This is a genomic window from Streptomyces sp. NPDC008001, from assembly GCF_042958085.1.
Classification (GTDB): domain Bacteria; phylum Actinomycetota; class Actinomycetes; order Streptomycetales; family Streptomycetaceae; genus Streptomyces.
In genome coordinates this window covers 341691-453208 of the sequence record NZ_JBIBIZ010000003.1, presented here as the reverse complement: position 1 = coordinate 453208, position 111518 = coordinate 341691, and the positions used below count along the sequence as shown (strand labels likewise).

At 73.1% G+C, this 111518-nt stretch carries 103 protein-coding genes and 1 pseudogene (2 of these 104 cut by a window edge); 60 read left to right on the top strand and 44 right to left on the bottom strand.

Features of this window, described 5'->3' with window-relative positions:
• The 6 genes from ACFZCD_RS10410 to ACFZCD_RS10385 all read right to left on the bottom strand — a co-directional run.
• Positions 1-1500 carry the beginning of a hypothetical protein gene (locus tag ACFZCD_RS10410; RefSeq protein WP_391829393.1) on the bottom strand. It extends 2805 nt beyond the left edge of the window, so the window shows 1500 of its 4305 coding nt (coding positions 1-1500); its start codon is at positions 1498-1500; the stop codon falls past the left edge of the window.
• Positions 1501-1503: 3 nt separating this feature from the next.
• The gene (locus ACFZCD_RS10405; RefSeq protein WP_391829392.1) at positions 1504-5232 is read right to left on the bottom strand and encodes a hypothetical protein; all 3729 of its coding nucleotides are present in this window, start codon (positions 5230-5232) and stop codon (positions 1504-1506) included.
• Between the two features lie 224 nt (positions 5233-5456).
• On the bottom strand, positions 5457-6014 hold the full coding sequence (locus ACFZCD_RS10400; RefSeq protein ID WP_391829391.1) for a DUF4232 domain-containing protein: 558 nt from the start codon (positions 6012-6014) through the stop codon (positions 5457-5459).
• A gap of 169 nt (positions 6015-6183) precedes the next feature.
• Positions 6184-6921: a transglycosylase SLT domain-containing protein gene (locus ACFZCD_RS10395; RefSeq protein ID WP_391829390.1), complete on the bottom strand. Its 738-nt coding sequence runs from the start codon at positions 6919-6921 to the stop codon at positions 6184-6186.
• A gap of 307 nt (positions 6922-7228) precedes the next feature.
• Positions 7229-8278 (bottom strand): ABC transporter permease, encoded by a 1050-nt coding sequence (locus ACFZCD_RS10390; protein WP_391829624.1) that lies wholly within the window; start codon positions 8276-8278, stop codon positions 7229-7231.
• A gap of 62 nt (positions 8279-8340) precedes the next feature.
• A complete protein-coding gene (locus ACFZCD_RS10385; protein WP_391829389.1) occupies positions 8341-8820 on the bottom strand; it encodes a MarR family winged helix-turn-helix transcriptional regulator in 480 nt (159 codons plus the stop codon).
• A 129-nt stretch (positions 8821-8949) separates the two neighbouring features.
• Between ACFZCD_RS10385 and ACFZCD_RS10380 the strand changes: the two genes are divergently transcribed.
• Entirely contained in the window at positions 8950-9360 is a 411-nt protein-coding gene (locus tag ACFZCD_RS10380; protein ID WP_391829388.1) for an organic hydroperoxide resistance protein, read from the top strand.
• Positions 9361-9483: 123 nt separating this feature from the next.
• Positions 9484-10326 (top strand): serine/threonine protein kinase, encoded by an 843-nt coding sequence (locus tag ACFZCD_RS10375; protein ID WP_391829387.1) that lies wholly within the window; start codon positions 9484-9486, stop codon positions 10324-10326.
• Here ACFZCD_RS10375 and ACFZCD_RS10370 read toward each other — a convergent pair.
• Positions 10321-11934 carry a dienelactone hydrolase family protein gene (locus ACFZCD_RS10370; protein WP_391829386.1) on the bottom strand — a complete coding sequence of 538 codons (1614 nt, stop codon included), beginning with the start codon at positions 11932-11934 and terminating at the stop codon, positions 10321-10323. The genes ACFZCD_RS10375 and ACFZCD_RS10370 overlap by 6 nt on opposite strands.
• Before the next feature lie 112 nt (positions 11935-12046).
• On the opposite strand from ACFZCD_RS10370, the gene ACFZCD_RS10365 reads away from it, so the two are divergent.
• Positions 12047-12970 carry a MerR family transcriptional regulator gene (locus tag ACFZCD_RS10365; protein ID WP_391829385.1) on the top strand — a complete coding sequence of 308 codons (924 nt, stop codon included), beginning with the start codon at positions 12047-12049 and terminating at the stop codon, positions 12968-12970.
• Between the two features lie 212 nt (positions 12971-13182).
• Complete coding sequence (locus ACFZCD_RS10360; RefSeq protein WP_391829384.1) at positions 13183-13422, top strand: hypothetical protein; 240 nt, start codon at positions 13183-13185, stop codon at positions 13420-13422.
• A 100-nt stretch (positions 13423-13522) separates the two neighbouring features.
• Here ACFZCD_RS10360 and ACFZCD_RS10355 read toward each other — a convergent pair whose 3' ends face one another.
• Complete coding sequence (locus ACFZCD_RS10355) at positions 13523-14077, bottom strand: NAD(P)H-dependent oxidoreductase (RefSeq protein ID WP_391829383.1); 555 nt, start codon at positions 14075-14077, stop codon at positions 13523-13525.
• Positions 14078-14206: 129 nt separating this feature from the next.
• Between ACFZCD_RS10355 and ACFZCD_RS10350 the strand changes: the two genes are divergently transcribed.
• Positions 14207-14884 carry a TetR/AcrR family transcriptional regulator gene (locus tag ACFZCD_RS10350; RefSeq protein WP_391829382.1) on the top strand — a complete coding sequence of 226 codons (678 nt, stop codon included), beginning with the start codon at positions 14207-14209 and terminating at the stop codon, positions 14882-14884.
• A gap of 24 nt (positions 14885-14908) precedes the next feature.
• Here ACFZCD_RS10350 and ACFZCD_RS10345 read toward each other — a convergent pair whose 3' ends face one another.
• Positions 14909-15988 carry a questin oxidase family protein gene (locus ACFZCD_RS10345; RefSeq protein ID WP_391829381.1) on the bottom strand — a complete coding sequence of 360 codons (1080 nt, stop codon included), beginning with the start codon at positions 15986-15988 and terminating at the stop codon, positions 14909-14911.
• Positions 15989-16131: 143 nt separating this feature from the next.
• Between ACFZCD_RS10345 and ACFZCD_RS10340 the strand changes: the two genes are divergently transcribed.
• The gene (locus tag ACFZCD_RS10340; protein ID WP_391829380.1) at positions 16132-17139 is read left to right on the top strand and encodes a DNA-binding protein; all 1008 of its coding nucleotides are present in this window, start codon (positions 16132-16134) and stop codon (positions 17137-17139) included.
• On the opposite strand, the gene ACFZCD_RS10335 is transcribed toward ACFZCD_RS10340, so the two are convergent.
• On the bottom strand, positions 17073-17309 hold the full coding sequence (locus ACFZCD_RS10335) for a hypothetical protein (protein WP_391829379.1): 237 nt from the start codon (positions 17307-17309) through the stop codon (positions 17073-17075). The two genes, ACFZCD_RS10340 and ACFZCD_RS10335, sit on opposite strands and share 67 nt — an antisense overlap.
• 185 nt (positions 17310-17494) lie before the next feature.
• Between ACFZCD_RS10335 and ACFZCD_RS10330 the strand changes: the two genes are divergently transcribed.
• Positions 17495-17917 carry an Hsp20/alpha crystallin family protein gene (locus ACFZCD_RS10330; protein WP_391829623.1) on the top strand — a complete coding sequence of 141 codons (423 nt, stop codon included), beginning with the start codon at positions 17495-17497 and terminating at the stop codon, positions 17915-17917.
• Between the two features lie 51 nt (positions 17918-17968).
• Here the strand turns inward: ACFZCD_RS10330 and ACFZCD_RS10325 are convergent, their stop codons facing one another.
• Both ACFZCD_RS10325 and ACFZCD_RS10320 read right to left on the bottom strand, forming a co-directional pair.
• A complete protein-coding gene (locus ACFZCD_RS10325) occupies positions 17969-18241 on the bottom strand; it encodes an SCO5918 family protein (RefSeq protein WP_391829378.1) in 273 nt (90 codons plus the stop codon).
• 198 nt (positions 18242-18439) lie between these two features.
• Entirely contained in the window at positions 18440-18643 is a 204-nt protein-coding gene (locus ACFZCD_RS10320) for a cold-shock protein (RefSeq protein ID WP_010986199.1), read from the bottom strand.
• A 413-nt stretch (positions 18644-19056) separates the two neighbouring features.
• Between ACFZCD_RS10320 and ACFZCD_RS10315 the strand changes: the two genes are divergently transcribed.
• The 7 genes from ACFZCD_RS10315 to ACFZCD_RS10285 all read left to right on the top strand — a co-directional run bounded on the left by ACFZCD_RS10315 (position 19057) and on the right by ACFZCD_RS10285 (position 26405).
• Complete coding sequence (locus tag ACFZCD_RS10315; protein ID WP_391829377.1) at positions 19057-19275, top strand: hypothetical protein; 219 nt, start codon at positions 19057-19059, stop codon at positions 19273-19275.
• A 216-nt stretch (positions 19276-19491) separates the two neighbouring features.
• Positions 19492-21045 carry a hypothetical protein gene (locus tag ACFZCD_RS10310; RefSeq protein ID WP_391829376.1) on the top strand — a complete coding sequence of 518 codons (1554 nt, stop codon included), beginning with the start codon at positions 19492-19494 and terminating at the stop codon, positions 21043-21045.
• Positions 21036-22484 (top strand): condensation domain-containing protein, encoded by a 1449-nt coding sequence (locus ACFZCD_RS10305; RefSeq protein ID WP_391829375.1) that lies wholly within the window; start codon positions 21036-21038, stop codon positions 22482-22484. The genes ACFZCD_RS10310 and ACFZCD_RS10305 overlap by 10 nt, the downstream gene beginning before the upstream one ends.
• Complete coding sequence (locus ACFZCD_RS10300; protein WP_391829374.1) at positions 22475-23929, top strand: hypothetical protein; 1455 nt, start codon at positions 22475-22477, stop codon at positions 23927-23929. The genes ACFZCD_RS10305 and ACFZCD_RS10300 overlap by 10 nt, the downstream gene beginning before the upstream one ends.
• Positions 23913-24377, top strand: coding sequence for a hypothetical protein (locus ACFZCD_RS10295; protein ID WP_391829373.1), 465 nt, complete (start codon positions 23913-23915; stop codon positions 24375-24377). Before ACFZCD_RS10300 ends, ACFZCD_RS10295 begins: the two co-directional genes overlap by 17 nt.
• A gap of 105 nt (positions 24378-24482) precedes the next feature.
• Complete coding sequence (locus ACFZCD_RS10290) at positions 24483-24815, top strand: hypothetical protein (protein WP_391829372.1); 333 nt, start codon at positions 24483-24485, stop codon at positions 24813-24815.
• 153 nt (positions 24816-24968) lie between these two features.
• Complete coding sequence (locus tag ACFZCD_RS10285; RefSeq protein WP_391829371.1) at positions 24969-26405, top strand: Gfo/Idh/MocA family protein; 1437 nt, start codon at positions 24969-24971, stop codon at positions 26403-26405.
• 72 nt (positions 26406-26477) lie between these two features.
• On the opposite strand, the gene ACFZCD_RS10280 is transcribed toward ACFZCD_RS10285, so the two are convergent.
• Positions 26478-27965, bottom strand: a complete 1488-nt coding sequence (locus tag ACFZCD_RS10280) for an amino acid permease (protein ID WP_391829370.1) — start codon at positions 27963-27965, stop codon at positions 26478-26480.
• A gap of 802 nt (positions 27966-28767) precedes the next feature.
• On the opposite strand from ACFZCD_RS10280, the gene ACFZCD_RS10275 reads away from it, so the two are divergent.
• The 3 genes from ACFZCD_RS10275 (at position 28768) to ACFZCD_RS10265 (ending at position 31341) form a co-directional block, all read left to right on the top strand.
• Positions 28768-29016 (top strand): dsRBD fold-containing protein, encoded by a 249-nt coding sequence (locus ACFZCD_RS10275; RefSeq protein WP_391829369.1) that lies wholly within the window; start codon positions 28768-28770, stop codon positions 29014-29016.
• A 412-nt stretch (positions 29017-29428) separates the two neighbouring features.
• Entirely contained in the window at positions 29429-30298 is an 870-nt protein-coding gene (locus ACFZCD_RS10270; protein WP_391829368.1) for an oxaloacetate decarboxylase, read from the top strand.
• Positions 30299-30573: 275 nt separating this feature from the next.
• Positions 30574-31341 (top strand): AAA family ATPase, encoded by a 768-nt coding sequence (locus ACFZCD_RS10265; protein ID WP_391829367.1) that lies wholly within the window; start codon positions 30574-30576, stop codon positions 31339-31341.
• An 18-nt stretch (positions 31342-31359) separates the two neighbouring features.
• On the opposite strand, the gene ACFZCD_RS10260 is transcribed toward ACFZCD_RS10265, so the two are convergent.
• Positions 31360-32490, bottom strand: coding sequence for a hypothetical protein (locus ACFZCD_RS10260; RefSeq protein WP_391829366.1), 1131 nt, complete (start codon positions 32488-32490; stop codon positions 31360-31362).
• Between the two features lie 199 nt (positions 32491-32689).
• Between ACFZCD_RS10260 and ACFZCD_RS10255 the strand changes: the two genes are divergently transcribed.
• The gene (locus tag ACFZCD_RS10255) at positions 32690-33223 is read left to right on the top strand and encodes a DM13 domain-containing protein (protein ID WP_391829365.1); all 534 of its coding nucleotides are present in this window, start codon (positions 32690-32692) and stop codon (positions 33221-33223) included.
• Positions 33224-33250: 27 nt separating this feature from the next.
• On the opposite strand, the gene ACFZCD_RS10250 is transcribed toward ACFZCD_RS10255, so the two are convergent.
• Positions 33251-33796, bottom strand: coding sequence for a hypothetical protein (locus ACFZCD_RS10250; protein ID WP_391829364.1), 546 nt, complete (start codon positions 33794-33796; stop codon positions 33251-33253).
• 121 nt (positions 33797-33917) lie between these two features.
• A complete protein-coding gene (locus ACFZCD_RS10245; protein WP_391829363.1) occupies positions 33918-35060 on the bottom strand; it encodes a glutamate--cysteine ligase in 1143 nt (380 codons plus the stop codon).
• A 374-nt stretch (positions 35061-35434) separates the two neighbouring features.
• Between ACFZCD_RS10245 and ACFZCD_RS10240 the strand changes: the two genes are divergently transcribed.
• Complete coding sequence (locus ACFZCD_RS10240) at positions 35435-35875, top strand: SRPBCC family protein (RefSeq protein WP_391829362.1); 441 nt, start codon at positions 35435-35437, stop codon at positions 35873-35875.
• Positions 35876-35943: 68 nt separating this feature from the next.
• Here the strand turns inward: ACFZCD_RS10240 and ACFZCD_RS10235 are convergent, their stop codons facing one another.
• Together ACFZCD_RS10235 and ACFZCD_RS10230 are read right to left on the bottom strand one after the other, a co-directional pair.
• Positions 35944-36861, bottom strand: a complete 918-nt coding sequence (locus tag ACFZCD_RS10235; RefSeq protein WP_391829361.1) for an alpha/beta hydrolase — start codon at positions 36859-36861, stop codon at positions 35944-35946.
• Positions 36862-36980: 119 nt separating this feature from the next.
• The gene (locus ACFZCD_RS10230; protein ID WP_391829360.1) at positions 36981-38738 is read right to left on the bottom strand and encodes an acetyl/propionyl/methylcrotonyl-CoA carboxylase subunit alpha; all 1758 of its coding nucleotides are present in this window, start codon (positions 38736-38738) and stop codon (positions 36981-36983) included.
• Between the two features lie 382 nt (positions 38739-39120).
• Between ACFZCD_RS10230 and ACFZCD_RS10225 the strand changes: the two genes are divergently transcribed.
• The gene (locus tag ACFZCD_RS10225; RefSeq protein ID WP_391829359.1) at positions 39121-39807 is read left to right on the top strand and encodes a ScbR family autoregulator-binding transcription factor; all 687 of its coding nucleotides are present in this window, start codon (positions 39121-39123) and stop codon (positions 39805-39807) included.
• A gap of 322 nt (positions 39808-40129) precedes the next feature.
• On the opposite strand, the gene ACFZCD_RS10220 is transcribed toward ACFZCD_RS10225, so the two are convergent.
• Positions 40130-40813, bottom strand: a complete 684-nt coding sequence (locus ACFZCD_RS10220) for a ScbR family autoregulator-binding transcription factor (RefSeq protein ID WP_391829358.1) — start codon at positions 40811-40813, stop codon at positions 40130-40132.
• Between the two features lie 212 nt (positions 40814-41025).
• Between ACFZCD_RS10220 and ACFZCD_RS10215 the strand changes: the two genes are divergently transcribed.
• On the top strand, positions 41026-42228 hold the full coding sequence (locus ACFZCD_RS10215; RefSeq protein ID WP_391829357.1) for a ScbA/BarX family gamma-butyrolactone biosynthesis protein: 1203 nt from the start codon (positions 41026-41028) through the stop codon (positions 42226-42228).
• Between the two features lie 119 nt (positions 42229-42347).
• Here ACFZCD_RS10215 and ACFZCD_RS10210 read toward each other — a convergent pair whose 3' ends face one another.
• Positions 42348-43121, bottom strand: a complete 774-nt coding sequence (locus ACFZCD_RS10210; RefSeq protein WP_391829356.1) for an SDR family NAD(P)-dependent oxidoreductase — start codon at positions 43119-43121, stop codon at positions 42348-42350.
• A gap of 67 nt (positions 43122-43188) precedes the next feature.
• On the opposite strand from ACFZCD_RS10210, the gene ACFZCD_RS10205 reads away from it, so the two are divergent.
• From ACFZCD_RS10205 to ACFZCD_RS10185, 5 genes are all read left to right on the top strand, one after another.
• Positions 43189-44454: an aromatic acid exporter family protein gene (locus ACFZCD_RS10205; protein WP_391829355.1), complete on the top strand. Its 1266-nt coding sequence runs from the start codon at positions 43189-43191 to the stop codon at positions 44452-44454.
• A gap of 336 nt (positions 44455-44790) precedes the next feature.
• The gene (locus ACFZCD_RS10200; protein ID WP_391829354.1) at positions 44791-45270 is read left to right on the top strand and encodes a toxin; all 480 of its coding nucleotides are present in this window, start codon (positions 44791-44793) and stop codon (positions 45268-45270) included.
• Positions 45255-46406, top strand: coding sequence for an MAB_1171c family putative transporter (locus ACFZCD_RS10195; RefSeq protein ID WP_391829353.1), 1152 nt, complete (start codon positions 45255-45257; stop codon positions 46404-46406). Before ACFZCD_RS10200 ends, ACFZCD_RS10195 begins: the two co-directional genes overlap by 16 nt.
• 62 nt (positions 46407-46468) lie before the next feature.
• Positions 46469-46798 carry an MTH1187 family thiamine-binding protein gene (locus tag ACFZCD_RS10190; protein WP_391829622.1) on the top strand — a complete coding sequence of 110 codons (330 nt, stop codon included), beginning with the start codon at positions 46469-46471 and terminating at the stop codon, positions 46796-46798.
• A 77-nt stretch (positions 46799-46875) separates the two neighbouring features.
• On the top strand, positions 46876-47319 hold the full coding sequence (locus ACFZCD_RS10185; RefSeq protein WP_391829352.1) for a CBS domain-containing protein: 444 nt from the start codon (positions 46876-46878) through the stop codon (positions 47317-47319).
• A 28-nt stretch (positions 47320-47347) separates the two neighbouring features.
• Here the strand turns inward: ACFZCD_RS10185 and ACFZCD_RS10180 are convergent, their stop codons facing one another.
• Genes ACFZCD_RS10180 through ACFZCD_RS10165 form a run of 4 tightly spaced genes read right to left on the bottom strand, consistent with a single transcriptional unit; the run spans position 47348 to position 51979 of the window.
• Positions 47348-48607: a condensation domain-containing protein gene (locus ACFZCD_RS10180; RefSeq protein ID WP_391829351.1), complete on the bottom strand. Its 1260-nt coding sequence runs from the start codon at positions 48605-48607 to the stop codon at positions 47348-47350.
• Positions 48604-49542: an NAD-dependent epimerase/dehydratase family protein gene (locus ACFZCD_RS10175; protein ID WP_391829350.1), complete on the bottom strand. Its 939-nt coding sequence runs from the start codon at positions 49540-49542 to the stop codon at positions 48604-48606. Before ACFZCD_RS10175 ends, ACFZCD_RS10180 begins: the two co-directional genes overlap by 4 nt.
• Positions 49539-50711, bottom strand: a complete 1173-nt coding sequence (locus tag ACFZCD_RS10170) for a GNAT family N-acetyltransferase (RefSeq protein ID WP_391829349.1) — start codon at positions 50709-50711, stop codon at positions 49539-49541. The genes ACFZCD_RS10175 and ACFZCD_RS10170 overlap by 4 nt, the downstream gene beginning before the upstream one ends.
• Positions 50708-51979, bottom strand: a complete 1272-nt coding sequence (locus tag ACFZCD_RS10165) for an aminotransferase class I/II-fold pyridoxal phosphate-dependent enzyme (protein WP_391829348.1) — start codon at positions 51977-51979, stop codon at positions 50708-50710. Before ACFZCD_RS10165 ends, ACFZCD_RS10170 begins: the two co-directional genes overlap by 4 nt.
• 402 nt (positions 51980-52381) lie before the next feature.
• Here ACFZCD_RS10165 and ACFZCD_RS10160 point away from each other — a divergent pair, with 402 nt between their 5' ends.
• The 5 genes from ACFZCD_RS10160 to ACFZCD_RS10140 all read left to right on the top strand — a co-directional run bounded on the left by ACFZCD_RS10160 (position 52382) and on the right by ACFZCD_RS10140 (position 56123).
• Positions 52382-53044, top strand: a complete 663-nt coding sequence (locus tag ACFZCD_RS10160) for a hypothetical protein (protein ID WP_391829347.1) — start codon at positions 52382-52384, stop codon at positions 53042-53044.
• A 205-nt stretch (positions 53045-53249) separates the two neighbouring features.
• The gene (locus tag ACFZCD_RS10155) at positions 53250-54230 is read left to right on the top strand and encodes a carbohydrate-binding protein (protein WP_391829346.1); all 981 of its coding nucleotides are present in this window, start codon (positions 53250-53252) and stop codon (positions 54228-54230) included.
• Positions 54231-54408: 178 nt separating this feature from the next.
• Complete coding sequence (locus ACFZCD_RS10150; protein WP_391829345.1) at positions 54409-54672, top strand: hypothetical protein; 264 nt, start codon at positions 54409-54411, stop codon at positions 54670-54672.
• 118 nt (positions 54673-54790) lie between these two features.
• Positions 54791-55525 (top strand): Mut7-C RNAse domain-containing protein, encoded by a 735-nt coding sequence (locus ACFZCD_RS10145; RefSeq protein WP_391829344.1) that lies wholly within the window; start codon positions 54791-54793, stop codon positions 55523-55525.
• 121 nt (positions 55526-55646) lie between these two features.
• Complete coding sequence (locus ACFZCD_RS10140; protein ID WP_391829343.1) at positions 55647-56123, top strand: MscL family protein; 477 nt, start codon at positions 55647-55649, stop codon at positions 56121-56123.
• A gap of 7 nt (positions 56124-56130) precedes the next feature.
• On the opposite strand, the gene ACFZCD_RS10135 is transcribed toward ACFZCD_RS10140, so the two are convergent.
• The 3 genes from ACFZCD_RS10135 to ligD form a co-directional block, all read right to left on the bottom strand.
• The gene (locus ACFZCD_RS10135; protein WP_058043383.1) at positions 56131-56331 is read right to left on the bottom strand and encodes a hypothetical protein; all 201 of its coding nucleotides are present in this window, start codon (positions 56329-56331) and stop codon (positions 56131-56133) included.
• Positions 56332-56699: 368 nt separating this feature from the next.
• Positions 56700-57125: an SH3 domain-containing protein gene (locus ACFZCD_RS10130; RefSeq protein WP_391829342.1), complete on the bottom strand. Its 426-nt coding sequence runs from the start codon at positions 57123-57125 to the stop codon at positions 56700-56702.
• 82 nt (positions 57126-57207) lie between these two features.
• Positions 57208-58251 (bottom strand): non-homologous end-joining DNA ligase, encoded by a 1044-nt coding sequence (gene ligD / locus ACFZCD_RS10125; protein ID WP_391829341.1) that lies wholly within the window; start codon positions 58249-58251, stop codon positions 57208-57210.
• A 60-nt stretch (positions 58252-58311) separates the two neighbouring features.
• On the opposite strand from ligD, the gene ACFZCD_RS10120 reads away from it, so the two are divergent.
• Complete coding sequence (locus tag ACFZCD_RS10120; protein WP_391829340.1) at positions 58312-59373, top strand: ATP-dependent DNA ligase; 1062 nt, start codon at positions 58312-58314, stop codon at positions 59371-59373.
• A 30-nt stretch (positions 59374-59403) separates the two neighbouring features.
• Here ACFZCD_RS10120 and ACFZCD_RS10115 read toward each other — a convergent pair whose 3' ends face one another.
• Positions 59404-60369: a TIGR03557 family F420-dependent LLM class oxidoreductase gene (locus ACFZCD_RS10115; RefSeq protein ID WP_391829339.1), complete on the bottom strand. Its 966-nt coding sequence runs from the start codon at positions 60367-60369 to the stop codon at positions 59404-59406.
• Between the two features lie 289 nt (positions 60370-60658).
• Between ACFZCD_RS10115 and ACFZCD_RS10110 the strand changes: the two genes are divergently transcribed.
• On the top strand, positions 60659-61924 hold the full coding sequence (locus ACFZCD_RS10110) for a glycoside hydrolase family 6 protein (protein ID WP_391829338.1): 1266 nt from the start codon (positions 60659-60661) through the stop codon (positions 61922-61924).
• Positions 61921-62811: a sulfotransferase gene (locus tag ACFZCD_RS10105; protein WP_391829337.1), complete on the top strand. Its 891-nt coding sequence runs from the start codon at positions 61921-61923 to the stop codon at positions 62809-62811. The genes ACFZCD_RS10110 and ACFZCD_RS10105 overlap by 4 nt, the downstream gene beginning before the upstream one ends.
• 52 nt (positions 62812-62863) lie before the next feature.
• On the opposite strand, the gene ACFZCD_RS10100 is transcribed toward ACFZCD_RS10105, so the two are convergent.
• Positions 62864-63361, bottom strand: a complete 498-nt coding sequence (locus ACFZCD_RS10100; RefSeq protein ID WP_391829336.1) for a hypothetical protein — start codon at positions 63359-63361, stop codon at positions 62864-62866.
• Positions 63362-63620: 259 nt separating this feature from the next.
• On the opposite strand from ACFZCD_RS10100, the gene ACFZCD_RS10095 reads away from it, so the two are divergent.
• The gene (locus ACFZCD_RS10095) at positions 63621-63956 is read left to right on the top strand and encodes a glyoxalase superfamily protein (protein WP_391829335.1); all 336 of its coding nucleotides are present in this window, start codon (positions 63621-63623) and stop codon (positions 63954-63956) included.
• Positions 63957-64095: 139 nt separating this feature from the next.
• Entirely contained in the window at positions 64096-65658 is a 1563-nt protein-coding gene (locus tag ACFZCD_RS10090) for an AMP-binding protein (RefSeq protein WP_391829334.1), read from the top strand.
• A gap of 51 nt (positions 65659-65709) precedes the next feature.
• Here ACFZCD_RS10090 and ACFZCD_RS10085 read toward each other — a convergent pair whose 3' ends face one another.
• Complete coding sequence (locus ACFZCD_RS10085) at positions 65710-66531, bottom strand: hypothetical protein (protein ID WP_391829333.1); 822 nt, start codon at positions 66529-66531, stop codon at positions 65710-65712.
• 113 nt (positions 66532-66644) lie between these two features.
• Here ACFZCD_RS10085 and ACFZCD_RS10080 point away from each other — a divergent pair, with 113 nt between their 5' ends.
• The 4 genes from ACFZCD_RS10080 to ACFZCD_RS10065 all read left to right on the top strand — a co-directional run bounded on the left by ACFZCD_RS10080 (position 66645) and on the right by ACFZCD_RS10065 (position 71069).
• On the top strand, positions 66645-67814 hold the full coding sequence (locus tag ACFZCD_RS10080; protein WP_391829332.1) for a methyltransferase: 1170 nt from the start codon (positions 66645-66647) through the stop codon (positions 67812-67814).
• 210 nt (positions 67815-68024) lie between these two features.
• Positions 68025-69503: a hypothetical protein gene (locus ACFZCD_RS10075; protein ID WP_391829331.1), complete on the top strand. Its 1479-nt coding sequence runs from the start codon at positions 68025-68027 to the stop codon at positions 69501-69503.
• A 357-nt stretch (positions 69504-69860) separates the two neighbouring features.
• Positions 69861-70322, top strand: a complete 462-nt coding sequence (locus tag ACFZCD_RS10070; protein WP_391829330.1) for a hypothetical protein — start codon at positions 69861-69863, stop codon at positions 70320-70322.
• 123 nt (positions 70323-70445) lie between these two features.
• Positions 70446-71069, top strand: coding sequence for a TetR/AcrR family transcriptional regulator (locus ACFZCD_RS10065; protein ID WP_391829329.1), 624 nt, complete (start codon positions 70446-70448; stop codon positions 71067-71069).
• A gap of 24 nt (positions 71070-71093) precedes the next feature.
• Here ACFZCD_RS10065 and ACFZCD_RS10060 read toward each other — a convergent pair whose 3' ends face one another.
• Positions 71094-72314 (bottom strand): FAD-dependent oxidoreductase, encoded by a 1221-nt coding sequence (locus ACFZCD_RS10060; protein WP_391829328.1) that lies wholly within the window; start codon positions 72312-72314, stop codon positions 71094-71096.
• 118 nt (positions 72315-72432) lie between these two features.
• A complete protein-coding gene (locus tag ACFZCD_RS10055) occupies positions 72433-72711 on the bottom strand; it encodes a helix-turn-helix domain-containing protein (RefSeq protein ID WP_391829327.1) in 279 nt (92 codons plus the stop codon).
• Between the two features lie 71 nt (positions 72712-72782).
• Between ACFZCD_RS10055 and map the strand changes: the two genes are divergently transcribed.
• Positions 72783-73550, top strand: coding sequence for a type I methionyl aminopeptidase (gene map, locus ACFZCD_RS10050; protein WP_391829326.1), 768 nt, complete (start codon positions 72783-72785; stop codon positions 73548-73550).
• 39 nt (positions 73551-73589) lie between these two features.
• Here the strand turns inward: map and ACFZCD_RS10045 are convergent, their stop codons facing one another.
• Positions 73590-76112: a bifunctional lysylphosphatidylglycerol flippase/synthetase MprF gene (locus tag ACFZCD_RS10045; protein ID WP_391829325.1), complete on the bottom strand. Its 2523-nt coding sequence runs from the start codon at positions 76110-76112 to the stop codon at positions 73590-73592.
• A complete protein-coding gene (locus tag ACFZCD_RS10040) occupies positions 76109-77425 on the bottom strand; it encodes an alpha/beta hydrolase (RefSeq protein ID WP_391829324.1) in 1317 nt (438 codons plus the stop codon). Before ACFZCD_RS10040 ends, ACFZCD_RS10045 begins: the two co-directional genes overlap by 4 nt.
• Positions 77426-77642: 217 nt before the next feature.
• On the opposite strand from ACFZCD_RS10040, the gene ACFZCD_RS10035 reads away from it, so the two are divergent.
• The 12 genes from ACFZCD_RS10035 (at position 77643) to ACFZCD_RS09980 (ending at position 91553) form a co-directional block, all read left to right on the top strand.
• Complete coding sequence (locus ACFZCD_RS10035) at positions 77643-78608, top strand: 2OG-Fe(II) oxygenase (RefSeq protein WP_391829323.1); 966 nt, start codon at positions 77643-77645, stop codon at positions 78606-78608.
• 515 nt (positions 78609-79123) lie between these two features.
• Positions 79124-79291 carry a hypothetical protein gene (locus ACFZCD_RS10030; protein ID WP_391829322.1) on the top strand — a complete coding sequence of 56 codons (168 nt, stop codon included), beginning with the start codon at positions 79124-79126 and terminating at the stop codon, positions 79289-79291.
• Between the two features lie 132 nt (positions 79292-79423).
• Complete coding sequence (locus ACFZCD_RS10025) at positions 79424-80983, top strand: radical SAM protein (RefSeq protein WP_391829321.1); 1560 nt, start codon at positions 79424-79426, stop codon at positions 80981-80983.
• Positions 80984-80996: 13 nt separating this feature from the next.
• Positions 80997-82832 carry a carbamoyltransferase C-terminal domain-containing protein gene (locus ACFZCD_RS10020; RefSeq protein ID WP_391829320.1) on the top strand — a complete coding sequence of 612 codons (1836 nt, stop codon included), beginning with the start codon at positions 80997-80999 and terminating at the stop codon, positions 82830-82832.
• Between the two features lie 49 nt (positions 82833-82881).
• The gene (locus ACFZCD_RS10015) at positions 82882-83772 is read left to right on the top strand and encodes a phytanoyl-CoA dioxygenase family protein (protein WP_391829319.1); all 891 of its coding nucleotides are present in this window, start codon (positions 82882-82884) and stop codon (positions 83770-83772) included.
• Positions 83773-83824: 52 nt separating this feature from the next.
• Positions 83825-85138 (top strand): MFS transporter, encoded by a 1314-nt coding sequence (locus ACFZCD_RS10010; RefSeq protein ID WP_391829318.1) that lies wholly within the window; start codon positions 83825-83827, stop codon positions 85136-85138.
• Positions 85119-86048: an NAD(P)/FAD-dependent oxidoreductase gene (locus ACFZCD_RS10005; RefSeq protein ID WP_391829317.1), complete on the top strand. Its 930-nt coding sequence runs from the start codon at positions 85119-85121 to the stop codon at positions 86046-86048. The genes ACFZCD_RS10010 and ACFZCD_RS10005 overlap by 20 nt, the downstream gene beginning before the upstream one ends.
• Positions 86049-86093: 45 nt before the next feature.
• Complete coding sequence (locus ACFZCD_RS10000) at positions 86094-87014, top strand: SGNH/GDSL hydrolase family protein (RefSeq protein WP_391829316.1); 921 nt, start codon at positions 86094-86096, stop codon at positions 87012-87014.
• A gap of 137 nt (positions 87015-87151) precedes the next feature.
• Positions 87152-88984: a carbamoyltransferase gene (locus ACFZCD_RS09995; protein WP_391829315.1), complete on the top strand. Its 1833-nt coding sequence runs from the start codon at positions 87152-87154 to the stop codon at positions 88982-88984.
• Positions 88985-89009: 25 nt separating this feature from the next.
• Complete coding sequence (locus ACFZCD_RS09990; RefSeq protein WP_391829314.1) at positions 89010-89165, top strand: hypothetical protein; 156 nt, start codon at positions 89010-89012, stop codon at positions 89163-89165.
• 48 nt (positions 89166-89213) lie between these two features.
• Positions 89214-90314, top strand: coding sequence for a PP2C family protein-serine/threonine phosphatase (locus tag ACFZCD_RS09985; RefSeq protein ID WP_391829313.1), 1101 nt, complete (start codon positions 89214-89216; stop codon positions 90312-90314).
• 291 nt (positions 90315-90605) lie between these two features.
• A complete protein-coding gene (locus tag ACFZCD_RS09980) occupies positions 90606-91553 on the top strand; it encodes an MBL fold metallo-hydrolase (RefSeq protein WP_391829312.1) in 948 nt (315 codons plus the stop codon).
• 64 nt (positions 91554-91617) lie between these two features.
• Here the strand turns inward: ACFZCD_RS09980 and ACFZCD_RS09975 are convergent, their stop codons facing one another.
• The 5 genes from ACFZCD_RS09975 to ACFZCD_RS09955 form a co-directional block, all read right to left on the bottom strand.
• Positions 91618-92691 (bottom strand): hypothetical protein, encoded by a 1074-nt coding sequence (locus ACFZCD_RS09975; RefSeq protein ID WP_391829311.1) that lies wholly within the window; start codon positions 92689-92691, stop codon positions 91618-91620.
• 182 nt (positions 92692-92873) lie between these two features.
• Entirely contained in the window at positions 92874-94181 is a 1308-nt protein-coding gene (locus ACFZCD_RS09970) for a SufS family cysteine desulfurase (RefSeq protein WP_391829310.1), read from the bottom strand.
• Positions 94168-95550 carry a family 2B encapsulin nanocompartment shell protein gene (locus tag ACFZCD_RS09965; RefSeq protein WP_391829309.1) on the bottom strand — a complete coding sequence of 461 codons (1383 nt, stop codon included), beginning with the start codon at positions 95548-95550 and terminating at the stop codon, positions 94168-94170. The genes ACFZCD_RS09970 and ACFZCD_RS09965 overlap by 14 nt, the downstream gene beginning before the upstream one ends.
• Positions 95551-95773: 223 nt before the next feature.
• Positions 95774-96490: a DUF998 domain-containing protein gene (locus tag ACFZCD_RS09960; RefSeq protein ID WP_391829308.1), complete on the bottom strand. Its 717-nt coding sequence runs from the start codon at positions 96488-96490 to the stop codon at positions 95774-95776.
• Between the two features lie 45 nt (positions 96491-96535).
• Positions 96536-97696 carry a DUF6777 domain-containing protein gene (locus ACFZCD_RS09955; RefSeq protein WP_391829307.1) on the bottom strand — a complete coding sequence of 387 codons (1161 nt, stop codon included), beginning with the start codon at positions 97694-97696 and terminating at the stop codon, positions 96536-96538.
• Positions 97697-98011: 315 nt separating this feature from the next.
• On the opposite strand from ACFZCD_RS09955, the gene ACFZCD_RS09950 reads away from it, so the two are divergent.
• Positions 98012-99307: a streptophobe family protein gene (locus ACFZCD_RS09950; protein ID WP_391829306.1), complete on the top strand. Its 1296-nt coding sequence runs from the start codon at positions 98012-98014 to the stop codon at positions 99305-99307.
• Between the two features lie 42 nt (positions 99308-99349).
• Here ACFZCD_RS09950 and ACFZCD_RS09945 read toward each other — a convergent pair whose 3' ends face one another.
• From ACFZCD_RS09945 to ACFZCD_RS09935, 3 genes are read right to left on the bottom strand one after another with little or no spacing between them, the layout of a single operon-like run.
• Positions 99350-100309 (bottom strand): serine/threonine-protein kinase, encoded by a 960-nt coding sequence (locus tag ACFZCD_RS09945; RefSeq protein ID WP_391829305.1) that lies wholly within the window; start codon positions 100307-100309, stop codon positions 99350-99352.
• On the bottom strand, positions 100309-100929 hold the full coding sequence (locus ACFZCD_RS09940; RefSeq protein WP_391829304.1) for a hypothetical protein: 621 nt from the start codon (positions 100927-100929) through the stop codon (positions 100309-100311). Before ACFZCD_RS09940 ends, ACFZCD_RS09945 begins: the two co-directional genes overlap by 1 nt.
• 16 nt (positions 100930-100945) lie before the next feature.
• Positions 100946-103345: an FHA domain-containing protein gene (locus tag ACFZCD_RS09935; RefSeq protein ID WP_391829303.1), complete on the bottom strand. Its 2400-nt coding sequence runs from the start codon at positions 103343-103345 to the stop codon at positions 100946-100948.
• Positions 103346-103431: 86 nt separating this feature from the next.
• Between ACFZCD_RS09935 and ACFZCD_RS09930 the strand changes: the two genes are divergently transcribed.
• The 3 genes from ACFZCD_RS09930 (at position 103432) to ACFZCD_RS09920 (ending at position 107118) form a co-directional block, all read left to right on the top strand.
• Positions 103432-103857, top strand: coding sequence for a gamma-glutamylcyclotransferase family protein (locus ACFZCD_RS09930; protein WP_391829302.1), 426 nt, complete (start codon positions 103432-103434; stop codon positions 103855-103857).
• Positions 103858-104237: 380 nt separating this feature from the next.
• Complete coding sequence (locus ACFZCD_RS09925; RefSeq protein ID WP_391829621.1) at positions 104238-106022, top strand: M4 family metallopeptidase; 1785 nt, start codon at positions 104238-104240, stop codon at positions 106020-106022.
• A 175-nt stretch (positions 106023-106197) separates the two neighbouring features.
• On the top strand, positions 106198-107118 hold the full coding sequence (locus ACFZCD_RS09920; RefSeq protein ID WP_391829301.1) for an alpha/beta fold hydrolase: 921 nt from the start codon (positions 106198-106200) through the stop codon (positions 107116-107118).
• A gap of 26 nt (positions 107119-107144) precedes the next feature.
• Here the strand turns inward: ACFZCD_RS09920 and ACFZCD_RS09915 are convergent.
• Both ACFZCD_RS09915 and ACFZCD_RS09910 read right to left on the bottom strand, forming a co-directional pair.
• Positions 107145-107381, bottom strand: a pseudogene (locus tag ACFZCD_RS09915) (WhiB family transcriptional regulator); the annotation flags it as partial.
• Positions 107382-107544: 163 nt separating this feature from the next.
• Entirely contained in the window at positions 107545-108981 is a 1437-nt protein-coding gene (locus ACFZCD_RS09910; protein ID WP_391829620.1) for a M6 family metalloprotease domain-containing protein, read from the bottom strand.
• Positions 108982-109156: 175 nt separating this feature from the next.
• Between ACFZCD_RS09910 and ACFZCD_RS09905 the strand changes: the two genes are divergently transcribed.
• From ACFZCD_RS09905 to ACFZCD_RS09895, 3 genes are all read left to right on the top strand, one after another.
• The gene (locus ACFZCD_RS09905) at positions 109157-109861 is read left to right on the top strand and encodes a TetR/AcrR family transcriptional regulator (RefSeq protein ID WP_391829300.1); all 705 of its coding nucleotides are present in this window, start codon (positions 109157-109159) and stop codon (positions 109859-109861) included.
• A 134-nt stretch (positions 109862-109995) separates the two neighbouring features.
• Positions 109996-110670, top strand: coding sequence for a helix-turn-helix domain-containing protein (locus tag ACFZCD_RS09900; RefSeq protein WP_391829299.1), 675 nt, complete (start codon positions 109996-109998; stop codon positions 110668-110670).
• Positions 110671-110678: 8 nt separating this feature from the next.
• A protein-coding gene (locus ACFZCD_RS09895; RefSeq protein ID WP_391829298.1) for a cyclase family protein crosses the window boundary here: on the top strand, positions 110679-111518 show its 5' portion. 108 nt of this gene lie beyond the right edge of the window; the window shows 840 of its 948 coding nt (coding positions 1-840); the start codon lies at positions 110679-110681; the stop codon falls past the right edge of the window.

Genomic DNA, 111518 nt, shown 5'->3' with positions numbered 1-111518 from the left:
GGCATCGACGACGCCGACGTCGACGCGGTAGCCGCGCACGAGGTGGGCTGCGTCGAGGACCGCCGCCTCGACCGGGCGGCCGTCGGGGCCGACTCCGGCCGTGTGGCGGGCGTCGGCCTCCATCTGGTCGGCGAGCGAGGCGTCACGGCCCTCGTAGAGGACGGTGAGGCCGGCGCCGTGCAGGGCCGGCAGCGCGGTGGGCTCGCCGGACGTGGCGTGGCCCGGCTCGCCCGTGCCGGTCAGCACCTGGTCGACGATGCGGGAGAACTCCACGTACTTCATCGCGGCGCCGTCCACGTCGAGGTCGAGGGTGTGCACCTCGTCGGCGCCCAGCCGGAGCATCCGGTGGCCGTAAAGCCCGTCGTCGGCCGCGTACGCCTCGAAGCGCCGGCCTTCGGCGTACCGCAGCGCCGTCCAGGGGCGCAGGCCCGGGTCGGTGTTGAGCTGCCCCTGGGCGGCGGTGAAGGAGACCCGGGCCTGCCACTGGTCGGCCAGCCCGGGCGGGGGTGTGACCAGGAGGTCGAGGGCCAGGCCGAAGCGGCGCAGGAGTTCGGGGTAGTCGGCGAGGAGGGCGCAGGCCGCGTGGAAGTCGAGATCGGGCGGGGCGGGCGGTGGCGGAGGGGGCGGCTCGGCGGAGGTTTGCTCGTCCTGCCGGGCCGGTGGTACGGCGGGCCGTGCGGGGGTGGCGCGGTCGTAGAAGCGGTACATCTCGGCGAGGCCGAGCAGCGCGTGGTCGTTCTTGTAGTCCGGCCGGGTGCGGTCGATGTGGAGCGGCCTGTACGGGTTCGCGTCCGTTACGGCGTGCGGGCTCGCGTCCTGGCCCGCGTGCGGGTTCGTGTCCCGGGCGGCGTGCGGGCCGCCGTCGCCGGTGGTTCCGCCGCCCGGCGTCCCGTGGATCAGCCGGTCGAGCCGGGCGTAGCTGCCGGCCACGTCGCGCGAGAAGGCGCGGATGGTTCCGGTGAGGTTGGTGCCGAGGTCCTGCGTCCGGGGGTGGTCCCAGCTGCCCGGGGTCTCGGCGGCCGGTGCGGCCGAGGCCCCGGCGGCGCCGAGTTGCGGTTCGGAGCCGGTGCCCGGGAAGGCCCGGCGGTGGGCCGTGGCGGTCACCGCCGCTTCGTACAGCGCGCTGATCTGCTCGTGGACGGCCCTGCTGGGGAAGGAGCGCAGGGTGGGCGGCCCGGCGGGGGCGACGGCGAGGGCTCCGGCCGGCGGGCTCACCTTCGTCTCGGGGCCGAACAGCTGCGGCCACAGGGCGCTGTCGGCCGGCGGGAAGCGGCCGGTCTGCGGCTGCGTGGGCACGGTCACGGAGCCGCCGGGGCCCTTGAACTCCACTTGGAGGGCGGCCGCGTAGTCGCGCAGGGTCTTCGGCCAGTCCTTGAAGCCCGGGAAGGACTTGAGGGTGTCGCCTCCGGTCAGGCGCGGGCTGACCAGGACGGTCAGCCGGAGCTTCCCGTCGGCCGCCGGTCCGTCGGGCAGTACGGTCCACCGGATCGTCTCGGGCATGGCTCAGCTCACTTCCGCGAAGGCGGTGCAGTACTCGGCGACGGGGTCGCGCCGGACGCCGGTGACCGGGTCGGGGTAGGGCGCCATCATTTCGGCGAAGGTGACCGGCCGGCCGGCGCCGGCCTCCGGCCCCGTCGCCCCGTCCGCGGCGGCCGGGCCGCTCAGCGGGGTCAGGGAGTTTCCCGAGCCCACGAAGCGCTTCTCGCACTCGATCGTGACCGACTGCGACCAGAAGCCGATGTGGATGCTGACGGAGATGCGGGCCCGCCCGGAGACCGTGTTCGGCAGCTCGAAGGTGAGCTCGAGGCAGATTTCGATCGAGAGGGAGACGATGCCGAGGATGTCGACCTCGCCCCGGGCCCGGAAGTAGCCCGTCAGCCGGGACTCGCCCGAACCGGGCTCCAGGCGGTAGTAGATGCCCGCCATCACCGACAGGCTGCCGCTGGCCACCCCGAAGTTCATCGACAGGGCGGCGCCGAATTCCAGGGATCCTTCCAGTACGGCCACCCGCTGGGGCGTCAGCACGATGCCGAAGAAGCCTCCGCCGCCGAGGAGGGAGACGGTGAGCCGGAAGGGGGCCTGGCGGGTGCAGAAGAAGAAGCCGATCTCCACCGAGCGGCCGATGAAGGGCAGGTCGAGGTAGGCGCCCAGGCGCAGGTTCTCCAGGCTGAACACGCCGATGGCGAGGTTGGGCAGCGGCAGGGCGTAGCGGGCGGTGATGCCCGAGGGGGTGACCTCGATGCCCGGCGGGTCGCTGAAGCCGTCGACGGGGATGAGCCGGCGGAGGGTCTGGACGAAGGAGAGGGGCCCGGTGAAGTCGACGCTCCCGAGGACGACGTCGATGTCGGGTTTCCGGCCGGCGCGCATGCTGAAGCGGACGTGCCGGAAGGCCAGTTTCAGGACCTGGAACGGCGGGGGGATCAGCAGGAGGCTGAACTTCTCCAGGCTGCACGTGATGTCCGCGCCGGCGGTCAGGTCGGAGCGCAGCGATCCGCGCACGTCGACGACGATCGAGAAGCGGCCGTCGGGTTCCGGTACGAAGACGGGGTCGTCCGCCGGGAACTGCTGGATCCCCGGGTTCCACTCCAGCCGGGCGTTGACGGTCTCGGGGAGCCTGGCGCCCAGGGCCGCCCTCTCCACGGCGTCGCGGAGGGCGAGGGCCTGTCCGGCGGCGGTGGTCCAGGTCGCGACCTGCTGCCGGACGCGGATCAGCAGGGCCCGTACGCCGGGGTCGGCGTCGGCCGGCAGGGCGGCGAGGAGGTCGGTCAGGGCGGCGGCGAAGGCGTTGAAGGCGTTGTCGACGTCCTGCATCGAGGTGGTGGGGGGCGTGGTGCGTCCCGGGAGCCGCTGCTCGATGAAGTCGCCGACGGTCCTGACGAACGTCTCCGCGGTGTCGGTGACGCGGCGCGCGGCGGCCGGGTAGCGGTCGATCTCGTGGGTGATCAGCTCACGGACGCGCCGCAGGTCGGAGAGGAAGCCGGTGACCGCGGTGATGGTCTCGGTGAAGAAGTTCGGCACCTTCAGGGGCTTGTCCAGGCCGTCGACCAGCCTGATCACCTTCGCGAGCGGGATCAGGCCGAGCAGGTTGGGGCCGATCTGATCCAGGACGTCCAGCGGACGGAAGAACTTGTCCGGCTGGAAGGTGCCGTTCGCGATGAGCTCCAGCGGATCCGTGTGGAGGGCGTCCGCGACGCCGGAGACGGGTCCCGTCAGGCGCGACAGTCCCGCTACGGCGATGCTGGGTGCCGAGAGCCCGCCCGCACGGTCGCTCTGCCGCTGGAAGTCCATCGCGAGCGGATTGCCGGCGGGCGTGAGCAGGCTGAGGAAGACCTGGCCCTTGTTGGGCAGGCGGACGGGATCGGCGGCCTGCGCGAAGCCGGAGAGGGCGTAGCGCTTGGCGTAGGCCACGGGCACGGTGGTGTCCGCGCCTGTGAGTGCTTTGACCGCGGGCACGGTGGCGTAGGCCCACCGGAGCTGCGGGACGAACCGGGCGTTCTTCGACCGGGCCGGATCGGCCGGGCCGGGGTCGGCGAGGGCGGGCGGCGCCGCCATGCCCCACACCATCTGCGCCACGTCGAGGCTGGTGTCGCCGGGGCGTTCCGTGGGTGCGAGCGCCACGGTCTGCCCGAGCAGGTCGGCGCCGGTGAGGGTGGGGACCTCGACGGCCGCGGCAGCGGTGGCGGCCGTCGGCGGGCTGTGGTCCAGGTCGTTGTACTCGCCCACGGCGCGGGCGAGTTCGGTGCCGGACGCCTTGGCCTCGTCGAGGAATCGCAGCGGGGTGCGGAATTCGACGATCCGGCCGCTGTGGTCCACCGCGGTGACCTTGAACCGGAACGGGTCTTCGGACGGTGTCCTGGGGAAGAACTTCTGCCGCTCGCCGGGCAGCGGCGGGATGAGGTCCGGCGTCACCACCGTGTCGATGCGCACGCTCCGGAACGGGAACAGCACATTGGTCAGATCGCCGGCCGGATCGGCACTGGCCGGCAGCGGAATCGTGGGGTCGTACGTGCGCAGGGGCTCGCGGACCACGACGAATTCCCGCTGGATCAGATAGGCGGCGCGCGGGTCGGCGAATTTGCGCTCGGTGACGGTGACGAGGACCGCCTTGTGCCCGAACGGGCACAGGAATCCCTCCCGCATCACCCGGACGTAGTGGTCGCGCCCCATCGTCGTGCGGTTGCGCCATTCCGAGAGCGAAATGCCCACGGGGCGTTCGGGCCAGGTCCCGAGGCTGTCCAGCCAGCCGCCGACGGCCGAGAGCATCAGGACGGCCACGTCGACGGGCTTGGGGACGTAGGGCTGTCCGCCGGGCCTGATGAGGGCCGCGTTGGCGGTGAGGTCGACGATGTCTTGCCGGTCCTCCGGCAGGAGCGCCTGCCGGAAGGGCGGAGGTTCGGCGGGGCCGGGCCCCCGGCCGCCCTCCCTGTCCCACACGGCGCGCACCTTGGTGCCGTCCAGGCGCGTGTGCCACAGCTCGACGCGCTCGCCCGGGCCGGGCTCGGCGACCGCCCCGCGGTGGATCCAGCGGCCGTTCTGGGAGGGCGAGAGGTAGAGGCGGTAGGGCAGTTCGATGCCGGTGGCGGGGTGGTCGGGGTCGGCGAGGGGATCCTGGGGGCCTGCGACTGCTGCCGTGTCGGCGGGGGTGGGAGTGCCGGGTCCGGGCTCGGACGTCTCGATCACCGCCCCCGCCGCGGCAGCGGCTTCGAGGGTGGGCCGGAGTCCGTAGCGCGCGGCGAGTTCCGCGGTCGTGCGCAGCAGGCGTACGAGGGCCAAGGCCCTGGCCGTGGAGTCGTGACCGCCGGCGCCTTCGTCCTCGCCGTCACCGTCGCCGGTCGGAGCCCCGGCGGGCCTGACGGTCACGGCCAGGGGACGGCCGGTTTCGCGGGCCGCGTCGACGACGCGCAGCGGCAGCCGGCCCATGGCACCGAGCAGCCCGTCCTCGGTGTAGTCGACGGAGTCCTGCGGTCCGACTTCGAAGACCAGCACGCTCCGGCCGCTGATGCGGGAGTCGACCGGCAGATCCCGGGGTTCACCCGGCGCTTGATCGCTGAAAGCGTGCTCCACCACGTGCTGCGGGCCGAGCGTGACGACGAGCAGACCGTCCCGCTGCGGATCCGCGCGGACCAGCCGCCGCCTCCCCGCCGTCTCGTCGAGCCGCAACCCGGGAAAGCCGAAGGAAAGATCCATCAGATCGGCGCTGCGCAGAATGCGGATCGCTGCGGGTGTGCTCATCTCGCCCCCTGGTGCGGTACGCCGGGCGGGCGCTCGCGAAGGCGGGCGTTTGCGGCTCCCGGGGAGCCGCGGTTACCGAGCGGGTACCACCAGTCACCTACCCCGGACAGCGCATTGCGCATTACGCCGAACGGGTTCCCTTTCCAACCTTCGGCGTGGCCGGCGCGGCTGTGGTGACCGGTCCGGGGCACCAGGCCTACGGCTCGGGCGCGCGGCTCCGCAATTCAGGAGACGTCGATGCTGTGCGCGAAAGCGGTGACGGACAGGTCGCCGTTCGTGACCGTCTTGTCGAACGGGATGGTCAGGTGACCGCGGGAGGCCGGGGGCGTGACCTGCAGGTAGCCGGCCTGCACCATGCGCGGGGCATCGGCGTGGGCCCAGGCGAGGGCGGCCTCCGCCGAGCCGCCGGGCCGCAGCAGGAGCGTGCTCTTGCCGGGGTCGGGGATGAAGTACGTGCTTCCCCACTTGGTGTTCGTCGCAACGGCCTTGTGGTGGGCGTCCTCGAGTTGCAGGCCGGGGTAGCCGCGCAGGGCGCAGGTGCGGGCGGACGTGTTCGTCAGCACCAGCACGGTTCCCTCGTGGGACATGCCGACCTGGTGGCCGCCCTTGTCGTTCAGCGTGGCCCGCAGGCCGGAGACGTCGCAGGTCGGCGTGGACTCGGCGGCCGACTGAGCGGCGGGGGCGGCGCCCGCGGTGCCGAGGACGGCCGCGGTCGCCATTGCTATCGCCGCGGCCGTGGTGGCCGTTGTTGCTTTCGTCAGGGGCAGGGCGTTCTGTGACATCGTGTCCCTCCGCGTTCTTCTTGCGTCATCTGTCCATCGCATGCCACATCCGGGGCCGTCCATTCCTATCGGGCCCCGGTGACCCCTGTACATATGCGCGAGGGCGGTGGCGCCCCTTGATCAGGGGTGCCACCGCCCTCGCGGTGTTTGATCTACTGGCCGCTGTGGATCAGTACGCGGAGTTCACGTTGTCCATGGAGCCGTACTTGTCGGCCGCGTAGTTGCAGGCGGCGGTGATGTTGGCGACCGGGTCGTAGATGTCCCAGGAGGTGCCCTCGACGTGGTACGCCTTGAACGTCGGGTCGATCATCTGCAGCAGACCCTTCGACGGCACACCGTTGACGGCGTTGACGTCCCAGTCATTGATCGCACGCGGGTTACCGGTCGACTCACGCATCACATTGCGCTTGATGCCGTCGTAGGAGGCCGGGATGCCCTTGGCCCGCAGAATGTCCATCGCCTCGCTGATCCAGCCATCGACGTTGTTGCCGTAGGCCTTCTTCGCGGGGGCAGCCGGGGCAGCGGGAGCGGCCGGGGCGGCCTTCTTCGCCGGAGCAGCCTTCTTCGCCGGGGCGGCGGGCTTGGCCGCAAGGGCCTTGCGCTCGGTGGAACGGTTGGCGGCCTGCTTCTCGGCCCGCTCCTTGTCCGCCTTCGCCTTACCCGCATCCGCCTTCGCCGCAGCCACAGCAGCAGTGGTCTGCTGGTCCAGCGCGTCCTGCTGCGTCTCACCGAACGCCTCAGCACTCCACGCCACCGGCTTCACCGACGCCGAGGAGGCAGCATCGGCAGCGAAAGCATGCGGGGCAACGGCGACCGCGACGACGGCGGCACCGGTCACGGCAATGCCGGCCACGGAGAACTTGTGAATCTTGGGCAGACGGGTATAAGCGGAGACGGTGGAGCGCATATCTGAGCTGAACCTTCCAATCGCGGATGCCGCCTGGCCCTGAATCGGCGCAATAACGAAGCGCCGTTTCTCGGTCGACGGCGCCCAGCGACCCCGTAATTGTTAGCGGCGCCCAAAACCCCTGACAAGCACTGTGACCTACTACCCCCTTTCATCGACCCCCACGAACACCCCGAACGGACCCCCTATTTCGGGCAGCACACATCACTAAAGGAATTCGTAAGTGACCCAGGCCTCATGAGCCGCCTCACACGCTGCGGCCCATTCCGTCACCAGGTGCGGATGTCCGCTCACGCCGCGCGGACCCTTATGCGGGGTCGGCGGCGCCCGTGTCCCGTCCGCCGGGGTGGCGGTGGCGCCAGATCCAGAACACGGTGCACGAGACGGCGGCCCAGCCGGCGAGGACGACGAACGGGAAGGCGTGCTGGTGGCCCCGGAAGTACACGGCCGTGTGCTGGGCGTTCACCGAGGCTCCGGGCGGCAGCCAGCGGCCGATCTCGCCGAGAAGGGAGGGCAACAGGGGCCAGGACACGGCCCCGCCGGAGGAGGGATTGCCGAGCAGGACCATCAGCCCCCACGTGGGCAGCATCGCCCAGCGCCCGAACAAGGCGTGGAACATCGTGTAGACCATGCCCGAGGTGAACATCGTCAGCGCGAGGATCAGCCACGATTCCCCGAACGGCAGTCTGACGGCGCCCAGTCCCCAGTCCACGACGGCAGCGATGGTGAAGCCGCCCAGTACGGAATACCCGGCGGTGAAGGCGATGCGCTCGGCCGGATTGAGTGCGGAGGCGTGCACGCCCAGCTGAATGGCGCCGACGAATCCGATGATGATCGCGGCGAGGCTGACGTAGAAAAGCGCGAGACCGCGCGGGTCACCCTTTTGCAGGGGAATGACGTCCTTGACGGTCACGGGCACGCCGATGGCCTTGCCGACCTGGGGCGCGGTTTCGGTCAGCAGTTGTGCGACGGTCGCGCCGGAGGCTCCGGAGACGTCCAGCGCGGCGGAGTGGGGACGGTCCTGGAGGATGGCGTAGACCTGCTGGTCGTCGACGGCGTTCCGGGCGTCCCGGTAGGTGGCGAAGTGGCGCAGCCGGAGCTCGGCACCGAGCGCCTGTTCCATGCCCTGGACGAATTCGGCCCGCTTGATCTCGGGGGCGGGGACGCCGGTGACGGCGGTGGGAATGTTGTGCGGTGTCGGGTTGGCCATGGCGTAGGTGTACGAGCCGGCGAAGAGGCCGGCGGCCGCGGCCAGGATGAGCAGGAGCACGGTGGCCGGGAAGAACGGCGAGTGGCGGAATTCCTGCAGGCGGCTACGGGCCCGGGGTGCGTGGGCAGGTCCGCTCTCTTCACCCATGGGCTCACGCATACGGTCACGATAAGCGGATCATCCGGGCGTTCCGGGTATGGCGCGGCCGGTCACCGCTCCCCGGCCTGTGTCGCGTCGAGGTTCTCGGTGAGCCGCTCCAGGAGCCCGCGCAGGGTGAGGGCGTCGTCCAGGGACAGACCGGTCGCGGTGACGATCCGGCGGGGCACGGGCAGCGCGCGCCCGCGCAGCTCCGCACCGGCCTCCGTGAGGCGGACCACGACCGAGCGCTCGTCCTCCGTGCTGCGCTCGCGCACCACCAGGCCGGCCGCTTCGAGCCGCTTGAGCAGCGGGGAGAGCGTGCCGGAGTCGAGCCGGAGCCGTTCGCCGATGGCCTTGACGGGGAGCGGGCCGGGCTCCTCCCAGAGGACGAGCATGGCCAGGTACTGCGGGTACGTGAGGCCGAGGTCCTTGAGGGCGTCGCGGTAGACGCCGCCGAAGGCGCGGGCCGCGGCGTGCAGCGAGAAGCAGATCTGGTGGTCGAGGCGGAGGAGCTCCGCGTCGTCCGGGAGGGGGAAGGGCGGGGCGGTCATGGCTCCAGGGTATCCCGCACCACATTTAATTGTGCACAACTCAGTTGTGTGCGATGCTCTTGCCGTGCGGAACGTTACCTCCGTGCAAGAACGCGCACACGCGTGCAGGAACCAACCGAAGGAGCTCCCATGGACGCGCTCTACACCGCCGTCGCCACCGCCAACGGCCGCGAAGGCCGGGCCGTGAGCTCGGACGGCCGGCTCGACCTCGCGCTGGCCATGCCTCCCGCGCTCGGCGGCAGCGGCCAAGGGACGAACCCGGAGCAGCTCTTCGCCGCGGGCTACGCCGCCTGCTTCGCGAGCGCCCTCGGCCTGGTCGGCCGCGAGGCGAAGGTCGACACGAAGGACGTCTCCGTCACCGCCGAGGTGGCCATCGGCAAGGACGACACCGGCTTCGGCCTGTCCGTCGTCCTCCGCGTCGAGCTCCCCGACAGCCTCGCCGGCGAGACGGGCACCCGCCTCGTGGAGCAGGCCCACCAGGTCTGCCCGTACTCCAAGGCCACCCGCGGCAACATCCCCGTCGAGCTCGTCGTCGAATAAGCCGCATAACCCGCCAAGCCGATCGGCCGCCCGCCTCGGCCCCGATACGCCCCCACCGCCGGCGGAGGGGGCGTACCGCCGTGCTGCCCGCCGGCGCCGACGACGAAGTGGCACGATGCCGGCATGCCTCCCCACCCGTTACTGGACACGGCCGCGACCACAACCGCATCCGCATCCGCATCCGCATCCGTGGAGTCTCATCTCCGCCGCGTCGGCAGGATCTTCACCGCCTTCCGGGACCAGGACTCCGGATGCGTGTCCTACGGAGTCCGCCTTCCCGACGGGGAGCGCTGGTTCGTCAAGGAGGCGGTCACCGACGGCGCGCGGCGGTCCCTCGAGCGGGCCTGGGCCTTTCACCGGGCCGTGCGGCATCCGGCGATCGTCCCGCAGGTCCACCGCATCTCCGTACACGGCAGCCGGGCCGTGGTCATGCCGTGGCGCGAGGGGGAGGTTCTCTACCATTCCACCGCGCACGGGACCACGGACCGCACCGCCCCCGGCAGCCCCATGGCACGCTTCCGGGCGTTGCCCCTCCCCCTCGTCATGCGAGCCTTCGACCGGATCCTGGACGCGCACCTCGCGGTGGAGGACGCGGGCCACGTCGCCGTGGACTTCTACGACGGCTCGCTGCTCTACGACTTCGCCGCCGGCACCGTGCACCTGATCGACCTCGACGAGTACCGCCCGGGGCCGTTCGTCCTGGAGGAGGAGCGGCTGCCGGGTTCACGGCGGTTCATGGCGCCCGAGGAGTTCGTCCGCGGTGCCACCATCGACATCCGCACCACGGTCTTCACCCTGGGACGCGCCGCGCGGCTGCTCCTCGACGCCGGTGATGCCGAGCGCGCCTGGCGCGGCAGCCGGGCTCAGCTCGCGGTCGTGGAGCGGGCCACCCGGGAGGATCCCGGGGAGCGGTTCGGGTCGGTCAGGCGGTTCGCCGGGGCCTGGGCGGCCGCCCGGCGGTCATGACTCCCGCAGGGGCCCCAGGTGCTGTCCCAGGTGTCCCAGCACGGATCGCATCGCGCGTTCCACGGCCCGGCGGGTCTGTTCGGTGTGGTCGATCGTCTCGAAGCCGTGGTGGCCGTCCGGGACGTCGATCACCTCGACCGCGGCCTCGCAGTCCTCGGCGGCGGTGAGGAATTCCTCGATCGTCGCCGTGATCTCCGCGAAGTCCAGCCCCGCCCGGGTCAGCACGACCGGCAGACGCCCCGCCGTGCGCACCGCGGCCGCCGGCCGGAACCGGGAGCGGGTGAGCCCCCAGTTCGGCAGCGGTGCGAGGACGGGGTAGTTCGCCGCCACGCACCGCAGCCACGGCGGGGGCGCCGCGAGCCAGTCCGCCGACAGCAGCCCGCCGCCGGAGAAGAACCACAGCGCGACGCGGTCACCGTCGACGCGCGGATCGGCTCGTACCAGCCGGACCGCGTCCGCGAGGTCCTCCGCGGCGCGCTCGTAGTCGGCGAGGTCGTGCAGCCGGTGGTCGAGCACCGCGCCGACCGCTCCCAGGCTCGCCGCGTACCGACCGTAGCCCGCGTAGAACGGCCAGTCGCGCGGGGTGGGCCGCTGATCGGCGGGCACCGGGCCGCCGTGCACGAAGACGACGGCGGGGTGCGGGCCACCGGACGCGGGCAGGTGGAGGTCGACCCGGCCCACCCGCTCGCGGCGCTGCTCCGGCACGTCCAGGGCGAAGGGCCGCAGGAAGTCCGGCTGCTCGTCCGCCTGCGCGGACAGCCGGTGCCCTTCGTCCGCGGCGGCGCGGAGCAGCACCGCGGCCAGCTCTCCGGGGGCGGAGAGCATCGGCCAGTGCCCGGTGCCGAGTTCGAAGAAGCCGATCCGCGGGTGGACGAGTGCCGTGAGGCGCGGGTCGCCCATTCTCACGAGCGACTCGATCAGGGCGATGCTCGACCCGTTGGCGGTGCAGAGAACTCCGGTGGTCGGCAGGCCGGCGACCGCTTCCCCCGGCACCCGGAGCGGCTGCGTGAGCGTTCCCAGCGGCTGCGGCGCGGCGAGGCCGGTCAGCCGGTCCAGCGCGTCCGCGGGAATGCCGGTGACGCTGCCCCACCGCTGCCACTCGCCGGGCGCCGGCGGGGAGAGCTGCCCGCCGCCCCCGGCCTCCCCGGCCCGGCGCCGCAGCCCGTCGCGGACCACCTGATCCGGTATCAGCTCCAGGGCCGGGGCACCGTCCTGGGGCACACCCGTGTCCACGTAGACGATCCGGGCGACCCGTTCCGGGCGCCGCGCGGCGGCGCCGAGCACCGGGTGGACGCCGTAGCAGTGCCCGACCAGCACCACCTCCGGGGCGTCCATCTCGTCGATCAGCCGCACGAGTTCCCGGATGTGGGTCTCCAGAGTCGCCGGAGACTCCAGGGCCTCCGCAGCCTCCTGGCCCTTCTGGTCCCTCTGGTTCTCCTGGGCCTCTTGTCCCTCCCGGCCGGCGACCACCCCGTCGTGGCGCCGCTCCCCCATGCCCGCCAGCGTTACGGGACGGGCCTCCGCCCCCGATTCCCGCAGCCGGTCCGCGACCTCTTCCCAGATCCAGCCACCGGTGTGGGCTCCCGGCACCAGGACGAATGCCGTCATGGTCTCCTCCTCGTACGGCTCGGTCCGCGGGCCCGCCCCGAGGGGCCGTCCGCGCTCGCCGGTACGGTAAAAGTTCCAGCTGGGGGAGGTTCAAGCCGTGATACCTGACGGCATGTGGAGCATCGGGGAGCTCGCCGAACGCGCGGGCGTCACCGTCAAGACCGTCCGCTTCTACTCGGACCGCGGCCTGCTGCCCGAGGCGGGCCGCAGCGCCGGCGGCCACCGGCGGTACGGTCCCGAAGCGCTCGACCGCCTGCGGCTGATCCGCTCCCTGCGCACACTCGACCTGCCGGTCCCGGACGTGGGCCGCGTCCTCGAGCGGGAGGACGTCCTGGAGGACGTCATCGCGGGACAGCTCAGGGAGCTCGGCTCGCAGCTCGCCGCCCTGCGCTGGCGGGAGGCGGCCCTGCACCTGCTGCGGGACTGCTCCGCCGGGGAGCGCGCCGACCGGCTGCGGCTGGTCGGCGCCGTGTCCGCCCCGCCCGGTACGGACGCCCTGACCCGTTTCTGGCGGGGCTGGCTGCCCCCGCGGCTCCCGGCCCGGCTGGTCTCCTCGATCCTCGAACAGGCGGTTCCGCAGCCGCCCGCGGACCCGACTCCGGCGCAGGTCCTGGCCTTCGCCCGGCTGCACGCCTTCGTCTCCCGCCCCTGCCCCCCGACGCCGGGCGCCGACGGTCAGCCCGCAGCGCACAAGTCCGGCAGCGGCTACCGCCCGGCGATGCTGTACGAGGGCCTCGGCGAGGCGTACGCCCTGGCGTCGCCCGAGCTGCGCGCCCAGCGGCCGCCGCACGACGGCGAGGCGCTCGACTGCTTCGTCGCGGCCTACGCCCGCTCGTGCGGCGCGCGCGACACTCCCGCCTTCCGCCGCGCGCTCGGAGGCATGCTGGCCGCGGATCCCCGCATCGACCGCTATTGGCAGCTCACCGCCGAGCTGACCGGCCCGTCGCAGCCCACGCCCGGTGCCGCCCACGACTGGCTCTGCGCCGCTCTGGACGCCGGTACAGCCCGCTCCGAGGGTTCGGACCACCCGCTCTGAACGCACGGATCTCCCGCTCTGAGCGCTCGGATCGCCCGTTCCGCCGCGTGACCGCGCGGACGGACGCGGCCCTCGGGGTGAACCAGCCGAAAAGGAGCGTTTCCCTCGGCATCCCGGCTCGTTGAGCGGTGCACGTGCTCCTGCACGAAACCGGTGCGAACCGGATGTGAGAAACGAGAAGAACAAGAAGGCGGAGGGTAATTGTGGGTCGGATGAAACTCGTGCTGGCCGCGGCCGTCATGGTCGGCATTCTGGCCGCACCCGCTGCGGCCGCGCCGTCTGCTCCCGCGGCCCCGTCCGCTGCGTACGCGCCCGCGCCGTCCGACAAACCGCCCTTCCCCTATGCGGACTGCATCAAGGCCACGAAGAAGCGCGGGGAGAGCCAGCACTACGGCAAGTGGCACTGCGACCAGCTGGTCAAGAAGGGATGGGTCAGGCCCCCGAAGCGCTGAGCGCGCGACGGAGGCCTGAAGGAAGGAGCCCGGGGTCCCCGGGCTCCGGGTCCCGGAGCCGGTGTCCCGAAATCCCGGCCCGGTGTCCCGGAGTCCCCGGTCAGACAGCGGCCGGAGTCTCGGCCAGGCGCTGGATGACCTCGGTCAGGGCGGTGGTGACCTCGGCGTCCTCGACCGGGTGCGTGGTGGCGAAGCGCGTCATGGAGCCCGGAATGGAGAGCTTGACGTCCTCCAGGACCGCACCACCGGCGATGCCGGCGGCCTTGCGGGTCTCGTCCTGCGCCCACACGCCGCCGTACTGGCCGAACGCGGTGCCGACCACGGCGACCCGCTTGCCGACGATCGCACCGGAGCCGTACGGGCGCGACAGCCAGTCGATGGCGTTCTTCAGCACGGCCGGGATGGTGCCGTTGTACTCGGGCGTGAAGAGCAGGAGGGCGTCGGCGGCCGCCGCGGCCTCGCGCAGCTCGGTGGCGGCCGCCGGGACGGCCCCCTCCACGTCGATGTCCTCGTTGTAGAACGGCACGTCGGCGAGGCCCTCGAAGAGCTGGACCTCGGTGCCCTCGGGGGCGATCTTGACGGCGGCCTCGGCGAGCTGGCGGTTGTGGGACCCGGCACGGAGGCTGCCGACGAGCGCGAGGATGCGGACAGACATGGGGAACTCCAGAAGAAATGATCGAAGAGGTGATCGACAAGAGCAGAACCGGACCGAGGTCCTGTTTAAAGTTTTAGCACTTATCCGGACCGCGGTCCAGTTTTTTCTTCCACGCGCTACGCTGGCCCCATGACCGGCTCCACTCCGCCTCCCCGCACCCCGGACGAGACTCCGGGCGAGATCCCGGGTGAGACCCCGGACGACCGTCCCGGCCTCGCGCTCCTCCCGGTCGGCGGGCCCCCGCAGCTACGGGCCGACGCGGCGCGCAACCGCACCCGGCTGCTGGAGGCCGCTTCGCGGCTGCTGGCCGAGTGCGGAGCGGCGCACCTGACCATGGAAGCGGTCGCGACGGCCGCCGGAGTCGGCAAAGGCACCGTCTTCCGGCGCTTCGGCGACCGCACCGGCCTGCTGCTGGCGCTCCTGGACCACCGCGAGCAGCAGTTCCAGGCGGCCTTCATCTCGGGCCCGCCGCCCCTGGGGCCCGGCGCTCCGGCGGCGGAGCGCCTCCACGCCTTCGGGCCCGCCGTCATCCGCCACGAGCACGATCACCACGACCTGATCCTGGCCACCCGGACCGACCCGCTCCGCACCTACAGCGTCCCGGCCCGCCACCTGCGCCTCACCCACCTCGCCATGCTCCTGCGGGAGGCGCGCGTGGACGGCGACGCCGAGCTTCTCGCGCACACGCTGCTCGGCTTCCTCGACACCACCCTCGTCCACCACCTGACCGCCGAGCGCGGCATGCCGGTCGACCGTCTGGAGGCGGCCTGGCACGACCTCGTCACGCGGCTGGGTGCGGCAGCATGAGCGGCACCCGCGCGCCCTCGGGCGTCAGGAGAGCGGCTCGCTGAGTTCAATCGCCCGCAGGACGGCGGCGTGCGCCCGTGCGGCCGCGTGCGGTGCGGCCACGTGCGCCTGTTCGCCGGTGACGTCCATCGCGGTGTCGGCGAGCTTGATGACGTGTTCGTCGCCGTGCGCCACCGCCCGCTCGACGACATCCCCGGCGGTGACGGCGCCGGGAGACGCACAGGGGACGGCTTCCGCCGGGGCGTACATCGCCGTCACGGCGGCCGACGCCACCCATGCCGCGTGCAGACTCGGCACCCACAGGGCTTGCGGGAGGGCGGGCAGGGTGCGCAGTACGGCGCTGGGAGCCGTGGCCGCGTGGACCAGCATGGTCGCGTCGCCGTGGCCGTGGGTGGCGTAGCGGTGGGTCGCGGCAGCCACCAGTTCGGCGAGCCGCCGCCGGGCCGCGGCGGGGTCGGTGACGTCGCCGGCCCAGGCCGGCAGCCGGTCGACCAGGGCCAGCCGCGCCGGAAAGCCGCCCTCGCGGACCCTGATCGGCGGTACGGCCCGCAGGCTTCCGGCGGCGTCCGGCGCACCGGGGAGCCGGGTGAGGCCGGCGAGCGGGTGGTGGCGGGCGGCCCAGTAGCCCAGGCCGTGGGTGAGTTCGGTCAGCCGGGGCTCGCTCTCGCCGTCGCGCAGGAGGGCGCGTACGGCGTGGCCGACGCGGATCACGGGGTGGGTGGATCCTCCGTACATGCCGGGCAGCAGACGGGGCCACCACGTCGCGAGCAGGCCCCTCCAGCCGTGTTCGGGAAGTGCGCGGCCGAAGTAGGCGATCCAGTCGGCGACCCGGCGCGGGTCGCCCAGCGCGGTGGCCCAGTCGTCGTCGGTGACGGGCGCCACGGCGGCCGGGAACTCCTCCAGCCGCTCTTCGTAGAGGTCGAGCCAGTGGTGCACGGCGCCCGCGTGTCCGTGGGCGACGAGCGCCTCGGCCACCATGGGGGCGTGGTTGGTGAGCCGCCCGAGCCTCTCCGGGCCGGAGGCGTGCAGCCGCTGGAGGGCTTCGCCGAGCACGCCGCTCGTGTCCGCGATGTTCCTGGTCTCCCTGGTGTCCCCGGTATCCATGCGGAGCACGCTAAGCGGACCCGGCATGACACCGCATCGGTCCAGGGACCCGAGTCCCCCGGCGCCCGTCCTGGTCCCCCGGGCGCCGGCCCTGGTCCCTACGGCCGAGGCGGCCGGCCCGCCGCGCCCGCGAGACTCGGATCATGAACCCGACGCCCCCTTCGGCCGGCTCCCTAACCCGTACTGCTCAGTGCCTCGTCGCTGCGGACGCTACGAACGGTGCGACGGCCGCGCTGCCCCTCGTACGCGACGTCCTGCGGCGGCTGCCGGAGGTGTCCGCAGTGCCGGGGAGTCTGCAGGGGACGAACAGCGACCGGCTCGCCGCCCTCGCCGAGCTGTGCGAAGTGATCGGCTGGATCCTCTTCGACGCGGGGCACTACCGGGCGGCGCACCGGATGAACCTGCGCGCCCTGGGCCTGGCGGAGCTCGCCGGCGACCGGTGGACGGCACGGCTGACACTGCTGAATCACAGCATGCTGCTGGCTCACACAGGGCATCCGGTGGCCGCCCTGGAGGCCGCGGCCCGCACGGCCGGGCCGCGGAGGCTCCCGGCCCGGGTGAACAGCCTCGTCCTGGTCCGCGAGGCGCACGCGGTCGCCCTGCTCGGGGGCCGGCGGAAGGCCGTGGAGCTGATCTCCCGCGCGGAGAGCAGCTTCCTGGACGGGGTTTCCCGCCGCGACCCGCACTGGGCCTGGTGGTTCGACCGTACGGAGCTGACCGGGCACCGGGGGTGGGTGCTTGCCAGGCTCGGGCTGTGGGACCGGGCCGTCCCGCTCCTGCACCACGCCGCCACCGCGCCCGGCCCGTCCTACCGCCGCCTCTTCTCCGCCGAGCTCCTCGCGGCGCTGGCCGGGGCCCGCGCCTGGCGCGACGCGGAGCAGCTCATCGCGGACCTCGCGCCGTACGCCGCCCGCATCGGCTCCGTGCGGACGACCGGGACGCTCGCCCGCACGGCGCTCCGTCTGCGCGGGTGCGCAGCCGCGCCGGCGTCTCTGCGGGATGCGGCCGTCTTCCTGCTGGAGTCACTGCCCGCGCGCGAGCGCGTGGGGCCGCGTCCGGTACCGGGGGGCGCGGCTCCCGGCCGTCACACGCGGTCCACGATCCCCACCTTCCCCTCGGAGCGCGCGCAGTGGGCTCCGCAGAACCAGTGACCCTCGGCCTCGACGCCCTGGCCGATGATCGGGACCTTGCAGTGTTCGCAGATGGGGGCCATCCGGTGGATGGCGCAGGAGAACGAATCGAAGACGTGACGTGAACCGTCCTGGGTCTCCACGAAGAACGCCAGGTCGTAGTCATTGCCGCAAACCTCGCAACGTGCCATGCGCCGCATGCTCCGCGCGAAGGGAAGCGGGGGCACGGCCATGCCGGGCGGGTCGGCGGGGCTGCACCCGCCCGGCGGGCACCTCTGGCCAGACCTGAGCGCAGCCTTGTCAAGTTTAGTGCGCGGCGGTATATAGGAAAGGTGTCGTCATGCGCATCCTGCCTACGGGAGAGGAGTGACCGATGATGCTCATGCGAACCGACCCCTTCCGCGAGCTCGATCGCCTCACGCAGCAGGTGATGGGCACTGCCGCCAGGCCCGCGGCCATGCCCATGGACGCCTACCGGGACGGGGAGACCTTCGTGGTCGAGATGGACCTCCCGGGCGTGGACCCCGGATCGATCGACCTGGACGTCGAGCGGAACGTGCTCACCGTGCGGGCCGAGCGCAAGCCGAGCGCGGGCGAGGACACCGAGGTCCTGATCAGCGAGCGCCCGGTGGGGAACTTCAGCCGCCAGCTCTTCCTCGGGGAGACCCTGGACACGGAGCGCATCGACGCGGCCTACGAAGCGGGCGTCCTGCGGATGCGGATCCCGGTCGCCGAGGAGGCCAAGCCGCGCAAGATCACCATCTCCGGCGGCAGCACGCCCAAGCAGATCCGAGGCTGACGCTCTCCCGCGGGCCTGCGGCGGACGTGCGCCCGGGGCCCGCGGGCTCGGTCAGAGCGAGGTACCGAGGACCGGCGCGGCGGGGGCGGCCGGCGCGGCGTGGCAGGTGAAGCCCAGCCGGGTCAGCGCCCGGGTGACCTCGTCGGCGGTGAAGTCGCGCCGGTCCTGCCGGGTGATCACCTGGCCGACCTGCTTGACGGGGTAGGAACGGCGGCCGATGGCCACGCACACACCCGTGGCGGGCTCGGGCGTGATGCCGCTCATCATGTGCTCGACCTCGCTCTTGACGAGGTCGAAGGGGAAACGGGCGATAACGCAGCGCATAGTGCCTCGACGAGGTGGGAGGGAGACCCGGGGGCGGATGCCCGGCCGGCGCGTATCGAAGAAATTCCCCGGCGGCCGGTGAGCCGCCTCCGGACGGAACAGAAAACTGAACGGATCGACGCGGATCGGAAATGCAACGAGCCGGGGCCCGCACCAAGGTGCGGGCCCCGGCTGCGTCAGCACGTCGGACGACTGGCGTCAGGCGGGGACGATGTTCTCCGCCTGGGGGCCCTTCTGGCCCTGGGTGACGTCGAAGGTCACCTTCTGGCCCTCCTGGAGCTCACGGAAGCCCTGGGTGGCAATGTTCGAGTAGTGGGCGAAGACGTCGGCGCCGCCGCCGTCCTGCTCGATGAAGCCGAAGCCCTTTTCCGCGTTGAACCACTTCACGGTGCCAGTAGCCATGTCAAATCTCCTTCGGGGCAGTACCCGGGATCCGCACTGTGCGAGTCCCGCATCGCCGCGATGATTGCCCTGTCCGGAAATCGAAAAGCCGGAAATACAATAAAGTGCTGCCGCCGACTGGAGGCCGGCCGGAAAACACTTGCAAGTCTTTGGGAACCACAACTGCAACTGAAAAGACAGTAGCACGGAACCCTCCCCCGCGGGTGAGGAAAATTTTTCCGCCCCCCGGTCGGGTGAAAAATCATCTCCGCGCCGGGATTTTCCGCGCGCGCCCCTCGTGCCCGCACGGGCGCCCGCCCGGGGCATCAACACCCCTGTGCCCGTAATGCGTTTCATGTGTTTTCGAGGGGTTGATGTCCTATGCGTGTCGGTTGGTCCTCACCGTCGTTCTGCAAGACATGAAGAACCGCATCGTGACGCGTATCGCTGTGGGATCGGCCCTCCTGGTGTGCGGCGCCGTATCGGCGTCCGGCACCGCCCAGGCGGCCGGAGGCGGCGGGCTCAGCCCGCGACCGCTGATGAACCGGCTCGCCCACCTCACCGACGTCGAGAACAGTCCCGTGGGCGACACCGTCTCCTTCGTCAACGACAAGCTGCCCAGGGAGGCCTCCAGCCGCATCGCCCTCCGATGACCACCGTCGAGCCCGCGGCGCGGTGCCGGGACCCCCGGCACCGCGCCGTTCCCTCACCCTTCGAGGTCCGCTGAACGCACCTTGCAGCTGACGCTCGCGCACCAGTAACATCCGCTGCCCGTCCGGTAGTTGGTCGCAGCATCCTGGTCTCTTCCCGGCATGGTTCCGGGATCCGGGTACCGGCATGCCTTTCTCGACCGAGCGCAAGGCAGGCGTGTGGAATTCACCGATATGCGTGGCCTGGAGGTCCGTCCGGGCCTGCTCACCGTGTGGCGGCCGGTGCCCGGCGGACGCGCCGCCCCCCGCTGGCAGGCGGACGAGCGCCCCGCCTCCTACGCCCAGGAGGCCCATCTTGCCGGCCGGCTGGCGAACCCCCGGGCGGAGCCGGCGGCCGTGTCGCCGTCCTGGCTCGCCACCGTCTTCGACCTCCCCGGGCCGCTGGACGCCGCGGCACTGGAGACGGCCCTGCTGGCGTGGATCGACCGGCACGAATCGCTGCGCAGCCGCCTGGTGCCCACGGAGCCGGCGAAGGAGAGAGCAGCGGAACCGGCCCCGGGAACGGCGATACGTCGCGTGACGCTCGCGCCGGGCACCGTGGGCATGCGGCGCAGCGTGGCCGGGTCGTACCGCGACGGGGGCGAACTCGCCGCTCGCATCGAGGAGTTGTTCGATCGCGAGACGGGCCCCCTGGGCTGGCCGTCGTATCTCTTCGCCACCGTCGCGCACACCGGGGACGGGCCCGGCCCCGGCTCCGTGACGCTGTACGTGGGCCTGGACCACTCGAACGTGGACGGCTATTCGATCCTGCTCGCGGCCTACGAGATCCGCGAGCTGTACGGGGCGGCGGTGCGCGGGGGCCGGGCGCGGCTGGGCGAGGTGGGCAGCTATCTGGACTTCGCCGGGTGCGAGCGGGCGGGTGCCGCGCTCGTCGGCCGGGACCACGAAGCGGTGGTCCGGTGGCGGGAGTTCATAGCCGCGGGCGGCGGCCGGCTGCCCGCCTTTCCCTCCCCGGTCGGCCGGGAGGGCGGCGAAGGACCGGCCGGGTGCGGGGCTCAGCCCGGGGGGCTGGTGTGGCTGCTGAACGCGGCGCAGGCGCGCGCCTTCGAGAGGGCGTGCCGGAAGGGCGGGGGGAATCTGTTCGCCGGGGTGCTGGCCTGTCTGGCGAGGGAGGCGCACCGGGGTGCGGGGGCCGGGGAGGGCGTGCCCGCCGCCGGAGCGGCCGGCGGGGGAAGCGGTGGGGAGTTCCGGGCGCTGATGCCGGTCCATACGCGGACCCACGCGCGGTGGTCGCAGTCGGTGGGGTGGTTCGTGGGGCTGGCGCCGCTGCGGTTCGCGGTGCGGGCCGGGGGCTCGTTCGCGGAGGCGATGGCCGGGGCCGCGGCGGCGCTGGAAGGTGCGCGGCCGATGGCGGAGGTGCCTCTGGCGCGGGTGGCGGAGTTGCTGGGCGTGCCGCTGGAGCCGCGGTTCATGGTGTCGTACATGGATTTCCGGCGGGTGCCGGGGGCCCGTGAGTGGGGTGAGTGGAGGGCGGCCGCCCTGCGCAGCCGCCGCGTGCACGCGCACGAGGTCTATCTGTGGGTCAACCGCTCGTTCGAAGGGGTCTACTTGAGCTTCCGGTATCCGGACACGGTGCGCGGCAGGGCCGAGGTCCCGCGTTATGTCGAGAACGTCCGCCGGGCCGTGGCCCGCGTCGCCGCCGCAGGAGCCGGTGACCGGACGGCTGCGCGGCGCCCTGCTGCGGTGCGGGAGGTGGCAGCGGTATGCGGATGACGCCCATCGCGGACTACGTGCTCGCGCCCGGTGAGCTGGTGGAGTTCCGCATCCCCTCCCCCGTTCTGCGGAAGGCGGCCGCCGCGCCCGTGCACCCCGCGCCGCCGTCGCACCTGCAGGAGAATCACATCCGGCGGCTGCTCGCCAACCGGGCGGCGGACCGGCCGCACTCGGCCTGGATCGCCCTCGCCTTCGACCTGCCGGGACGGCTGGACGCGCAGGCGATGGCCGCGGCGCTGGCGGCGTGGGTGCGGCGCCATCCGACGCTGCTGACGTGGTTCGCCCCGGACGGGGACCGTCTGCGGCGGCACGCCGTGCCCGCGGAGGTGGTCGCGGTGGAGAGCGTGCCCTGCGGGACGTACGCGTCGGGGGAGGCTCTCCGGGACCGTATGCACGCGTCCTTCGACGCCGGTACGGATCCGCTGGAGTGGCCGCCGTTCGTGGCCGGGGCGGTGCTCCGGGGCGGTGACGCCGACGCGCCGGGGCGGAAGGGGCAGAAGGGGCAGGAGGGCGGGTCGTCGACCGTATGGCTGGCCGTCGACCACAGTCACAGCGACGGCTATTCGATGCTCATGGTCTTCGGCGAGCTGCGCGCCCTCTACGAGGCCGAGCTCACCGGGACGCCCGCCGATCTGCCGGAGGCCGGCAGTTACGTGGACTACTGCGCCCTGGAGCGTGAGCGCGCGGCCCTGATCGGCCCGGACGCGCCGGCCGTGCGGCGCTGGGTGGAGTTCTTCTCCGAGGGGCCGCCTCCCGCCTTCCCGCTGGACCTGGGCACCGAGCCGGGCGGGGCCCACCCGGGCGTCTCCCTGGAGATGGACGTGCTGGACGCGGCCGGCTCGGACGCCTTCGCCCGGGCCTGCAAGGCGCAGGGGGCCGGCTTCCTGGCCGGGGTGCTCGCCGCGCTCGCCGTCACCGGCCGCGACCTGGGCGGGCCGGACCACTACCGGGGGCTGACGGTCCTGCACACCCGTGACGAGCATCGCTGGCAGCGCACGCACGGCTGGTTCATCAATCTGGCTCCGGTCCGGTTCGCGGCCGCGGGCCGGTTCGCCGGTGTCGTCGCCGGCGCCCAGCAGGCGCTCCGGGAGGCGCGGGAGCCGGCGGGCGTCTCCCCGGTCCGCGTGATGGAGCTGGTGGCGGGGGTGGCCGGTGCCGTACAGGCCGATGCGACGGCCGTCCTGCCCATGGTGTCCTACGTGGACTGCCGGCACGCGCCGGGCGCCCGCGACTGGGCCGGCGCCCGGTGCACCGGCCTGGCCGGTCCGGGGCTCAGTCCGGACGTGCCGGTGTGGGTCAACCGGCTGTGGGACTGCACTTACCTCAAGTCCCGTTACCCGGACACGCCCGTCGCGCGGGAGAACGTGCCCCGGTTCATGGCGCATTTCGCCGAGGTGATGCGGACGGTCGCGCGGACGGGCGACTGGCCGTGCGGCTGACCACGATCGACGCGTACGAGCCGCGTCCCGGGCGGGTGGTGGAGTTCGTACCGGCCGGCGGGGCGCGGGCGGCCGCGGCCGCGGCGCCGCCCTCGCCCGTGCCGCCGTCCTTCAACCAGCGCTTTCACCTGGCGGGTTCGGTGGGCAACTGGCTCGGGTGCGCCTTCGACCTGCCCGCCGGCGGGCCGGTGGGCACCGGGCGGCTCCGCGAGGTGTTCGAAGGGTGGGTGCGGCGGCACGGGACGTTGCGCAGCGGGTTCCGGGCGGGCGGCGAGCGGTTCCTGGTGCCGGTGGAGGCGGTCGGACTGCGGGTGGTTGCGGCCGGGGACTTCACCGATGCCGGGGAGCTGCGGAGGTGGCTGGCGGGGCGGCTGGAGGCGGGGTGCGGGCGGTGGGGGTGGCCGTCGTACGTGCTGTGCGCCGTGCTGCGTGACGACGGCGCCACGGTCGTGTGCGGCTTCGACCACGCCCACGTGGACGCCTGCTCGCTGGCCGTCGTGGTGCACGAGCTGCGGGAGGGGTACGCGGGGCGGGCACTGCGGGGCGGCGGAGGCCCGGCGGGCGGCCCCGGCCCCAGGGTTACCGGCAGCTTCGTCGACTATTGCGCGCTGGAACAGGCGAATGCGGCGGCCGCCCCGCCACCGGACCGCAGCGATCCGCGGCTGCGGGGCTGGGCGTCGTTCTTCGCGGCCTGCGGCGGCACGACCCCGTCCTTTCCCCTGGAGCTCGGGGGTGCTGCGCCGCAGGGCACCGACGTGCGGCAGCTGCTCGACGCGGAGGGCGCCGCCCGCTGGGAGGAGCGCTGCCGGTCCGGCGGCGGCAGTGCCTTCTCCGGTCTGCTCACCGCCTTCGGGCTGGCCGCCCGGCGCTCGGGGGCGGGCGAGGTGCTGCGCATGTGCGTACCGCTGCACACACGCGACGAGGAGCGGTGGGAGCGGGCGGTCGGCTGGTTCACCACGGTGGCTCCCGTGACGGTCGGCGTCCGGGGCGTGCGGTCGGCGGCCGAAGGGGCAGGGAGGACGCGGGAGGACTTCCGCCGGGCCGTCCGGGTGGCGGCGCTGCCCGCCGCGCGGGCGCTGGAGGCCCTGAGCGCGTCCGGGGAGTTCCGGCGCACGAAGGACGACGTGTTCATGGTCTCGTACGTCGACTACCGGCGGCTCCCCGGGTCGGCCGCCCATGCGGCGTGCCGGGCGCACCACATCAGCGGGGTGACGGTGGCCGACGACGCCCAGTTCTGGCTGTCCCGCACGCACGAGGGGCTGTTCCTGCGCTCGCGCTGGCCTGGGACGGCGGCCGGTGGTGCGGTGGTGACGGGGTTCGCGGACGCGGTGGAGGCAGAAGTGGCGGCGGGTGCAGGGGCCCCGGCGGCCCCTGCGAAGGGGCCGCCGCCGGAGATCACCGGCGCGGACGTCCGCATACACTCGCCGGGTGATGTCCGAGGATGACGAGCGGCTGACCGGCCGGTGGTGCAGTGCCCCGTTCGACGTGGGCGCGATGGAGACCAGTGAGCTCGTGCTCCTGGCCGGCGGCCGGGGCTGGAGCCGTTTCGAAAGCATCAGCGGTGAGCTGAGCATCGGCCGGTTCACCTGGTGCTGCCCCTCTCCCGGCCGGCTGGAACTGCGGTACACGTGGCGCGTCGACGGTCAGTGGGCGTCCGACGGCGACGGATTCGGCGCCGTGGACCACAGCGGCCCGGACGACGAGGTGATCCGCACCGGATACCGCATCGGCCCGGAGCAGCCGCCGCTCTCGCAAACGCCGGTGACCACGCTGCAGCTCGGCACCGCGGTGGAGTTCGCCCACGCCTTCGCCCGCAGCAGCAGCACCACCGTGACCACGGCAGACGACCCTTCGTCGGCCGTGGTCCCGTACGCGCCGCCCGCCCGTTCCTGATCGCGCGTTCCTGGCCGCCCGTTCGCCGTCCGTCGTCCCGGTCCCTCCCCCGGGCGGCCGCGGCGGCCCTACGGTAGGTCGCCACCGCCGGACGAGGGGAACGCCGTGGACAAGGAAGAACGCGCCCGCATCGTCGCCAGGATCACGGAGGAGCGCGAGCGCCTGCGCCCGCTGCAGCCCGAGATGACCCGCACCGTCATCGGGCTGCTGCGCCGCACGGTCGCGGAGAAGGACCCGGGCGTCGTGCCGTGGGTGAACCTGGCGACCATCAAGGCCGTCGAGGCGGAGCACGGCCCGGACGGCGTCCTGGCGCTGGCGCTTTCGCTGGGAAACTGGGCCGCGGCCGTGGCCCAGGACTTCGCCCGCACGACCGGGCGCACGGCGGAGCAGCTGATGGACTTCTACGAGACCCAGTTCTTCGAGGACGACGCGTCGTAGGGGCCGGGGATCCGCCTCGTACGAACGGCGGAATCTCGCCGCGCGAGCCCTCTTGCGTTGCCCGTGTCACACCCGTCAGGGTCACTTACCGAAGTCATCGAGGTTCACGTACGCGCCGCAGCTCACATCAGCCCCTTGTGTCCAGGAGGACCGATGCACGAGTCAGCTCCGCAGAACCCCCGTCAGCCCGAGACGACGCCCGGGGCCTCCGGCCGCGGCCACGACCCCGGCGTCAGCCGCCGCTTCCTCCTGAAGTCCGCGGGGGCCGCGGGGGCGGGCGTGGGCGTGGGCCTGGGCGCGGGTCCGGCCCAGGCGGCCGGCTCCCCCGCCGCGGCGGCGCCGCGGCGCCGGGGCGCGACCATGATCGGGGTGCCGTTCGAGCGGCGCAGCACCGTACGGGTGGCGATCGTCGGGCTGGGCAACCGCGGCGGCTCGATGGTGGAGCTGTTCCTGGCGGTGCCCGGCGTACGGGTGGTGGCGCTGTGCGACAAAGTGCGGGCGAAGGCGGAGAAGGCCGCGGCCAAGGTGAGAGCGGCCGGTCAGCCGGCGCCCGCGCTCTACACCAAGGGCGAGGGCGATTACGAGCACCTGTGCGCCCGCGGTGACGTGGACTTCGTGTACGTCGCCACGCCCTGGGAGTGGCACTTCCCGATGGCCGAGGCGGCCCTGACCGCCGGCAAGCACGTGGGTGTGGAGTGTCCGGCCGCCATGGAGCTGGATCAGCTGTGGCGGCTGGTGGACCTGTCCGAGCGCACCCGGCGGCACTGCATGCAGCTGGAGAACTGCTGCTACGGCAAGAACGAGATGCGCGTGCTGCGGATGGCGCACGCGGGCGTCTTCGGCGAGCTGCTGCACGGGGCGGGGGCCTACCTCCACGACCTGCGGGAGCTGATGTTCTCGCCGACGTACTACGAGGGCCCGTGGCGGCGGCAGTGGCACACCCGGCTGCGGGGCGACATCTACCCCACGCACGGTTTCGCGCCGGTGGCGAACTACATGGACGTCAACCGCGGGGATCGCGCCGTGCGGATCTCGACGGTCGGCTCGCCGGCCGCCGGGCTGGCCGCCTACCGCGCGCAGCACATGCCGCCCGGGGACCCGAGCTGGAAGGAGACGTACGTCGGGAGCGACATGTCCGTCAGCCTCGTCCAGACGGCCAAGGGGCGGGTGATCCGGCTGGAGCACGGGGTGTCCAACCCGCATCCGTACAGCCGCGTGAACACGCTCGGCGGGACCAAGGGCGTGTTCGAGGACTACCCGCCGCGGATCTACCTGGAGCCGGACGCGTCCGGGGACGAGTGGGGCGACTTCGGGGCGTACGCGCAGTGGGACCACTGGCTGTGGAAGGAGCACGCTAACCCGCCCGGCGGGCACGGCGGCATGGACTACATCATGGTCTTCCGGCTCATGCAGTGCATGCAGCAGGGCCTGGTGCCCGACTTCGACGTCTACGACGCGGCCACGTGGAGCGCGCCCGTGCCGCTCAGCCACGCCTCCATCAGGGCCAAGGGGGCGCCGCAGGAGATCCCCGACTTCACGCGCGGGCAGTGGCGCGAGGGGCGGGCCGGAGTGGACTCGGCCAAGCCGTAGCGGCGGCGGGCATGCGCGGAGGCGCCCGCCCCGGTCTTCCGGGACGGGCGCCTCCGGCGCGTTTTCAGCGGGTCAGGACTGACCGGCCCCGGCGCGGGCGAGCTCGTTCTCGCGCTGGGCCTTGGCGACCCGGCCGCGGACGAGGTACCAGCCGCCGATCAGCATCGCTGCGATGATCGGCAGGCAGAGCACGGTGGTGCGGCTCGCACCCGGCTCGGACGCCATCAGACCCAGCACACCGGCGAGGAACACCAGGGTGACGATCTGGGTGTACGGGGCCCAGGGCAGCTTGTAGCCGGGGCGGGTGACCCGGCCGTCCTTGGAGCGGCGGTAGAACAGCAGGGAGCAGACCATGATCATGCCCCAGGTGCCGATGATGCCGATCGCGGCGAAGTTCAGCACGATCTCGAAGGCGTCCGCCGGGACCACGAAGTTCAGGCCGACACCCAGCACGCAGAAGAACGCGGTGAGCAGGATGCCGCCGTAGGGCACCTGGCCCTTGTTCATCAGGCCGGTGAACTTCGGCGCGGAGCCGGACATCGCCATCGAGCGGAGGATGCGGCCGGTGGAGTACAGGCCGGAGTTCAGGCTGGACAGCGCCGCGGTGAGGACGACGAGGTTCATCACGCCGGCCGCGTACGGCACGCCGATCTTCGACAGGACGGTGACGAACGGGCTCTCGCCGGCGTGGTAGGCGGCGTAGGGCAGGAGGAAGGTCAGGAGGATGACCGAGCCGACGTAGAAGAGGCCGACGCGCCACATGATCGAGTTGATCGCCTTCGGCATGATCTTCTCGGGGTTCTTCGTCTCGCCCGCGGCGACACCGCACAGCTCGACGGAGGCGTAGGCGAAGACGACGCCCTGGATGACCATCAGCATCGGCATGATGCCGGTCGGGAAGACACCGCCGTGGTCGAGGATGTTCGACAGGCCCGGGGTGGTGTCACCGACCTTGTGCTGGCTGGCCAGCAGGAAGATGCCGACGACCATGAAGATGGTGATCGCGGCGACCTTGACGATCGCGAACCAGAACTCCATCTCGCCGAAGTACTTCACCGAGATCAGGTTCACGGTGAGGACGACCGCGAGGGCGATCAGCGCGAGCACCCACTGCGGAATGCTGCTGAACATGTGCCAGTAATGGGTGTACGTGGCGACGGCCGTGATGTCGGCGATGCCGGTGGTGGCCCAGTTGAGGAAGTAGAGCCAGCCGGCGGTGTAGGCGCCCTTCTCGCCCATGAACTCACGGGCGTAGGAGACGAAGGCTCCGGAGGAGGGGCGGTAGAGCACGAGCTCGCCGAGCGCACGCACGACGAAGAAGGCGAAGATCCCGCAGACCGCGTAGGCGATGAAGAGGGAGGGGCCGGCGCTGGCGAGGCGGCCGCCGGCGCCGAGGAAGAGTCCGGTGCCGATCGCTCCGCCGATCGCGATCATGTTGACGTGGCGGGACTTGAGGTCCTTGCTGTACCCGGCGTCGCCGGCGTCCACGTGCGTCGAGGCCGTCGGCGCGGCCGTGGCGGCGGGCTGGGGATCGGCCGCAGTGAGGGTGCGGTCACTCATGTGGTTCTTCGCCTTCTCTGTAGGGGCAGGACCGGGCCGTGGTGCTCTGGGGGGTGGCTCGGTTACCCGGAGGGCCGGCTGGCGACGCCGGACTCCGAGGGGTGAAGCGGTGCCCGCCGGCCGTGGGCCGGAGGGGTCCGCCGGCCGGAAGCGGGCAGCCCCGGGTAAGGGGTCGCCTGCGGTCAGGCCGGTGGGAACGGGCACGAGGGTGCGTGGCCCGGGAGCGGCGGCGCTGTCGCTGCCGTCCTGGGCGCTGCGGGGTGGCGCGGGGAAGTCAGCCCTCTAAGGGCCGCTGCCGGCCGGGGGTCGCACGACGGGCCGGCCTGCCGTGGGGCGCGTGCGCCCGGTGGCACGGCATGGCGCCGGGGCGCTGCTGCGCCTCGGTGCTCGGCCGGCTGTCGGTGGACTCCATGCCGTGAATGGTGTGAGGCGCGTAAGGGCGCCGTCAAGACTTCACAGGGAATTGATATTTCCGCCGGTAAGTGTTCGGTCTGCGCTGGTCAGAGCGGGCGGGGCGGGTATTTCCCGGACATACAAAGGGATCCGCCCGGCAGGAAAGGCGCGCTCGTACATGACCGTTTTCGCACCTCACTCCTGTCCGTGTGATCAAGGCCACACGCTTATGATCTTGCATTGTTTGCCCCAGGCAACACGTGGCGAATGCATTCAGATGGCCGGGCAGCCGGACGGGTGGACCTGGGCCGTCCCGGGCGCGCGGGACGCGGGTGCCGGAGAGGGGCGACCTACAGTGGCCGCCTCGGAAAGCTGCAGCATGCTGCAACACGGCGGAGGTGTTTTGCCCATGCAGGTCGCCGGCTGGCACGTAGAAATCGAATTCGACGAGGACGAATCCCACACCCGGGCCGCCGCCCTCCTCCGGCTGCGCGACGGCACCGAGCTGCGCGCCCGGACCACCTCCACCCGGGACTCCCGCGACCCCAACGAACCGCGCATCGGCGAGGAGATCGCCGGTGCCCGCGCCCTGCGCGACCTCGCCGAGCAGCTCGAACTCAAGGGCCGGGCCGAGGCGAGGAAGCTCTCCCAGCCCTAGCGCCCGGCCCCGGAGCGGTGCGGTCGCGAGCCGCCGGATCCGGCCGATCCTCCGGCCTGCGCGAGCAAGCGGGCCCGCGCGCCCCGGAGATGGCGGCAGGCCCGCTCAACTGCGCGGGAAGCACGGACGGTTACGTGGCGCACGGTGCGGCAGAGGGGCGGGTGGTCGGCGTGAATGCATCGCCGACCACCCGCTTTTACCTTGCCTATATTGCTGCATGACTATCTCTTGACTAATCTCCCGAAGGCACCGGCCGGGACCGCACAGCAAAGGTCCCCGGGAGTGCGTCACGCGAAGGCGCACACCCGGGGACCCTCAGGCCGGTCAACGTCTCGTGCGGGCTGCGGGCTTCCGACAGCGACAGCAGCCGGCACGGTTCAGCCGACGCTCCAACCAGTCTTCGGAGGGTACCGTGAACCACCCCGCCCGGCTACGCGACGCCATCGCCGCCGACGGCACGACCCCGCTCATCGGCATCTTCGACATGTTCTCCGCCTCCGTCGCGGCCCAGCACTACGACGGCATGTTCGTCTCGGGGTTCGGCTTCGCCGCCTCCCACTACGGCCTTCCCGACATAGGTTTCATCGCCTGGCCCGACATCGTCGCCTTCGTGCAGCGGCTGCGCCTCGCCTTCCCCGCCCAGCACCTGCTCGTCGACATCGACGACGGTTACGTGGACCCCGAGACCGCCTGCCACGCCGTCCAGCAGCTGGAGGCCATCGGCGCCTCCGGGGTGATCCTGGAGGACCAGCAGCGCCCCCGCCGCTGCGGACACGTCGACGGCAAGCGGATCCTTCCCCTGCAGGAGTACCTGGACAAGCTGAACATGGTCCTCGACTCCCGCCACGACCTCGTCGTCGTCGCCCGCACCGACGCCACGGAGGAGGACGAGATCCTGCGGCGCGCCAAGGCCCTCGCCGCCACCGACGCGGACGTCCTCCTCGTCGACGGCGTCCGCAGCACCGACTGGATCCGCAAGGTCCGCGACGTCATCGGCGACAAGCCCCTCCTCTTCAACCAGATCGCCGGCGGCAAGTCGCCCCGGCTCTCGCTGCCGGAGCTGGCCGAGCTCGGCGTGGACGTGGCGATCTACAGCACTCCCTGCCTCTTCGCCGCCCAGTCGGCCATGGACCGGGCGCTGGCCGGGCTGAAGGCCCGGGACGGGCGGCTGCCCGAGCACACCCCCGACAGCATCGGCGTCGCCGAGTGCCTGTCGCTGCTGGAGAAGAACATCAGCCGCCACCACGGCCGGCCCCTGGCCGCCGCGGCCGACGCCCGCTGACCCCTCCTCTCCCCCGGCCCTCCGGGGCCTCCCGTGGCCGCGCCGTCTTCCCCTCCGGTGCGGCCACGGGCCCGCCCGCGCCCCCGCCCGGTGAACCCGGGATGGCATCCGGTGAACCGGCAGGGTGTGCGACGGCGTCTGAAGGACTGCCCCTGCCCCCGGCCGGGGCCGCAGGCCGCGGGCCGTCCGTACGTCCCGGCCGCGGCAACGGCCACCGGTGGCAGCGGGCGGAGACAGCAGGCGCAGGGCAGTCGAAGGGCAGGGGAAACCAGACCGTGAGCCGGACCGGCACCACAGGCAGCAGCACACCGGCGGACGCACCGGGCCGCATACCGGCGGATCCCGGGAACCCGGGGGCGCTGCAGGCGTCCGCGGGTTCCGTCCCGCCCGGCGTCCCTCCGGCGGCGGCCGCGGGCGTCCTGCGCCCCGGCGGGCTCGTCGACCTGCGGGCCGCCGGCGGCCGGGCCCCGGCGGTGCTGTCGTACCCGGCGGGATCGGTCGTCGTCGTGTCCGGGCTGCCCGGCAGCGGCAAGAGCACCCTCCTGCGCCGCTGGTCCGCGGCGGCCCCGGCCGTCGACCCGCGGGCCGCCCACGAGCGGTGGCAGGCCCGTATGCCGGACCGGCTGCCGTACGCGTTCTACCGGCCCTGCGCGCGGCTGGACCACTTCCTGCGGATCCGGGCGGCCGTCCGCAGCGGGGAACCCGTGCTCGTGCACGACTGCGGCAGCCGCGCGTGGATGCGGCGCTGGCTGGCCCGCGAAGCCGGCCGCCGGGGGCACGAACTGCACCTGATACTGCTGGACGTGGGAACGGCACAGGCGCTGGAAGGGCAGCGGGCGCGGGGCCGGTGGGTCGGCCGGCGCACCTTCACCCGCCACGAGCACGGACTCGGCCGGTTGCTCCGCCTGCTCGACGGTGCCGTGCGGCACGGCGACGGGACGGGGGCCGTCCCGCCGGAGGTCGCCGAGGCCGCCTCGCTGGTGCTGCTGGGCACCACCACCCGCGAAGAGGTGTCCGGGCTGGAGTTCCGGCCCGGCCCCTGACCCCGGCCGCCTGCCCGCTCAGTAGCGCAGGATTGCCGCGAGGCGCTGTTCGTCGGCCAGGGTGTCATCGGGGACGAACTCGACGTCCGCACCGCTGTCGAGGGCGCTCTCGACGATCTCGTCCACGGCGTCCTCGTGGAGGGAGGGATCCGCGCTGAGCGGCTCGGTCGGCGTCTCCACCAGCTGCGGATGGCCGCCGTTGCCGTCGGTGCGGACGGTCGCCTGGTAGTGGTCCTCGACGGCCAGGAGAGCCACCCGGCCCTGCCGCACCGTCTGCCAGACCTCGTCCAGGCCGGCGGTGTAGCGGCGCGCGCCGCGCGCGTCGCTCAGCCGCTGCAGCACCTCGCCCCGGCGCGCCTCGCGGCGCTCCTCGAAGGCCGGGCGGAGCACCTCCAGGAGTTCGTGGCCGCTCTTCGCGGTGCCGCCGCCGTTCTCGACCAGGGCGGTGACCGCGCCCTGGTCGGGCAGGGCCTCCTTGAAGTGCACGGCCAGCTCGCGCCGCCCCACCACGTACAGGGGCCGGGGGTGCTTGTCGAGCACGCCCGTGAGAGCGGCGGCGACGGACCGCAGGTACTGCCGTTCGCGTTCGACGAGGCCCTCCTCGCGGATGGGCTTGCCGAAGTTCTTGCCCGGCAGCGCGTCCACGTGGTCGGGCACGGCCGGGTGGACGGGGAAGCCGTCACCGGTGACCTCGGTGAGGGTCTCGCCGGCGCCGTCCCACAGCCGGCACTCGCCCTTGGTGACGGCCAGGGCCCAGTAGGGCTCCTCCATCCGGGCGGCGGCCACGAGATTGCGGGTGAGGAAGGTCTTCCCGATCACCACGCGCTGGGGCACGGTGCGCGGCAGGTACCACACGTGGTGCTCGCCGGGAGCCGCGAGGATCAGCAGCCCGTCGCTGGAATGCGTCAGATCCACTTCGCCGGCGGCCGCGTCCAGCTGCGCTTCGACGTCCGCCCGGGCGGCCCGGGAGACCCCCGCGTCCTCGGCGAGCCGGCGCTTCGCCTCCGCGACGGTGTTCCGCAGCCGGACGGGATCCTCGGGGCTGTAGGGGGAGCGCCGGGTCGTCGGCACGAGCAGCGAAACCGCCGGGTAGGAGCGCGGTCCGCGCAGATCGCGGAGGATCTCGTCGGTCAGGTCGCCGATGTCCATGTGTTCTCCTACCGCCTCGGCCTCCGGGACCCTTACAGGTCACCAGAAACCCCACGTCCCAGCCACCCCAGCGCCACCAGACGGGGGCACCGGGCCCTCGCCGGCGGGCGTAAGACTTTCGTCATCGGTTTTCCGGACCCGGACCCCGCCGGAATCCGTTGGAAGGAGTGGGAGAACACGCCGGCTTTCGGAGGCAGAGATGGGACGTGTACGACGGGTGCTGCGCAAGCCGGCCGTCATCGGGGTGCTGATCGTGGGAGCGCTCGCGCTGGCCGCGGGGCTGGTCTGGTTCCAGCCGTGGAAGCTGTGGGTGAACGAGACCGTACGGGAGTCCGTGCCGGCCGTCACCGGCAGCGCGCGGCCGGGCGGCACGGAAGGCGTGCGGACGCTGGCGACGGGCCGGCTGATCAGCCATGAGCACCACACGAGCGGGTCGGTGCGCGTCCTCCGGCTGCCCGACGGCAGCCGGACGCTGCGCCTGGAGAACCTCGACACCAGCAACGGCCCCGAGCTCAAGGTGCTGCTCAGTGACGCCCCGGTGAAGCCGGGGCAGGACGGGTGGCACGTCTTCGACGACGGTGCGCACCGCAGCCTGGGCTCCCTGAAGGGGAACAAGGGCGACCAGAACTACAGCGTGCCGGCGGACGTGGACCTGTCCCGCTACACCAGCGTCAGCATCTGGTGCGACCGTTTCGACGTCTCTTTCGGGGCGGCGGCGCTCAAGCCCGCCTGACGGCCGGCCCGTTCGGGCTCTTGCCCGTCAGGTGACGTCGATCGTGGCCGCGACGGGAGCGGTGCCGGACACCGCGCAGGTGACGGTCACGCCGAAGACGTGCACGGTGGCCTCGCCGGGGGTGAGGGTCGTGGTCCCGGCCGCGTCGAGGCGGACCGAGGCGGCGCCGCCGGTGAGCGTGACGGTGGAGCCGCTGGGTATCGCGGCGGTGCTGGTGAAGCCGGTGGCCGTCACGGAACCGGATGCCGCACCGCCGAGGTCGAGGGCCAGCTCGCCGGTGGCGGCACCGGCCGGTACGTCGACGGGGACGGTCATGGCGGTGGTGACCTCGACGGACAGGTCGGCGGTCGAGCCCTTCGGAGCGTTCGCGGGGGCGGTCACGGTGACGAGGAGGGACTGGACGCCGTCGGGGGCGCCGGGGCCGGTGCAGGTGTAGCCGACGGTGACGGCGTCGGCGGCAGCGGCGGGCGGCGCGGCGAGCACGGTGCCCGCCCCCGCCAGTAAGGCGGCCAGTGCCACGCCCGTGATCGTCCGTCTGCGGTGCGGCTTCGCCGGGGTGCGGGGGGTGCTCATCGCCGTGCTCCTTCCGTCCGGCGCCGCCGATGGGCGGCCGGACCGGGACGAGGGCCGAAAAGCTGTTGTGAACACGTCATCTCTCGCACAGGGGGGTGGAGAAGTCAACACACGCGCGGGCCTACGCCCCCTCGGCGGTCTCCGTGCTCTCCGCGGTCCCGGGGGGCTCCGCCGCCTCCGCGGATTCCATGCTCGCCAGCGCCGTCAGGGCGGCCAGACCGCCCGCGTCGAGGGCCCGGCGCTGGCGGTCGGCCGGGGCGCCGCGGCGGAGGAAGAGGTGCAGCAGGCGGTTGACCTCGCGGGTGTCCCCGGCCTCGTCCAGGGCCGGTGCGATGTGGGCGAGCAGGCCCTCGACCGCCTCGCCGGGGCCGCGCCGGCGGCCGTGGGCGTCGATGAGGCCGCGGTGCAGTCCGTAGCGGGCGGCGTGCCAGTTCGCGGCGTGCAGCATCTCCGGCGGGCACGGGGCGAGCGGCACGCCCTCCCGTTCCTCGCGCAGGGCGGTGGTGACCAGGGCCCGGACGATGCCCGCGAAGAGGACCGCGTCCTCGACGGTGAGCTGGACGTCCAGCGCCCGCACTTCGAGGGTGGGGTAGCGCTCGGAGACGCGCGCCTGCCAGTAGAGCTGGCCGGTGTCCATGATGGCGCCGGCCCCGAGCAGGGCGCCGACGCGCCGGTCGTAGTCCTCCGGACCGTCGAACAGGGGCGGGGGGCCGCTGACCGGCCAGCGGCCGAAGACCACCGTGCGCCAGCTCGCGAACCCGGTGTCCCTCCCCCGCCACAGCGGGGAGTTCGCCCCCATCGCCACCAGCACCGGGAGCCAGGGCCGCAGCCGGTTCAGGGCGCCGACGGCCGCGGCGCGGTCGGGGACGCCCACGTGCACGTGCATGCCGTTGACGAGCTGCTCGTCCACGAGCCGCGCCCCCTGGGCCCGGAGCGCGAGGTACCGCTCCTCGCCCGTGACGGGGACCGGCGCCCCGCCGGCCAGCGGCGCCGTACCGCAGGCCACGGGACGGCACCCCGCCTTGCGTGCGGCAGCGCTGACCGCGCGACGCAACCGCAGCAGGTGCCCGCCGACCTCCGCGAGGCCGGTGCAGACCGGGGTGGCGGCCTCCAGCTGGGCCTGCAGCAGTTCGGCCTTGATCTCCCGCGCCTCGGCCATCGCCTGCAGGCCCGACGCCGCCCGCACCTCTTCCGCCAGCGGCACCGGCAGCGCCGTGACGGGGTCCAGGAGCAGGTACTCCTCCTCCACCCCCAACGTGATCATGTGACCGTCCGCCTTCTCGTCCGCCGTTCCGCGCCGGGCAGGCACCCTTCGGTGTCCCGGGGGTCTCGGGGCCCCGGTGTCCCCCGGCGTTCCCGGCCGGCGTCCCCGGCGTCCCCGGCATCCCCGGAAAGTGCTGCCGGCTGCAGATGTGCCCGGTGGCCGCGGGCGGTAACGGCCCGCTGCTCCAGATGCACCCGGAACGCCCCCGCGGCGCCCGGGCAGGCCGCCGGGACCGTTCCGGCCAATACTGGGACTCGGGCGAGAGGTGATCGAGGCTTGACCGGGGGCTTGCGGGTACGGCGGGCCGGCCGTGCACGCACGGCCGGTTCCGGAGGAATCGTGGTACGGGAAGCAGTGCGAGAAGAGGGGCACCGATGCGGGAAATAGCCACCGCGGTGGACATCGCCGCCACGCCGGGCCACGTCTGGCGGATCCTGACGGACCTGGATCGCTACGGAGAGTGGAACCCCTTCATCCGCGAGGCGTCGGGAACGGTCTCGCCCGGCGAGCGGCTGCGGCTGAAGGTGCAGCCGGCCGGCCGCCGGCCCATGACGTTCCGCCCGCGGGTCAAGGCCGCCGTCCCCGGGGAGGAGCTGCGGTGGCTCGGCCGGTCCCTCGTGCCCGGCCTGTTCAGCGGTGAGCACCGCTTCGTCCTCACGGACCTGGACGGGGGCGGCACACGCGTCGTCCAGAGCGAGCGGTTCACCGGCGTCCTGGTGCCGTTCCTCCGCAGGGGCATCACCGCCACGATCGCGGAGTTCAAGGCACTGAATCAGGCGTTGAAGAAGCGCGCGGAAACGACCCGCAACACCTGAGCCCGTGGCGCCCCTCTCCGGTCCGGGGCCGCGGCCCTCCCGTCGCCGGACCGTGCCCGGCGGGAGCGTCAGGCCGCGCGGGCCGCCAGGCAGCCCTCGAAGAAGGCCAGCGCACGCAGGTGGTAGGAGCGCGCGGCCCAGCCGAGGCTGATGTTGTGCCCGGCGCCGGACTGGCGGTCGAAGACGACCTGCGGTGCGGCCGTGAAGGCCGTACGCATCGAGGCGATCGTCTCCTCGTCGTGGCGCCACCAGCCCTCGTGCTCCGCGAAGGTGAAGCGCACGGGCACGCGCACGCGGGCGGCGAGGGCGGGGAACGCGTCGCCCCAGCTCCGGACTTCGGCGACCTCGCGCACCGGCATCGGCGTCACCAGGGACTTGACCGCGAGGAAGGCGCCCGGCGGGTAGAGGTCGAGCCTGCCCCAGTGCAGGCGCCAGGTCCTGCGGCTGTGCAAGACCGTCATCTGCTCGATGCCGGGGACGTAGTGGTGGCCCGTCCCGGAGATGTCCGCTCCGAGGAAGGCCGCGCCGCGGTCGTCGGCCAGGGCGTGGAGGGCGAGCTTGCCGCCGTAGGAGTGCGCGAGCAGGAAGACCCCGGCGCCGGTGTCGTGGTGGCGTGCGTACCGGGCGAGGGCGGCGTGCAGGAGGCCGGACTGCTCGGCCAGGGTGGCCCCGGAGGGGAAACGGCCGGCGGACAGTCCGTAGCCCGGACGGTCGACGGCCACGACCGCGAAGCCGAGCCCCGCGGCCAGCGTGAGGAGGGACTGCCCGGGGTGGGTGCGGGCATCGAAGTAGCCGGCCCGCATCCCGCCGCCGTGGACGGCGACGACGGTGGCGCGCAGCGGAACCCCCGGCGGCGGGGTAGCGAGCAGGCCCGAGAGCGGGACCCCGTCGGCGTCCAGCACGATGTCGCGGACCCGTACGCCCGGCGCCGTGGGATCGGTGGCGGCCTCGGCGGCAAGGGCGGGGGCGGCTGTCTCGGTACTCATGCGGTCTCCAGAGGCGGTGGTCGGTGCAGCCCTCGCCACTGCAGGGGAAGGAGACCGGCGTGGTTGCGCAGCCCACGGGGCGCCGCCGCGGCAGCGAGCGGCGGGGGCGCCCCCGGAGGTCAGTCCTTGATTTCGCAGATGACGGCGCCGGAGGAGACGGACGCGCCGACCTCGGCGGTGATGCCCTTGATCGTGCCTGCCCGGTGGGCGTTGAGGGGCTGTTCCATCTTCATCGCTTCGAGGACGACGACCAGTTCGCCCGCGGCGACTTCCTGGCCCTCCTCGACCGCGACCTTCACGATCGTGCCCTGCATCGGCGAGGTCAGTGCGTCACCGGAGGCGGCCGAGCCGGCCTTCTTCGCCGCACGCCGCTTGGGCTTGGCCCCGCCCGCCGCCGCGGTGCGCGCCAGCGTCATCCCCAGCGACGAGGGCAGCGAGACCTCCAGGCGCTTGCCGCCGACCTCGACCACGACCGTCTCACGGCCCTCGGTCTCCGCCTCGTCCTCCGCGACCGCCGATCCCGCGAACGGCTCGATGGTGTTGTTGAACTCGGTTTCGATCCAGCGCGTGTGGACGTGGAAGGGGTCGGCAGTGAAGGCGGGGTCGGTGACCACGGCCTGGTGGAAGGGGATGGCCGTGGCCATGCCCTCCACCTTGAACTCCGCCAGCGCCCGCGCCGCCCGCTGCAACGCCTGCTCCCGCGTCGCACCGGTGACGATCAGCTTCGCCAGCAGCGAGTCCCACGCCGGACCGATCACACTGCCCGACTCCACCCCCGCATCCAGGCGCACACCCGGACCCGAGGGGGCGTCGAAGCGGGTGACGGTGCCGGGGGCGGGCAGGAAGTTACGGCCCGGGTCCTCACCGTTGATGCGGAACTCGAAGGAGTGCCCGCGCATCGGCGGGTCGTCGTAGCCGAGCTCTTCGCCGTCGGCGATGCGGAACATCTCCCGCACCAGGTCGATACCGGTGACCTCTTCGGTGACCGGGTGCTCGACCTGCAGACGCGTGTTGACCTCCAGGAAGGAGATCGTGCCGTCCTGGCCCACCAGGAACTCGCACGTGCCCGCACCCTCGTAGCCGGCCTCCCGCAGGATCGCCTTCGACGCCCGGTACAGCTCCGCATTCTGCTCCGGGGACAGGAACGGGGCGGGGGCTTCTTCGACCAGCTTCTGGTGGCGGCGCTGCAGCGAGCAGTCACGCGTGGAGACCACGACCACGTTGCCGTGCTTGTCGGCCAGGCACTGGGTTTCCACATGCCGGGGCCGGTCGAGGTAGCGCTCGACGAAGCACTCGCCGCGGCCGAACGCGGCCACCGCCTCACGCACCGCCGAGTCATACAGCTCGGGAACCTCTTCCAGGGTCCGGGCGACCTTCAGACCGCGCCCGCCGCCACCGAAGGCCGCCTTGATCGCGATCGGCAGCCCGTGCTCCTGCGCGAACGCCACCACCTCCTCCGCGCCCGCGACGGGGTCGGCGGTGCCCGCGACCAGCGGGGCACCGGCCCGCTGGGCGATGTGACGGGCCGCCACCTTGTCACCCAGGTCCCGGATCGCCTGCGGCGGCGGACCGATCCACGTCAGCCCCGCATCCAGGACCGCCTGCGCGAAATCGGCGTTCTCGGAGAGGAACCCGTACCCCGGGTGAACGGCATCCGCCCCCGACTCGGCCGCCGCGGCAAGCACCTTGGCCACATCGAGGTAACTCGTCGCCGGGGTGTCACCACCCAGCGCATACGCCTCATCAGCAACGCGGACATGCAGCGCGTCCCGGTCCGGATCCGCGTAGACCGCCACACTGGCAATCCCGGCGTCCCGGCACGCGCGAGCAACGCGGACAGCGATTTCGCCACGGTTGGCGATGAGCACCTTGCGCACGATCAGTTGTCCTCTTTCAAAGACGAGCGGAAGTCGTTAGCAGATAACCAGAGAGCAGCCGAGCGTTGATCGACAAGCCGTCGGGCGCGGGAAGCGTTCCCTTGACACTACAAACCGGATTGTCGGTTTGTCAACGGCTCAGAGTAGGGCGGTTGCGACCCGACGGAAGCGAGTGGATACACCAACTCGTCTCTTTATATGCCGATTTAACAGAGATGGCGAGGGAGGGTGCGGCAGGCACGCGAACCACCCCCGACACAGTGAAGCGGAAAGACGTCCTGCACATGGAGTAGAAATAAAACCAGTTAGTTGGTTTCATATGTGCCATGACGTTCTCCTCCCGCTCACGCCGGGCTTCCACGATCCGCAGCAGGAGGTGCCGGTGACGAAGCAAGAACGGGCCATGAACACCCGGCACGCACTGATCCGCTCCGCAGCACACGCCTTCGACCAGTTCGGCTACACGCGCGCCAAGCTCGCCGGCATCAGCGCCGGGGCCGGGGTGAGTTCGGGCGCCCTGCACTTCCACTTCGACACGAAAGCCGCCATGGCGGCGGCCGTGGAGTCCGAGGCCGCCAGGACCCTGCACGCCCTGACCCGGCACGCCCGGCTCAGGAGCCCCTCGCCGCTGCAGGGCCTCATCGACTCCTCGCACGTCATAGCCCAGCAGCTGCGCTGGGACGTCGTGGTGCGCGCCGGCTTCCACCTCAATTGCCGCACCGCCCACCACTCCGAGGTGAACCTGCGCCAGGAGTGGCTCGAATGCGTACGTCACACCCTGGCGCGTTCCGCGGTCTACGGGCAGATGCCGCAGCAGGCCGTGCAGGAGGAGCTGACAGCGACCGTCGTAGGGGCGACCGCCGGCTTCGAGGCCCTGGCCCGCCACGACCGCAACTGGCTCTCACGCCAGACCGTCACCGGCCTCTGGCACACGCTCCTGCCGCAACTGGCCACCCCCAAGGCACTGGTGCAACTGCAGCCCGCCGGAACGGAAGCCGTCCTCAACGCGACCGTGCCCGCCGCCGTACCACCTCCGGTGGCTCACCCGGCTCCGGCGCTCAGCGGCTGAAGATCCGCAACAAGCCCGCAAGAAAACCCTGAGGCCCGCAATCACTTGCGGGCCTTTGCCGTACGCCTGCGCCTTGCCGTATGCCTCGCCGCGTCCCTTGCCGTAGCTCTTGCCGTACGTCTTGACAGCGCGTCGTAGGGATCCTTGGTCAACTCTTGACAAACAGGATAGCCGGTTTGTTAGCGTCCCTGACGTCGGCTCAAACGTGTCGGCTCAAACACGAGGGGAAAGCGTGGACATCTCAAGGCAGCGGTCCTGCACAGCCCGCCGCCCGGACGTCCCCCGCGCGTCCGGCGTCACCGCCGGGACCGTCTGCGGCGCATCACGCGGAGGCGGCGGCCTCCGCCTCTGCCTCCGCCTCCGCCTCCGCACGCTGGGCCCGGTGCGCCTGCCACACCCGCGCCCCGCGGTCGGGGGCCGTGTCCAGCGTCCGCAGGGCGCCCGGCACCGCGATGCTCGGCAGGAACGTGTCGTAGAGCATGGCGACCCGCTCCTCCAGGCTGTCGCCTCCCGGATGCGCCGTGGCCAGGACCTCGACACCCGTCCAAGCGCTCACGAACAGCACGGCCGTCCGGTCCGCGTCCACGTGGGGCAGCAGCTCGCCCTGCTCCTTGGCCGCGGTGAGCTGATCGGCGATGAACTGGATCCACCCGGGCCAGGACGTGCCGAACAGGTCCCGCGCCTTGCGGTCGGCGGACAGCCGGATCGCGGCGCTCAGCAGGGGCTCCGCGGGCAGCCGGTGCGCCAGCACCATGCCGACGTCCACCCACTCCTGCAGGCGGGACCTCTGGGGCAGCACGCCCTCCGTCGTCAGCGCCTCGCTCAGCACGCCGCGCGCCAGCTCCTCCTTCGAAGCGAAGTGGAAGTACAGCGCCCCCTTGGTGACGCCCGCGCGCCCGAGGATCTCCGCGATCGTCGCCGACTCGTACCCGAACTCGTCGAAGACCTCACCCGCCGCCTCGAGGATCAGGCGACGCGTGTGAATCGCCCGCGCCTGCTTCGCCATTGACTACCTCCCGATCACCGGCAACACACCGGTACGAACTGCCCACCCGACCACGCTCGCCGGGCGCGTCCTGCCGGACGAAAACGGGCAGGGCCCGGAATCGGCGACCTGGGCGACTACAAGCGACAAACACTAAACCAAACCGGATAGTACGTATCTTATCACCGGGTCGATTGACCACCGGGACGCACGAAAGCACTCCGAGGAGAGACGTGTCTCAGATCCTGCTCCGCCCCGCGCACCAGGCCGCCGAGGGCGCCCCGCAGCAGACCGCCGCCCCTGCCCCCGCCCCCGCCATGGACTGCCGGCTCGTCCGGCTGCAGGCCGAGGGGACCGGTGCGTCCGGGCCGCAGGACTCAACCGCAGACCTTAGCGCCCGCGCCCCGCAATCCGCCCGCAACGGCGGAGCGGCGCCCGGCAGCGCCCGCATCGCCAAGGAACTCGTCCACCTGAGCTTCGACGACGCCGTGCACCTGACCGGTTGCGAGCAGCAGGACCCCACCCACTTCACCCTCACCGGCAGCTGGCCCGCTCACACGACCCACCACGTCCCGGGCCACGGCACCCACTACGAGACCCTCACGGTCGCGCAGACCATACGCCAGACCGGTCTGTTCCTCGCCCACACCGTGTTCGAGGCCCCCCTCGACCACGCGACGCTCCTCAACACCTTCTCCTACACCCTCAACCCGCACGCGGCCGCGGGCTCCGGCGGGGAGACCCCGTTCCGCATCGACGTCACCGCCACCCCCAGCGCTCCGCGCACCCCGCACATCACCGCCCTCCACCTCCACATGACCATCAGCTCCGTGGAGCCCGCCGCCGGGCCGGGGGCCGCTTCCGGCGAGGCGTCCGGCACGGTCCTCGTCACCGGTGAGACCACGTTCGAGTGGATTCCGCCCGCCGTCTTCCGGCGGATCCGCGGCGAGTACCACAAGCCCCCCACGACCCCGCCGCCCCTCACGCCGTACCTTCCGCCGGCCCAGGTCGGCCGCACTCGGCCCGACGAGGTCCTGCTCAGCCCCACGGACCGGCCCCGCGAGTGGCACCTGCGCCACCCGTGGGACAACAAGCTGCTCTACGACCACGCCGTCGACCACGTCCCCGGGCTCGTGCTCATCGAGGCCGCCGGCCAGGCCGCCTACACCACCACGGCGCCCCTGGCCGGGACCGGCGGGCCCGGCGCGGGATCCTGCGGCTGCGCCCCCACCGCCCCGGGCTCCGGCTACCGCCCCCAGCCCGTCACCACGCACACCACGTTCCACCGGTACACCGAGTTCGACACCCCCGTCACCCTTACCATCGACACCCGCACGACCGCCCACACCACGACCCGCACCACCACCGGGCACCAGAACGGCCGTCCCGTCTTCACCACGACGCACACCACGCCCGCCACCCCGGTCGACGACTGAACGGCTGAACGAAGCCGATCGACCGCACGGAGCTCAACGAAAACGACAAGGAGCCCGGCGGCCGGGATCCGGCCGCCGGGCTCCTCCCCCGCGTCGTCTCACAGCACGGCGAAGCCGTCTCACACCATGGTGAAACCGCCGTCCACCGGCAGCACCGCCCCCGTCACGAACGACGCCCGGCCGCTGCACAGCCAGGCCGCGGCCTCCGCGATCTCCGCCGGCTCGGCCGTCCGGGCCTGCGGCGTCAGGCGGTGCAGCTCCGGCTCGATGTGCGGGTTCCGCTCGAACCAGCCGGCGATGATCTCGCTGCGCGTGGTCCCCGGGGCGACCGTGTTCACCCGGATGCCGTGCGGGGCGTACTCGGCGGCCGCGGCCTTGGTCAGGCCGACCACCGCGTGCTTCGAGGCGATGTACGGGGCGGCCGCGGGTATCGCGAGCATCCCGGCGACGCTGCTGTTGTTGACGATGGAGCCGCCCTGCCCCGACTCCACCATGGCCGCGAGCTCGTGGCGCATGACGTTCCAGATGCCCCGCACGTTGGTGTCCATGATGGCGTCGTAGGCGTCGTCCTTCATCAGGTGCATCGGCTCCTGGTCCCAGCCGATCCCCGCGTTGTTGAACGCGGCGTCGAGACGCCCGTGCCGCTCGACGGCGAACTCCACCGCCCGTCGCGCGTCGTCCTCCCGGCGCACGTCCCCGGCGACGAACGCCGCGTCGCCGCCGCCCTCGCGAATCTCCTCGCACAGCGCTTCCAGGCGCTCGCCGCGGCGCGCCGTCAGCACCACCGCGGCGCCCTCGCGCGCGAACACCTTCGCTGCGGCAGCGCCGATGCCGCTGCTCGCCCCCGTAATCAGCACACTCTTACCGGCGAGAAAACCCTGATGATCAGTCATGGCCGGAATCCTGCCATCCCCCGCCGGCCGCCCTCCCCCGGCCCCGGTGCCCCAAGTGGCCCATCGGATGGCTGGCGGGGAGTCGGGAGGGGGAAGGAGGACCGACGTGCCCGGACTACGTGATCCCCTGACGATGCTGGTGAGGCGGGGCAGGGAACCGGCGGTCGTGCAGACGGTGCGGTCCACCGCAGCCGCCGTGATCGCCTATGTCGTGGCCCTGTCGCTGAGCAGGGAACCGGCCCCGCTGACCGCGCCGCTCACCGCGCTCCTGGTCGTCCAGGTCACGCTCTACTCCACGCTCACCACGGGGGTGCGCCGGGTCAATTCCGTCGTGGCCGGCGTCCTGATCGCGATCGGCTTCAGCGTGCTGGTCGGGCTGACCTGGTGGAGCCTCGGGCTGATCATTCTCGCCTCCCTCGTCATCGGGCGGTTCGTGAAGGCGGGCGAATTCGTCCCCGAGGTCGCGATCAGCGCCATGCTCGTCCTCGGCGTGACCCGGGTCGCGGAGACCGCCTGGGACCGGGTGCTGGAGACCCTGATCGGCGCCGTCGTCGGGCTCCTCTTCAACGTCCTGCTCGTGCCCCCGGTGTGGGTGCAGCCCGCGGGCGAGGCCATCGAGGACCTCGCCCGGCGGATGCGCCGCCTCCTGCAGGACATCGGCGAGGAGGTCAGCGGCCACACGCCGGTGGAGAGGGCGGCGGCGCGGTTGCACGCGGCGCGGCGGCTCGACCACGACATCGTCCAGGTGGACGCCTCGCTCCGGCAGGCCGAGGACAGCCTCCGGCTCAATCCGCGCGTCAAGGAGGGCCTGCTCTACCGGGTCGTGCTGCGGACGGGGCTCGACGCGCTCGAGATCACGGCGGTCGTGCTGCGCGTGATCTGCCGGTCCCTCACCGATCTCGCCACGCACCGCGCGGACGAGCCGCTCTTCCCCGGCGACACCGCCGCCGCCCTCGAAGAGGTCTTCGGGCACATGGCCCTGGCGGTGGAGAACTTCGCCATCGTCATCACCACCCACGTCACCACGAGCGCCGAGCACGCGGAGGAGAACCTGACCCGGGAGCTCGACGACGCCCGCCGCACCCGGGACCGGGCCGCCGGCCTGCTCCTCCGCCAGGTCCAGCAGCACCCTCGCCAGTGGCAGTTGCACGGGGCGCTGCTCGCGGAGATCGACCGCATCCTCGACGAGCTCGACGTGGAGAAGCGCACCGAGCGGCTCACCGAGGAGCTCGACCGGCGCTCGCGGGAACAGCGCGAGCGCTACCCCCGGCTCCACCGCGTCGTGCAGCGGATCCGCCGCAGCCGCTACGGCCGCCGCAGCACCCTCGGCTGACCGCCGGCCCCGTCCCGTACCCGATCCGGCCCTGTCCCGTACCCGCTCCGGCCCGGTGCCGTACCCGCCCGTCACGGCGACGTTCCGCAACCCTGGCGTGACAGCGCGCGGCGATCTACGATCACAAGCGGCTTGGGCACATGTGCGAGGGGGGCTCGTGGTACTGCCATTGACCGCCTTGGGACGCGCCGGGCGGGCCGGGGGACCGCAACCGCGATGACACGGCGCCGATACCGGGTCATGTGCCCGCCCGTCCCTACGACTGCGGGAGAAGCGACTGAAATGCACTGGAGGCATCTGCGCCGCCGATGCCAGAAGGTGATCGGCCGGATTCCTGTGCCCGACCCTTTCTCCGCACAGGATCTGTGCCAACGCCTTGCCGCCGAGCGCGACCGGCCCCTGCGCTTGCTGGCGCTGCCCACCCCGACCGTCCCCGGCACTCCGTCGGGAATGCTGCTGTCCGTCGAGACGGAGGACTTCATCCTCTACGACGGGCAGACAAGCCCGCTGCACCAGGAGCACATCATCGTCCACGAGATCGGGCACCTGGTGTGCAACCACCGCTCCGCCCTCGACGACACCCGGCTCTACCGCCACCTCGACATCACCGATCCGCAGTCGGTGCGCCGGGTGCTGCCACGGATCCGCTACGGCGACGAGCAGGAGCAGGAGGCGGAGATGATCGCCACGCTGATCCTGGAGGCCGCCGGGCGAGTGCCCGCCCCGACGCTGCTGTCGGGCATGCTCGGCGGGCTGGAATCGGCGATGGGGCTGCGGGTGGGCCGGCCGACGGGGGCGTCGTGCTCACCTGGATAGAGAACGCGGGCATCGCCGCCCTGTGGGCCGCGGCCGTCGTACGGGCCCCGCAGGCGGTCCGCCACCGCGAGCAGCGGCCGCTGTGGTTCGCCGTCGTCATGATCGCCCTGGCGATGTCCATGCACCTCGACCCCGTGACGGCGGTGCTGGCCCGCCTGGTGCCGGGGGCGCACTGGGTGGACCTGACGACCCACCTGTTCAGCATCGTCGACGCCGCGGCGGTCCTGTGGTTCATCCACGGCGCGGCCGGCCGCCACCGCCACACCCGCCTGCTCTTCGGCACCGCGGCCGCCGTCATGGTCTCGCTCGTCCTGCTGGACGTGCTCGGGCCCGCGCACGCGCGGAACCGGATCGCGCCGTCCCGGGACGCACCGAGCGTGCCGGACGCCTACTGGTGGGTCTTCTTCGCCTTCCACCTCACGGCCGACACGGTCTGCGGCATCGTGTGCTGGAGCCACGGCCGGCACGGCACGCCGCGCCTGCTGCGCTACGGGCTGCGCCTCTTCGGCACCGGAATCCTGCTGGCCTCGGTGCTGTGGTCGCTCAAGCTCGGCTACCTGTACACGCGGTCACCGGTATTCGCCCCGCTGTTCTCGCCGGTCACGGGCGCCGAGGCCGCGTTCATGGCGCTGGGGGTGGCGCTCCCGGTGTTCGCCCGGATCCGGACGCACCTGCAGTACCGCAGGTCGTACCACGGCCTGGAACGGCTGTGGCAGGACCTCACGACGCACACCCCGGACGTGGTCCTGCGCCCGGCCAACCGGATCGGCGCCGCGGCCGTCCCCCTCCAGCTGCGGCTCTACCGCCGGGTCATCGAGATCCGCGACGCGATGATCGTCCTGCGCAACTACATCCCGCCGGACACGCTCGAGTCCATCCGCGGGAGCGTGGACCGGCAGTCCCTGCCCGAGCACCTGGTGGACGCACACATCACCGCGTCCTGGCTGACGGCCGCACTGCGGAACAAGCACGCCGGCCGGAAGCCCCACGCCCAGACGGCGAACCTCACCGGGCCCACGGAGCAGGACGCGGACGAGCCGTCGGCCCGCAGCCTGACCCATGAGATCGAGCACCTCCTGCTCGTCGCGTCCGCCTACCACGCGACCACGACCGCCTCGCCGCGCGCAGGGACATGAGAAGCGCGCGGGACATGAGAAGCGCGCGGGACATGAGAAGAGAGAAAGGACGGCGGAGCACCGTGCTCATCGCCTTCACCCTGACCCCCGTCGGCGTCGGAGCGAGCTTCCGCGACGAGATCGCCGACGCCGTGGACATCATCCGGGAATCCGGACTGCCGTACCGCTCGGACTCCATGTACACCATGATCGAGGGCGAGTGGGAGGAAGTCATGGACGTCGTCCGGCGGGCCACGGAGGCCGTCGCCGCACGGGCGCCGCGAGTGCAGCTCGTCCTCAAGGCCGACCTCTGGCCGGAGATGCCGGGCCTCCTGGACGGCAAGATCAGCACGTTCGCGCAGCACGTGGCCGGCCGCGGGGCCGTCACGCCGGGCCCGGACGTCCCGGCCTGACCGGTGTGCGCATGGCGTCGGATGGCCATCCGTGTTGCGATGGAAGGAGCAGACCTGCCACGACGGGAGGAGCGATCATGGCACGGAACAAGCCGCTCAAGGCCCGCGACATCATGACGGCGGGCGCGAAGTGCGTCGGCGAGCACGAATCGCTGCTGGACGCGGCGAAGATGATGCGCGAGCTGCACGTGGGCGCGCTGCCCATCTGCGGTGACGACGACCGCCTGCAAGGCGTGGTCACCGACCGGGACATCGTCGTCCAGTGCGTGGCCGACGGCGTGGATCCGGCGAGCGTGGAGGCGGGTTCCCTCGGCGGGGAGCTGCACTGGATCGATGCGGACGCCCCCGCGACGGACGCCCTGGCCTCCATGGAGCAGCACCAGATCAAGCGGCTGCCGGTGATCGACGTGCAGAACGGCCACCGTCTCGTCGGCATGATCTCGGAGGCCAACCTCGCGCAGAACCTCTCCGACAAGCAGATCGCGGAGTTCGCGTCGCGGGTGTACGCGGGCGCGCACTGACGCTCCGCGCGATCCGCCGCACGAGGGCTCAGGGGCGGGCACCCGCCAGGACGGCGGGTGCCACCGCCGCCTTGAGATGGGTCATGGCTCTTCCGCACAGGTCCGCCGCGCCGGGATCGGTGGAGGTGACGCTGAAGAACATCCGGCCGCCGAAGCCGATCAGGATGACCAGCGGGGCGCCGGAGAGGCTGGTGTGGGCGACGCCGTGGAAGGAGGTCAGGCGCAGGTTGCCGTAGGTCTCCGGGACGGTCACGCGGAAGTTGCTCAGTGACACGTCGAAGCGTGCGCCCTTCTTCTCGCTGCGGTGCAGCAGGCCGGAGATCAGCCGGTGCGGCAGCGGCATCATGCGGAACCCCGCCACGAGCGGGCGCAGTTCGTCGGGCCGCAGACGCCGGTGGAGGCCTTCCCGGACGTCGCGGGCCCGGTCCCAGAACGCTTCGTGGGGCGTGTGGGCCACGGGCAGCAGGAAGCTGGCCGCGTAGAGGCCCACGGACTCCTGGGGGACGGGGACGAGGATGCGGCGCAGGTCCGCGGCGACGGCGACGCGGGCCGGGCCGGGCGCGGGGAGGGCGCGGGCGAAGGCCGTGCAGAGGGCTGCGTGCACGGTGGTCCGCTCGGCGCGGCAGCGGTCGAGCAGCGCGGTGGTGTCGGCCGTGTCCAGCGTCCACGTGCTGCAGGTCAGCGGTGCGGCGGGGCCGGTGGGCCGGGGGGCCGGGGGGCTCGCCTGGTGGGGCACGCGCAGGGAGCGGGAGAGTCCGACGAGGTCGGCGGGGCGCATCCGGGGGCCGGGGAGGAGGCCGTCGGCGGGCGGAGCGGCGACGGCGGGCCGCCCGTGGGCGGGTGCGGCGAGGTGCTGGAGGACGTCCCGGATCACGACGGCTGCCGAGTGGCCGTCCGCCACGAGGTGGTGGAAGACGGCGATCAGGTCGAAGGAGTCCCCGCCGTCGACGAGGACGAACCGTGCCAGGGGCCCCCGGGAGGCGGCGAAGGGGCGCTGGAGCTCCTCCTCCAGCACGCTGGTGACCGTCCGGCCTGCGGCGGGACGCACCACGCGCAGGGGTGTGCCGGGCACGCCCCGGGTGGTGAACCAGGCCCGCCAGGGGCCGGTGCGCTCCACCCGGGCGCCGAGGAGGGGGTGCCGGGCGCGGACGGCGGCGATGGCGCGGTTCAACTGGCCGGGGGTCGTGGGGCCTTCCACGTGGACCGTGGCGGCGACGGTGGCGGGCAGTGCCTCGCCCGCCGCCCAGACCACGCGTTCGTACGGGGAGAGGCGTCGGCGCACGCTCATGTGCTGCTCCGGGTGTCGGGGAGGGCGGGGTTGAGGGTGGTGCGGAGTCCCTCGGGCCAGGTGATGCCGGGGGTGAAGGCGGGGAGGGTGCCCGGCGCGGTGGTCCAGGAGGGGTGGCGGGCCTCGCTGACCTTGTCGGGGTTGAGCATGCCGGTGCGGCCCAGGGTGCGGGCGGCGGCCATGGCCAGCGGTGCGGGCAGGTGGACGACGCGGGGCGGGCGTCTGCCGAGGGCCGCCGCGACGGCTTCGCCGATGTCGCTCCACAGGTGTTCCGTGCCGTCGCCGAGGTGGTGGACGGCGCCGGGTCTGCCGTGTTCGGCGGCGGCGAGCAGGGCGCGGCAGAGGTCGTCGACGTGCAGGAGGGAGTAGCGGCGGGGGCCGCGCGGGCCGACGGCGGGGAGCAGGCCCGTCCTGGCGGCCGCGGCGAGGCGCGGCAGGAAGTGGCGGTCGCCCGGCCCGTAGACGATGGGCGGCCGGACGGTGAGGGCGGGGAGCCGGGCATCGGCCAGGCGCAGGGCTTCCTCGCCGCCGAGTTTGCTGCGGCCGTAGGCGGAGACGGGGGCCGGGGTGTCCTTCTCGTGGCGCAGCCGCCCGGGGCCGCTGGCGGCCAGGGAGGAGCAGTAGACGAGCCGGGGCGGGTGGGGCTGGGCGGCCAGTGCGGCGACCAGGCGGCTGGTGCCGCCGGTGTTGACGGTGGCCAGGGCCCGGGGGTCGGTGGCGTGGGTGAGGGCGGCGAGGTGGACGACGACGTCGGCGTCGGCGGTGGCCTCGCGGAGGCCGGTCCCGGTGACGAGGTCGGCGGTCACGGTGCGCGCGCCGGGCACGGGGCGGCGGGGGTCGCGCACGAGGGCGGTGACGTCGTGGCCGAGTGCGGTGAGGTGCGTGACGAGGCGGGTGCCGACGAATCCGGTGGCGCCGGTGACGGCGTACCTCATGCGGTGGCGGCCGGGGTCGCCGCGGGGGCCGCGCCGAGGGGGCGGTGGTAGAGGCGGTGGGTGCGGGTGTGGACGGCGCCCATGGCCTTGGCGTAGCGGGCGGCGTCGCGGTTGTCCTCCAGGATCCAGGAGTACTCGTTCTCGGTGTATCCGAGGCGGGCGGCGGCCTGCTGGGCCCGGCAGAAGAGGGCGGCCATCAGGCCGCGGCCCCGGTGTTCCTTGGTGATGCCGGAGGTGGAGGCGCGGGTGCGGGTAATGCGGCGGCGGTCGCGGGCGGCGCGGACGAGGCCGATGGGCAGGCCGTAGGTGGTGAGGCGGCCGCGGACCCGGGCCAGGGCCTGGTTGGCGTCGGGCAGCCAGAGGGTGAAGCCTGCGGGTTCGCCGCCGACTTCGGCGATCTGCAGCAGGTCGGGGACGAGGAGGGGCTTGAGGCGGCGGCCGAGGTGCCGGAACTCGGCGTCGGTGAAGGGCACGGAGGCGTAGTTCTCGGCCCAGGCGTCGTTGTAGATGCGCAGGACGGCGGCGAGGTCGGCGTCGTAGCGGCGGGGGTCGAGGGGGCGTACGCGGATGCCGGGAGCGGCCAGGGCGCGCTGTGCGGCGCGGCGGATGACCGCGGGGGCCTCGCCGTCGGCGGGTACGGGCCCGGTGAAGGTGTGGAGGTCCTTGGCCTTCGTGAAGCCGCAGGCGGTGAACAGCTCCGCGTAGTACGGGGGGTTGTGCGGCATCTGGACCGTGGGCGGGCGGTCGAATCCGTCGACGAGGAGGCCGCATTCGTCGTTGGTGGTGAAGCTCAGGGGCCCGAGCATGCGGTCGGCGCCCCGGTCGGCCAGCCACCGGTCGGCGGCGGTGAAGAGGGCGCCGGCGACGGCCGGGTCGTCGGCGCACTCGAAGAAGCCGATGTGGCCGGTGCGGTCCTGGTGACGCTCCTGGTAGCGGGGGTCGATGTGGGCGGCGATGCGGCCGAGGGGGGTGGTGCCGCGGTGGGCGAGGAAGAGCTGGACGGTGCCGGAGGTGTGGAAGGGGTTGCGGCGGGGGTCCAGGCAGGCGCGCAGCTCGCGTTCCAGCGGGGCCACCCAGTGGGGGTCGTCGCGGTAGAGCGTGTGGGGCAGCCGGACGAAGGCCGTGGTGGCGGCGCGTCCGCGCACCGGGGTGATGCTGACGTCGGTCATCGGACGGTCTCCGGGGCGGGGGCCTGGCGGGGGCGGGCGAGCACGGCGGGGGTCACGGGGACCGAGGAGGCGCGCCGGGCGGTGGCGAAGGCCTCGGCGATGCGGTCGGCGTGGGCGTCCGTGTGGGTGGCCTGGAGGGTGACGCGGATGATGGTGCTGCCTTCGGGGACGGCCGGCGGGCCGACGGGGTTGGTGAAAACGCCGGCGTCGAGCAGGCGCTGCCACAGCCGGACGCAGTCGGCCGCGTCCCCGGTCCGTACGGCGATGACCGGTCCGGACGGCAGGGCGGCGGCGGGCGCGGGGCCGGTGTCGTAGCCGAGGCCGGCGAGGTGCCCGCGGAGGCGGGCGGCGAGGGACAGGACGCGGTGGCGGCGCCAGGGTTCGTCGATGCTGATCTCCAGGGCGCTCATGGCGGCGGCGAGGGCCGCCGGCGGCATGGAGGCGGAGAAGAGGATGGCGCGGGCGGCGTAGCGCAGATAGGTGATGACGTGCGCCGGGCCGGCGAGGAACCCGCCGGTGGAGCCGAAGCACTTGGAGAACGTGCCGGTGAACAGGTCCACCTGCCCGTGGACTCCGAGGAGTTCGGCGGCGCCGCGCCCGGTGGGCCCCAGCAGGCCGATGTCGTGAGCGCCGTCGACGAGTGTGCGGGCGCCGTGGCGGCGGGCGGCGGCGGTCAGGGCCGGCAGCGGCGCGAGGGCGCCGTCCATGGAGAACATGCCGTCGGTGACGACGGCCTTGGCCGCGGCCGGGTCCGCCTCAGCGAGGAGCCGTTCGAGGTGGGCGGGGTCGGCGTGGCGGTAGCGCACGCGGTGCGCGGCGCCGAGCCGGATGGCGTCGATCAGCGAGGCGTGGTTGGCGGCGTCGCTGAAGACGGCGTCGCCGGTGCCGAAGAGCGCCGCGAGGGCGAGGTTGGCCTGGAAGCCGGTGGTGACGACGGCGGCGTCCTCGGTGCCGAGGAAGTCGGCGACGGCGGCCTCGAGTTCGCCGTGGAGGGGGAGGGTGCCGTTGAGGGTGCGGGCGCCGGAGCAGGAGGTCCCGTACGTCCGGAGGGCGGTCGCGGCCGCGGCGGTGACCCGGGGGTCGGTGGCCAGGCCGAGGTAGTCGTTGCAGCCCGCCATCACGACCTTGCGCCCGTCGACGACCGCCTCGCCGTCGCGCGCCTGCAGGGGGCGGTAGTAGGGCCGTACGGGGGTGGCGTGGACGGCCCGGAGGAAGGGGGAGGCCAGGGGCTTGTCGAAGAGGTCGGCACACGGATTGCTGTCGGGCATGAGGGAGGGGGGCTCTTCCTTCGGCGTCGGGGAGCGGGAAGGTACACAGGGTGGAGCGGTGTGGAAGGAGCGCGGTGGTGCGCCCTGCAGCCTGCCGTGCGGGGACGCGCGGAGCCAGGACGTCGGGGCCGCTTTCACTCACCCGTGGTCCTCATTGGCTTTTCCGCTTGTGTCTCTATACGATCGCCCGCCCGGCGGGCCGGGACCGGTGGGCCGGTGCGGTCCGGCCCTCTGACGGCCTTTCGGCTGATCGGCTCACAGCCCGTCACCCTCCTGGTAGGCGACCGGTAACCCGGTCGGGCTCTGCGGCGGGGCGGGGGCGGGGGCGACGAATTGCGGGGTGCGCGGGCCGGGCGCAAGGTGAGCGTAATGATCGCCTGTCCTGCCCGAAGGAGTTCGTTCATGGGTGCTTCCCGCAGAACCGCTCTCATGGTCTCCGGCGCCCTGTGCGGCGCGCTGACCCTTGGTGCGGCCGGTTCCGCCGTCGCGTCGGCCGGTTTCCCGCCCCCTGTGCCGCCCACTTCGTCCGCGGCCTCCAAGGCGCCGGTGCCGTCGCCCGAGGCGCTGCGCGAGGCGGCCGGCGACGGGGCCCGGGCCATCGACCGCAACGTGGTCGGGCAGCGGGCCGCGGCGGCCCTCAAGGAGTGCCGGGCGGCCGGGCCGGGCGCGGCGCAGAGGGCCGGTGGCGCGCGGCGGGACGGTGCGTCGTGCGTGCAGGTCAAGGAGCACCTTGAGGGCCTGAACCGGGCCCGCGCCGCTCTGGCCAAGGAGGCCGCGACCGCGCACCCGGACCTGGAGCGGATGACCGCTGCCGCCACGGAGGCGGCGGCGGCCACGGCGCATCTGGCGAAGGACGGGGTCGAGGTGTCCGGGCGGGGGCGGGGCCCGGCTCACGGACACGGTCACGGGCACGGCCGCGACCACGAGCGCGAGCAGCTCGACGGCGGCCCGGGGCTGCTGGCGCTGGTGACGAACGTGCTGGGCGGTCTGGTGAATGCGCTCGGCGGCGTCGTCGGCGGGCTGACGGGGCTGGTCGGCGGGGTGCTGGGGGGCATCCTGGGCTGAGCGCGGATCAGCAGGGAAGGGCGGCGCGGGCCTTATCGGGGCCCGCGCCGCCCCCTGATTCGTGCGCCGGGGCCCGGCCCTCCGCTTGGTGCGCGGTGCGCCCTTGCGCGTCTCTTGACACCTCAGGGATTGTCATGGACATTCTCATCGCTTGGTCCGGTCCAATCACCCCCCACCGCGCACCCCGTGCCCGTCCGGAGGAGCCATGAAGAGAGCCCGTACGGCCCTGCTGTCCGCAACGGCCGCACTCGCCGCACTTGCCGCCCTCGGCACCGCAGCCCCCGCCGCCTCCCACCCCCGGGCGGCGGGGAGCACCGCAGCCGCCCGGGACCACACCCCCTCCCCCGGCGCCCCGCACCGCGGCACGGTCGCCGGCGCCCGCACCCCAGGCCACTCCCCCGCCCGCGAACGCGCCGCCCGCATCTTCGCCGAGGGCCGCCGCGCCGCCGCGTCGGGCGGCTCCCTCAGCCGCCACGAGCGCATACCCGGCGGCGGGACCGCGACCCCGGAGGCCGGCCTCACGCACAACTGGTGGGGCGTCTTCCCGCAGCCCGGCACGCACGACGGCATCATGGCGACCCACAGCGTCGACGCCTCCTACCGGGTCTCCGACAGCGAGAACTTCACCTACTCCCCCACCACCAAGGCGCAGAACTCGTGCATGGAGGTGGTCACCGCCTACTGGAACAGCGGGAACGAGATCTGGGCCTGGGACTGGTGCTCCGACCCCGGCGGGCCCGCGAAGACCGTCGCCGTCGACGCCGCCTTCCTCGCCACGTACACGGACGGCGCGACCGGGCGCCCCGCCTACGGCGTCCAGATGGTCCAGGACGACGCCGCGGCCAACCAGTGGTCCGCGTACCTCTACAACTACCGCACGGCCGCCTGGGACCTGCTCTTCCGGAAGTCCGGCAAGGACCGGAGCGGGCTGTCCCACGGCTGGGACATGTTCGAGATCTACGCGAGCGTCAACCCCGCGACCGGCACGGGCTACTACTGCTCCGAGGCCCGGAAAACCGTCTTCGACTCCGCCGCCGTCTCGCTGCGCCGCCACGGGGCGTGGCAGCCCGCCCGGCCCGCCGACTCGCCCTGGACCGAGGACGAGCCGCAGGGCCGGGACTTCCTCTGCCCGCCCCTGAAGTTCCTCCGGGCAGGCGCCAACGACCACTGGACCGTCCGCCAATGACCACGCACAGTGATCAACCCGCCTGAACTCCTGAGCGGACGAGGCGGAAACCCGAAGGTACGCCAGGGGAAGAGGACTACCCGGCCCCGGCGGCCGTCACACGCTGTGTCACCGAAGCGGGGGAGAGATCCGCCGATCCGGCCTCCCCCGCCCCGCGCGCCCCCCGAGAGTTACCCCCATGAGCCTCACCACCGCAGGCAAAACCCCCGGCCCTGTCCGCTTCTACCTCGCTTGCGACCACCACGGCTGCACCACGCACACGACCTTCGACCTCGTCATCCCCGACCCCGGCCCCTCGCGCGACGACGACCTGTGGGGCCACCTCCTGCACCACACGCACACCGCCACGCCCCACATCCGGGAACTCGGCTGGACCTACCTCCACGGCAACGGCTACACCTGCCCCACCCACCAGGTACCGGCCCTGCCCAGCGCCTTCTGACGTACCGTCGGAGCGCCCCCGGCTCCGGCCCCGCCCGGGGGCCGGGCCCGGGCCGGAGCCCGCGGCACCGTGCACGCCCCGCGTCCGGCGGCCCGCCGGGCGATGGCATGCTGGCGGCGTGAGCAGACCGGAAATCCATGTCACCCTCGCCCCTGAGCTGCAGCTCTTCGTCAACTCCGAGCTCCGCAGAAAGCGGGCACCCGTCACGATCGACGCCTCCTCGTCGCTGGGGCACGTCATCGAATCGCTGGGCGTTCCGCTCACCGAGGCCGGCACCCTGCTCGTCGGCGGGCGCCCGGTGCCGACGTCCCACGTCCCCGCGGCGGGGGAATCCGTCGAGGTGCGCGCGGTCGAGCGCCCGCAGCAGGTGCCCGGCGCGCCGCTGCGCTTCCTCCTCGACGTGCACCTGGGGACGCTCGCGCGCCGGCTGCGGCTGCTGGGCGTGGACGCGGCCTACGAGAGCGAGGACATCGGCGACCCCGCCCTCGCCGCGCTCTCCGCGGCCGAGCGCCGGGTGCTGCTCAGCCGCGACCGCGGGCTGCTGCGCCGGCGGGAGATATGGGCCGGCGCCTACGTCTACAGCGACCGTCCCGACGAACAACTGCGCGACGTCCTGGGCCGCTTCGCCCCGGCGCTGGCTCCCTGGACGCGCTGCACCGCCTGCAACGGGCGGCTCGCGGACGCCGACAAGGAGACGGTGGAAGAGCTGCTGGAGCACGGGACGCGGCGCACGTACGAGGTCTTCGCGCAGTGCACCGCTTGCGCACGCGTGTACTGGCGCGGGGCGCACCACGCGCGGCTGGAGGCGATCGTCGAGGACGCCGTGCGGGAATTCGGCGGCCCGGCCGCCTGACCGGGGCGCGCCGTACCGCTGAGGACCGCTTGACGGAATGTAGCGTGCTGTCCGGCTTCCGCGGCCGCTTCCGGCCCGGAGCCGGTCACGCACGGGAGCCGGTCGGGTCCGGAGGACGGTCATGCTCAGAGGGTTCAAGAACTTCGTCATGCGCGGCGACATCGTCACCGTCGCGGTCGGTCTGATCATCGCCTTGGCGCTCAGCACGCTCATCAAGGCGTTCACCGACTTCATCATCAACCCGATCATCGCCCGGGCCCAGGGCGGGCATTCGATGGGCCTGGGCTGGCAGCTCGGCCGGCCGGGCAACAAGAACACCTACCTGGACCTGGGTTCGTTCCTCTCGGCGGCCGTCTACTTCCTCATCTTCATGGCCGTGGTGTACTTCCTGATCGTCGTCCCGTACAAGCACGTGCAGGGGCGGCGGGGCGTGGTCGTCTTCGCGGAGCCGGCCGCGCTCAAGACCTGCCCCGCGTGCCTGTCGGAGGATCTGCCCGCGGCCGCGCACAAGTGCCGGTACTGCGCCACGGACCAGCCTCCGGCCGCCCCGGCCGCCGGAGGCCCGGTGCCCGGGGGCCCGGTGCCCGGGGGCCGCTGACGCCCGGTCAGGGCCAGGTGCGGTTGCGGGCCTCGGCGCGGGCGCGGCGCTCCTCCGTCCGGATGCGGCGCTCCTCCGCCGCCCGCCGCACCCCCTCGGCCCGGCGCTCCGCGTAGCCGTTGGGTTCCACGACGTGGAAGCACTGGCCGCAGACGTAGCCGCCCTCGGGGCCCTCGATAACCGGATTCAGACAGTCCTTACACAGCATCACGACAGCATTCGGCCGGGAAACAAAGACATCACCCATTATTCCGTCCGCCCTCGGGTCGGCCAGCACAATCCGTTGCCGTCAGCCACCCGGAGTAACGGAGTCCGCGCGCGATACCACTCCCTTATATACGTCCTGCAGGCCTCGTGGGGCGCGCGGGCGCACCGGGGGCCGCCGGGCGACGGAAAATACGACGATGGGGGCAGCCGCCGGGCCGCGTTCCGCCGCGGGAGGCGTAGGGGCGGGCGTAGAGGCGGCGCTCACTCGGCGGGCCCCCGGGTGCGCCGGACCGGCGCACCCGGGGGCCATGTGCCGCGGCCCTGCGGGGAGTTCCGCGGCACGGGGCTCCCGCGGGCGCGGGACGGGCCTCAGCCCATGGCGGACCGGGCGCCGGGGGCGTTGCCCTGCGGCGTGCGGTCGACGTCCTTGCACAGCGGGACGGTGCCGGCTCCGGCGCTGCCGATGTAGGCCGCCGAGACCCAGGTGTTGCGGTTGCCCAGGAGGTACCAGACGTTGGTGCCGCCGATGGTCTGGGCGCGGACCTTGCAGCGCAGGGTGATCTTGGCGCCGCGGGCCATGATGCCCCGTACCGCCGAGTCCGTGCTGGGGTACATGCGCTCGTTGACACCCGAGGCGCTCATGATCTTGCCGGCGGGCTGCTGGGGGACCGGCGGGGCGCCGGGGCCCGACGCCGCCTGGGCCGAGCCGGCGATCAGCAGCGAGCCGACCAAGGCGGCCGCAGCGATGGCATCGGTCGAGATCTTCTTGCTGCGGACTGCGAGTGTCCTGGGCATGGGGGCTCCCTGATCTGCGGGGTGGATGACGCAATGCCGACGTACCACGCCGCAATTCTTAATAAACCAGGGCAAATCCCCCTCACTCTTTTGTGTCAGCAGACCCCTCCGACGGCTCCTTCCGGGCCCGGCTCGGCTGGACGCGCTTGGGCTCGCCCTTCATCTTGGGGTGCTCCGGCGGGTACGGCAGATCGCCCAGGCCGTGCTCGCGCTCGTCCCGGTCGGCCAGGTCCAGGGCGGCCTCCAGGCCGCACGGCTCGTCCTCCATGCCGGCGTGCACGTCGCCGACGGCCTCGAAGCGGGCCGGCATGGTCGCCAGGTCGAAGTCCTCGGGCACGGCGCCGCCGGTCACCTCGTCCCACGTGAGCGGTGCGGAGACCGGGGCGTGCGGGCGGGGCCGCACCGAGTAGGCGCTGGCGATGGTGCGGTCGCGGGCCGTCTGGTTGTAGTCGACGAACACCTTGGACCCGCGCTCCTCCTTCCACCACGCCGTCGTGACCTCCCGCGGGGCCCGCCGCTCCAGCTCCCGGGCGACGGCGATGGCGGCCCTGCGCACCTGGACGAAGGTCCACCGCGGCGCGATCGGCACGAAGACGTGCAGCCCGCGGCCGCCGGACGTCTTGGGCCAGCCGGTGAGCCCCAGGCCGTCGAGGACGTCGCGGAGTTCGACGGCCGCCCGGACGGCTTCGGCGTACCCGGTGCCCGGCTGCGGGTCGAGGTCGATGCGCAGTTCGTCGGGGTGCTCGGTGTCCGTCCGGCGCACGGGCCAGGGGTGGAACGTCAGGCAGCCGAGGTTCGCCGCCCACAGCACGGCCGCGGCCTCGGTGGGGCAGATCTCGTCGGCGTAGCGGCCGCTGGGAAAGGCGATCCGCCCCGTCGGGATCCACGCGGGGAGGTTCTTCGGCGCCCTCTTCTGGAAGAAGGACTCCCCCTCCACGCCGTCCGGGTAGCGCTCCATCGTGGTCGGGCGGTCCCTGAGGGCCCGGACGATGCCGTCGCCGACGGTGAGGTAGTAGCGGGCCAGGTCCTCCTTGGTGAAGCCGCGCTCGGGAAAGTAGACCTTGTCCGGGTGCGACAGCCGTACCGTCCGCTCCCCGGCGGTGAGCTCCAGCGCCTCCTCTGCCATGCCTTCACGCTAGAGGGCCGTGCCGTGCGGCGCCTGCCGGCTGCCCGCACAATCGCGGTCATGGACCTCCCCGTGATGCCTCCGCTGCAGCCGATGCTCGCCAAGCCCGTGGCGGCGATCCCGCCCGGCATGCTGTACGAGGCGAAGTGGGACGGCTTCCGGGCGATCGTCTTCCGCGACGGCGCCGAGGTGGAGCTGGGCAGCCGCTCCGGCAAGCCCCTCACCCGCTACTTCCCCGAGCTCGTCGAGGCCCTCCGCGAGCGGATCCCGCCGCGCTGCGTGCTCGACGGGGAGATCGTCCTCACCCGCGGCGGGCGCCTGGACTTCGACGCCCTGCTGGAGCGCATCCACCCCGCCGCCTCCCGCGTCCGCCGTCTGGCGGAGGTCACCCCGGCGAGCTTCATCGCCTTCGACCTGCTCGCCCTCGGCGAGGAGTCGCTGCTCGGGACCCCGCAGCGGGACCGGCGGGACGCCCTGACCACGGCGCTGCGGGGCGTTGCCGCCCCCGTGTACGTCGCACCGGCCACGTACGACCTGGAGACGGCGCACGCGTGGTTCGAGCAGTTCGAAGGCGCGGGCCTCGACGGGGTCGTCGCCAAACCGCCCGCCTCCCCGTACCGGCCCGGCGAGCGGGCCATGGCCAAGGTCAAGCACGAGCGGACGGCCGACTGCGTCGTCGCCGGACTGCGCCTCCACAAGAGCGGGCCCGTCGTGGGCTCCCTGCTGCTGGGCCTCCACGATCCGGCCGGGCGTCTGCAGCACGTGGGCGTCTGCGCCTCGTTCCCCATGCGCCGCCGCCAGGAGCTGATGGCGGAGCTGGAACCGCTGCGGATGCCCACGGCGGAGGGCCACCCGTGGCAGGAGTGGGCCTCCGAGGAGGCGCAGGCGGCCGGCCGGATGCCGGGCGGTCCCAGCCGCTGGACCGGCACCAAGGACCTGTCGTGGGTGCCGCTGCGGCCCGAGCGGGTGTGCGAGGTCGCCTACGACCACCTCCAGGGCGACCGCTTCCGCCACACCACGCAGTTCCGCCGCTGGCGCCCCGACCGCGAACCGCACCAGTGCACGTACTCCCAGCTGGAGGAGCCGGCGGACTACAAGCTCGCCGACATCCTCGCCCTGTGAGGAGCGGGCGCCCGCCGAGGCCGGCGTCCGTCAGAGCGTGCGCAGGGCGGGGAGCAGTTCCCTCTTGGCCCAGTCCAGGTACGGCTCCTGGTGGCCGCCGCCGATCTGGACGAGGGCGACCTCCTCGAACCCGGCGTCGGTGTAGGCCCGTACGGCCTCCACGAAGCGGTCCACGTTGGAGCCGCAGGGGATCGCCTCGGCGACCTCCTCCTTGGTGACGGAACCGGACGCGGAGGCGAAGGCCTTGTCGTGCGGCAGCTCGGAGTTGACCTTCCAGCCCAGCCCGAACCAGCGGAACTGGTCGTGGGCCCGCTCAACCGCCGCGGCGTGGTCGGTGTCGTAGCAGACGGGGAGCTGCCCGATGCGGGGCTTTCCGGCACCCCCGTGCCGGTCGAAGGACTCCAGCAGTTCCTTCTTGGGCTCGGTCGCGATGACCAGGTCGGCCAGCTGCCCGGCCAGCCGGCAGGAGTGCTCGCCGGAGACCGCGATGCCGATGGGCGGGGGCGGCACGGGCACGTCCCACAGCCTGGTGTGCTCGACGTCGTAGTGGGTGCCGTGATGGGTGATGAGCTCCCCCTCGAAGAGGGCCCGGATGATGACGGTCGCCTCTTCGAGCATCTCGTGGCGGACGCTGACGCCGGGCCAGCCGTGGCCGACCACGTGCTCGTTCAGGTTCTCCCCGGAGCCGAGCCCGAGCCGGAACCGCCCCTGTGACAGCTGCTGGACAGTGGCCGCCTGCTGCGCGACGAGCACGGGGTGGTAGCGCGTGGTGGGGCAGGTGACGAACGTCATGAGCGGGATCCTGGAGGTCGCCTGCGCTGCCGCTCCCAGCACCGCCCACGCGTTGGGCGAGTGCCCCTGCGAGGCGAGCCAGGGGAAGTAGTGGTCCGAGGTGACGGAGAAGTCGAAGCCCGCGTCCTCCGCTCCCACCACGTGCGCGACGAGGTCCCGGGGGCCGGCTTGCTCGGTCATCATCGTGTATCCGATTTGCACCATGCATGACGCGTGCCCGGCAGCGGCCCGCGCATAACTGACGCTCTGCCGGCTGGGCCGTCCGGGTGGGTCCCGTTCGGCGCAATCCGACGTGTCTGACGCTCCGGCAGCCGGCACTGTGTCTGAAATGGACCGATCGGCCAATATGAAGTACGGGGGATCGATGCCATACGAGGTCCGGCGACACAGGAAGACGGCAGGAAGGGCGGCAGGAAAGAGGAGGAAGGCCGCAGGGAAGAGGAAGAAGAGGGCGCTGCGGTGCGGCGCGGTCCTCCTGGTGTGTGCGGGCGCGATGTTCCTGGCCCGGCCGGCGAGCGGGGCCCTGCCGGACGACGACGAGAACCTCGACGCCACCTCCCCGTTCTGGGTCGAGCCGAGGGGGCCCGCCGCCCGCCAGGCGGAGGTGTGGCGGGAGCGGGGGCGCGAGGAGGACGCGGCGGTCCTGCAGCGCATCGCGAGGGAGCCGGTGGCGGTCTGGCTGACCGGCGACGACCCCAAGGCCCAGGCGGAGAGCGTCACCCGCCAGGCCGAGCGCGCGGGGGTGATCCCCGTACTGGTCGCCTACAACATCCCGCAGCGCGACTGCGGCCAGTACTCCTCCGGAGGAGCCCCCGACGCCGCCCGCTACCGCACCTGGACCTCCCGGGCCGCGGCCGGGATCGGCGCGCGCCGCGCCTGGATCGTCCTCGAACCCGACGCCCTCGCGCAGTGGGCGTCGGGCTGCGTGCCCGCGGCCGCGGCCAAGCAGCGGCTGGCGCTCATCGCCGAGGCGGTGCGGACGTTCAAGTCCCGGCCCGGCGTCTCGGTCTACATCGACGCGGGCAACCCCGGCTGGATCAAGGACCAGAACCTCATGGTGACGGCCCTGACCGAGGCGGGGATCGCGGAGGCGGACGGCTTCGCGCTCAACGTCTCGAACTTCCACACCACGCCCGTCACGCGCGCCTACGGCGACCACCTCTCGGCGCTCCTCGGCGGCGCCCACTACGTCATCGACACGAGCCGCAACGGCAACGGGCCGCTGCCCGAACCGCACCCCGCGCCCTCGGCGCCCGCCAAGGCCCGGCGGGCAGCGGGCGCGGACGAGTCGGACGACCTCGACGTGTCCCGATACCTTGAGGAACTCGAAGACCTCGAGGAGCCCCGAAGCCTCGGCCAGGAGGAGGAGACGGGCGAGAAGGACGAGCCCGGGGAGGAAGGCGGCAAGGACGAGAAGGAGGGGGCGGGCCGGAAGGAGGCGGCGAACGGGAAGGAGGGCGGCAAGGAGGAGCAGCACGAGCCCGAGTCCTGGTGCAACCCGCCCGGACGGGCCCTGGGCACTCCCCCGACCACCGCCACCGGGGACCCGCGCATCGACGCCTTCCTGTGGATCAAACGGCCCGGGGAGTCGGACGGCGCCTGCCGCGGCGCGCCGCCGGCCGGCCGCTGGTGGGCGGAGTACGCGCTCGAACTCGCCCGCACCGCACCGGCACGGCTCTCGGAGCCGTCGCCGGAGCCGTCGCGGAGCCGCCCGTTCCGGGGACGGGCGCGGCAGGGCGCGGGCATCATGGGTGAGTGACTGAGCGGGCCAACCGGACGGTGGTGTTCATCACCGGCGCAGGGCACTCCGGTACGACGCTCCTCGGTCTGCTGCTGGGCGCGCACCCGTCGGTCTTCCACGCCGGGGAAGCGTGGAACAGCACGCGCCTGGGAGCCGTGAGGGACGACGGACGGGCCGTCGAGTGCACCTGCTGCGGTGCCGGCTGCCCGGTGTGGGGCGGTCTGCGCCCGGGCGAGGACGGCCTGGGGCTGCCGGGTTCACCGGATCTGTACGAGACGCTGTCCGTACGGTCCGGGCGCCCCGTTGTCGTCGACTCCAGCAAGGCGGTCCCCTGGATCGAGGCCCGGTCGGCAGCGGTCCGGGGCGTCGTCCCGGCGCATCTGCTCCTCCTGGGCCGGGACGGACGGGCCGTCGTGAATTCGCAGCTGCGCAAGTACCCGCACGTTCCGGCGCGCGAGCACGCCGCGAGGTGGGCGGCGCAGATCCGCGCCGCGGAAGAGCTCGCCGGCCGCTGGCCGGGTCCCGTGTCGCGCCTGCACTACGAGGATCTGGCCATGATGACCGAGGACGTGCTGCAGCAGCAGGCCCGCTCCCTCGGTCTCGCCTTCGAGCCCGCGATGCTCGATCCGTGGGAAAGCGAGCAGCATCCGCTCGGCGGCAACCGCGGGACGCATTCTCTCCTGGCCCGTTCGCGAGGTGCGCGCGGCTCGCGCGCTTCATGCGCTTCATGCGCGAGCGGTGCGGCGGAGGAGGAATTCCCCGGGGGTGCGGGCAGGCGTGCGTACTATGCCCGGCATCCGCCCGCCGTCGTGCTCGATCTGCGCTGGCATCAGGAGATGCCTGCGGATGCCCTGGCGGTATTCGACGAGGTCGCCGGCGAGGTCAACATTCCTTACGCGAGGTAACCCGACCTGCCGGGTGATCCGTGGCACCCGGCGGGCCGGACGGCGCAGGCGCTCAGTAATGCCAGCGCGGCTTGCCGCTGCCTCCGCAGGTGATGAGCCGGCCCTGGCCGTCGTGCGTGCTCGCCCCCACGTCGGCCGTGCGGCAGAACTGGCCCGCCTTGTAGCAGTTGCCCGCGCCGGAGCGGATCTCGCAGCTCGTACCGGCCTCGTGCGCGGCCGGTGTGCGCGCTGCGGTTCCGGTCGCGCTCGTGTGCCCGGCGGCCGGCGGGGTCGCGGACTTGCGGGGCGGTTTCTGCAGGGCCGGGGACGGCGTCGTGCTGCGAGAGGGCACGGCGGGGGACGCGGAAGGCGGCTGCGACGGCGAGGGAGACGCGGAGGCCGGGGCGGAGGCGGAGGGCGAGGACTTCCCGGCCGGTGACGCGTCCTCGTCGCCACCGGTGCAGCCGGCCAGGGTGAGGACGCCGGCGAGGGCGATGCCGCAGGCGCCGGCCCAGCGGCGGCGAAAGGCCGGGAGGGATATGCGGGCCGGGAAGGATGTGCGGGAAGACATGCTCTGGCAACTCCACGTTCGGAACGGTCGGGAATGAAGCCGCACTTCGAAATCCGTGACTCCGCTTTGCCGCGGACACGGAAAATCGCTGCCGACACGTGGGGGGAACCAACTTGGCGCCCTCACATTAGCGGCATCCCGCCGCACGGGTGAACCGGGATTGCAAGAAGATATGCCTTCGACCCGGATAACCCACAAAGAGGCCGTTTGTCGGCAAAGCGTAACAACCGGGCGGCACCGGGTCTGTAATGATGGCTCCGTGGACGAAGAAGTCATCCCGGTGCTTTATGTCGAGGACGCGAGGACGGCGGTCGCGTGGTACGCCCGCCTCGGATTCGCCGAACAGTGGGAACACCGCTTCGAACCGGGCCTTCCGGCCTTCGTCGAAGTGGCTCGCGGGCCGGTGCGGCTGTTCCTGTCGGAGCACGCGGGCGATGCCCGGCCCGGCACGCTGGTTTATGTGCGGGTCCGCGATATCGACGGCCTCGCCGCCGAGTTCGGCGTTCCCCCGGAAACCGCTCCGTGGGCACGGGAGATCGAGCTCCGGGACCCGGACGGAAACCGGCTGCGGGTGGGCACCCCGGCCTCCCGTTGACCGAATATCGACGTTTCGGCCCGGCGCGGCCCGGCCGGGCCTCCTCCCGACTTGGAGCTGTTGATCATTGGCATTACCATCAAACTGGTTGCCTAAGTCAACTGCTGGCATCGTCTTGCCGCATCAGGAGGAAACACGCATGACCCCCACGGCGCAGCAGTTCCGCACATACGTGGAGCGGAACCTCGACATCCTGGGAGCCGATCCCACCAGGACGGCCGTCGTCCACCACGAGCGTCGCGTCACCGCCGGTGAACTGCGCGACCTCGTCCACCGGATGGCGCACGCGCTGCGCGCCCGGGGCGTCGGACCCGGGCAGGTCGTCACCCTGCTCAGCGGCAACCTCCCGGAGACGATCGCCGCCCGCTACGCCGCCAACCTGATCGGCTGCGCGGTCAACCACCTGTACAACAAGCTCTCGGCCGACGTGCAGGCCATCATCATGCGCGACGTCGAGACGCGCGCACTGATAGCCGACCCCGCCTACGCGGCGCGCGCGGCCGAACTCGCGGAGCTCACCGGCGTCCAGGACGTCCTCCTGCTCGGCCCGGGCACCGCGGGCCCGGACCTGCTGGAGCTGGCCGCCGCACAGCCGGCCGAGCCGCTCACGGGTCTCGCCCGGCCCGAGGACATCTGCATGATCCGCCACACCGGCGGCACCACCGGTCACCCCAAGGCCATCTGCACCGCCTTCGAGCGGCTGCCGGGCTTCCAGGACGACGTCGACGAGATCCTGGAGCCGCAGGGCGAGTCCGGGGACGGAATGCGCCAGCTGGTGTGCACGACGCTCGCCCACGCCGCCGGGCTGCTGGCCGACGTCACCCTCCGCTCGGACGGCGGCACCGTCGTCCTGCTCGACGACTTCGACGCGGCGGAGGTGCTCGCGGCGATCGAGCGCGAGCGCATCACCCACATGTTCCTGCTGCCGCCCCTGCTGTACCAGCTGATGGACCACCCCGACGTGGACCGCACCGACACCTCCAGCCTCCGCAACGTCACCTACGGCGGCTGCCAGTCCTCGCCGGCCCGGCTCGCCTCGGCCGTACGCCGCTTCGGGTCCGTCCTGACGCAGTTCTACGGCCAGAACGAGGCGGGCGGCATCAGCGTGCTCAGCCCGGAGGACCACGACCCGGCCAACCCGGAGCGGCTGCGCACGGCGGGCAAGGCCATGAACGGCGTGGAGATCGCGATTCGCGACGAGTCCGGCCGCGACCTGCCCACGGGCGAGCACGGCGAGGTGTGCGTGCGCTCGGAGCACATCATGACCGGGTACTGGAAGCAGCCCGAGCTGACCGCCGAGGTCCTGCGCGACGGCTGGCTGCACACCGGCGACATCGGCTTCCTGGACGACGAGGGCTACCTGACCATCGTCGACCGGCTGAAGGACATGATCGTCGTGGTCGGCGGCCACGTGTACACCACGGAGCTCGAGGACCTGCTCAACACCCATCCGGAGGTGCTGCAGAGCGCCGTCTTCGGCGTCCCGGACGCCAACCGCATGGAGCACGTGTACGCGGCCGTCGTGCGGGCCCCCGGCAGCGAGCTCGACGGGAAGGAGCTCCGCGAGTTCGTCCGCGAGCGGCGCGGCGCCATGTACGAGCCCGCCCACGTCTCGTTCGTCGACGCGCTGCCGCTGACGGACGCGGGCAAGCCGGACAAGAAGCTGCTGCGGCGCGAGGCGGAGGCCGCGACCGGTCGCTGACCGGCGGGCGGACGAGCGGGGGGCCGGCCGGCGACGGCCGGCCCCTCGCAGCTACGGCGCGGGGTCCAGCGCGGGCGCGTCGGCGGCCTCTTCGGCGCGCAGCTGGGCCGCCACCGCATCCGTCCGGGCCCGCAGCGCGAGCACCCGGTCGGCGGTGCGCGTCCCGGTCTGCGGGGCCTCCGCGGGGAGGACGGGCACGCCGTTGGCCTGCGCCGTGAGGACGAGGCTGTGCATGACCTCGTCCTGCTGGGCCAGCAGGGCCGTGGTGAACATGTTGGCCCGCAGCGTCTTCTTGATGCCGAAGGCGCCCCGGTAGGTGATCTCGCAGGCGACGTCGACGGTCTCCAGGCGCCGCTCGGCCGCCTGCTCCAGCGCCGCGAGCATGACGGACGCGAGGCCTTCGACCACCTTCGTGACGAGCCACTTGCGCCCGGGGACCATGGGCAGCAGGTCTCTGATCCGGTCGATCTCGGTGTCGAGCGCCTCCGTGGACATGGCGCTGAACGCGTCGTGCAGCCGCAGGTGGACGACCTTGTCCCACGGAACGTCCTCGCCGTCGAAGCCGACCGACGCGGGCCCGAAGCGCAGCGCGCCGATGCCGTCCAGGGTGCGCAGGGCCTTCGCGGTGACGGCGGGCACGCGGGGGTGGCTGCAGACGAGGGCGCCGAGCGAGAACTCCCACTCCTCGGGAGCCGGTGCCGCGGGCGCGGGCAGGGAGCGGAGGACGGAGAGCACCCAGCCGCCGGTGGCGCTGGTGCCGGCGCGCCCGGCGTCGGCGCCGCGCTGGACGGCCTGTGCGACGTCCTTGCCGAAGACGGTGGCCGCCGTGCTCACCGTGTCCCCCAGGTTCTTGACCCGGTGGAGTATGCCCATGTTCTGACCCTGCCTCACCTGCGACGTTCTTTACGGCGGCGACACTCTACCCAGTGGCCGGGAGGGCGCCCGTGCACACGTGCACCAGGGGTCTCGACTAGCCTGAGGGCACGATGAACCGTTTCATGACGCCGTGGGGCGAGCTGGTCCTGACCCGTTTCCCCGAGGACCCCCGCGACCAGCTCCGTGCCTGGGACGCCTCCGACGAGTACCTGCTCCAGCACGTGGCGGGCAGCGCGGAGAGCGCCGGCGGCCCCGCGGACCTGTCCGGCACCGTGGCCGTGCTGGGCGACCGGTGGGGCGCGCTGACCACCGCACTCGCCCGGCAGGGCGCCCGCCCCGTCCAGATCACCGACTCCTTCCTGGCCCGGCAGGCCACCCTGCGCAACCTGGAGCGCAACGGCATCGACGCCGGAGCGGTGGAGCTCCTGTCGACCAGGGACACCCCGCCGGACCGCATCGACGTCCTGCTGATCCGCGTGCCCAAGAGCCTCGCCCTCCTGGAGGACCAGCTGCACCGGCTCGCGCCGCGGCTGCACGCGGGGAGCGTCGTCGTCGGCGCGGGCAAGGTGACCGAGATCCACACCTCGACGCTCAAGCTGTTCGAGCGGATCGCCGGCCCCACCCGGACCTCGCTGGCCGTGAAGAAGGCCCGGCTCATCTTCTGCTCGCCGGACCCGGCCATCCCGCAGGCCGGGAGCCCGTGGCCGCACCGCTACGCGCTCCCCCTGGGCATCGGCCCGGCCTCGGGGCTCATGGTCACCAACCACGCCGGCATCTTCTGCGCCGAGCGCCTCGACATCGGCACCCGGTTCTTCCTGCGCAACCTGCCGCAGCGGCGCGGCCCGGAGCGGATCGTGGACCTCGGCTGCGGCAACGGCATCGTCGGAACGGCCGCGGCGCTGGCCAACCCGCAGGCCGAGGTGCTGTTCGCCGACGAGTCCTACCAGGCGGTGGCGTCCGCGGAGGCCACGTTCCGGGAGAACGCGGGTGCGCGGGCGCGGGCGGAGTTCCGGGTGGGCGACGGTCTGGCGGGCGTGCCCGCCGAGTCGGTGGACCTGGTGCTGAACAACCCGCCCTTCCACTCGCACCAGTCGACGACCGACGCGACGGCCTGGCGCATGTTCACCGGGGCGCGGGCCGCGCTGCGCCGCGGCGGGGAGCTCTGGGTCATCGGCAACCGGCACCTGGGCTACCACGTGAAGCTGCGCCGGCTCTTCGGCAACTGCGAGACCGTGGCGAGCGACGCGAAGTTCGTCGTCCTCAAGGCCGTCAAAAACTGAACGACCGGGAGCTGGGCAACACCACCGGCAGGCAGTGATCCAGATCACTGCCTGCCGGTGGTTTAAGCCTTCTGGGGGCCGGTGCGCCCATGGCATGATCATGCCGTTACCGGCGGGTAGCCGTCCGGTTCACCCGCCCATGCCGTGTGATGCGGGCCGGGGTGTCGTCTCCTCCGGCCCGCCCCCACCTCACGCTCCCGAGGACCGAATTTGCGCAAGTCCGCACGCTTCATCGCTTTACCCGCCGCTGTCACCGCCGCCTCCCTGCTCGCCGCCGGCTGCTCCGCGGCCTCCGGGCCCTCCGGCAGCGACTCCGGCGCCGGCACGGAGAAGGCCGCGGCGGCCCGGCCGCCCGCCGCCGAACCCCAGCTCGCCGTCCGGGCCGCGCCCGAGGGCGCGGGCGCCCCGAGCGCCGTGGCCCGTCCGTCGGGCTCCGGCAGGACGGCGGAGAAGTCCGCGCTGAAGGTCGCCTCGTTCGACCGGAGCAGCGGACGCGCCGTCATCTCCGGTGCGGCGAAGCCCCCGAAGGGCCTGACCCCCGGCCGCACCCCCGCGCCGTCCGGCTCGGCCGGGGCCGGGAGCAGCGCCGCTCCCGGCAAGAACGACCAGGTGGCCGTCGGCGACATCATCGCCAGCGCGCCCGCCCCCGGTGCCCCCGACGGTGTCCTGGCCAAGGTCACCAAGGTGCTCGGCAAGACCGAGAAGGGCACCGAGGTCAACACGGCGCCGGCCACGCTGGGCGCCCTGCTGGGCGACTCGCAGGCCAAGGGCGCCGTCCCGGTCGACCCGTCCACGGTCGAGGTCGAACCGCTCGTCAAGGGCGTCAAGGCCTCGTGGGCGAAGACCGGTGACGTGCACTTCGGGCCCAAGGGCGCGAAGGTGCCGCTGGGCAACCTGCGGATCGACGTCGGCACGTCCATCGCCACGGCCAAGGACGCCCCGGTGTCCGCGGCCGCGTCGGCCTCGGGCTACGTCCAGCTGGCCCCGGAGGTCGACTTCGCCTACGACGGCGGCGGTTCGGGCTTCGGAGCGCCCGCGAGCGCCTCGGTCTCGCTGGCGGGCGACTGGTCCTCCCAGTGGGAGCTCAAGGGCCAGGCGGCCGCCTCGACGGACGGCAAGCCGCTGCGCCTGCCGTTCGCCAAGCTGCACGCCTCGCCGGTCATCCAGGTCGGCCCGGTGCCGGTCGTGGTGAACCTCGGCCTCACCTGCTACCTGCAGGTGGACGCCGACGGGCACGTCAACGTCGACGTCAAGGAAGAGCTCAAGGGCGGCTTCCGCGTCGGCGGCGCGTACAACCGCGGCAAGGGCTGGTCGCCGGTCAGCACCTCCGACTTCACGGCCACGTCGCCGCAGGCGTCCGTGACCGCGGCCGGCAAGGTGAAGGCCGCGCTCGGCGCCGAGGCGTCCGTCGGTCTGTACGGTGCGGTCGGCGTGAAGGCCGACGTCTCCCCGTACCTGCGGGCCGAGGCGGAGGGCAGCGCCACCGCTTCCGCCGACGGCAAGGCCTCCGCCTCCGGCAAGTGGGGCGCCTACGGCGGGCTGGACCTCGCGGGAGCCCTCCAGCTCCAGCTGCAGATCTTCGGCACGCCGGTCTTCGAGAAGCCGATCCCGCTGGGTTCGCTCCACAAGGAGTGGAAGCTCGCGGGCGGCGAGGGAACCGTCTCGACGGCGGGCGCCCGCCGCAAGTAGGTCCCGTACGCGGTGAGAGCACCGGTGCGCGCTTCCGCAGCGCGCACCGGTGCTCTTTCGCGTTCCCCGGCCCGCGCACGCCGGGGGCTCGCACCGCTGCCGGTGCGTGCGCCGGCCGCCTGCGCGCCGGGGGGTGCGTGCCGTGGCGCGGCGGACCGCGCGCGCTGCTGGGAGGGGGGTACGCACCGCCGGTTCGCGCGTTGTGCTGGGTAAGGAGGAGCAGGGTGTCACGGCCGGCACGGACGTGGCTGCAGGGAAAGGCCTGTGCGCCGGGGGCGCGGGCCGGCTCCGTATCGTCACCTCCGCCGGCGCACCGCCGAACGGCCGTCGAGGCTCTGGGAATGGAAGGAAGGCACGTTGATCCGTCTGGCGCGGGGCGCTACGGGTTTTCGGGGGCCGCACGAGGCCCCTCTGCCGCGGACCGAGGCGGCGCTGTTCCGGGCCGCGTGCTTCACCGCGGCCATGGAGGCCCGGGGGCGGGCCGGCGAGATGGTGCCGAGCGAGTGGCAGACGTTCCGCTCGGCGACGCTCAGCGACGGGTACGGCCGCGTCTTCACGGCTCTGGGCCACGCCCATCTGCCGGTGGTCGCCTTCACCACGGACGCGGTCCGCGCGGGCGAGCCGGTGCCCGGGTTCGCGGACCCGCCGCTGTGGGCGCAGGTCTTCGAGACGGCGGGGCTGCGGGTGATGGGGGTCAAGGAGCTGATGACGCCCTTGGAGGAGGTCGACGTCTCGGAGCTGTCGCCGGCCGAGCTCACGGAGATCCGCTACTGGAAGCCCTCGTGCCTGGGTGACGTCCTGTTCAACTGGTGGGACTGACTCCGCTGGTGGGGGCGGCCCCGGGCCCGGTGGGCTGCCTGCGGGCGGCGCGGTGTACGGTCGGGTGTCGTCCTGGGGGCGACGGCCCGGCCGGAGCGTGAGAAGAGCAGAGGTGGCGTCACGATGTCTCCCCGCCGGAGTGCCTCCTCCGGCGCGCCGACCTTCACCGAGCAGGCGCGCCGGCAGCAGATCATCGAGAGCACGATCGACCTGATCTCCACCCGGGGTTACCCGGCGGCGTCGCTGTCGGCGATCGCGGAGGAGGCGGGCATCTCCAAGGCCGCCGTCCTCTACCACTTCTCCTCCAAGGACAACCTGACGCGCGCGACGCTGGCGCAGGTGCTGGAGCGGTTCTCCGCGTACGTCGCCGAGCGCGTCGGGCGCGAGACGGACCCGGTGGACGCGCTCGTCGCCTACGTCCGGGCGATGGTGGGCTACCAGCAGGCCAACCGGCGCCATGTGCGGGTGATCACCGAGATGCTCCTGGACGACGAGGGCGGCACGCGGCTGAAGACGCCGGGCCGGCACGAGACCGGCGGCCGCCTGCAGGGCCTGGTGGACCTGCTGGCGGCGGGGCAGGCGGCGGGCCGGCTGCGCGCGTTCGACACGCGGGTCATGGCGCTCGCGGTCGGCGGTGCGATCGACGGGGTGGTCTCCCACTGGCTCGCCGACCCGGAGATGGACCTCGGTGCGGCGGCCGACGAGCTGGTGGCGTTCACGCTGAACGCGGTGCGGGCCCGGGACTGAGACCGTCCGCCCCGGGCCCGGCTCCTAGGCCCTCGCGAAGGCGGGCGCGTGCTCGGGCCGTATCCCGATGCCGCCGAGGAACGCGGTGGCGGTGCGCAGGGGACGCGCCCGGCGCAGCAGCCGCATCGGCAGGGGCAGGGTGCCGGGGCTGAGGGTGCCGTCGAGGGCGCTGCGGATCAGCCGGTGCTCGGCGTGCTGCGACTGCTGCACGAGGGCGGTGGGGAGCCGGCGGCGCTGCTGCACGCGTGCGAGGTCGTGGCCGCACACCGTGCCCTCGCGCAGCGGCCGGGCGAGGATGCGAGCGGCCGCGACGGCGTCCTGGACCGCGAGGTTGACGCCGGTCCCGCCGACGGGCGACATGGTGTGCGCCGCGTCGCCGATGCAGAGCACGCCGTTTCCGTACCAGCGCGGGAGCCGTCCCATGCTCACGTCGAGCAGTTTGACGTCGTCCCAGGAGCCGATCGCGTCGGTCACCCCGGCGTCCCAGCCGAAGAGGCCGCCGAGCCGGTCGCGGAACCACTGGATGTCGTGGGAGCGCAGTTCGGCGTCCCGGCCCTTAGGGATCAGGTAGGAGGTCTGGAAGTACGTTCCGCGGTCCATGGTGACGGCCGCCTGGCCGCCGCCGAAGCGGGCGAAGACGCGGCCGTCCTTGTCGCCGCCGCGGGGCGCGTCCACGCGGACCTGCCACACGTCCATGGGGACGTCGAACTCGTCGGGGACCAGCCCGGCCTCCCTGCGGACGACGGAGCGGCGGCCGTCGCAGCCGACGGTCAGGTCGGCCGCGATCTCGCCCGGTGTGCCGTCCTCGGCGGTGTAGTGCACGCCGGTCACCCGGCCGCCTTCCCTGCGCAGGCCGGTGACTTCGGTGCACATGCGCAGGGTGAAGGAGGGTTCGGCCGCAGCGGCGCTCGCGAGCAGGTCGAGGAAGTCCCACTGGGGGACCATGGCGATGTACTTGTGGCGGCCGGGGATGCGGCGGAAGTCGGCGGCGACGACGGTGGTGCCGGCGATCTCCATCCGCATCTCCTCCAGCTTGGGGAAGGGGATCTCCGCGAACCGCTCGCCGAGGCCGAGCTCGTCCAGCAGGCCCAGGGTGGAGGGGTGGACGGTGTCCCCGCGGAAGTCGCGCAGGAAGTCGCGGTGCTTCTCCAGGACGGTCACGGGGATCCCCGCCCTGGCCAGCAGCAGTCCCAGCATCATGCCTGCGGGGCCTCCGCCCACCACACAGCATGTCGTGCGTTCCATGCGTCCTGCCTCTCGTCGAGCATGACTCTGACCGATCGGTCAGCAATCTAACCGATCGGTCAGTCATCTCGTCGGCGGGGCCGGAGTTTTCGTCAGAGACAGTGCGCACCCGCCCCGTTCACGCCGTCAGCGCCGCACCTTCCTCCGCGTCGGCGCCCGCCGCGGCGGCGGCCGCCAGCTCTTCCATGGACAGGCCCAGCACGGTGGCCAGGGCCGCGATCGTGAAGAACGCGGGCGTCGGCGCACGGCCGGTCTCGATCTTGCGGAGCGTCTCCGCGGACAGCCCGGAAGCGGCGGCGATCTCCACCATGCTCCGCTCGCCGCGGGCCTCGCGGAGCAGGGCGCCGAGCATCTCGCCGCGCTGCCGCTCCCAGGGGGTCAAAGGGGTTCTCACCATGACCCCGATACTAGACCGTGATACAAATACCGGTATAAGAATTGGTGACGAGCGGGGGAGGTCCCGGAACCATGGTGGAGATCAAGACGAACGGCGAGCTGGAGGCCATGCGCGCGGCGGGCCGGGTCGTGGGCCGTGCGCTGGCCGCCGTCCGCCGGGCGGCGAAGCCGGGCGTCCGGCTGCGCGAGCTGGACGAGGCGGCCCGCTCGGTGCTGAGCGAGGCGGGGGCCGGCTCCCCCTTCCTGGGCTACCGGCCCTCCTTCGCCCCCACCCCCTTCCCGGCGGTGATCTGCGCCTCGGTCAACGACGCCGTCGTGCACGGCATCCCGGACGGCTACGCCCTGCGCGACGGCGACCTGGTCAGCATCGACTGCGGCGCCAAGCTCGACGGGTGGACGGGCGACGCCGCCGTGAGCTTCACCGTCGGCACGCCCCGCCCCGCCGACACCGCCCTGATAGCCGCCACCCAGCAGGCCCTTGACCGCGCCATCGCCGCGGCCGTCCCCGGCAACCGCATCGGGGACATCTCCCACGCCGTCGCCACCGTCGCCCGCGCCGGGGGCTACGGCATGCCCGAGGAGTACGGCGGCCACGGCATCGGCAGGGAGATGCACGAGGACCCGCACGTCCCCAACCGGGGCCGCCCCCGCCGGGGCCTGCCGCTGCGGCACGGCCTGGTCCTCGCCCTCGAGCCCATGTTCATGGCCGGCGGCCGCAACGACCTGCGCACCGACCCCGACGGGTGGACGCTGCGCACCACCGACGGCAGCCGCGCCGCGCACATCGAGCACACGGTCGCCGTCACGGACGACGGCCCGCGGGTGCTGACGCTGCCGTAGGGCTGTGCGCCGCCGCCCCTGCGCCGGACAGGGGCCCGTTCAGGCGGAGAACTGACGCATCAGCCGCACTCCCTGAGTGGCCGTCACATGGGGCAGGTACGCCTTGCCGATGGCGCGGGTGATGGCCGGCAGGGCGGCCGGGTCGGGGTAGGCCATGTACATCGGCCGGTACTGCGGCTGGAACTTCGCTTTGAACGCCAGCAGCGACCGGAAGCCGTAGACCGGTTCGAGGACCTTGCCCCCGTAGTCGAGGATCCGCTGCAGCGCCGCCGGCGGCTCCTCCGTGGCCTTGCGGGCGAGCGGGGCGCCCGAGAGGCTGAGGAAGCGGGCGCCCTCCTCCTGGAAGCCGAGCGCGGCCGAGGCGATGAGGAACTCCATCGAGCTGCGGAACCCGGCGGCCCGGCGGCGCATGAAGTCCAGCGTCCAGCCGACCGGCCGGCCCGCTTCGTACACCGGCATCCAGCTGGTGATGCCGTGCACGGTGCGGTCGCCGTCCACGGCGATGAGGCAGCGCACGGCCGGGTCGGCGAGCTCGTCCAGGCCGCCGAGGGTGAAGCCCATCTCCGGCAGCCCCTTGTCGGCGACCCACTCCTCGGAGATGGAACGGACCTGGTCGGTGAGGGCGACGGGGGCCTCCGGATAGGACCACCATTCCGCGGTGATGCCCTCCTTCTTGGCCTTGTTGAGGGCGGTGCGGACGTCCTGCCACTTCTTTCCCGTGAAGGCGAGGCCGGGCAGGGGGACGACGGTGTCCTCGGCGACCTGCACCGAGCGCCAGCCCAGCGCCTCCGCCGCGGCGCGGGTCTCCTCCCCCACGCTGTAGAAGCACGGCGTCCAGCCGCGCTCGTCGCAGTGGCGTGCGAATCCGCCGACGGCGGCCGCCCGCGCGTCCGGCGCGCCGAACGGCTCGCCGGTGGTCAGGGCCACGGTGGCGACCACCCGGTAGGCCACGGCGGAGCGGCCCGCCGCGTCGAACCAGTAGTAGTTGCCGTCCCAGGTCGTGAGGAACGACAGCGTGGAGCCGCCGTGTTCCACGAGGAGCGCGCGGGCGCGCACGGCGGCGTCGGCGTCGGTGTGCAGCCGCGGGCGGCGGAAGGTGACGAGCAGCGCGACCAGGGTGACGAGCCAGAAGGCGAGCCCGCAGTAGTGGAAGAGGGCCTGGGCCGTACCGCCGACGGGAACCGGCCAGTCGGTGAAGGTGGCGAGCAGGGTGGGCGGCAGGAACTCCGACGCCAGCCCGGAGAAGAGCACGGACGGCGTGGCCGGGGGGTCGTACTGGCCGCGCACGGCGTAGCCGATGCCGGTGTAGGCGGCGCAGGCCAGGACGAGGGCGCCGCCGGTGACGGCCGCGAGGCCGCGCGTCGCCGAGCGCGGCAGCCGCAGGTCGAAGCGGGCGCGGGTGACGAGGAGGAGAGCCACGATGAGGACGGGCAGCAGCATCTGTTCCGCGAAGGCCTGGGCGTACGTCGAGCGCTCGGCCGGTTCGGCCCATCCGGCGGGGTGGCCGAGGAAGTCGTGCAGCCACCAGGAGAACAGGGCGATCCAGGCGAGGTGGACCAGGACCGCCAGGGTCCAGGCGAGGCGCAGGCCGCGGCGCAGCCCTTCCGCGAGGACGAGCATGAGGGCGGGGACGAGGACGGCCATGACGGCGGCGGGCGAGGCGTAGAAGTTCCGCAGGGCGTGCACGAAGTGGCAGTCCTCGGCGGACGTGGCGCACGCTTCGGCGACCTCCTGCCCGGTGGGCCGGACGGAGACGTAGAGCTGGAAGGAGTCGAGGGGGCCGTAGGCGTCCCGGTAGAGGATCGCGACCATGGGGCCGATGGCGGCGGCGGCCACGACGAGCGCGACGAGGACGCGGGCCTCGGTGTGGGAGGAGTGCCGCAGCCGGAGGGGCCAGGTCCGGTGGTACAGGACCGCTCCGATGACGAGGCCGGCGACGGCGCCGCCGAACCGCAGGACGCCCTGGAGGTGGCCGACGTAGAGGGCCATGACGAGGGCGAAGGCAACGATGGCGAGGCGGGTGCGGCGCCGCCACAGGGCGGTGAGCCGGTAGCTGACGACGCCCCCGGCAGCGAGGGCGCCGACGGTCGGGGAGACGCTCAGGTCGCCGGCGAGCTCCTCCAGCCACCACTCCCCCGCCATGTTGCCGAGCTGGACGATGCCGAGGCCCAGGAGGGTGCCGAGGATCTGGCCGCCCGCGAGGACGGCGGCGGTGCGGGCGACGCCGAGACGCCGCTCGGTGGGGGTGACGAGGAGCAGCACGATGGCGGTGGCGCCGATGTAGCCGCCGGTGCCGGGGCACCACAGCAGTGAGCTCGCGGGCGTCCACCAGCGGCCTTCGGCGAGCGCGGGGACGCCGGCGCCGATGTGCTCCATGAGGTGCGGGTCCGGGCCGCTGCCGAGGCTGCCGGTGACCGCTCCGGTGATCCAGAGCACCGCGAGGAAGCCGAGGGTGAAGGGGGCGTGCCGGACGGGGACGAGCAGCCGGTCGAGGGTGACGCGCCAGGGGTGGGTGCTGTCGCCGGGGGTGGGCGCGGGGGGCGGTGCGGTGGTTCCGCTCATGGGATCAGTCCCGTCGCGCGGGAGATCCAGGGCAGTTGCCGCTCCAGGCCGGGCCGCCAGACCTGCCAGCTGTGGCCGCCGGGCAGCAGGACCCATTCGGCCTGCATCCCGGCCCGGACGGCCGCCTCGTACACCTTTCGCTGCTGGGGCCGGTAGGTGCTGTCGCTGCTGCCTGCGACGAAGGCGGCCTTGGTGCCGGGGAAACGCTGCCGTGCCATGACGTCGAGGGGGTTGACGGCGGTGAAGGCCGCGGTGTCGCCGCCGAAGGCCTTGTCCACGGTCTTCTGCCGGCTGCCGAGCGTGGGCGCCTCCTGGCCCGAGACGTCGTTGACGACGCCGTAGACCTGCGGGGCGTTGACGCCGAGCTGGATCGAGCAGGTGCCGCCGAAGGAGATGCCGGAGATCGCCCAGGAGGTGCGGGCGGGGGCGACCTGGAGGTGGGAGCGGATCCAGTCGGGGACGTCGGCGGCGAGGTAGGTCCGGACGTTGCCCAGCCGGGAGTCGAGGCAGAGGGTGTTGGCGAACTGGGAGCCGAGCGGGTCCACGACGACGACCACGGGTGCGAGGCCGCGGTGTTCGCGCGCGAAGGCGTCCATCATGCCCACGAGCCGCCCGGAGTTGATCCAGTCGCCGGGCGATCCCGGCTGGCCGGCCATGAGGACGACGACCGGCAGGAGGGGCCGCGGGCTGGCCCGGTAGGCGGGCGGCAGGTAGACGTACGCGCTGCGGGCGTGGAAGCCGGAGCGGGTGCCGGGGACGGCCGACGTGGAGAGGGTGCCGTGCGCGGGCAGGCCGGCGGGCGGGCGCCAGACGTCGGCGACGGACTTGCCGGCGGGGACGCGCAGGGCGGGTTCGGTGCGCCCGGTGGCCTCGGTAATGCTCGTGGTCTTCGTGAGCCAGGAGTTGAGGGCGCTGCGGGCGGTGGGGTACTGGTCGAAGTGCCGGTTGATCTCGGAGGCGCCGAGCAGGACGACGAGGAGGCCGGCGAGGAGGGCCCCGGCCCAGTACCGCGGGCGGAGCAGCGGGATGCGGAAGGCGGCGAGGCACACGCCGAGGACGGCGACCCCGGCCCAGATCACCACGCCGAGCGGCAGGGGGTCGGGGAAGGGCTGCCACCAGTCGTCGACGGCGGTGCGCAGGAGCCAGGTCAGGACGGCGGCGAGCAGGACGGCGGCGGGAGCCCACCGGGTCCACCAGGTGCGGCGGCGGGAGAAGAGCAGCACCGCCAGGGCGCACAGGCCCGCGGCGAGCAGGGCGAGCGGAATCCATCCGCTCACCAGGGACCAGTCCAGCGGGCCTGCCGCCACGCGCATCCGACACACCTCCCTGAAAATGCTACATATCTTGATAAATGCAGCAACTCAGGGAATGAGTGGTATCAACGTGTGCACGGGGAATGCGCGCTGCGGGACGCCGTCCGCAGAGAAGCGCGTTCCGGGCCCTTGCCAGTGGCGGGGCCCGGTGGGAGATTCTCCGGTGGTCCTGTCCGGCCGTTCAGCCGAATGCGTTCTCCCCCATAGGAGATGCCTCGTGCCCACAGCACCGACATCGACAGGGAGCGGCAGATCGAGCGCACATGATCTGCGCCAGGCCCCCGACGGATTCCGGAAAGTCCTGAAGGCGCTGCGCGCCCGGCCGCCCGTGCGGAGCGCGCGGCTACCCGCGGAGCCGCCGTGGCGGAGCCGGTTCGTCGCCTCCGGCACGGACGTGCCGCGGACGTCCCTGCAGGAGTTCGGGTACCGCACGGGCGAACTCCGCCGCCACGAGGGACGGGTCGACGACACGGCGATCGCCGGACCGTGGCGCGTCCTGACGGACGAGGGGCTGGAGTGCCTCACCGCGGTGTGCGGGCAGCTCGAAGGGGCGGCGCAGGACGCCGGGTTCACCGCGACGCGGCGGCTGCGCGCCGCCGATCTGCTCTCGCCGTTCATCGGCAACATGATCCGCGACCGCGGTTTCCTGCTCGCCTGCTCGCGGCTGGTCGGCATTCCGCTGATCCCCCATCCGCTCCGGCTGCCGACGGCCCAGGTCAATTACGGCGACGGGCGGGGACGGCAAGGGGGTGTCCACTGGCACCGCGACGGCATGGACTACGTCTTCACCATTCAGCTCAGCGGCTACGAGGACTACGACGGCGGCCGCTTCACCTACTTCCGGGGACGTACGGACGAATTCCCGGGGCCGGTGTCCGGGGATTCCCGGTTCCGCACGGCGGACTGCGGCGAGCGCGGTGCGACGCTGTTCCTCCACGGCAGCCGTATCTTCCATGCGGTCACGCCGGTGACGAAGGGCCGGCGGGTGACCCTGGTGATCTCGCTGTTCTGCCCGTATTTCGCACGGCAGGATTCGAATACGTTCTGGCATCTCGCCGCCGACGACGGCATTGCGGCCACCGTGCCCGGCTGGCTGCGCCTGAAGTGGCCCGTGCGGAATCCCGCCGTGGACTTCGGCCTGCGTTCCGCGGGCCCGGTCATCACGTGGGGCGACCTGCGCTGACCCACGGCCGGCCCGGCGGCGGGCCGCACCGGTCACGCCGCGGGGCGCGCGCGAGGGAGCACGGAGCGCGAGGGAGCGCACCGCCGGGCTCCGGCGCGCTCCTTCGCGTACGCGTACGGCCGCAATGCCGCGACCGGGGAAGAGCGCCGGGCGGCACTGGAAAAGAGCGGGCCACAGATCACCGGGCCCGGCGGACGCCTTACCCGCCCGGTCCGTAACCGCCGGTGAAGCGCTGGCAATTGATCCATGCCATGCACATGCATATCCGGTGAGGGATCCGGTGGCGGCGTTTTTCGCATGTCCGCTGGTAGGGCCGGAACCGCACCGTCGCCATGGCTCCCGGCACCCGCTTCCCGAACAGGAATCCATACCGTTCATGCGCTAATCCCAGCGGTCCCGATCAAGTAATACGCTCCGAAAAATGTGGCCGGAACGAATATCCCCCGGCCCAACCCGGCCATGATTCGCTGACCGCGTATGCACGCATACTGCCGGACCACGGCGAGGAGAGACTGATGGCCGAAGTCAAGAAAATGATCACGCCGACGCCCACCGCGTCGTCGCGCCCCTGCGGGTTCGTCTCACCCGACAAGGGCAACGCCCCGACGATCACGCCGGTGCCGAAGGCGGAGTCGGTCCGTACGGACGTCTCCGAGACGAAGGAACCGGTCACGCCCGCCTAGCCGTCACGGCGCACCGGTTCCGACGGGCCCGCCGCGAACCACGCCCGCGGCGGGCCCGTTCCGCGGCCGCGCTCCCCCGGCCGGCGTCCCGGCCCCGATCGATCCGCACCATATCCAGGAGGAAGTCCACCGATGTCGGCTCCGGTTTACCAGTCCTCCCGCTACGTCCGTACGATGCGCACCGCCCAGGACCGCGACTTCTCGCGGTTCGGCGGCCGGCTCGACGCCTACGACGGCACCGAGCGCACGGTGGCCTTCCACTCCCTCTTCGGCAACGCCCGCCTGGTGGACCGCGAAACGGTCGAGCTGCTGCGCGAGGCCGCAGGCGGCCTCCCCCTGGACGAGCTGCGCGCCCGGGCGGGCAGCGAGGCCGTCGACAGCCTGATCGAGGCGCAGTACCTGGTGGAGGCCGGCCACGACGAGGCGGCGCAGATCGACGAACTCCTCTCCGCCCGCGGCGAGGCGCTCAGCAGCGGCGTCTTCCACTCCTCCATCCAGCTGGTGCTGACCAACGCGTGCAACTTCTCCTGCCAGGGCTGTTTCGCCTACAACTTCGACGGCGGAGTGGAGGAGCGCAACACCTCCGGGGAGTCCGTCAAGCCGGGCCCGGTCCTCGTCCAGCTGCGCACGGCGCGCGGCGACAGCGGGCCCACGCTCGCCCGCGGCGACTGGAACGAGGGCACCGACGGCGCCCGCAACCCCTCGATGCACATGTCCCCGGAGGTGGCGGAGAAGACGCTGCGCGAGGCGGTGGCGCTGCGCAAGGCCAACGGCGGCGGCGAACTCACCGTCTCCTTCTTCGGCGGCGAGCCCACGCTCGCGCGCAACACGATCCTCCACATCCTGCGCACCTTCGGCCACTTCCACGACGGGGTCTCGCTGTCGTACGACATGACCAGCAACGGCTCGCGCATCGACGCCGAACTGCTGCGCGCGCTGGCCGACTACCGGGTCTCCACCACCGTCTCGATCGACTACCTCGTCCCCGAGACCGGCGAGTTCCGCGGCGGGCAGCAGCAGCGCACGCCGTGGCCCGTGGTGCGCAAGGCCATCCTCGACATGAAGGCCGCGGGCGTGCCCGTCAGCATCACCACGGTCCTCTCGCAGTACACGTGGGACAAGTGGGGCACGCCGCTGATCGACTTCGTCGCCGAGGCCGGGCTCGACTCCCTGGACGTGATCGTCTCCTTCCAGGCGCGCGAGTTCTTCGAGCAGCACAGCCCCCACGACGTGGCGCAGAAGCTGCTGGCCGCCGTCGACTACGGGCGCGAGCGCGGGGTGCAGCTCAGCGGCTACTGGTACCAGACGTTCCAGATGATCGCCGACGAGGCCAAGTGGGCGGCCCAGGCCGACTACAAGACGTGCCCGGCCGTGGGCCGGCAGCTGTCCATCGAGCCCAACGGCAGCGTGTTCGCCTGCAAGGCGACGGCGCGCAAGCTGGGCACCATCGACGACTGGCGGGGCGTGTTCAACTCGGCGGCCTACCGCGACTACGGCATGCGCGCCTACACCAACGGCCCCGGCTGCCAGGGCTGCGAGCTGCAGGGCACCTGCTCGGGCGGCTCGGCGGGCGCACTGGAGGAGGAGAACGGGTCGATCCAGGTGATGTCGCCGGGCTACTGCGCTTACATGCGCGAGGTCGTGCAAGGGCTGCTGGAACGCCACCACGCCCAGGTCGGCGCGGGCGTCTGAAGGGGACCCTCGGATGCCGACGATCGGTCTGAACTTCGGGCACGACGGGGGCGCGGCCCTGGCCCACCCCCCGGGCGTCCACGTCATCGAGGGCGAACGCCAGGTGGGGCTGCGCCACGTGTGCGGCGGGAACGCCCGGTTTGCGGCGTCGGTCGGCGACTGGGTGGGCCGGCTGCACGAGCTGGCGCGTGGCCCGGTCACGGCGGTCGCGGTCGCCGACTGGTACACCCCGGCCTGCCGGATCCTGCCCGCAGGACTGGTGGAGCTCGTCTCCGAGGACATCACGTGGAGCCGGCCGGGCGAGGCGCTGGCGTCGTCCGTCCTGCGCCCCGTGAAGTCCGCGGACTGGCCGCTCGCCGACGGCCCGGCGGGCCCCCTGCCGGTGATCGCCGTGCGCCACCACTACGCGCACGCGGCCCTGGCCTACTACACCTCCGGGGCGGACAAGGCGCTCGTCCTCGCCCTGGACGGGACGGGCAACTACGCCGAGTGCGGCATGGTGTGCCTGGGCGACGGCACGTCGCTGACCCCCGTGCTGTCGTTCAGCAACCGCACCGGCCCGCGCTTCGGGCTGGTCTACGAGGCGCTGGCCCGCCGGGTGCACGGCGGGCAGTTCGACACGGGCAAGCTGCTGGGCCTGGCCGCCACCGGCGCGGTCGACCGGGACCTCCTGCCCGTGCTGCGCACGATGCTGGCCGGGGAGCGCGCCCGGCGCGCGGCCCCCGACCTCCTCGCCCCCCTCGGCGGCGAGGCCCCCGCCGGCAGCGCCGTGCGCTACGAGGGCACCTGGTACCCGTACGACGAGGACGCGGGCGGCTATCTGGACGGGCTGCTGGCCGACGCCACCGACGACGACGTGGTGCACTCCTACGGCGGGGTGTTCCCCGACGAGATCCGCACGCCGCGCGGGCACCGGTTCCTGGTCGGGCACAGCCCGGGCGACCCGGTCTGCCGGAACCTGGCCGCGACGCTGCAGGCGGCCGTCGAGGAGGACCTCACCCACCTCGTCGCCGGGCTCAACGCCCGCTGGCCCGGCCATTCCGTGCTCTGCTACGCCGGGGGCTGCGCCCTGAACATCACGGCGAACACCCTGATCGCGGAGAGCGGGATGTTCACCCGGGTGCACATCCCCACCTGCTGCGACGACTCGGGGATCGCGCTGGGCGCGGCGCTGGCCGTGGCCGCCCCGGAGGACCGGCCGACGGCGGACGGCGAGCGCCCCGGGACCGGGCTCGCCTACGGCGGCCCGCGGCTCACCACGCGCGGCCCGGTCCGCACCGGGCACACCCGGACGACCCTCGCGAGCGAGACCGCCCTCGTCGAGCACGTGGCCGGCCTGCTCGCCGGGCGCAAGTGCGTGGCCTGGCTGGGCGGCGGGATGGAGACCGGGCCGCGGGCGCTCGGGCACCGGTCGCTGCTCGTCTCGCCGCACTGGGCCGGTGCCCGGCGCCACGTGTCGCAGACCATCAAACGACGCGAGTGGTTCCGGCCGGTGGCACCGCTGTGCCCCGCGGAGGTGGCCGGCACCTACTTCACCGGGCCGCTCGACCACACCGACACGATGCTGTTCGCCGTACGGGTCCGCGACGAGCACGCGGAGCTGCTCGCCGAGGTCCGGCACATCGACGGCACGGCGCGGCTGCAGACCCTGCACGCCGGCCGGCATCCGCTGCTGCACCGCGTGTGCCATGCGGTGGGAGCCCGCACCGGCTTGCCGATCCTCATCAACACCAGCGCCAACGGCGGTGGACGGCCCATCCTCAACGACCTCGGGGAGGCCCTGGAGCTGCTGGACACCACGGCTCTGGACGCGGTCGTCCTGGCCGACGAGCGGACCGTCATCACCTGACCGGGAGCCGACCATCACCGCACCTGACCAGGAGCAAGGAGCACCGATCATGGCGAGGACCCAGCTCAGGGACATCCGCAAGAAGCTGCCGCTGCGTGTGCTGTCCCCCGAGGACTGGGAGCACTGGACCACCCGCGGGCACGTGGTCGTCCGGCAGGCCGTGCCCGCGGACAACGTCGAGCGGCTGACGCGGGCGCTGTGGGAGTTCGAGGACATGACGCCCGGCGACCCCGCCACCTGGTACGCGGACCGCACGGACAACCAGCGGCTGCCGGGCCACAGCGGGCTGGTGGAGATCTACAACCACCAGGCCATGTGGGACAACCGGCAGACGCAGCGGGTGTACGACGCGTTCGTCGACATCTGGGACGATCCCGCCCTCTGGGTCGTGATCGACTTCGCCAACGTCAACCCGCCGAACCGCGGCACCCGCGCGTTCGAGGGGTTCGTGCACTGGGACGTCGACACGTCCCGGCGGCCGCTGCCCATCAGCTGCCAGGGGGTGCTCTCCCTCAGCGAGGGCAACGAGGAGATCGGCGGCTTCCAGTGCGTGCCGGGCATCTTCGAGAAGCTGGACGCCTGGCTGGAGGAACAGCCCCCGGACCGCGACCCGATGACGCCCGACATCACCGGCTACGAGATCGAGACGCTCCGCGTCGACCCGGGCGACCTGATCATCTTCAACAGCCTGCTGCCGCACGGGGTGCGCCCGAACCGCTCCGCGGACCGGGTGCGTATGGCACAGTACATCTCCATGGCGCCCGCCCTGGAGGACGACGCCGCGCTCCGGGACAGCCGCGTACGGTTCTGGCGGGACCGCATCCCGCCGCATGAGCACGAGCACCACGGAAGCCCTCGCAAGAAGGAGCGCGAGCTGTACGGGCGCGCCGAGCTCACCCCGCTGGGCGAGCGGCTTCTGGGGCTCACGAGTTGGTCGTGACCGTGCCGGGCGGCGGGGCGGCGGAACGCGGCCGGACGCGGAGTGAGGTCCTTTGACCGAGACCGGGGCACCGGCCCGTACGCCCGTGCTGGGCAGCCGCTTCCGCTGGCTGTGGTCGTCGTCCGTGGCGTCGAACGCCGGCGACGGCGTCACCCGTACCCTGCTCCCCCTGCTGGTGGTCGCGAGCCACCCGCAGCCGCTGGTGGTGGCCGGGCTCACGGCGGTCAACATGCTGCCGTGGCTGCTGTTCGCGCTGCCCGCGGGGGTGCTGGCGGACCGTCACGACCGGCGGCGGATCCTGCTGTTCAGCAACGTCACGCGGGCGGCCGCCCTGCTGGCGGCGGTGGGCGCGTTCGCGGCGGGCACCTCGCTGGCCGTGCTGTACGTCCTCTCGTTCGTCCTCGGGATCGCCGAGACGCTGGCGGAGACGGCGGCGCCGGCGATGCTGCCCGACATCGTGGCGTCCGAGCACCTGGAGCGCGCCAACGGCCGGCTGTTCGCGCCGCAGATCATCCTCAACGAGATGGCGGGCCCGCCGCTGGCCGGTCTCCTGGTCGGGGTGGGGGCGACCCTGGCCCTGGCGACGGGCGGCGCGCTCTACGGGCTGGCCGCGGTGCTGCTGCTGGGGCTGGCCGGCGTGAAGGCGGCCCCGCGCACGGCGCCCCCGCCCGGCACGTCCGCGGCCCGGGCGCTGTGGCAGGACCTGCGCACGGGCGTCACCTTCGTGCTCACGCGGGCGGCGCTCACCCGCACACTGGCCGCCAGCGCGCTCTACGGCCTGGTGTACTCGGCGACGTTCTCGATGCTGGTGCTGCTGGCCTACCGCACCCTGCACCTGCACGCCACCGGCTACGGCCTGCTGCTGACCGCCGGCTCCGTGGGCTCGATCGCCGGGACGTGGCTCGCGCCCCGGCTCGCCCGGCGGCTGCCCACGCTCGTCATGGCGCAGTGGTCGCTGGTCCTGTCGGGCGCGGCCTACGTGGGCCTGGGCCTGGCGGGCCATGTCGTGGCCGCCGGCGCCGCGATCTTCTGCAACGGCCTGTTCATGATGAGCTGGAACATCCCGGTGCTGTCCCTGCGCCAGCGGTTCGCGCCGCCGGAGCTGCAGGGCCGTGTGATGAGCGTGTCGCGCCTGTGCTCGTGGGGAACGATGCCGATCGGGGCGGCCCTCGGCGGCCTGCTCGCCCGCACCACCTCCGTCACCACCGTCTTCGTCTCGTCCGGCGCCGTCCTGATTCTGGGATCGGTCGCCCTGCTCGCACCGCTGCGCCAGGACGTGCTCGCCGGCGAACAGCCGGCGGCCTCCCCGGTGCCGCGGCAGCACACCGACACCGAAAGAGGAGAGCATGACCGCGGAACCGTATGACACCGTGATCGTCGGCGGCGGCCCGGCGGGCCTCAACGCGGCGCTGTACCTGGGCAGGTCGCGCAGGCGCGTCGCGCTCGTCGACTCGGGCGACGCCCGGAACATGGCGGCCGGCGTCATGCACAACATGCTCACCAACGACGGGGTGACCATCGCCGACTTCCGTGCCCGGGCCCGCGCCGAGATCTCCCGCTACGGCGTGGAGTTCGTGGACGACGAGGTGATCTCCGTGGCCCCCGAGGGCGACCGCCTGGTGACGACTGCCAAGGAAGCGGGGGCGTTCATCAGCCGGACGGTGGTGTACGCGGCGGGCGTGCGCTCCAAGCTGCCCGCCGTCCCGGGGATGGCCGCGCTGTGGGGCAAAGGCGTGTTCGAGTGCCCGTACTGCCACGCCTACGAGGTGCGCGACGGCCGCTTCGGCGTGTACGGCGGCGCGGTGCCCGGCGAGTGCCTCGCCGCGACCCTGACCGCGTGGACGTCCTCGCTCACCTACCTGCCGGACCGGCGGGAACTGCCCGAGGAGGAGCGGGGATTCCTGGCCGCCTCCGGGGTGACGACCGTGCCCGGCGAGGTCACGGGCGTGTCGGCGCACCCGGACGGCGTCGCCGTCGAGCTGGCGGACGGGCGCTCGCTCGCGTTCACGGCCCTGTTCCTGCACCTGGACACCGAGCCGCGCGTCGAGCCGCTGCGGCCCTGGCTCCAGGCCGCGGACCTCACGTCGGTGCAGACCGACGAGCGCGGCCGCACCTCGCTCCCCCGCCTGTACGTGGCCGGTGACCTGGGCAAGAACATGCAGCAGGCGGCCATGGCCGCGGCCAGCGGCGGGCTGGCCGCCATGGCCGTCAACGCCGACCTGATCCGCGAGGACCGGCCCGGAGCGCTCTACGACCTGCCGCCCGCAGCCCACTGACCCGCCACCGCCGCCGGCCCGGACACCCGAGGAGAGCCCTGCCCCATGAAGTCCCCGCGCGCCGAACTCGTCCCCCACATGGAGCACTACACCTTCGTCTTGGAGGACCAGCCCTACATCGGGTTCTTCCAGTACGGCAACGAGCGGACCCCGGTGTACTCCACCGACTCCTGCGGCTTCCGCGTCACCCACACGGCCGGCGGGCCGGCGACGGTGGCCGACGGCCGCCCGCCGGGGCCCGTCAGGCTGCTGGCCGGCAGCTCCGCCGTCTTCGGCGTGGGGGCGAGCGGGGACCACGCGACCATCTCCTCACGGCTGGCCGGCCACCACGCGCCCGGCCTGCCGTGGCTCAACTTCGCCGGGCAGAGCCTCAATTCGGCTCAGGAGCTGATGCTGCTGACGCTCTTCCAGCACCTGCTGCCGGAGGTGGCGGAGATCGTCCTGTTCTCCGGCATCAACAACCTCGTGCTCAGCCGGCTGCCGGCGGCGCAGCACGGCCGGCACGGCGCCTTCTTCGAGTGCGGCCCCGCGCCGGACGCCGCCGCCGTGCCCGCCCCGGACGAGCGGATCGCCCACGCCACGGGGCTGACGGTACGTCACCTGAGCGGCTGGAAGCTGCTGGCCAAGGCGCTCGGGGCGCGGCTGACGTTCGTCCTGCAGCCGCTGGCGCCCTGGGTGCGGGAGGAGCCCGCGCCCCAGGAGAAGGCGCTGTTCGACGAGCTGGACGACGTGTCCAACTGGCGCCGGCTGCACAACGACATCGCCTCGATGGAGGTCGGGCGCGCCTACGCGGCCGCCCTGCGCGAGGGCTGCGCGGCGCTGGACGTGCCCTTCGTCGACATGAACGCGGAGCTCGGCGCGGCGGCCGGGCCCGGTGACTGGCTGTTCGTGGACCGGGTGCACTGCGTCGACGCCGGCTACGACGCGGTCGCCCGGGTGCTTGCCGACCGCCTCGGCCGGGGCTGAGCGGAGGGGAAGGAGGAGCCGCATGGCACTGCTCCGCAGGATCCTGGCGCGGTTGCTGCGCCGCAAGCGGGCGCTGAAGCCGCAGCCGGCGGACGACGCGTCCATCTATCCCATGTTCTGATCCGGGGGGGCGCCGCGTGACGCAGCTGGTTCTGGGTTTGTCGGCCTTCTACCACGACAGCGCGGCCGCCCTGGTCGCCGACGGCGTCCCGGTGGCGGCCGCGCAGGAGGAGCGGTTCAGCCGCAGGCGCCATGACCCGTCCTTCCCGCACGGGGCGGTCGGCTACTGCCTGCGGGAGGCGGGCGCGGAGCTCGGCGACGTCTCCGCGGTCGCCTACTACGAGGATCCCGCGCTGAAGTTCCGGCGGGTGCTCGCGACGTACGCCGGGGCCGCTCCGCACGGCCTCGGCTCGTTCCTGGACGGGCTGCCGGCCTGGCTCGGCTGGAAGCGGCACGCCACCCGGGCCGTGCGCGACCACCTCGCCGGGCCGCGGGGACGTGCGGTGCCGGAGGTCGTGGCGCGGCGCCACCACGAGTCGCACGCGGCGTCCGCGTTCTTCGCGAGCCCCTACCCGTCCGCCGCCGTGCTGTGCGTCGACGGCGTCGGCGAGTGGGCGACGACCACGCTGTGGCAGGGCGCGGGCACCCGGCTGCGGCACCTCGCCGAGCTGCGGTTCCCGCACTCGCTGGGGCTGCTGTACTCGGCGTTCACGTACTTCTGCGGCTTCAAGGTCGATTCCGGCGAGTACAAGCTGATGGGGCTGGCGCCGTACGGGAGGCCGCGTTTCGCTCCGCTGATCCGGGAGCGGCTGATCGACGTCAAGGCGGACGGCTCGTTCCGGCTCGACCTGCGCTGGTTCGAGTTCCTGCGGGGCCGGGTGATGACCGGCGCCGGCTTCGAGCAGCTCTTCGGCGGTCCGCGGCGGCAGCCGGAAGGCCCGCTCACCGAGCGGGAGTTCGACCTCGCGGCGTCGGTGCAGCAGGTGACCGAGGAGGTGATGGTCGGGCTGGCCCGGACCGCGCGGCGGCTGACCGGCGAGCCGCGGCTGTGCCTCGCCGGCGGCGTCGCCCTCAACTGCGTCGCCAACGGCCGGCTCCTGGAGGACGCGGGCCTGTCGGAGCTGTGGGTGCAGCCCGCGGCCGGGGACGCGGGGGGCGCGCTGGGGGCGGCGCTCGCCGAGTCCCACGAGCGGGGCGCGCCGCGGCCGCACTCCGCCGCCGGGCACGACGCGATGGCGGGGGCGCTGCTGGGCCCGGAGTACTCGGACGACGAGATCGGCGCGTACCTGGACGCGCACGGCATCCCGTACGAGCGCCTGGGGTTCGAGGGCGTGGCGCGGCGGGTGGCCGGCGCCCTGGCGGGCGGGGCGATCGTGGGCTGGTTCCAGGGCCGGATGGAGTTCGGGCCACGGGCGCTGGGGTCGCGGTCCATCCTCGCCGACCCGCGCGACCCGGGCATGCAGTCGGCGCTCAATCTGCGGACGAAGTTCCGCGAGTCGTTCCGGCCGTTCGCGCCCGCGGTGCTCGCCGAGGACGCGAAGGACTGGTTCGACCTGCGCCAGGAGAGCCCGTACATGCTGATCGTCGGCAAGGTGGCGGCGGCGCAGCGGCTGGCCGCCGAGGTGCCGGACGGGGTGAGCGGGCCGGACCTGCTGCACGTGCCGCGGTCGACGGTCCCCGCGGTGACCCACGTCGACGGCTCGGCACGGGTGCAGACCGTCGACGCGCGCCATCCGCGGCTGCGGCGTCTGCTGCTGGCGTTCAAGGAGCGCACCGGGTGCCCGGTGCTGGTGAACACGTCGTTCAACGTCCGCGGCGAGCCGATCGTGAACACGCCGCGGGAGGCGTACGCGTGCTTCATGCGGACCAACATCGATCTGCTGGCGCTGGGCGGTTTCCTGCTGCGCAAGGAGGAGCAGCCGCCGTGGCACGAGGAGCGGGACTGGCGTGGCGAGATCCCGATGGACTGACTGCCGGGGAAGGAGGTGTGACGCCGTGCGGACGGTGCTGCTGACGGCGGTGTACTACCTGGCCGTCACCCCGTGGGGGTGGTGCCGGCGGCGGGTGCGCGACCCGCTGGCGCGGCGGTGGCGGCCGCGGGCGGAGACGTACTGGCGCTTCGGGCCCGGCGGCGGGGCCGGGGAGCGCTGAGGCCGCGGTTGCGGTCGGGGTGGGTGTGGCTGATGGTGGAAACCAATCATGACGCACGTCACCGGCCCGGACGGTCAGCCCCGGGCGCAGCGCCTGCCGCCGCGCGCCCGGCGGCTCGTCGTGGCGGCGTACGTGCTGCTGTGCGCGGCCGTGGCGATGGACCTCCTGCAGGACCCGCAGTGGACGGTGTCCCCCGTCCTGGCCACCGCGCCGGTGCTCGCCAGCATCGGTTCGCGGCGGCCCTTCGTGCCGCTGTTCGTCGGCCTGGGCGCGCTGGCCCTCGTCGGGCCGCTGGTGCTCGCCGACGACGAGGTGCCGCTGACCGTCCACCTCACCTCCGGCTTCACGGTCCTGGCCATCACGAGCGTCAGCACCGCGAACGTGCTGCTCGTCGCCACGCGCGAGCGGGAGCTGCTGCAGTCGCGGTCGGTGGCGGAGGCCGCGCAGCACACGCTGCTGCGGCCGCCGCCCGAACGGCTGGACGGGCTGCGGGTCGCGGTGCGCTACCTGGCGGCCGCGGCCGAGGCGCGGGTGGGCGGCGACCTGTACGAGGTGCTGGTCACGCCGTACGGGACGCGGCTGCTGATGGGGGACGTGCGGGGCAAGGGGCTGGCCGCGATCGACACGGCGGCGGCCGTGCTGGGCACGTTCCGGGAGGCCGCACAGGTCGAGCCGTCGCTCGCGGCGGTGGCGGGGCGGCTCGACGCCGCGATGGGGCGCCGGCGGCCCGGTGAGGAGTTCGTGACGGCGGTCCTGGTGGAGGTGGCCGGACCGGGCCGGGCCGAAATGGTGAACTGCGGCCACCTGCCGCCCCTGCGGTGCAGGCCGGGGCGGTCCGGGCCGGAGGTGGACGAGGTGCCCACCCCCGAGCCGCAGCCGCCGCTGGCCCTGCTGGGCATGGCGGGCGGCGCGTACCGGGGGCGGGCCTTCGCCTTCGAGCGCGGCGATCTCCTGCTGCTGTACACCGACGGGGTGACGGAGGCCCGGGACGCGGCGGGCCGCTTCTACCCGCTGGCGGACCGCCTCGCCACCCTCCACGAGACGGCCCCGGCCGCCCTCCTGGACCGCGTCGTGGCCGACCTCCTGGCGTACGCGGGCGGCGAGCTCTCGGACGACGCGGCGCTCCTGGCGGTGCGGCGGGAGCACTGACGTACGGCCGGGGGCGGTTCCGGCACCGCCGGGCAGGTCGCGGCTGGCGGATCACCGCCGCGGCGGGAAGAAAACGGGCGGCCCGCCCAGGCCGAGGATGCCCGCATCCTCGAATCCGCCGCGACGTCGCCCGGCCGCCACGGCGGAATCCGGCGGTGCCGGACCCACCGCACGCCGGAGCAGCAATGCTCGCCGCGGCAGCAGAGGCACGTGGGCCGGCAGCGGGCGTCTCAACGTAACGGTGACATCTGCCTCTTGGCGGTTCCGCCTCGGATGCATAGCGTCGTTGGCATGCAGACGATCACCTTAGGCGGAGTGGACATCACCCGCGTCGTGGAGTGGCACGCGCCGGTCGCCCCCACCCCCGCCATCTTTCCCTCCAGCACTCCGCGGATGTGGAAGGAGAACGAGTCCTGGCTGGCACCGGACTTCTGGCGGCCCGCGACCGACCAGCTGGTGTGCAACGTGCAGACCTGGGTGCTGCGCAGCGAAGGCCGTACGGTCCTCGTGGACACCGGGCTGGGCAACGACAAGGACCGGCCGCACATGCCGGACTGGTCGCACCTGCGGACCGGCTACCTGGAGCGGCTGGCGGCCGCCGGGGTCCGTCCCGAGGACGTGGACGTCGTCGTCAACACCCACCTGCACTCGGACCACATCGGCTGGAACACCCGCCTGCAGGACGGAGCCTGGGTGCCGACCTTCCCGAACGCGACGTACCTGGTCGCGAGGGCCGACTTCGACTACTGGAACCCGGCCGGCCCGCACACGCCGCGCGGCGTCCTCGGCGACCTGAGCCTGGCCGAGGGCATCGGCACCGTCTTCGAGGACAGCGTGCTGCCGGTGCACCGGGCCGGGCAGATGGTGCTGTGGGAGGGCGCCACGCACCGCATCGACGCCGGCCTGACCCTGGAGGCCGCTCCCGGGCACACGCCGGGCTCGGCGGTGCTGCGGCTGGAGTCGGGCACGGACCGCGCCCTGTTCATCGGTGACCTGGTGCACAGCCCGCTGCAGATAGCCGAGCCGGACTGCGACACCTGCCTGAGCGAGGACCAGGCGCAGGCGACCCGTTCCCGGCGGCGGATCCTGGAGGAGGCCGCCGACACCCGCGCGCTGGTGTTCCCGGCGCACCTGCCGGGCCACGGCGCCGCCGAAGTGCGCCGGGAGGGCAGCAAGTTCGCCCTGACCCGCTGGGCGGCCTTCGACCGCACGGAGGACGGGGACCCGGGCCCGTCCTGACGGGTGCCGGTACGCCGACGGGCCGGCCCCGGGAAAGGGCCGGCCCGCGGATTCCGGGCGTGCGCTAGCGGACGGCGAAGGGCAGGTCCTGGTGGAAGAAGGACAGGTCGCCGTTGCCCACCGTCGCCCCGGCCTCCACGTGCGACACGTCACGCGGGGCCGACCCGGCGACGGCGATCCGCAGCCGGTAGGAGGCGGTGGCACCGGGCGCGAGCGGTCCCCGGGCGACCGGCAGCAGCGCGGCGCTCATGCCGGGGTCGCAGCCGCCGGCGACGAGCGGGACGCGCTCCCAGCCGTGGCCGGGCCGGTACTGCTGCAGGACGAGGTCCTTGGGCGCGAGGGCGTGGCCGGTGCCCGCGCCGTAGGCGGAGTAGGAGGCGTACAGGGCGGGGTAGGGCCGGTCGGTGGTGTTCTTCACAGTGACCGTGAAGGGGCCGCTGGGCGCGCCGCCGCGGTGGAGCCCGCCGCCGCTCCGCCAGCCGGTGACCGAGACGTCCGGCCGGGTGGCGGTGGAGGTGCGGGCCGGGGCGCGGTAGGTGTGGCCCTTGCCGTCGTCGACGGAGGCGGTGACGGTGAGCGTGCCCGGCTTGTCGAGGTCCTGGATCCGCAGCGCCACGTTCTCCGGGTGGGCCGCGGTCGCGCCGGCGGTGACCGGGAAGGTGAAGACGCCGTGGGTGTCCGAGCCGGTGGAGCGGCTCTTCAGGTCCGTCCACTTGTGGGTCTTGGGCACGTAGCGCTGGATGCTGAGGGAGTCGGTGCCGAAGCCCCGGCTGCGGACGTCGAGCCGGACGGTGCCCTTGGTGACGGGCGTGCGGAGCGTGACGCCCGAGGACGACCACATGCCGATGGGCAGCTGGGAGGGCAGGCGGTAGGAGATCTTCTCCGCGGCCGTGCCGACCGCGGCGGCCGGCGGCTCGGCCGTGGCGGCGCGGGCCGCGGCGGCCCCGGCGGCGGAGGGCTGTTTCGCTTCCCCGTCACTGCCGCAGCCCGCGGTGACCGCCGCGGCTCCGCCGGCCGGTACGGCCGCGGCCGTGCCGGCCGTACCCGCGACGAGGAACAGCCCGGCCGCGAGCGCGGCCACCGGTCCCATGGCGCCCCGCACCGCCGGCCACCGCCGCTGCGCGACTCTTCGTGACATGTACCGCCCCCTGCTCCCGGGTTCCGTTACGCACACTCGTGCGTCTCCGACGTACGAGATTGTCTTCCGTAGCTGATGGTTCCCTGCGGCACCGGAAATACCGCGGAATCTCGTAGTTGTGCCGCGCACGGGTCCGGCAGGACGCCCCGGATGCCGCAAGGACGCCCGGCCGGTCGTACGAATCAGGCGGCGGCCTGCGTCTGAAGCCGCGTCAGGGAAGCGGCCAGCCGGTCCACCTCTTCCGCCGTGTTGTACAGGGCCAGCGAGGCCCGGGTCGCGGCCTCCACGCCGTAGTGCCGCAGCGAGGGCTGGGCGCAGTGGTGACCGGCGCGGACGGCGATGCCCTCCTGGTCCAGCCACCGGGCCACGGTCACGGGGTCCTGCCCCGCGAGCGTGAAGGTCAGGACCGCGATCTTCTCGGGCGCCTCGCCCAGGACGGTGAGGCCGGGGACCGCGGCGAGAGCCTGCCGGGCGTGGCCGAGCAGGGCGGTCTCGTACGCGGCGACCGCCTCGCGGCCGAAGGAGGTGAGCCAGTCGATGGCGGCCTTGAGTCCGACGACGCCGGAGATGTGCCCGGTGCCGGCCTCGAAGCAGTGCGGTACGGGCGCGTAGGTGACGCGGCCGAACTCCACCTGGTCGATCATGTTGCCGCCGCCCTGCCACGGCGGCATGGCGGCCAGCGCCTCCGGCTTGCCGTACAGCGCTCCGATGCCCGTGGGGGCGTACAGCTTGTGCCCGGAGAAGACGTAGAAGTCGCTGTCCAGGTCCTGGACGTCCACGGGGAAGTGGGCGACCGCCTGGGCGCCGTCCACGAGCACCTTGGCGTTGTAGCGGTGCGCCAGCGCCGTCATCTCCTTCACCGGCGGCACGGTGCCCAGCACGTTGGAGGCGTGGCTGATCGCGACGAGCCGGGTGCGGAAGGAGAGGAGATCTGCGTAGGCGGCCTGGTCGATGCTGCCGTCGGGCAGCAGGGGGATGGGGACGACCCGGGCCCGCCGCTCCTTGGCGATCATCTGCCAGGGGACGATGTTGGAGTGGTGCTCCAGGGTGGAGACCAGGATCTCGTCGCCGGGGCCGAGGTTGGCGCGTCCCCAGCTCTGCGCGACGAGGTTGACGGCCTCGGTGGTGCCCCGGGTGAAGACGATCGTTCCGGGTGACGGGGCGCCGAGGAATCCGGCGACCGCGGCCCGTCCGCCCTCGTACATCTCGGTGGCCTCGCGGGCCATGGTGTGGGCACCGCGGTGGATGTTGGAGTTGGCGGTGGCGTAGTAGCCGGCCAGGGCCTCGATGACCTGGCGGGGCTTCTGGGTGGTGGCGCCGTTGTCCAGCCAGGCGACGGGGCGGCCGTTGACGGGGCGCTGCAGGACGGGGACGTCCCGCCGGGCCGCCTCGGGGGTGAACTGCCCGCTGCGGGTGGCCACGCCGCCCGCGGTGGGCTGCTGCGCCATGCCGGGGGCGTACGCGCCCCACGGCATGTCAGGAGTAGTCATGGTACTTGGACACCTCGACGTTCTGGAGCACGGCGAGGGCGTCCTCGACCAGCACCGCGGCGTTGAAGTACGCGGTCATCAGGTACTGGGTGATGCCCTTCTGGTCCATGCCCATGTTGCGCATGGACAGGCCCGGCTCGACCTCGTCGGGCACCTTCGCGGGCCGCAGGCCCACGACGCCCTGCTCGGCCTCGCCGACGCGCATGAGCAGGATCTCGGTGGTGGCGGCGCCGTTCGGGCCGGTCATGCGCACCTTGTCGGAGGGCAGCAGCGGGACGCCGCGCCAGGTGAGCAGGGGGCTGCCGAAGCGGTGCTCGATGACGGGGGGCACGCCGCGGCGGGTGCACTCGCGGCCGAAGGCGGCGATGGCCCGCGGGTGGGCGACGAAGTAGGAGGGCTGCTTCCAGACCTTGCTGAGCAGCTCGTCCAGGTCGTCGGGGGTCGGGGCGCCGGTCCGGCTCTGGACGCGCTGGCCGGGGGCGACGTTGTTGAACAGCCCGAAGTCGGGGTGGTGGAGCATCGAGCGCTCCTGGCGCTCGCGCAGCGCCTGGACGGTGAGGCCGGCCTGGGCCCGGGTCTGGTCGATGGGCTCGTTGTAGAGGTCGGCGACGCGGGAGTGGACGCGCAGCACGGTCTGGGCGAGCGTCATGTGGTACTCGCGCGGCGTGTCCTCGTAGTCGACGAAGGTGCCGGGCAGGTCCGGTTCGCCGACGTGCCCGGCGCTCAGGTCCACCGGCACCTCGGCGCCGGGGGCGGTGCGCTCACCGGAGGTGAAGGCTTCGAGGGCGGTGCACAGCGCCTCGTCGCGGCCGGCCAGCCGGGTCAGGTGGTCGCGGTCGGCGCACAGGGCGGTGCCGGGGGTCAGGGCCTTGACGCGGTAGGCCGGGGGCGTGCCGCGGGACCAGGCGTCGAGGTCGAAGAACTGGCCGTCGCCGATGACCTCCAGGAGGGCGTCCTCGCCGTAGCGGCCGGTCGTCCGCTTCTCGGCGCGGCCCTGGACGAGGACCCAGAGCTTGTCCGCGGCCTCGCCCTCCTGGAGGAGCGTCTGGCCGGCGTCGAAAGCGACCTCGGTGAAGGCGCCCGCCAGCTCGCGCAGCAGCTCCTCGTCCGCCTCGCGGAGGAAGGGTATTTCGCGGAGGTCCTCGGCGACGACGTGGTGGGCGTCGCCGTTCTTGTACGTGGTGATCCGGTCGTCGCCGAGTATGAAGGTCCGCCGGCGGTTGACGCGGTAGACGCCGGACTCGACGTCCACCCACGGCAGGGCCCGCAGCAGGTAGCGGGGCGTGATGCCGCGCATCTGCGGGGTGGTCTTGGTGGTGGTCGCGAGTTGCCGTGCCGCGTCCGGGCTGAGACTCAGCCGATCGTTCATGAGGACCTCCTCGGTGTGGGTAGCGAGGGTGATCGTCATGTCGGAAACATTGCGTTCACAAGACTGCAGCAATGCGTCATGGCCTTAAATCACTCACTGTTGACGCAGCGACAAATTCGTGCAGAAGTGAACTCACCTTGCGCTGCTGGTTACTGAGCAGCGCGATCTTCCCCGGCGGTGCCAAGGGCTTCCCTTGACCGGTGGCGTGCAGAGCCGGTCCCGGTCAGGCGCAATCGACCAGATCCGATCGCCGGGCGCGCCGCAGGGACACCGCGAGCAGAGCCAGCCACGCCCCGACGAGCAGCAGGTGCGCCCGCTGCGGGACGCCGTGCCAGCCCGGCCGGCCGATCAGCGGGCCGATCGTGGACACCGCCGCCACGAGCGCGGCGGCCAGGAGCCACGGCCCCCACCGGCGGATCAGCGGCCACCGGTCGCCGCCCGCCGCGCCCTTCACCATGAGCGCCATGGAGACGAACAGCGCGGCGTGGACCAGGGCGCTGGTGGCCGTGTGCCAGGGGTTGACCGCCTCGCAGGCCCGGTTCACCGAGGGCGCGCACCGCATGGGGACGACCACGTCCGCGACGGAGAAGGCGGCGAAGGCGACCAGCACCCACCGCCCGGCCGTGAACCGGCGGTTGCCGCCCGGCTCCCGGCGCAGCGGGGCCGCGCCCGCGGCGACGAGCACGGCGGTGAGGATCTCGACGGCGCCGAAGAGCACGTGGAAGGGCTGGTCGGCGGCGTAGAGCTCGCTCACGTAGGAGTGGCGGGCGTCCAGGCCCGTCGGCAGGAGGAACTCCAGCACCCAGGCGTTGTACGCCACCGCCGCGGCGCCCAGCAGCCATGCCGCCGGGCACCGTGCGCGCGCGGCCCGCGGGCGGGCGGGGGCGGCGGCGGCCGCCGGCCCGGGGCTCGCTTCCCCGGACCGGGAGGCCGTGGGCACGTCGCGCACCGGAGCCGTCTCAGGACCGTCGCCCGGCGGCGCTTCTCACGGCGTTCCTCCGGAACCGGCGGCCCCCCGGTTCTGCGGGCCGTAGGCCGGGCCGGGCGCGGTCGGCGGCGGCTTCTGCGGGGACGGCGGCGCCGAGGACTCAGCGGGCGGGGCGGACGAGGAGGCCGGGGCGGACGAGGACGGTTCGCCGCTGCCCGGCTGTTCCGAGGACGGCGAGGCCGGTCCGGAGGGCATGGCGCCGCTGGGCGGCGGGACCGGGCGGTCGCGGCTCCCGTCGGTGCCGACCGGCCGCTCGTACCACTGGCCGGTGCGCGGGTCGTAGAACACGATGACGTAGATGACGGTGGGGGCCTGGGTGACGACGACCGCCTGCGACGGCTTGTACCCGCCCCAGCTCTGGCCCTTGGTCTTCGGGTTGCTCTTGACGGCGACGGGCGGGCCGAGCGGGTTGCCGCAGGCGCAGCGCACGCGCGGCGTCCCCCGGTTGTCGACCATGACGGCCGTGCCGGCCTGCAGCACGGACTGGAAGGTGGTGGCCGAGCCGCTCCTGTAGCCGTGGTTGGTGACGCGGGTGTCGGAGCGCAGCTGCAGGGGCGTCAGGCCGCGCAGGTAGCCGGGGATCTCGTCCTGCTGGATGCCCGCGGCGCTCGCGAAGGCACGGCCCTTCGTCTGGTCGTCGGTCAGGTACTTGACCTGGCGTTCGACGTCGCAGCTCGCCGCGTTGCCGGAGCCTCCGTAGAGGCCCGGGGTGGATCCCTGGACCGTGCGGTTGCCTCCCTCGGCCGGGGTGGCGGGGGCCGCGGTCGTCTCCTTGGTGCCCGTGTCCTTGGCCGTGGAGGGGGTGAACGGGTCCTGGCCCTTCGCCGACGCGGCCTGCAGGAAGACCTCTCCGCCGCTTTCCGGGCGGAGGAAGAAGACCAGGAGCGCCGCCGCGGCGACCAGGACGCCCGCGAGCAGGGCGACTTTGGGGGCGGACCGCCACCAGGGCCTGCCGGGTCCTCCGGAGGGCTGCGGGCCGGGCGCGGGTGACGGCGGCGCGGGCGGCCCCGGCGGGCCGGGCGGTTCCGAGCCGCCCGGCCCGCCGGGGCCCGCCCGGGTGACGTCCTCGCCCGAGGGGGCCGAGGGCCAGTCCTGGCGGGTGCGTTCCGGCCCGCTGGACGAGCCTGACGAGCCCGGGCCGCTCTGCCCTCCGGACATGGGGCCGGGGGGCGGTCCGGCGGGGCGGTCTTCTGACGGTGGTTCGGACGACACAGGCCCTGCTCCTCCGCTTCGGTCTTCCTTATTTCACCAAGCAGCCGCTTTTAGGGAGATAAGCTGCTTTTCGCCGCCCCTGCGCCCATTGTGTGCCGCAAACCGGCACGGGCCGCAAGCGGGGTCCCCCTCCGGGAGGGACGGCCGGGCGGGGGTGCGTCGTCGACAGGTGGGGCGGGCCGCGCGGGCGTAGGTTGGGCTTCCGGGCCTCCCCGCCGGAAGGCCCGGCACCCGACCGCCGACGACGCACGGGGAGGCAGAGTGAGCCAGCCGCCCGGGGGCGCGCCCTCCTTCGTCCGCGCCTGGTGGGACGCCCTCGCCGCCGTGGCCGCCGGGGTGATCGCGATGTTCGCCGTCGCCGCGCTCGGGCTGTGGGCCGCCGGGGCGGGCGGGCTGCCGGGCGGGGCGTTCCCCTCCGTGACGGCGGCCACCGTGGTGGCGGCCGTGGGCGGCACGGTGGAACTCTCCGGTGACGCGGGCGTCCTGGGCCGTACGGGCGCGGGCATCGCGGTCGTCCCGCTGTCGGTGACCCTGGCCGGTGCGGTCGCCCTCGCCGTGGTCTTCCTGCGCCCGCTGCGGCACCACGCCGTGACGAGCGGCCGCGACCTCCTCGCCCGGGTCGCCCGGACGGCCGTACTGTGGCTGCTCGCCCTGCTGCTCGTCACCCTCGGCGCGCGCCACGACTTCCGGATCGACCTCGGCGACTCGCTCCTCGGCGACATCGGCGAGGCCCTGGACCTCTCGCCCCGGGTCGGCTTCCGCGTGGCCCTGGGGCCCACCCTCGGCTACGGCCTGCTGTGGCTGCTCGTGCTGCTCGCCGTGGCCGTGGCGGCCTCCCGCAGGACGCCGCTGCCGCCGCGGCTGCTGCGCTTCCAGGACCCCGTGCGGCCGGCGGCGTTCGCGCTGCTCGCGCTGCTGCTGGGGTACGTGCTGCTCGGTCTCGTCGCCGGGCTCGTGTCCGCCGCCGTGCGGGGGCACCCCGCGGAGACCATGGCCGTGCTCCTGCTCGGTCTGCCCAACCTCGCCTGGCTCTCGCTCGGCCTCGGTCTCGGCGGCTCCTGGGACGGCCGCGTGCCGGGCACGTCCCTGGGCCTGCCCATGCCCAAGGCGCTCACGGCGGTGCTCCGGGAGAACGGTGACGAGCCGTCCACGGTGAACGTCTCCTCCCTCGCGGAGCACGACGGACGGGCGTGGCTGCTGGTGGCCCTCGCCGCGGTCGCGCTGCTCGCGGCGGCCTTCCTGCTGGCCGTGCGGTCGCCTGCCGGGACGCGGCCGTGGGAGCACGCGGCGCAGCTGGGCGTGGGTCTGGCGGTCGCCCTCTTCGTCACCGGCACCCTCACCCGCATCTCGGCGCGCTTCGGCCTGTCGCTCCTGGGCATCACCGACCTGTCCGCCTTCGGCGGCGAAGTCGTCCTGCGCCCGCACCTGCTGCTGCTGACGGGGCTGGGGCTGCTGTGGGGCGCGGTGGCGGGCTTGGCGGGCAGCGTCCTGGCGCGTGGCGTGCGGCGGCGGGGGCTGACCGCCGAGGGTGGGGGCCGGGGCCCCGGCCCGGGGTGAGTCCGCACCGCCGAAACGCCGGCGCTGGTCGCGCAGCCGCCGTCACTCCTGCCGTTCCGGGAACGCCACCGCCGCCCAGCGCGGCGGCGCTGGGACCTCGGTCCCGCCCGTCCCCGTCGTCACTCGCCGGACCCCCGTGGCCGACCTCAGCTCGCTCACGAACTGCTGACAGCTGTCGAAGCGTTCGTCCGGCGTCTTCGCCAGGGCCTTGCCCATGACGGCGTCGGCCGCGGCCGGCAGTCCCGGCACCCGCTCCGACAGCCGGGGCGGCGCGTCGTACTGATGGGCCCACAGCAGGGCCATGTCGTCCTCGCGCCGGAACGGCGGCGCTCCCGTGAGCATCTCGAAGACGACGCACCCGAGGCTGTACACGTCGCACCGCCCGTCCACCGGCTTCCCCGCGATCTGCTCCGGCGCGACGTAGTCGAGCGTGCCGACGAACTGGCCCACCCGGGTGTACCCGGTCAGGGACAGCGACTTCTTCGTCAGCCCGAAGTCGGTCAGGTACACGTGCTCGGGGTGGTCGCTGTCGGTGCCCTCGGCGACGAGGACGTTCCCCGGCTTGACGTCCCGGTGGACGAGGTCGTGCGCGTGGGCCGCGTCGAGGGCGGAGGCGAGCTGGCCCGCGATGCGGCACACCGTGTCCGGCGGCAGCGGCCCGTCGCGGTCGAGCAGGGCGCGCAGGTCGAGGCCCGCCACGTACCGCATGGCGATGAAGAGCAGCCCGTCGGCCTCGCCGGCCTCGAACACCGGGACGATGTGCGGGTGGTCGATGGCCGCGGCGACCCGCGACTCGTGGCCGAAGCGCTGCCGGAAGGTGTCGTTGCGGGCCAGTTCGGGGGCGAGCAGCTTGAGTGCCACGGTCCGGCCGAGCCGCAGGTCGCGGGCGCGGTAGACGACGGCCATGCCGCCGCGCCCCACCTCGCTCTCCACCTCGTACCCGGCGATGCGGCGGCCGATCAGCTCCGACGGGCGGTCTCCGGCCGCGGCGGCCGCGGCCATCAGCGGTCACCGCCCGCGCCGCTCGGCCCGCTCGTGCCTGCCTGCCCGCCCGGCCCGCTCGTGCCTGCCTGCCCGCCCGGCCCGCTCGTGCCTGCCTGTTCGTCCGGCCGGGCCGGGGACGCGAGCGCCGCCGTGGCCGTCCCGTCGCAGTAGCACCACAGGTCCCGTTCCGCGTCGTAGAGCCAGAGGGCGTCGCCGTCGACGACGGCGCCGATCCGCAGGCCGTGGGTCGCCCGGGCGAAGGTCTCGGTGTCCGCGTGCCCGGCGGCGAGGTCCTCCAGCGCGTGCCGGTAGCGGGCGAGGGTCTCCTGGACCCGGGTGAGGAGCCGGCGCGCGTCGTCCGTCCGGACGGGCGGGCCGCCGGCCGCGGGCGGTCCCTGCGGGAGGGGGACGAGGAGCCGGGAGTCGGTCCACGCGGCCCAGCCGTTGGTGCAGCGCACGTACCCCCAGTCGCCGCGCCGCTCCACGAGCCGCACGGGCAGGAGCGGGTCGAGCGGGGCCGTGGGGACGGCCCCGTCGGGTGCCGTCCAGGTCGCGAGCCCGCCCGGGGGCACCACGTGGGTGGGCAGGAAGACACCCGTGTCCGGGCCGGGAGTGGAGGCGTACGGTACGGCGTTCATCGGGGCTCCCGTCCGGCTACTTCCGCATGACCGCGGGCTCGTGGCGGCGCAGCAGCCGGGCGACGAGGAGGCCGAAGACGAGCGCGAGCACGACGAGCATGCCCATGTTCATCAGCCACGTGCCGGCGGAGTGCGCGAAGAGCGGGTCGGTCTCGCCGCCGGGCGGCGGGGGCCGCCCGCCCTGCAGCGGGATCCGCCCGATCTCGACCGTTCCGCTCATGGCCGCGAGCGCCCAGCGCGAGGGCACCAGCCAGGCCAGCTGTTCCAGGACGAGCTTGTTGTGGAGCTCGATCATGCCGCCGCAGAAGACGACTTGGACGAGGGTGAGGAGGACCAGCAGCGGCATGGTCACCTCTTCGCGGCGGACCAGCGCCGACACCACCAGGCCCAGCATCATGGACGTGAAGGCCAGCACCGCCTCCGCCAGCGTCATCTCCAGCAGCGGCGGCATGAGGACGCCTTTGCCGCCCGGCGCGCGGGTGTCCACCCCGCCCAGTGCGACCACGGACAGGACGATGGCCTGCGCCACGGTGATCACGCCCAGGACGAGGACCTTCGACATCACGTACGCGGATCTGGACAGGCCGACGGCGCGCTCGCGCCGGTAGATCACCCGTTCCTTGACGAGTTCGCGCACGGCGTTGGCCGAGCCGGTCAGCACGCCGCCCACGCACAGGATGAGCAGCGTCTGGTTCGCCTTGTCCGCGTCGGTGAAGCGGGTGCCCGCGGACAGCCGGGCCATCGCGCCGGTGACGAACGGCAGCGCGATCATGATGGCCAGGAAGGTCCGGTCGGCGCTGAGCGCCCGCACGTACCGGCGCATCAGCGTCCACAGCTGGGCGGTCCAGCTCTGGGCCTTCACCGGCTCGGGGGCGGGGGCCGGGGCGGGGGGCGCGCCGGCCCGCGGCTGCTCGGTGGCCGCCGCGATGTACTGCCGGTACAGCGGGGAGGTGCGGTACTCCCCCGCCCAGTCCCGGCCCTTGTCGTTCTCGAACGCCTCGAAGGCCTCGGGCCACTGGCCGTAGCCGAAGAAGGCGAGCGTCTCGCCGGGCGGCCCGTAGAAGGCGGTGCGCCCGCCGGGGGCGAGGACCAGCAGCCGGTCGCAGACGTCCAGGCTCAGGACGCTGTGGGTGACAACGATGACGGTGCGGCCGTCGTCGGCGAGGTCGCGCAGCATGGTCATCACCGAGCGGTCCATGCCGGGGTCGAGGCCGGAGGTCGGCTCGTCGAGGAAGAGCAGGGACGGCTTGGTCAGCAGTTCCAGGGCGACGCTGACGCGTTTGCGCTGGCCGCCGGAGAGGCTGTGGATGTGCTGGTCGGCGCGCTGCTCCAGGCCGAGCTCGCCGATGACCTCGTCGACGCGGGCCTCGCGTTCGGCCTTGGCGGTGTCCCCGGGGAAGCGGAGCTCGGCGGCGTAGCGCAGGGCGCGGCGCACGGTGAGCTGGGCGTGCAGGATGTCGTCCTGGGGGACGAGCCCGATGCGGGCGCGCAGCTCGGCGTAGTCGCGGTAGAGGTCGCGGCCGTCGTAGAGCACGGTGCCGCGGTCGGCCGGGCGCAGTCCGGTCAGGGCGTTCAGGAGGGTCGACTTGCCGGCGCCGCTGGGGCCGATGACGGCCAGCAGGGACTTGGCGCCGACCGGGAAGGAGACGTCGTCCAGGAGGGTCTTGCGGCCCTCGTCGACCTGGACCGAGAGGTCCTGCACGTCGAGGGAGACCTCACCGGTGTCGACGTACTCCTGGAGCTGGTCGCCGACGAGGCAGAAGGCGGAGTGGCCGATGCCGACGATGTCGCCGGGGAGCACGGGGGCGCGCTGCACGGGATGGCCGTTGAGGTAGGTGCCGTTGTGGCTGCCGAGGTCGACGATCTCGTAGCCGCCGTCCGGCACGGTGCGCAGTTCGGCGTGGCGCCGGGAGACGACCAGGTCGTCGACGGTGAGGTCGTTGTCCGGGCTCCGGCCGATGCGGACGGTGCGGGAGGGCAGGCGGCGTACGGTCGTGGGCCGGCGGAAGGTGCCGGTGGCGGCGGGCAGGGAGACGGCGGAGGGGCGCTGCGCGGGCGGCGGAGGGGGCGGGGGAGGCGGCGGTGGCGCCGGGGGCGGGGCGTTCTTGAGGACGGCGGCGGGGCCGTCCTCGGGGTTGCCGAAGCGCAGGACGGTGCCGGGGCCCACGTCCAGTTCCCGTACGCGCCGTCCCCCGGCCCAGGTGCCGTTGGTGCTGCCGGTGTCCTCGACGGTCCAGTGGTCCTCGACCGGGCGCAGCACCGCGTGGTGCCAGGAGACGCGGGTGTCATGGAGGACGATGTCGCACTGCGGATCGCGTCCCACGTGGTAGACGCGGCCCGGGGTCATCGTCCGTACGCCCCCGTCGGCCTCGACTACGAGTTCGGGGGCGGAGGGCGTGAGCGGCCGCTCTCCCATACCGGTAATTTTACGGCGGGCCGCCGGACCCCGCCTTCCGGCGGCGGGGCGGCGGGTGCCCGCGGGGACGGCGGAGGGAGCCGGGGATGGCGGCGGAGCAGGAGCGGCTGCCGGTGTTCGTCTACGGGACGCTGCGTCCCGGGCAGGCCAACCACGGCCGCTACCTGCGGGGCCGCACGGTGGCCGAGGAGCCGGCGCGGCTGCGGGGCGCGGTGCTGTACGAGGGCCCCGGGTATCCGTACGCCGTGGCGGATCCGGGCGGTGAGGTCCGGGGCGAGCTGATCGTGGTGTCCCCCGGGGAGTACGCGGCGGTGCTCGCGTCCCTGGACGAGCTGGAGGGCTGCGGTCCGGACGGCGCCGGCGAGATGTACGTACGGGCCGTGCGTCCGGTGCTGCCCGGCAGCAGTGGCGGTGAGGTGCGCGCGTGGGTGTACCTCGCGGCGGAGCGGACGGCCCGGCGGCTGCGGGCGGTGGGGACACGGGTGGCCGGGGGCAGCTGGCCGCAGCCGTGAACGAGCCGCCGTACCAACCGGCGTCTCACATAACGGGACGCCGCTGACCACGGGCAACCCGCGCCCGCGGCCCTCCGTCTTCACCCGCGGTTCGACGCCACGTCACGGCGCGGGCACCTTCCGTTGACTCATTGTTAACAGTTGATCAACTGTCCGGACATCACGCCTATCTGCTCTTTTCATGCCCATGCCAGCACAGGCAGAGTCCTCCGCGGGACCACAGGTTCCCGCGGTGCGCGAGTGACGGCACCGCGTGCATGCAGGCGGCCGGGCTCCCCCCCGAACCGCCCTTGACGCAAAGGGCGCTGAACTTGCGTACAACCCCCACAACGCACAGACGAATACTCACGGCCGCCGTGGCCGTCGTGGCCGCGGTCACCATGGCGGGCACCGCCTCCGCCACCCCGTCCCGGCCCGTGGACAAGACCGGCGACTCCGTCCGGGACCGCGCCCGCGAGGCGGCCGCCGGATCCTCCGTCAGCGCAGCGACCCTCGCCGCCAACGCCGAGACCGTGAAGGCGGCCACCGCCGCCGCACTGGCCCACGCCGACGCCACGGGCGTCGGCAAGAACGAGACCCTCCGGGTCAAGGACACCCTCGTCGACCCCGAGGGCAAGCGCCACGTCCGCTTCGTCCGGGCCTACCAGGGCGTCCCCGTCGTCGGCGGCGACCTCGTCGTCCACCTCGACGCCAAGAAGAACTACCTCGGCGTCACCCGGGCCATCAAGCACAACGTCGCCGTGGCCTCCGTCGCCCCGAAGCTGACGGCGCCGCAGGCCGCGGCCAGGGCCGCGAAGTCGGTGGACGGCAAGGCCGCCAAGGCCGAGCTCGTGGTCGACGCGCGCGGCACCGAGCCGGTCCTCGCCTACCGCGTGACCGTCACCGCCGCCGGCACGACCGGGAGCGGCGTCGGCCACAGCGTCGTCGTGGACGCCGGCAACGGCAAGGTCATCAGCAGCACGCCGCTCAGCGACGGCTTCATCTCCCCCGGCCTGAAGGCGAAGCTCCGCGACCGGGGCGAGCGGGCCGAGCCGCGCAAGAACGCGAAGTCCGCGCCGCCGGCCAAGGTGCAGCCCGGCACCGGGTTCCCGGCCCAGGCGGGCGGCACCGGCGCCTCGTTCTTCGCCGGCGACGTCCCGCTGACGACGACGCAGACCGCCAAGGACTCCTTCACCCTCAAGGACCCGAGCCGCGGCGGCGGCGAGACCCGCGACGCCGGGGGCAAGGAGCTCGACACCTTCGCGTCCGGCAAGGTGTTCACCGACTCCGACAACCGCTGGGGCAACGGCACCGCCACGGACGGCACGACCGCCGCCGTCGACGCGCAGTACGGCATCACCAGCACGTACGACTACTACAAGGCGACGTTCGGCCGGAACGGCATCAAGAACGACGGCGTCGGCCCGCACGCGCTGGTGCACTTCGGCGACAAGGTCGGCAATGCCTTCTGGTCCCCCGAGTGCGGCTGCATGCTCTACGGCGACGGCGATGGAGAAACGTTCAAGCAGCCGCTGGTGGCCCTGGACGTCACCGGTCACGAGCTCAGCCACGGCGTGATCGAGGCGACCGCCGACTTCCAGCCCACCCGGGTGGACGCGCGCCAGAACCAGTTCGGCGAGGCGGGCTCGCTCAACGAGTCGCTCGCGGACATCTTCGGCGCGGGCGTGGAGTTCCGCACGAACAACGCCGGCAACCCGCCGAACTACCTGCTCGGTGAGAAGCTCGGCCTGGAGCAGAAGTTCCTGCGCCGCATGGACAAGCCGTCGCTGGACGTCCTCGAGGGCACCGTCGACTACTGGGACGAGGGCTCCTACGACCGCGAGGTGCACGCCGGGTCCGGCGTCTCCTCGCACGCCTTCTACCTGCTGGCCGAGGGCAGCGGCAAGAAGACCATCGGCGGCGTGGAGTACGACTCCCCCACGCACGACGGCTCGGCGGTCACCGGGATCGGCCGGGAGAAGGCCCAGCAGATCTTCTACCGCGCGCTGACCCGCTACATGGTCTCCTCCACCGACTTCCACGAGGCCCGCACGGCGACGCTGCAGGCCGCCGCGGACATGTACGGCGAGCAGAGCACCGAGTACAAGACGGTGGACGCCGCGTGGGCCGCGGTGAACGTCACCGCCGCGAACACGCCCAAGGAGGGCCCGGCCGTCAAGCGCTGACGGCCCGGCACCCCGGCCCGGCCCGCTCCCGGCACCCCGCCGCGGAGCGGGCCGGGCTCCATGTGATCCACAACCTCTGGTCCGGCGAAGTGGATGTTGTTATGGTCGTCGCCACCAGAGGGTTTGGGGATCAAACCCTCTCATGGAGCCACTGGCCGACAACTAGGGGGAGCACGTGCCGGCAAACACCGAGACGGTCACGGACGCCGAAGAGCTCAAGGTTCTCAACGCGGAGCTCGCGGCGTCCCTCGAAGGCGGTTTCACCAGCGAGTACGCCGACGTCAACGGCGTCCGGCTGCACTACGTGACCGGCGGTCAGGGCGACCCGCTGGTGCTGCTGCCCGGCTGGCCCGAGACGTGGTGGGAGTACCGCAAGGTCATGCCCGCCCTCGCGGCCCGCTACCGCGTGATCACCGTCGACATCCGCGGCATGGGCGGCTCCAGCAAGCCGCAGTCCGGCTTCGAGAAGAAGTCCATGGCCCGGGACATCCTCGAACTGGTCCGCCACCTCGGCCACGAGAAGGTCCGCATCGCCGGGCACGGCATCGGCGCCATGGTCGCCTTCGCCTACGCCGCGAACCACCCGGAGGCCACCGAGAAGGTGGCGATCCTCAACACCACGCACGCGGACCGGAGCTACTACGAGTTCCCCATGCTGCCCAAGGCGGGCGACAAGGGCCCGCACCGCTGGTGGCTCGCCTTCAACCAGGTGGCCGGTTTCCCGGAGCAGATCCTCACCGGCCGCTACCGCCACATCATCGACTACATGTTCGGCCTGAGCCTGGTGAACCCGGACGCCATCACCGACCGGGACCGGGACATCTACGCCAAGGCGTATTCGTCGGCGGAGGCGATCCGGGCGTGCAAGGGCTGGTTCCAGTCCTACCAGCAGGACATCGCGGACTTCGAGTCGTACGACAAGGTCTCCGTGCCGATGCTCGGCCTCGCCTACGGGACGTTCTTCGAGTACATGCGGGAGGTGTTCCCCCAGCAGGGCACCGACGTCCGCATGGCCGAGATCGAGGGCAGCCGCAACTACCTGGTGGAGGAGCAGCCGGAGGCCGTCACGCGCGCCCTCCTGGACTTCTTCGGGTGAACGACCCGGCCGGCGGGTGACGTCCCGCGCCGGGTCCCCGCGGCCCGGCGCAGGGCCCGGCGCTCGTCCTCGCTCGTCCCGCCCCAGACCCCGCTCTCCTGCCCGGACTCCAGCGCCCAGCGCAGGCAGTGTTCCCGCACCGGGCAGCGGCGGCAGACGGACTTGGCGTCCTCGGCCTGGGCGAGGGCGGGCCCCCTGTTCCCGACGGGGAAGAAGAGTTCGGGGTCCTCGTGGAGGCACTCGGCGTACTGTCGCCAGTCCATGTGGCGATCCATGTGACAGTCCCTTCGATCGGGTCGGGCGGTCCCCCCTCTCTCCCTACTCCGCGTTGCCCGGGATGCGTAAGGTACGCCTCCGGCCTCCGGTTGCGTGTGTCCGGGTTTCCCGGATGTCCGTGTATGCGGGCGTTCGTGCGCCCTGCGGGCGTCACTCCATGTGGACGTCGATGCCCATCTCGTCGTCTCCGGGCGTCCCTTGCACCTCGATGGTGACGCCGGAGAACTTCCCGCCGGGGAGGTTGAGCGCCGGCTTCGTCGCCTCGCCGAGGGAGGCGTTGCCGAGGGACGGGTAGAGGTCGTCGGAGTCACCGCGGTTGCCGCGGCCGAAGATCGCGGCGAGGTCGCGCTTGCCGTCGGCCTGCATCAGTTCGATGGCCAGCCGGTCCTCCCGGTTCTCGTCCTTGATCTTCTCGTCGACGACGTAGACGGCCGCGCCCTCGTCGGGAAGGGCCGCGTCCTGCCCCCGGCGGCGCCGGTACTCGACGAGGATGTACTGCAGGTCCGTCATGGTGTCGGGGTTCTGGACGAAGAGCAGGTCGCCGCTCTCCGCCGCGGGCCGGAGCACCACGTCCTTGGTGGTGCCGGTGATGCTCTGCGGAGTGACCCAGCCGTGGAACATGCGGAGCATGCCGTTGGGCAGCGCCGGCGTGAGACCGTGGTTGCCCCAGTTGCCCGACGCCATCAGGCAGTAGTTGCCGAGTCCGTTGGAGGTGGTGGCCTCCAGCTGGCCGGTGTCGTAGAAGTCCGCCCAGCGCGCGGCCAGGTGGCCCCATTCGTGGGCGCACACGCCCATGGCGCAGTCCTCGGGGACGGTGAGGAAGGTCTTGGCCCGCAGCCCGGGGGCGACCTTCAGCCCCTCCGCGCCGTCCGTACCATCGCCGGGGATGCCCCACTTGAGGCTCCAGATGTCGTCGCGCGAGGCCGTCTCCTCGGCGCCGGGGCCCGCGTGCACGACGATGAGCACGGTGACCATGTCCTCGCCGAGCACGTCGAACGGCTTGAAGTCGACGCCTTCGGCCAGGGCCGCCTGGACCGCGTCGCGGGCCATGCCCTGCGAGTTGCGGGGGAAGCCGTCGCCCAGGCCGGAGTTGCCGTCGGCGTAGAACGAGAGCGGCTGGGGCAGCCGGAACCAGCCGTGGACCTCGCCCTGCACGTCGATGCCGTTCTCGCTGAACGACTCGAAGCCGCTCACCTTGCGGTAGTAGTCGCGCATGCTGCCGGTCGGCAGGGCGTTCGTGCTGAACAGCAGCTGGTCGAAGTGGCCCGTGCGGTGGTTCGCGTCGTGCGGGTGGTCGGGGAAGTCGACCAGGAGCACGAGGGAGCGGATCACTCCCTTGAGCCGCTTGGAGGGCCGCTCGATCCGCTCGCGGCCGGCGGCCGGCCCGACGCCGACGGCGCCGTCGTCGAGACCCGTCAGGCGTTCGCTGCGCCGGCCGGAGCGCCAGACGTAGTAGTAGTCCTCGAAGGAGGTGCCGGCGGGCAGCCGGCCGGATGCCAGCAGATCGAGGTAGGTCGCGTAGAGGCCGGCCAGTGCGTCCGGTGACAGCGGCACCGGGCAGGGCCGGGTGGCACAGGTGTTTCTCATGGTGATCACACACCGGGAATCGGTTCGATCACGGGTGGGAGGATAGGGGCTATATCTACCTTGTAGATATAGCCCCTCCGTTTATGCTGTATACGTACAGGCTCATCCTGCTTTCCCGCCCTTGTCAAGGGCGGGACCGGCCCCCGCCCGGGGCCCCGCCGAGGAGGCGGTCGCCATGCCTGCCCGCACCCGCCTCACCAGGGACCGCGTCATCGGCGCGGCGCTGCGCATCGCGGACGCCGAGGGGCTCGACGGGCTGAGCATGCGCCGGGTGGCCGAGGACCTCGGCGTCGAGACGATGGCCCTCTACCGCTACACGGCGAGCAAGGACGAGCTGCTCGACGGCCTCGTCGAGCGGATGTTCATCGAGCTGGAGCAGAGTCTGAGCGCCACCCCGTTCGGGCCTGCGGCCCTCGCCGCGGGGGACGCCGAGGCCGCTCCCCCGTGGCGCGAGGCGCTCGTCGGCGTCGCGCGGGCCATGTACCGCGTCGCGCTCGCCCACCCGCACGTCGTGCCCCTGATGGCCCTCCGGCCGTTCACCGTCCCGCTGACCCGGCGGCCGCCCGCGGTGCTCCGCGCCCACGAGCGCCTGCTGACCCGGCTGGAGCGGGCCGAGCTGGACGAGCGCGCCACGCTGGAGCTGTACCGGGCGTTCATCTCCTGGGTGCTGGGCTACATCGTCACGGAGCTGCGGGAGGTCGTGGACAACCCGGACGAGGACGAGCCCGCCTTCCGGCTCGGGCTGTACCGGCTGCCGGTGCGGGAGTTCCCGCGGCTCAGGGCCCTCGGCCCCGGCCTGGCCGCCCGCGGCGGCGAGGAGCAGCTCGCCGCCGGCGTCACCGCGCTCATCGACCGCTTCGCCCCGCCGGACCGCGGCTGAGCCACCGGCCGGGGACGGGGCACGAGGGACGGGCGTCCAGGTGGGCGAGCGGGCCGTCACTCGTTCCGGGCGGCGGGCCGACACCGCGGCGCCCGGCCGCCGGCCGGGGCCCGTGCCCGCGGTAGAAGGCAGTGGTGACAACGGATCCCGGCGGTGCGGCGGACGCCCCGCCGCCCCTCGACAGCGTGGCCGGCCGCATCTCCCTGCGGCGCGGGCAGCTCGGGCTGTCGCAGGAGGACGTGGCGGCGCGCGCCGGGATGTCCCTCCCCTACCTGCACCGGCTGGAAGGGCTCGGCACCGACTTCGACCCGGGCGCGCTCATGAGGCTCGCGGCCGCACTGGAGATGCCCTACGAGGAGCTCTTGGAGGGCCGCTCCGACGCCCCGCCGGGCCGGCGCGCGGCGGGCGCCCACCCCGTCCTCATGGAGCTGCCGGAAGACGAGTGCTGGTCGAGGCTCGGTTCGCACGGCATCGGGCGCCTCGCGCTGTCCGCCGAGAGCGGTCCGCTGGTGCTCCCGGTCAACTTCCTGGTGGACGCGCGCACCATCGTCTACCGGACCGGTACGGACGGTCCGGCGGCCGCGGCCGCCGGCACCCGGCTCGCCTTCGAGGCCGATCACATCGACGAACGGCACAGCCAAGGGTGGAGCGTCCTCGTCCGCGGGACCGCCGACCGCGTCACCGACCCCGCGGCGGTGCGCGGCCTCAGCGAGCGGCCGGGGGCGCAGCCGTGGGCCGGCGGCCGGCGGGACCTGTGGATCCGCATCGTGCCGGGCCTGGTGAGCGGCCGCACGGTCCGGGCGGCGTGAGCCGGAGGATGGAGACCCCGCAGCCGGAGGACGCCGGCAACGGCCCGGCCGTCACACGGGCGGAGTTCGACGACCTGTTCGAGTCGGTCCGTGCGTGGGAGCGCTGGACTCCGGCCGACCGCGGGGCCTGGAACCGGGTCGGCGAGGAGCACGTCCGGCGGGCCGCCGCCCTGGTCCGGACCGGGACCGTCGTCCCCCTGGGGCGGCCCTGGGACACCGCGGCCGGGCCGGACAACGGCAGGCCCGCCCTGCACTACATGTCCGACCTGGGCGACGTCGAGGCCCCCGAGCCCGCCACCCACAAGGACTTCATCGGCGCCGACTACCACGGCAAGGCCGTCAGCCACCTGGACGCGCTGTCCCACGTCGCCTACCGCGGGCGGCTCTACGGCGGAGGTGCGGCGCGGGAGCTCGTCGGCGCCGGAGGCGCCCGCTTCGGCAGCGTCGCGGCGCTCGGCCCGCTGGTGACCCGGTGCGTGTTCCTCGACCTGCCGGCCGTCCTGGGGGTCCCCTGGCTGGAACCCGGGCGGGCCGTGCGCGCCGCGGACGTCACGGCCGCGGAGGAGGCGCTCGGGACGGAGATCGGCGAGGGCGACGCCGTACTGCTGCGGACCGGCCGCTTCCGGCGCCGCCGCGAGCTGGGCGCCTGGGACGCCTCCGCGGCCTGCGCGGGCTTCCACGTGGACGCCGTGCCGCTGCTGGCCGGGCGCGGGATCGCCCTGCTCGGCGGCGACGGCGACAGCGACGTGCGGCCCTCGCCCGTCGAGGGCGTGCACTCGCCCGTGCACGCGCTCGCCGTCGCCGCGATGGGCGTGCCGCTGCTGGACAACCTCGACCTCGAAGAGCTC

What these genes read in the sequence shown, in the direction of transcription:
- ACFZCD_RS09975 (WP_391829311.1), bottom strand. Translation starts at nt 92,691, where the DNA reads ATGTCACGAAGAGTCGCGCAGCGGCGGTGGCCGGCGGTGCGGGGCGCC.
- ACFZCD_RS09930 (WP_391829302.1), top strand. Translation starts at nt 103,432, where the DNA reads ATGGCGGCGGAGCAGGAGCGGCTGCCGGTGTTCGTCTACGGGACGCTG.
- ACFZCD_RS10020 (WP_391829320.1), top strand. Translation starts at nt 80,997, where the DNA reads ATGCCGACGATCGGTCTGAACTTCGGGCACGACGGGGGCGCGGCCCTG.
- ACFZCD_RS10040 (WP_391829324.1), bottom strand. Translation starts at nt 77,425, where the DNA reads ATGCGCGTGGCGGCAGGCCCGCTGGACTGGTCCCTGGTGAGCGGATGG.
- ACFZCD_RS10110 (WP_391829338.1), top strand. Translation starts at nt 60,659, where the DNA reads ATGTTCCTGGCCCGGCCGGCGAGCGGGGCCCTGCCGGACGACGACGAG.
- ACFZCD_RS10255 (WP_391829365.1), top strand. Translation starts at nt 32,690, where the DNA reads ATGGGACGTGTACGACGGGTGCTGCGCAAGCCGGCCGTCATCGGGGTG.
- ACFZCD_RS10275 (WP_391829369.1), top strand. Translation starts at nt 28,768, where the DNA reads ATGCAGGTCGCCGGCTGGCACGTAGAAATCGAATTCGACGAGGACGAA.
- ACFZCD_RS10135 (WP_058043383.1), bottom strand. Translation starts at nt 56,331, where the DNA reads ATGCTGTGTAAGGACTGTCTGAATCCGGTTATCGAGGGCCCCGAGGGC.
- ACFZCD_RS09945 (WP_391829305.1), bottom strand. Translation starts at nt 100,309, where the DNA reads ATGGCCGCGGCCGCCGCGGCCGGAGACCGCCCGTCGGAGCTGATCGGC.
- ACFZCD_RS10395 (WP_391829390.1), bottom strand. Translation starts at nt 6,921, where the DNA reads ATGCGCTCCACCGTCTCCGCTTATACCCGTCTGCCCAAGATTCACAAG.
- ACFZCD_RS10220 (WP_391829358.1), bottom strand. Translation starts at nt 40,813, where the DNA reads ATGGCGAAGCAGGCGCGGGCGATTCACACGCGTCGCCTGATCCTCGAG.
- ACFZCD_RS10305 (WP_391829375.1), top strand. Translation starts at nt 21,036, where the DNA reads ATGCGGATGACGCCCATCGCGGACTACGTGCTCGCGCCCGGTGAGCTG.
- ACFZCD_RS10140 (WP_391829343.1), top strand. Translation starts at nt 55,647, where the DNA reads ATGCTCAGAGGGTTCAAGAACTTCGTCATGCGCGGCGACATCGTCACC.
- ACFZCD_RS10205 (WP_391829355.1), top strand. Translation starts at nt 43,189, where the DNA reads ATGGCTGGCGGGGAGTCGGGAGGGGGAAGGAGGACCGACGTGCCCGGA.
- ACFZCD_RS10065 (WP_391829329.1), top strand. Translation starts at nt 70,446, where the DNA reads ATGTCTCCCCGCCGGAGTGCCTCCTCCGGCGCGCCGACCTTCACCGAG.
- ACFZCD_RS10330 (WP_391829623.1), top strand. Translation starts at nt 17,495, where the DNA reads ATGCTCATGCGAACCGACCCCTTCCGCGAGCTCGATCGCCTCACGCAG.
- ligD (WP_391829341.1), bottom strand. Translation starts at nt 58,251, where the DNA reads ATGGCAGAGGAGGCGCTGGAGCTCACCGCCGGGGAGCGGACGGTACGG.
- ACFZCD_RS10320 (WP_010986199.1), bottom strand. Translation starts at nt 18,643, where the DNA reads ATGGCTACTGGCACCGTGAAGTGGTTCAACGCGGAAAAGGGCTTCGGC.
- ACFZCD_RS10000 (WP_391829316.1), top strand. Translation starts at nt 86,094, where the DNA reads ATGAAGTCCCCGCGCGCCGAACTCGTCCCCCACATGGAGCACTACACC.
- ACFZCD_RS10045 (WP_391829325.1), bottom strand. Translation starts at nt 76,112, where the DNA reads ATGAGCGGAACCACCGCACCGCCCCCCGCGCCCACCCCCGGCGACAGC.
- ACFZCD_RS09905 (WP_391829300.1), top strand. Translation starts at nt 109,157, where the DNA reads ATGCCTGCCCGCACCCGCCTCACCAGGGACCGCGTCATCGGCGCGGCG.
- ACFZCD_RS10100 (WP_391829336.1), bottom strand. Translation starts at nt 63,361, where the DNA reads ATGTCTTCCCGCACATCCTTCCCGGCCCGCATATCCCTCCCGGCCTTT.
- ACFZCD_RS10400 (WP_391829391.1), bottom strand. Translation starts at nt 6,014, where the DNA reads ATGTCACAGAACGCCCTGCCCCTGACGAAAGCAACAACGGCCACCACG.
- ACFZCD_RS10245 (WP_391829363.1), bottom strand. Translation starts at nt 35,060, where the DNA reads ATGATCACGTTGGGGGTGGAGGAGGAGTACCTGCTCCTGGACCCCGTC.
- ACFZCD_RS10060 (WP_391829328.1), bottom strand. Translation starts at nt 72,314, where the DNA reads ATGGAACGCACGACATGCTGTGTGGTGGGCGGAGGCCCCGCAGGCATG.
- ACFZCD_RS10175 (WP_391829350.1), bottom strand. Translation starts at nt 49,542, where the DNA reads ATGAGGTACGCCGTCACCGGCGCCACCGGATTCGTCGGCACCCGCCTC.
- ACFZCD_RS09940 (WP_391829304.1), bottom strand. Translation starts at nt 100,929, where the DNA reads ATGAACGCCGTACCGTACGCCTCCACTCCCGGCCCGGACACGGGTGTC.
- ACFZCD_RS10350 (WP_391829382.1), top strand. Translation starts at nt 14,207, where the DNA reads ATGACCGGCTCCACTCCGCCTCCCCGCACCCCGGACGAGACTCCGGGC.
- map (WP_391829326.1), top strand. Translation starts at nt 72,783, where the DNA reads ATGGTGGAGATCAAGACGAACGGCGAGCTGGAGGCCATGCGCGCGGCG.
- ACFZCD_RS09910 (WP_391829620.1), bottom strand. Translation starts at nt 108,981, where the DNA reads ATGAGAAACACCTGTGCCACCCGGCCCTGCCCGGTGCCGCTGTCACCG.
- ACFZCD_RS09925 (WP_391829621.1), top strand. Translation starts at nt 104,238, where the DNA reads ATGGCGGGCACCGCCTCCGCCACCCCGTCCCGGCCCGTGGACAAGACC.
- ACFZCD_RS10165 (WP_391829348.1), bottom strand. Translation starts at nt 51,979, where the DNA reads ATGCCCGACAGCAATCCGTGTGCCGACCTCTTCGACAAGCCCCTGGCC.
- ACFZCD_RS10150 (WP_391829345.1), top strand. Translation starts at nt 54,409, where the DNA reads ATGAGCCTCACCACCGCAGGCAAAACCCCCGGCCCTGTCCGCTTCTAC.
- ACFZCD_RS10280 (WP_391829370.1), bottom strand. Translation starts at nt 27,965, where the DNA reads ATGAGTGACCGCACCCTCACTGCGGCCGATCCCCAGCCCGCCGCCACG.
- ACFZCD_RS10345 (WP_391829381.1), bottom strand. Translation starts at nt 15,988, where the DNA reads ATGGATACCGGGGACACCAGGGAGACCAGGAACATCGCGGACACGAGC.
- ACFZCD_RS09980 (WP_391829312.1), top strand. Translation starts at nt 90,606, where the DNA reads ATGCAGACGATCACCTTAGGCGGAGTGGACATCACCCGCGTCGTGGAG.
- ACFZCD_RS10025 (WP_391829321.1), top strand. Translation starts at nt 79,424, where the DNA reads ATGTCGGCTCCGGTTTACCAGTCCTCCCGCTACGTCCGTACGATGCGC.
- ACFZCD_RS09955 (WP_391829307.1), bottom strand. Translation starts at nt 97,696, where the DNA reads ATGTCCGGAGGGCAGAGCGGCCCGGGCTCGTCAGGCTCGTCCAGCGGG.
- ACFZCD_RS10325 (WP_391829378.1), bottom strand. Translation starts at nt 18,241, where the DNA reads ATGCGCTGCGTTATCGCCCGTTTCCCCTTCGACCTCGTCAAGAGCGAG.
- ACFZCD_RS09965 (WP_391829309.1), bottom strand. Translation starts at nt 95,550, where the DNA reads ATGAACGATCGGCTGAGTCTCAGCCCGGACGCGGCACGGCAACTCGCG.
- ACFZCD_RS09935 (WP_391829303.1), bottom strand. Translation starts at nt 103,345, where the DNA reads ATGGGAGAGCGGCCGCTCACGCCCTCCGCCCCCGAACTCGTAGTCGAG.
- ACFZCD_RS10335 (WP_391829379.1), bottom strand. Translation starts at nt 17,309, where the DNA reads ATGGCACGTTGCGAGGTTTGCGGCAATGACTACGACCTGGCGTTCTTC.
- ACFZCD_RS10085 (WP_391829333.1), bottom strand. Translation starts at nt 66,531, where the DNA reads ATGGGCATACTCCACCGGGTCAAGAACCTGGGGGACACGGTGAGCACG.
- ACFZCD_RS10340 (WP_391829380.1), top strand. Translation starts at nt 16,132, where the DNA reads ATGAACCCGACGCCCCCTTCGGCCGGCTCCCTAACCCGTACTGCTCAG.
- ACFZCD_RS10360 (WP_391829384.1), top strand. Translation starts at nt 13,183, where the DNA reads ATGAAACTCGTGCTGGCCGCGGCCGTCATGGTCGGCATTCTGGCCGCA.
- ACFZCD_RS10235 (WP_391829361.1), bottom strand. Translation starts at nt 36,861, where the DNA reads ATGAGTACCGAGACAGCCGCCCCCGCCCTTGCCGCCGAGGCCGCCACC.
- ACFZCD_RS09985 (WP_391829313.1), top strand. Translation starts at nt 89,214, where the DNA reads ATGACGCACGTCACCGGCCCGGACGGTCAGCCCCGGGCGCAGCGCCTG.
- ACFZCD_RS10385 (WP_391829389.1), bottom strand. Translation starts at nt 8,820, where the DNA reads ATGACCGCCCCGCCCTTCCCCCTCCCGGACGACGCGGAGCTCCTCCGC.
- ACFZCD_RS10160 (WP_391829347.1), top strand. Translation starts at nt 52,382, where the DNA reads ATGGGTGCTTCCCGCAGAACCGCTCTCATGGTCTCCGGCGCCCTGTGC.
- ACFZCD_RS10005 (WP_391829317.1), top strand. Translation starts at nt 85,119, where the DNA reads ATGACCGCGGAACCGTATGACACCGTGATCGTCGGCGGCGGCCCGGCG.
- ACFZCD_RS10120 (WP_391829340.1), top strand. Translation starts at nt 58,312, where the DNA reads ATGGACCTCCCCGTGATGCCTCCGCTGCAGCCGATGCTCGCCAAGCCC.
- ACFZCD_RS10180 (WP_391829351.1), bottom strand. Translation starts at nt 48,607, where the DNA reads ATGAGCGTGCGCCGACGCCTCTCCCCGTACGAACGCGTGGTCTGGGCG.
- ACFZCD_RS10380 (WP_391829388.1), top strand. Translation starts at nt 8,950, where the DNA reads ATGGACGCGCTCTACACCGCCGTCGCCACCGCCAACGGCCGCGAAGGC.
- ACFZCD_RS10390 (WP_391829624.1), bottom strand. Translation starts at nt 8,278, where the DNA reads ATGGGTGAAGAGAGCGGACCTGCCCACGCACCCCGGGCCCGTAGCCGC.
- ACFZCD_RS10015 (WP_391829319.1), top strand. Translation starts at nt 82,882, where the DNA reads ATGGCGAGGACCCAGCTCAGGGACATCCGCAAGAAGCTGCCGCTGCGT.
- ACFZCD_RS10355 (WP_391829383.1), bottom strand. Translation starts at nt 14,077, where the DNA reads ATGTCTGTCCGCATCCTCGCGCTCGTCGGCAGCCTCCGTGCCGGGTCC.
- ACFZCD_RS10260 (WP_391829366.1), bottom strand. Translation starts at nt 32,490, where the DNA reads ATGGACATCGGCGACCTGACCGACGAGATCCTCCGCGATCTGCGCGGA.
- ACFZCD_RS10285 (WP_391829371.1), top strand. Translation starts at nt 24,969, where the DNA reads ATGCACGAGTCAGCTCCGCAGAACCCCCGTCAGCCCGAGACGACGCCC.
- ACFZCD_RS10375 (WP_391829387.1), top strand. Translation starts at nt 9,484, where the DNA reads ATGCCTCCCCACCCGTTACTGGACACGGCCGCGACCACAACCGCATCC.
- ACFZCD_RS10370 (WP_391829386.1), bottom strand. Translation starts at nt 11,934, where the DNA reads ATGACGGCATTCGTCCTGGTGCCGGGAGCCCACACCGGTGGCTGGATC.
- ACFZCD_RS10030 (WP_391829322.1), top strand. Translation starts at nt 79,124, where the DNA reads ATGGCCGAAGTCAAGAAAATGATCACGCCGACGCCCACCGCGTCGTCG.
- ACFZCD_RS10365 (WP_391829385.1), top strand. Translation starts at nt 12,047, where the DNA reads ATGTGGAGCATCGGGGAGCTCGCCGAACGCGCGGGCGTCACCGTCAAG.
- ACFZCD_RS10250 (WP_391829364.1), bottom strand. Translation starts at nt 33,796, where the DNA reads ATGAGCACCCCCCGCACCCCGGCGAAGCCGCACCGCAGACGGACGATC.
- ACFZCD_RS10080 (WP_391829332.1), top strand. Translation starts at nt 66,645, where the DNA reads ATGAACCGTTTCATGACGCCGTGGGGCGAGCTGGTCCTGACCCGTTTC.
- ACFZCD_RS10405 (WP_391829392.1), bottom strand. Translation starts at nt 5,232, where the DNA reads ATGAGCACACCCGCAGCGATCCGCATTCTGCGCAGCGCCGATCTGATG.
- ACFZCD_RS10115 (WP_391829339.1), bottom strand. Translation starts at nt 60,369, where the DNA reads ATGGTGCAAATCGGATACACGATGATGACCGAGCAAGCCGGCCCCCGG.
- ACFZCD_RS10210 (WP_391829356.1), bottom strand. Translation starts at nt 43,121, where the DNA reads ATGACTGATCATCAGGGTTTTCTCGCCGGTAAGAGTGTGCTGATTACG.
- ACFZCD_RS10090 (WP_391829334.1), top strand. Translation starts at nt 64,096, where the DNA reads ATGACCCCCACGGCGCAGCAGTTCCGCACATACGTGGAGCGGAACCTC.
- ACFZCD_RS10130 (WP_391829342.1), bottom strand. Translation starts at nt 57,125, where the DNA reads ATGCCCAGGACACTCGCAGTCCGCAGCAAGAAGATCTCGACCGATGCC.
- ACFZCD_RS10240 (WP_391829362.1), top strand. Translation starts at nt 35,435, where the DNA reads ATGCGGGAAATAGCCACCGCGGTGGACATCGCCGCCACGCCGGGCCAC.
- ACFZCD_RS10155 (WP_391829346.1), top strand. Translation starts at nt 53,250, where the DNA reads ATGAAGAGAGCCCGTACGGCCCTGCTGTCCGCAACGGCCGCACTCGCC.
- ACFZCD_RS10055 (WP_391829327.1), bottom strand. Translation starts at nt 72,711, where the DNA reads ATGGTGAGAACCCCTTTGACCCCCTGGGAGCGGCAGCGCGGCGAGATG.
- ACFZCD_RS09970 (WP_391829310.1), bottom strand. Translation starts at nt 94,181, where the DNA reads ATGACTACTCCTGACATGCCGTGGGGCGCGTACGCCCCCGGCATGGCG.
- ACFZCD_RS10185 (WP_391829352.1), top strand. Translation starts at nt 46,876, where the DNA reads ATGGCACGGAACAAGCCGCTCAAGGCCCGCGACATCATGACGGCGGGC.
- ACFZCD_RS10170 (WP_391829349.1), bottom strand. Translation starts at nt 50,711, where the DNA reads ATGACCGACGTCAGCATCACCCCGGTGCGCGGACGCGCCGCCACCACG.